The organism is Pseudonocardia sp. NPDC049635, assembly GCF_040659795.1.
Lineage (GTDB): Bacteria > Actinomycetota > Actinomycetes > Mycobacteriales > Pseudonocardiaceae > Pseudonocardia.
In genome coordinates, this window is record NZ_JBFAON010000019.1 from 1 (window position 1) to 115,343 (window position 115,343).

Sequence of the window (115,343 nt, forward strand, 5' to 3'; positions counted from 1 at the left end):
GGGTGCCACAGGAATGTGATCGGCACCGGCGGCGCCGACCAGCCAGAACCGGCGCTGCCTGAGGGCAGATGCCGCCGATCTCGCGAGTGTGATAGTGACGCCGACAACCGGTGTACCCGTTGGTCCGCAGCCCGCCGACGGCCCCTGATCACCGAGCCCCACCAGCGGAAACGTCTGGGCCGAAGCGTCCGGGCCGTTACCCGAGCGCACCGATCACGTCGGCCACCAGGTCGTCGGTGTCCTCCACCCCGCAGGACAGCCGCACCAGCCCCTCGGGCACCGCGTCGCCCCACCGGGCCCGCCGGTCCGCGGCGGTGCGCAGCCCGCCGAAGCTCGTCGCCGAGTCGACCAGTGTGCTGCGCTGCAGGAAGCCGGAGACGGCGTGCACGTCGGGCAGGGTGAACCGCAGCACACCGTTCCAGCGGCGCATCTGGGTCCGCGCCAGCTGGTGCGCCGGGTCGTCGGCCAGCCCCGGCCAGCGCACGTCGCGCACCGCGCCGTGCTCGCGCAGCGCCACAGCCAGCGCACGGGCGTTCTCCGCCTGCCGGGCCAGCCGCAGGTCCAGGGTGCCCAGCCCGCGCAACGCCAGCCAGGTCTCCATCGGCCCCGGGATCGCCCCGCCCCGGGTCCGGGCGGCCCGGATCCGCTCGGCGTGCACCGGGTCCGCGGCGCTGACGTGCCCGAGCAGCAGGTCCCCGTGCCCGGACAGCGCCTTGGTGTCGGAGGCGACCACCAGATCCGCGCCGAGCTCCAGCGGCCGCTGCCCCAGCGGGGTGCACGTCGTGTTGTCGACCGCGACGACCGCGCCGGTCCGGTGCGCGGCGGCGGCGATCGCGGCGACGCCGCACACCTCCAGTCCCGGGTTGGACGGCGTCTCCACCAGCACCAGCCCCGGCCGCGACTCCTCGATCGCGGCGGCCCAGTCCCCCGCGGTCGCGCAGTACCCGACCCCGATCCCCAGCGGTGCCAGCTCCTCGTCGGCCAGCGCCCGGGCCACGTAGTAACCGTCCGAGGGCAGCAGGACACCGCGACCGGGCCCGGTGAACCCGCGCAGCACCGCCGCGATCGCCGCCATCCCGCTCGGGAACGCGACACACGGCCCACCGTCGAGCGCCCCGACGGCCGCCTCGAACTCGCGCCACGTCGGGTTGCCCGCGCGGGCGTAGAAGTCCGCACCCGGCTCGGCCTGCTCCGGAAGGCCGAGGTGGAAGGTGCTGGTCAGCACCGGGCCACGGTGCAGGGGGTCACCGATCTCCGGTTCCTCGTGCCCGCCGCCCCGTACGCACCTGGTCCCGTCGCCGTTCATCGGGCGCAACGCTACTCGGGCTTCGGCGCCCGGGAGATCAGCTCCTTCGCCATCTGGTGCGCGGTCATCCCCTCGTGGCACACCCGGCGGACCGCGTCCGCGATCGGCAGCTCGACACCGTGCCGCTCGCCGAGCTCACAGATCGACAGGCAGGACTTGACCCCCTCGGCGACCTGGCCGTGGTTGGCCCGTTCGGCCTCGGCGAGGGTGGCACCGCGGCCGATCTGCTCACCGAAGGTGCGGTTGCGCGACAGCGGCGACGAGCACGTCGCCACCAGGTCGCCCATCCCGGCGAGGCCGGCGAAGGTCATCGGGGAGGCCCCCAGTGCCGTCCCCAGCCGGGACATCTCGGCCAGCCCGCGGGTGATCAGCGACGCCCGCGAGTTGTCACCCAGCCCCATACCGGACGCGACGCCCACCGCGAGCGCGATCACGTTCTTGCCGGCGCCGCCCAATTCGGCACCGACCACGTCGGTGTTGGTGTAGGCGCGGAAGTACCCGGTCGCGCACGCCGTCTGCAGGGCCACCGCGCGGCCGTGGTCGGCACAGGCGATCACGGTGGCGGTCGGCTGCTCGTGCGCGATCTCCGCGGCCAGGTTCGGCCCGGAGACGACGGCGAGCCGGTTCACCCCGACCCCGGTGACGTCGTCGATCACCTCGGTCATCCGCTTCAGCGTCCCCAGCTCGACGCCCTTCGCCAGGCTGGTGAGCGTCACCCCGTCCGGGATCAGGTCGCGCCAGCGTTCGAGGTTGGCGCGCAGCGACTGCGACGGCACCGCCAGCACCACCGCGTCGACCCCGTCGAGGGCCTCCGCCGGGTCCGCGGTGGCCCGTAACCCGACCGGCAGCTCGACGCCGGGCAGGTAATCCGGGTTCTGCCGGGTCCCGTTGACGGCGTCGGCCACCTCGCTGCGGCGGGCCCACAGCCGCACCTCGCGCCCGGCGTCGCCGAGGACCTTCGCGAACGAGGTGCCCCAGCTCCCCGCTCCGAGCACCGCGACCCGGGCGATGTCGTGCACCGGCTCGTTCACCGGACGCGCGGAACTCATCACCCGGCCTCCGGTTCCTGGCCGCGGCGGTAGAACTCGGCCGGCGCCGGCTCGCCGCGCACCTCGGCCAGCAGATCCCGGACCCGCCCCATGATGATGTCGGTGACCTCGCGCAGCACACCGGCGTCGACCGGACGGCCCCGGTACGCCGACAGATCCACCGGCTCCCCGGCCCGCAGCACCAGCTCGGTGCGCGGCAGCGGCCGGAACCGCTTGCCGTAGTGGTCGTAGACCTCGCGGGTGCCCCAGTGCACCATCGGGACGATCGGCACGTCCGACGCGAGCGCCATCCGGGCGACCCCGGTCCGGGACCGCATCGGCCACCCGGCCGGGTCCCGGGTGATCGTGCCCTCCGGGTAGATGATGACGATCTTGCCGTCGGCGAGCGCCTGGGTGCCTGCCGCGAGGCTCTGCTGGGCGTCGGCGGTGTCGCGGAAGACCGGGATCTGCCCGCTGCCGCGCAGGATCGAGCCGAGCACCGGGACGTCCCACAGGCCGTTCTTGGCCATGAACCGCGGCACCCGGCGCGCGGTGTGCACGAACAGCGCCGTGTGGATCGGGTCCAGGTGGGAGATGTGGTTGCCGACCAGCAGCGCCCCGCCGCTCGCGGGCAGGTGCTCGCGGCCCTCGTACCGCTGCCGGCCGGTCAGCCAGCCCAGCGGATAGAACACGGTCGCGGCGAGCCCGACCCAGAATCCGCCCTTCTCGCGGGCCACCGGCGGCCTCCTCACACCCGCGTCGAGGCGGGGTCGTCAGCGGTCCCGGACCTCGAGTGATCCGGATCGTCGGCATGGAGTCTCCCCACAACGGCCCGGTCCGGTAAACCCACCCCCGTACCCGTCGGCCGCGGTGCACCCCGCCCGACCCGGTGCCGTGACGCCTCCGTGACACGGGATCGCGGTGCGAGGTGCGACGATGGGCGGTGTGACCCTGCGGGTGGACCTGGTCGTGCCGGTGAAACCGCTGCCCAAGGCCAAGACCAGGCTGCGCGGCGCGGCGGACGGGGGCGTCGGCGAACTCGGCGCGCACCAACGGCTCGCGCTCGCGCTGGCCCGGGACACGGTCGTCGCGGCCGTCGGTGCGACGACGGTGGGCCGGGTGCTGGTGATCTCCTCGGATCCGGCCGTCGCCATGGAGCTCGGAGCGCTCGGAGCGTTCGGTGTCGAGGTGGTCACCGACCCCGGTCGCGGGCTCAACGGCGCGCTGCGACACGGCGCGACGTTGCTGCGCTCGAGCGACGCCGGCCCGATGATCGGCGCCCTGCAGGCCGATCTCCCCGCGCTGCGCCCGGCGGAGCTCGACGACGCCGTCACCGTCGCAGCCCGGCTCTTCGGCGCGGGCGCGCACCGGGCGTTCCAGCCCGATGCCCCCGGCGAGGGCACCACGCTGCTGCTCGCCGCCCCTGGTCACCGGCTCGACCCGCACTTCGGCGGCGCCTCCGCGGCCGCGCACCGCGAGTCGGGTGCGGTCGTGCTGCCGGGTGTGCGGCCCGGCCTGCGCCGCGACGTCGACACCGTCACCGATCTCGACGAGGCCGTCCGGCTCGGCGTCGGCACATGGACCCGAGCGGTGATCGACGCCCGGGACGCCGCACCGCCCGCCGGCCCCCCGCCGGCGGCGCTGCGCAGCCCGAATGTGTGACACATCTCCGGGGCCCGCACCGCGAATTCACCGAACCCCGCGGTGTCCGGCTTGGCCCGGGCCAGCGGCGTGCGAAACAATCGTCGGGTGAGTGACGACGCGGCAGCACCGAACGGGCGCAACGGCACCCCTCAGCCCGGTGGCCCCGCCCACTCCCGGGCGCGGCAGCGGCCGGGCGGCCGGCGCGCCCCGCGCCCGGCATCGCGCCGGTTGCACACCTCCAACCAGCCCGTCGCCGACCAGGTGAGCCCCGACCAGCCGGTGCCCCCGGAGATCCCGGCCCAGCAGGCCCCGCCCGCCGCGCCGCCGGCGCCACCCGCGCCGTCGGCGGGTGCGGCCCCGATCGCGCCGCCGGCCGGGGCCACCGCTCCGGCGTCGTCGGTGCCCGACGTGCTGCCCGAGGACCGCTACCTCAACCGCGAGCTGTCCTGGCTCGACTTCAACGCCCGGGTGCTGGCGCTCGCCGAGGACGCCAGCCAGCCGCTGCTGGAGCGCGCCAAGTTCCTGGCGATCTTCGCGTCCAACCTCGACGAGTTCTACATGGTCCGGGTGGCCGGCCTGAAACGCCGCGACGAGACCGGTCTGAGCGTGCGCAGCGCCGACGGTCTCACCCCCCGCCAGCAGCTGGCCCGGATCACCGAGCGCTCCCGTGCGCTGTCCCGGGCGCACGCCGAGGTCTTCATGGAGGAGCTGCGCCCGGAGCTGGCGTCGGCCGGTGTGCACATCCGGTCCTGGGACGACCTGACCGACGCCGAGCGGCTGCGGTTGTCGGACTACTTCTCCGAGTCGGTGTTCCCGGTGCTGACGCCGCTGGCCGTGGACCCGGCGCACCCGTTCCCCTACATCTCCGGGCTGTCGCTCAACCTGGCGGTGACGGTGCGTGACCCGGAGGGCCGGACGGAGCGCTTCGCCCGGGTGAAGGTCCCGAACAACGTCCCCCGCCTGGTGTCGGTCGACCCGCCGGACACCGACACCCGCTCCGGCAACCGCACCGTCACGTTCCTGCCGATCGAGGACCTGATCGCCGCGCACCTGGGCGATCTGTTCACCGGCATGGACGTCGCCGAGGTGCATCCGTTCCGGGTCACCCGCAACGCCGACCTGGAGGTCGAGGAGGACCGCGACGAGGACCTCCTGCAGGCGCTGGAGCGCGAGCTGGCCCGGCGCCGGTTCGGGCCGCCGGTGCGTCTGGAGGTGCTCGACACGATGTCCGAGCACGTGCTGGAGCTGTTGCTGCGTGAGCTCGACGTCGACCCGAACGACGTCGTCACGGTCCCCGGCCTGCTCGACCTGACCGGGTTGTGGCAGGTGCACGGGGTGAACCGGCCGGACCTGAAGGACGAGCCGTTCCGCCCGGCCACCCATCCGGCGTTCGCCGAGCGGGAGACCCCGCGCAGCGTGTTCGCGACCCTGCGCGAGGGTGACGTGCTGGTGCACCACCCCTACGACTCGTTCTCCACCAGCGTGCAGCGGTTCATCGAGCAGGCCGCCGCCGACCCGAACGTGCTGGCGATCAAGCAGACGCTGTACCGGACCTCCGGTGACTCGCCGATCGTGAACGCGCTGATCGACGCCGCCGAGGCGGGCAAGCAGGTCGTCGCGCTGGTCGAGATCAAGGCCCGGTTCGACGAGCAGGCCAACATCCGCTGGGCCCGGCAGCTGGAGCGGGCGGGCGTGCACGTCGTCTACGGCCTGGTGGGCCTCAAGACGCACTGCAAGACGGCCCTGGTGGTCCGCCAGGAGGGCTCGGAGATCCGCCGGTACTGCCACATCGGCACCGGCAACTACAACCCGAAGACGGCGCGGCTCTACGAGGACATCGGCGTGCTCACCGCCGACCCGACGATCGGCGCCGACCTCACCGACCTGTTCAACTCGCTGACCGGCTACTCCCGGCAGACCTCCTACCGCAGCCTGCTGGTCGCCCCGTACGGGGTGCGCCGCGGCATCGTCCGCCGGATCGACGACGAGATCGAGGCGCACCGCTCCGGGGAGCCCGGCGCCCGCGTCCGGATCAAGGTCAACTCGCTGGTCGACGAGGCCGTGATCGACGCCTGCTACCGGGCGTCGCAGGCCGGGGTCCCGGTCGACATCGTGGTCCGTGGGATCTGCGCGATGATCCCGGGCCGGCCCGGGTTGTCGGACAACGTCTCGATCCGGTCGATCCTCGGCCCGTTCCTGGAGCACTCCCGGGTGCTGCACTTCGGTGCCGCCGACGAGTACTGGATCGGCTCGGCGGACATGATGCACCGCAACCTCGACCGCCGCGTCGAGGTGATGCTCCGGGTGGCCGATCCGAAGCTCGCCGCCCAGCTCGGGGACATGTTCGACTCCTGCCTCGATCCGGCCACCCGGTGCTGGACGCTCGGGCCGGACGGGATCTGGTCGCCGTCGCCGGCACCGGGTTCGTCGAACATCCGGGTCCGTGACCACCAGGTCGAGATGATGAAATCCCGTCGTGGCTCGAGCGAGGACTGACCGGCGGATGACCCTGCTGTCCCGGGTGCGGTTCGACGGGGACGAGGTCGACCCGGCGGGGATCTCCGACGTCGTCGCGGCCGGGACCGTGCCCTACCGCCGGACCCCCGACGGGGGGTTGCAGGTCGCACTGGTGCACCGGCCCCGTTACGACGACTGGTCGCTGCCCAAGGGGCATCAGGATCCCGGCGAGTCGCTGACGGTCACCGCCCTGCGGGAGACCGCCGAGGAGGCCCGGCTGGACTGCAGGCTGGGGGCCCGGCTCGGGCACAGCACTTACACCGTCCCCGGGAAGGGCCGGAAGGTCGTGCACTACTGGGCCGCCGAGGTCGTGGGCGACCCGGGGTTCGCACCGAACGACGAGACCGACGAGCTGCGCTGGGTCGGTCCCGACGAGGCCGGTTCCCTGCTCACCCACGCCCACGACGCGGCGCTCGTCCGACGGTTCGCCGACGTCGGGGCCCCGGCGTCGACGGTCCTGCTGGTGCGGCACGCTAAGGCGGGCAACCGCGACTGCTGGGAGGGCGACGACGATCTGCGGCCGCTGTCGGGGACCGGCCACACGCAGGCGGAGCGGCTCGCCGGGTTCCTGCCCCGGTTCGGCCCGGACCGGTTGTGCACGGCGCCGCCGCTGCGCTGCAAGCAGACCATCGCGCCGCTCGTCGGGAAGATCGGCGCGGGCCCGGACCGGGTCGACGACCTGCCGGTCGAGCCGCTGCTCGGCGAGAACGGCTACTGGGCCGATCCCGACGCCGGTCGGGCCCGGTTCCGCGAACTCGCCGCGCAGCCCGGGGTGACGTTGCTGAGCAGCCAGGGCGGGGTGATCCCGGACGTGGTGGAGGGCCTGCTCCGCGAGGCCGGGGCCGGAACGGATACCGGCGTGCCCTCGCACAAGGCCAGCACCTGGTTCCTCGGCTTCGGCCCGGACGGCGAACTCCTGTTCGCCGACTACTACCGCCGACCCTCCGCCTGACGGACCGGCCGGTGCGCCGCCGCGCGCCGGGGAAGGGCCGGGGGGGGCGCCCGGTCGCGCCGGTGGCGGGCGCCCGCCCACCCGCCGGAGTCAGGAGGTGCGCTTCTTCGAAGGCTTCTTCTTGGCAGGAGCGTCGGTCGCGGCGAGGGGTTTCGCCGCTGCCGCGGCCGGCTTCCTCGCAGTCGACTTCTTCGCCGTCGAGCCCGACTTCGTCACCCCGGCCCGTCCCGTCGCGGCCTCGGCAGCCGACGCGGTGGCGGTCGCCGCGGCCTTCTTCGGTGCCGCTCGCTTCGCGCGGCCACCGGTCCCGGTGGACCGCTGCGCGTCGGCGGGACCGAGCGGCGCGGAGACCGTGCGTTCCCGCGGGGCGCGCCGGGGCGCACTCGTCGCTCCCGCGGCCGCGGCCTCGCTCGTGGCGACCCGCTCCTTGAAGGCCGCGCCCGGCCGGAACGACGGCACGATCGTCTCCCCGACCGGAACGGTCTCCCCGGTCCGGGGATTACGGGCCGTCCGGGGTGCGCGCCGGCGCGCCTCGAACACCCCGAAACCGGTCAGCGTGACCGAACCGCCCGAACCGACGGTCTCCACGATGACCTCGACCATCGCGTCCACGGCGGCGGTGGCGGCCCGACGGTCGCCGAGCCGGGTGGTCAGCGCATCGACGAGCTGAGCCTTGTTCATGGTCACGAACGGTAGGGGTAGGCCCTGCCCCACACCAGATCTGGCGGTGAGTCGAGGTCGCATACCCGCCGATCGGGCAGGTCCGTACGGGTGGTCGTCCACCGTCCGGTGACGACGGACGACCACCCGGTGCGACTCACGCCGTGGTGCGCGGCATCCGTTCGGGCCGGGTTCGCTCGAAAGCGGTGATCGCGTCCTCGTGACGCAGGGTGAGCCCGATGTCGTCGAGCCCCTCCAGCAGGCGCCACCGTGCGTAGTCGTCGATCTGGAACGGGACGGTCAGGTCACCGACCTGCACCGACTTCTCCCGCAGATCGACGGTCACCAGGGTGCCCGGCTCGTTCTCCAGCTTCTTCCAGATCAGCTCCACGTCGGGCTGGGGGACCTGGGCCGCGACCAGACCCGCCTTGGCCGAGTTCCCGCGGAAGATGTCGGCGAAGCGGGACGAGATGACCACCCGGAACCCGTAGTCCATCAGGGCCCAGACGGCGTGCTCGCGGGACGAGCCGGTGCCGAAGTCGGGCCCGGCGACGAGCACCGAGCCGCGGTCGAAGGGCTCGTTGTTGAGCACGAACGACGGGTCCTGCCGCCACGCCGAGAACAGCCCGTCGTCGAAACCGGTGCGGGTGACCCGCTTCAGGTAGACGGCCGGGATGATCTGGTCGGTGTCCACGTTGGACCAGCGCAGCGGGACGCCGATCCCGGTGTGGGTGTCGAACTTCTCCATCAGTCCAGGTCCTCCGGGCTCGACAGGGTGCCCCGGACCGCCGTCGCGGCGGCGACCAGCGGGGACACCAGGTGGGTGCGGCCCCCCTTGCCCTGCCTGCCCTCGAAGTTGCGGTTCGAGGTCGAGGCGCAGCGCTCACCGGGGGCGAGCTGGTCCGGGTTCATGCCCAGGCACATCGAGCAGCCCGCGGAGCGCCACTCGGCGCCGGCGCTGGTGAAGATCTCGTGCAGCCCCTCCTCCTCGGCCTGCCGGCGGACCCGCATCGACCCGGGCACCACCAGCATCCGCATCCCGGGCGCGACCTTGCGCCCGTCGAGTACTCCGGCGACGGCCCGCAGGTCCTCGATCCGGCCGTTGGTGCAGGAGCCGACGAACACCGCGTCCACGGCCACCTCGCGCAGCGGGGTCCCACCGGTCAGGCCCATGTAGGACAGCGCCTTCTCGACGGCGGCGCGCTCGGCCTCGTCGGTGATCCGCTCCGGGTCCGGCACCGACTCGCTCAGCGGCGCCCCCTGGCCGGGGTTGGTTCCCCAGGTGACGAACGGGGTGAGCTCGTCGGCGTCGATGTCGACGACCGCGTCGAACACGGCTCCGTCGTCGGTCCGCAGATCACGCCAGTCGGCCACCGCGGCGTCCCAGTCGGCGCCGGACGGCGCGCGGTCGCGCCCCTTCAGATAGGCGAAGGTCGTCTCGTCCGGGGCGATCATCCCGGCCCGGGCGCCCGCCTCGATCGACATGTTGCAGATCGTCATCCGGGCTTCCATCGAGAGGTTCTCGATCACGTTGCCCCGGTACTCCAGGACGTAACCCTGCCCGCCACCGGTGCCGATCTTCGCGATCACGGCGAGGATGACGTCCTTGCTGGTGACGCCGGGGCGCAGGGTGCCGTCGGAGGAGGTGACGTTGATCGCCATCGTCCTGAACGGCTTCAGCGGCAACGTCTGGGTGGCGAGCACGTGCTCGACCTCGGAGGTGCCGATGCCGAACGCCATCGCACCGAACGCACCGTGGGTGGAGGTGTGCGAGTCGCCGCACACCACGGTGGTCCCCGGCTGGGTCAGCCCGAGCTGCGGCCCCACGACGTGCACGATCCCCTGCTCGGCGTGGTTCATCGGGTAGAGCGGGACGCCGAACTCCGCGCAGTTGCGGCGCAGCGTCTCGACCTGGACCCGGGAGACCTCGTCGGCGATCGGGGCGAGCACGTCGAGGGTGGGTACGTTGTGGTCCTCGGTCGCGAGCGTGAGGTCGGGACGGCGGACGGGGCGCCCGGCGAGCCGGAGCCCGTCGAACGCCTGGGGGCTGGTGACCTCGTGCACGAGGTGCAGGTCGATGTAGAGCAGGTCGGGCTCGTCGCCCTCGCCCTTGCGGACGAGGTGCAGATCCCAGACCTTCTCGGCCAGCGTTCGCGGCCTGTCTGCGGGGCTCACGCTCGCCTCCCTCAGTGATCTGATCGTGAGTGGACTTCCCACGATCTGGGACGTTAGTATCGGAACGTGGGACAGTCTAGCGGGATCGGCGTGCTCGACAAGGCGGTGGGGGTTCTCCGCGCGACGGCGGAAGGGCCGTGCGGCCTGGCCGAACTGTGCGAGCGCACGGGTCTGCCGCGCGCCACCGCACACCGGCTCGCCGTGGGCCTGGAGGTGCACGGGATGCTGCTGCGCACCCCCGACGGGCGATGGCACCCGGGGCCGACCCTCGGCCAGCTGGCGGGCGGGCGCCCCGATCCGTTGCTCGACGCGGCCGCGGCCGTGCTCCCCCGGTTGCGCGACATCACCGGTGAGAGCGTGCAGCTCTACCGGCGCGACGGTGTGCACCGGATCTGCATCGCGCACGCCGAGCCACCGGCCGGGCTGCGGGACACGGTTCCGGTCGGGTCCCGGTTGCCGATGACCGCCGGTTCCGGCGCGAAGGTGCTCGCGGCCTGGTCCGACCCGCAGACGCAGCGACAGGTGCTCGCCGACGCCACCTTCTCCGACCGGGTGCTGGTCGACGTCCGCCGCCGCGGCTGGGCACAGAGCGTCGCCGAGCGGGAGCCAGGTGTCGCGTCGGTCTCCGCTCCGGTCCGCGACGGCGCGGGCCGGGTCGTCGCCGCGGTCTCGGTGTCCGGGCCGGTCGACCGGATCGGCAGGCGCCCCGGTGTGCGCTGGGCCGCCGACCTGCTCGCCGCGGCCGACGCGCTGCAGCAACGGCTGAGCTGACCCCGGGCTCCGGCAGGCACCCCGTCCACTACCGTGTGGGGGTCCGGCACCGGGCCGGTCCCGTGACCACGGTGGAGTGCTTCCGGGGAGACTGTGCTTACCAGCAAATCGGCGGGCTACCTCCTGGGTATCGACGTCGGCACGACCAGGACGGCCGCCGCCGTCATCCGCTCAGGGAGCCCCGCCGCCGAGATGGTCACCCTGGGGGACCACTCGGTGGACATCCCGTCCGTGGTCCACTGCGCACCGGACGGGTCGCTGCTGTTCGGCGACGCCGCCGAGCGCCGCGCGCTGACCGAGCCCGACCGGGTCGCACGCGAGTTCAAGCGCCGCATCGGTGACCCGACCCCGATCCCGCTCGGTGAGCACTCCTTCACCGCCGAGCGACTCTCCGCGCTGCTCGCCGGGCACGTCGTCGACATCGTGTCCCGCATCGAGGGCGGACCACCGGACCGGCTCGCGGTCTCGCACCCGGCGTCCTGGGGCGGGCACAAGCGGGAGCTGTTCGCCGCCGCGCTCGCCGAGCGCGGCCTGGCCGTCACCTTCCTGACCGAGCCGCAGTCGGCGGCCCTGCACTACGCCGCCAACGAGCGGGTGGAGGGCGGCGCGACCGTCGCCGTCTACGACCTGGGCGGCGGGACGTTCGACGCCGCCGTCGTCCGGAAGGAGGTGGCCGGCGCCGCCGGGATCACGGCCACCGGCCCGCACGACACGGCGATCGGCGGCACCCTGTTCACCCTGCTCGGCCGCCCCGAGGGGGTCGAACAGCTCGGCGGGGCGGACTTCGACCAGGCCGTCGTCGACCACGTCCGGGAAGCCGTCCCGCAGGCGTTCGAGGCGCTCGACGAGGCCGATCCGGACAGCTGGTCGCAGATGGCCCGGTTGCGACGCGACTGCCGGGAGGCCAAGGAGGCGCTGTCGGCCGACACCGAGGTCTCGATCCCGGTGTGGCTGGGTGAGGTCCGGACGACGGTGCGGTTGCACCGCAGCGACTTCGAGGAACGGATCCGGCCGCGGCTCGAGGAGTCGGTGGAGGCGCTGCAGCGGGCGATCGAGTCCGCCGGGCTCGCCGCGTCCGGCCCGTCGGTGGTGCTGCTGGTGGGCGGATCGTCCCGGGTGCCGCTGGTGGCGCAGCTGGTGTCGTCCGAGCTCGGGCGGCCGGTGCAGGTGGACGCCGACCCGAAGAACGCGATCGCGAAAGGTGCCGTGCTCGCGCTCGGTCCGGTCGACCCCGCCACCGCGACCCCGCTCGCGACCGACGTCGGGCCGCCCGGTGCCCCTCTCGCAGGTGCTGGTGGCCCGGCCGCCCGTGGCGGTGCCGCGCTGGCCGACGACCCCGGACCGCTGCCGTGGGAGGGCGAGGACCCGGTCACCGGCCGGATCCCGGCCGGATCCCCGCCGACCGCCCAGCTCCCTCCTGGCCGGACCGCCTACCTCGACGGCGCCGACGCCGATCCGCCGACCGACCGGCTCCCGGTCGTTCCGGCCGCCTACGGCGGGTACCCCGGTGACGACCTCGCCACCGCGAGCCACGGCGACCACGACGTCACCGCCGTCTCCCCGCCCGCCACGGTGGCCCGGCGCTCGCCGGCGGTCCTCATCGGTGCGGGCGGGGTCGTGGCGGCGCTCGCCGTGCTGGCGGCGGTGTTCTTCTGGCCGCAGGACCGTTCGGTCAGCAACGCCACGCCGCAGCTGCCCGCGTTGCCGACGACGACCAGCGAGGCACCGCCGCCCACCAGCGAGGAGCCACCGCCGCCGCCACCGCAGCGGCAGGACCCGGAGCCGACCCGGCAGCGGACCACCGTGCGCACGACGTCGGAGGAGCCACCGCCTCCCCCGCCACCACCGCCCCCGCCGGTGACGACGTCGGACGAGCCACCACCGACAACCACCGAGCCCGCGCCGACCACGGACGATCCCCCGCCTTCGACGCCCGACCAACCACCACCCCCTGAGCCACAGGCCGGATAGCCGTGGGGAAGAGGCCCCGAGATCCGGTGGGCCACGGTCGGCATACGATTCACCGAGCCATGGCTGCAGGTCGGCGCGGGGCCTCGGCCCGGCAGACCGGTCGACAGCGTGTCGTCCTCTGCGCGGCTCCTCCCACCGGGCGTCGAGTTCGCCGTCGGCAGGCGTCCGTCGCCGAGGTCCGGGCGCTCCTGACATGTGATCTCACGACCGGCGGACCGACTCGCCACATGCCCCGGGCCGCCTTCCCGGCGCAGGCCTGCCTGCTCGGGGAGGTCCCCGGTAGCCGACTGTCCGTCACCGTGGCCCCGGACGACGAAAAGGCCCCCGCTCCGGATGGAGCAGGGGCCCTTCTGCGTAGTCCCGACGGGATTTGAACCCGCGCTACCGCCTTGAGAGGGCGGCGTCCTAGGCCGCTAGACGACGGGACCAGGAACATCGGTATTCATCTCTGGCCGGATCACGGACGAATCGCGAACCGGACGCGACAGGCATCTCGCGTGGTAGCCCCGACGGGATTTGAACCCGCGCTACCGCCTTGAGAGGGCGGCGTCCTAGGCCGCTAGACGACGGGGCCGAGACGAGACGATGCCGATGTCAGAAACCAGAAGCCCGGAACTGGATGAACCAGGACATGATTCCCGCTGGGGTACCAGGACTCGAACCTAGACTAACTGAACCAGAATCAGTCGTGCTGCCAATTACACCATACCCCATCGAAAATCGGGGCCCTATCAGCGATCGGGCCCCGATCTCCGTGCTGTGGCTACTCTAGCCCATGCCCCGGGCGAGCCGGACACCGGCCCCCAGGCGGGCCAGCGAGCGCTCTCGGCCCAGCAGCTCCATGCTCTCGTAGAGCGGCGGCGACACCGTCCGGCCGCTGATGGCGACCCGCACCGGGCCGAACGCCTTGCGCGGCTTGAGCCCCAGGCCGTCCACCAGCGAGCTCTTCAGCGACTCCTCGATGGCCGCCGCCGTCCACTCCGGGAGGTCGGTCAGCCCGGCCACGGCGGCCTCGAGCACCGGGGCGGCGTCGGCGTTCAGGTTCTTCGCGGCGGCGTCGGCATCAGGGGCGAAGCTGTCCTCGTCGCGGAACAGGAACGCGAGCATGCGGGCCGCGTCGGAGAGCACCTGGCTGCGCTCCTGCACCAGCGGCGCGGCGGCGGCGAGCAGCTGCTCCTGGTCCGTCGTGAGTTCGATCCCCTCCGCGGCGAGGTAGGGAACCACCCGTGCGGCGAAGTCGTCCGGGGCGAGCAGCCGCAGGTGCGCCGCGTTGATCGCCTCGGCCTTCTTCACGTCGAACCGGGCGGCGTTGCCCGACACCCGGGAGACGTCGAAGGCGGCGACCATCTCCTCCAGGCTGAACACGTCGCGGTCGTCCGCGATCGACCAGCCGAGCAGCGCCAGGTAGTTGAGCAGGCCCTCGGGCACGAATCCGCGGTCCCGGTGGTGGAACAGGTTCGACTCCGGGTCGCGCTTGGAGAGCTTGCGGTTGCCCTCGCCGGTCACCAGCGGCAGGTGCGCGTAGACGAAGGGCCCGTTGCCGATCCCGACCCGCTGCAGCGCCTGCAACAACGCGATCTGCCGCGGTGTCGAGGCCAGCAGGTCCTCGCCGCGCAGCACGTGCGTGATCTCCATCAGCGCGTCGTCGACCGGGTTGGTCAGCGGGTAGAGCGGGGTGCCGTCGCCGCGGGCGAGCACGAAGTCGGGCACCTGCCCGGCCCGGAAGGTGATCTCGCCGCGGACCAGGTCGGTGAAGGTGATGTCGTGCTCGGGCATCCGCAGCCGGTAGACCGGGGAACGGCCCTCGGCACGGAAGGCGGCCTTCTGCTCGTCGGTGAGGTCGCGGTCGGCGTTGTCGTAACCGAGCTTCGGGTCCCGCCCCGCGGCCCGGTGCCGTGCCTCGATCTCCGCCGCCAAGGAGAACGACTCGTAGACCTCGCCGCCCTCGATCAGCCTGCGCAGTGCGTCGGCGTAGATCTGGCCGCGCTCGCTCTGCCGGTACGGCCCGTGCGGCCCGCCCTTCTCCACCCCCTCGTCCCAGTCCAGGCCGAGCCAGTTCAGCGCGTCGAGAAGGGCCTCGTAGGACTCGGCGGAGTCCCGGCTGGCGTCGGTGTCCTCGATCCGGAAGACCAGTGTGCCGCCGTGATGGCGGGCGTGCGCCCAGTTGAACAGGGCGGTGCGGACGAGACCGACGTGCGGGATACCGGTCGGGGACGGCGAGAACCGCACCCGGACCTGGGCTGGAGTACTCATGGTGGGGTCAGGGTAGTCCGGCGGTCCGCGGCGGCTCCTACCATCTGGCGTACCGGTCCGCTCGGGCACCGGTGGGGCTCCCGGAAGGCGGCGGATGTCACGCGAGACAGGCCCCCCGCCGGCCGCCCGGCGGCGCCCCACGATCACCGACGTCGCCGCCGCGGCCGGGGTGTCGGTGTCCACGGTGTCGTCGGCGATGAACGGGACCGGCCGCGTCGACCCGGCGACCCGGGACCGGGTGCGCGCCGCGGCGGTGGAGCTCGGCTGGCGGCCGCGGCGCGCGGCGCAGGCACTGCGCTCGGGCCGGACCGGGACCGTCGCGCTGTGCATCCCGCCCGAGCGCGCGCTCTGGGCGCGCTGGATGCGGGAGTCCGACTACCTGCAGCAGCTCACGGTGGCCTGTGCGGCGAGCGCGATCGAGGCCGGCCTGCTCATGCTGCTGGCGCCGCGCCCCTCCGGCGCGGAGGAGCTTGCCCGGCTCGACGTCGACGGGATGCTGCTGCTCGACCCCTTCCGCGACGACCCGGTCTCCGCCGCCTGCGCCGCCGCCGGGCTCGCACTGGTCACGGTGGACCGCGAGCCCGGCCGCGACGACGGGTGGTGGGCGGGCAACGACCACGCCGCGGCCACCCGGAGGGCGTTGGAGCACCTCGGCGGGCGGGGCGCCCGCCGGATCGCCCTGTTCTCCGGGGACGAACCGTGGGCCTGGCTCGACGACGCCCGCCGCACCTACGACGACTGGTGCGCCGCCCGGGGAACCGGGCCACTGGTCCGGACGCTGGGCATGAACCGCACGGTCGCCGAAGCGGCGGACGCGGCCCGCACCCTGCCGTCCGACGTCGACGCCGTACTGGCCCTGCCCACCGACGCCGCACTCGGGGTGCGGGCGGCGGCGCCCGGTCTGGCCGTCGTGTCCGGCGTGGACAGCACGGCGGTCGCCGCCGCCGGGATCACCGCGCTCGACCTGCGGCCCACCGAGCTCGGCGAGGCGGCGGTCGCACTGCTGGTCCGCCGCCTCGCCGGGTCGGGCCCCGGGCCGGTCGTGGTGCCCGCGGAGCTGCGGGTGCGGGATCAGCCCAGCGCGGCGGCGAGCTTCGGCACGAACTCGTCGAGCAGGTAGGGCAGCGACAGCGGGCTCGCGAACTGGAGCGCGTCGTAGTCCGTGCCCTCGATCCACAGCGTCCGGCCCTCGGCGACGGCCGGTACCGAGGCGAGCACCTGGTCGCTCTCGATGCCGGCGCGCTCGGCGGGCGAGCCCACCTGGAAGGCGACCACGTCTCCCGCGAGCATCCCGGCCTGCTCGCGGGAGAGGTAGGCGTAGAACTGGTCACCCGCCGCGGCGTCGATCGCCGGTGGCACGACCATCCCGAGCTCGGCGAAGAAGCGGGTGCGGGTGTCGTCGCTCGCGTGCACGGGGTACTGCCCGTCGTAGGCGGGCCCGGACAGGACGACGCTCCGGCCGGCGAGTTCCGGGTGGTCGGCCCGCACCCGGGCGAACTCCCCCTCGACCTCGGCGACGAGCTCCTCCGCCCGCTGCGGTTGACCGAGCGCCCGTCCGGTGATGCGGGTCTGCTCCTGCCACGGGACGCCGAAGTCGATGTAGTCCTGCGGCGGCACCACGACCGGGGCGATGCGGCTCAGCAGGTCGTACTGGGAGCGGTCGAGGCCCGCCGTGACCGCCATGATCAGATCCGGCTGCAACGCGGCGACGGCCTCCGGGTCGAGGTCCTCACGGGGCAGGATCGTCGGCGCGGCGGCACCGGCGGCCGCGTCGGCCCACGGGAAGAACGCGTCGTCCTGCGGGCCGAAGGCGTACCGGACCCCCACCGGGACGACGCCGAACGCGAGGATCGCGTCCTGCTCGGTGTAGCCGAGCGCCACCACCCGCTCCGGTTCCTCGGGGATCGTCGCGGAGCCGAACCGGTGTTCCACGGTGACCGGGAAGGCTCTCTGGTCTTCGGACGGGGCGGGCTCGCCGCCCGGGACGGCACCGGTGGCGCAACCGGCGAGGAGAGCGGTCGCCACGGTGAGGGCTCCGAGCAGACGGAATCGTTGCACCCCGTTGGTATAGCCGAGATAAGGCTTGCCTGCCATAACGTTCCGGCACGGAGTGGCCGGGCCAACCGGTGGTGGTATTGCGGCGGCCGATGGACCAGGGTCGGCAGTGCAGCGGCGCAGCGAGGCGTCGCCACGAGGCGAAGGACCACACGTGTTCCAGATCACCGTGCTCTACAACCACCCGGACGACCCGGCCGCGTTCGACAAGCACTACGACGAGGTGCATGCGCCGCTGGCGAAGAAGATCCCGGGTGTGCAGCGGTACACGATCTCCCGGCCGGTACCGGGGCCGGACGGGCAGCGGCCGCCGTACCACCTGGTCGCCGTGATCGAGTTCGCCGACGAGGCCGCGTTCCAGGCCGGGATGGGCGGCGCGGAGGGCCAGGCCGCCACCGCAGACCTCGCGAACTTCGCCGGCGCCGGGGTGACCCTGCTGACCGGCCCGTCCGAACAGGTGTGACGACCGCGGGTGGCCGCCGGGCTCCCAGCGGCCACCACGCCGTCACGGGTCAGGGTGCGGTGACCTCACGGCTCGACACCAGCGCCGCGAGCCGGTCGCCGATCGAGGAGGTGTTGCCGGTCGCCGAGTGGTCCCGGGTGGCCAGGTCGAACGCGACAGCGGCCTCGATCCGGCGGGCCGAGTCGGTGTGCCCCAGGTGATCGAGCATGAGAGCCACCGAGAGCACGGCCGCCGTCGGGTCGGCGATCCCCTGCCCGGCGATGTCCGGCGCCGAACCGTGCACCGGCTCGAACATCGACGGGTTGGTGCGGCTGGCGTCGAGGTTGCCGCTGGCCGCCAGGCCGATGCCACCGGTCACCGCGGCGGCGAGGTCGGTGAGGATGTCACCGAACAGGTTGTCGGTGACGATCACGTCGTAGCGGCCGGGATCGGTGACCATGTGGATGGTCGTCGAGTCGATGTGCTGGTAGGCGACCGACACCTCCGGGTACTCCAGCGACACCTCCTCCACGATCCGCGACCACAGCGCTCCCGCGTAGGTGAGCACGTTGGTCTTGTGCACCAGGGTGAGGTGCTTGCGCGGGCGACGCTGGGCACGCGCGAACGCGTCCCGCACGACCCGTTCGATACCGAACGCGGTGTTCTGGCTGACCTCGGTCGCGATCTCGTGCGGGGTGTCCTTGCGGAGCAGCCCGCCGGTACCCACGTAGGGGCCCTCCGTGCCCTCCCGGACGACCACCATGTCGATCTCGGGGTTGCCCGTCAGCGGCCCGCGCACACCCGGGTAGAGCCGGGCCGGCCGCAGGTTCACATGGTGGTCCAGTTCGAAACGCAGCCGCAGCAGCAGGCCGCGCTCCAGGATCCCACTCGGCACCGACGGGTCACCGACCGCGCCCAGCAGGATCGCGTCGTGCTGCTTGATCTCGGTCAGCACGGTCTCCGGGAGCAGCTCGCCGGTGGAGTGCCAGCGCGCCGCGCCGAGGTCGTACTCCACCGTCTCCACATCGCGGGCCACCTCGCCGAGGACCTTGAGTGCCTCGTTGATCACTTCCGGGCCGATGCCGTCACCGGGGATGACCGCAAGGCGCATGACCTCGTCCTCTCGTCGTACTGCTGGGCGCACGCTACCGCCTGCCGACGCAGGGTCATCGCCTGGCCACCCGGAGGAGGGTGCCCCGGAGGGTGAACCGTGCGCCGTTCGCTGTCGGCGCGAACCCACACGGGGTCGGCGCACGGCCGTTCCGGTGGTCCGGCGAGCCCGTCACCGGACTCCGGCGGGCCGGACCGGTCCGCCCGTTCGGGTGACCCGGGCGGATCATCCACGCGGGGTCCACCGCCAGCGGGCGGCCGCGCCGAGCACCGCGATCGCGATCCACGCCACGAGCAGCAGCGGCCCGAGGACGGTCGGGGCGAGACCGGCGACGGCCGGGCCGGGGACCCCGGTCCACGCGGTCACGATCAGATCGGCGACCGGGGTGCCGGGGACCAGCAACAGGGCCCCGCGCAACGCCGGGTCGACCCCGGTGGCCAGCAGGTTCGCCGCGACCGACGCGACGATGACCAACGGCAGCACGGTGAACTGGACACTCTCGGCCCCGGAGCTGAACGTGCTGGTCAGGGCCCCGGCGACGACGCAGAACGCGCCACCGAGGACGATCGGCACGACCAGCAGCAGCGGTTGGGCGGGCGCCGGCGCACCGAGCGCGACGAACACCGCGAGGACCAGCAGCGTCTGCGCCACCCCCACGACGAACAGCGGCGCACCGGTCGCCGCGACGATCCCCGCCCCGGACAGCTCGGTCGTCCGCAACCGGGCCAGCGCCCCCGACTCGCGGCGCAGCGTGAACACGGTCGCGGCGCTCGCGTAGACCGAGAGCAGCATCCCGATCAGCCCGGAGATCCCGGCGAGCATCCCCCAGCCCTCCGGCCCCTCCGGTGACACCACCACCGCGAAGAACACCATCATCAGCGGCCCCGCGAGCATGCTCAGTGCCACGGTGCGGCGACGCAGCACCATCCGTGCCTCGACCGGGGCGAGCCGCCACCACCGGCCGCCGCGGTGCGGTGCCGGGGCGCTCACCGGGCCACCCCCGTCGGGCCGGCCACGTCGGTGCTCCCGCTGACGGCGTGGAACACCTCGTCCAGTCCGGCCTCGGTGGCGCGCAGCCGGTGCAGCCGGACGCCGGCCTCCAGCGCCCAGCCGGTCAGTGTGTGGGTCGCCCGGGTCAGGTCCGTCGACTCCAGCCGCAGCACGGTGCGGCCCTGCCCGGCCGACGCCGTGCTCAGTCCCGGCATCCGGGGCGGGTGCACCCCCGCGTCCAGTTCGGCGGTGACGGCGGCGGGCCGGCTGGCCAGCACCGACTCCAGCGTCCCCGCGATCGCGACCCGACCGGCGTGCATGATCGCCAAACGGTCGGCCAGCGCCTCCACCTCCTCCAGGTAGTGCGTGGTGAGGACGACCGCGGCGCCGTCGGCGCGCAGCCTGCGGACCATCGCCCACAGGACCCGGCGTGACTCCGGGTCCAGGCCGGTGGTCGGCTCGTCCATGATCACCAGGTCGGGTCCGCCCCAGGTGGCGGTGGCGATGTCGAGCCGGCGCCGCTCGCCGCCCGAGAGCTGACCGACGGCCACGTCCCGCCGGTGGCCGAGACCGACCCGGGTGATGCACTCGTCGATGTCGTCGCTGCGACTGGAGAGCGCGGCCGTCATCCGCACGGTCTCGGCGACGGTCAGCTCGGCCAGGAACCCGGCCTGCTGCAGGACGGCACCGGTCCGGCGGCGGACGGCCCGCCCGGCGGTGACCGGGTCGAGCCCGAACAACCGGACCGTGCCGGCGTCCGGCCTGCGGAAGCCCTGCACGAGTTCCAGCGTCGTCGTCTTCCCCGCGCCGTTGGTGCCCAGCAGCCCGAAGACCTCCCCGGGGTGCACCACCAGTTCGACGTCGTCCACCGCCACCGTCCCGCCGTACCGGAACTCGAGGCCGTGGGCCTCGATCACCGGCTCGTCGGGGGTGTCCCGCCCCCTCAACGGGACACTCCTGCACGACTGCCGCGCCGCCCACGGGCGGCGACGGGTTGCGCGGTTCCGGCGGCCGGTCCGCGCTCCGGGATCGGCGCCGGCCGGGGCCGGTGACGGTCGGTCGACAACTGCACGGGTCCTCCTCGCTCCGGTGGTGCACAGCGAGCATCTCCCCCGGACGGGGCGGTCAGTAGGGTCGGAACGGCACGGGCGGGCATGGGTTCGGCGGGGGCACGGGATGACATCTGTCAGACGGTCGGCTGTCAGCGGGCCGGTGGGCGGGCGCGCCGACCGGCCGGGGGGCGGTATCCGGGCCGCTCGCGTCTACCTGCGCTCCGGTCTGGTCGTGACCGCGGTGCTGTTCACCGGCATGGCGGCACTGGGCCTGGTCGACGACGACTGGCCGCACCCCACGACGAGCCTCCCGTCGCTGTTCCTGCTGCTCGTCGTCGTCGGTGTCGCAGGCGCACATCTGACCCTCGTCCGGGCCGACGGCGCACCGCCGACACCGCTGCGGCAGGGGGTGGCCGTGGCCGCGCTGCTGGCCGCTACCGGCGGCCTGCTGCTGGTGGCCCGCGACGCGCCGAGGATCGCCGGGCTGTGGTTGCTGGTGCCGGGGGTGGCGCTGTCGGTGCTGCTGTCGGTCCGCGGCTGGCGGCGCGCCGATCTCGGCGTCGCCGCGGTGGCCGTCGTGATCGCGGCCGGGGCGACGACGGCGGTCGGTCTCCCGACCTACCCGACGCCGTGGCTGCGCCCGATCATCGCGCTGTTCCTGCTGGGGTTCCCGGCGGCAGCCGATCTGGGTCAGATCTGGGTGCTGCGGGTGTTCGACCGGCTGGAGGAGTCCCGGCGGCTGGCCGAGGAGCTGGCGACCACCCGGGAGCGGGCCCGGATCGCGGCCGAGCTGCACGACGTGCAGGGGCACTCGCTGCACGCCATCGCCATGCACGCCGAGCTCACCGAGCGGCTCGTCGGCACCGAGCCCGAGGCCGCCGCCCGGCACGCCCGCACCGTCCGCACCCTGGCCGCCGACGCACTCGCCGAGACCCGCGCGCTGGTCCACGGCTACCGCGCCGCCGACCTCGCGGGTGAGCTGCGCAACGCGGCCGGTCTGCTGCGGGCCGCCGGCGCGGACGCCGAGGTGGTCGGGGACGCGACCGCGGTCCCCGCGGTGCACGCCGTGCTGCTCGGCCCGGTGGTCCGGGAGGCCGCCACCAATGTGCTCCGGCACAGCGATCCGACCCGGGTGAGGTTCACCGTCCGGCGGGCCGGTGACCGCACCGAGCTGGACGTGCACAACGACGGCGTGCCGGACGCGCCGGGTGCCGCCGACCCGCACGGCGGGACCGGGCTGGCCGGGGTACGCGACCGGATCGGCAAGCGGGGCGGTGACGTCGAGGCCGGCCCGGACGGTGCGGGCGGGTTCCGGCTGCGGGTGGTGCTGCTCAGCGGCCCGGAGGACGACACGGAAGATCACACAGAGGACCGGTCGGGTGATCGGGTCCACGGACCGGCGGGGGTGAACCGGTGAGCGCTGCGGACCGGATGCCGATCCGGTTGCTGGTGGCCGACGACGAGGAGATGACCCGCACCGCGCTGGTCGCGCTGCTCGACCTGGAGGACGACATCCGGGTGGTCGCCGAGTGCGCCGACGGCGGCACCGCGGTGGACGCCGCGACCCGGGAACGTCCGGACGTCGCGCTGCTCGACCTGGAGATGCCGGTGCTCGACGGGGTCGGGGTCTGCGAGCGGCTCGCCGGCTCGCCGACCAGGACGGTCGTGGTCACCCGGCACGCCAGACCGGGTGTGCTGCGCCGCGCGCTGGCCGCCGGGGCGTCCGGTTTCCTGCCCAAGTCGACACCCGTGCAGCAGGTCGCCGACGTCGTCCGCCGCGTGCACGGCGGACGACGGTTCGTCGACCCCGACATCGCGGCGATGGCGCTCACCGAGGCGGACTGCCCGCTGACCGCCCGGGAGCTCGACGTGCTGCGTGCGGCCCGCTCCGGTGGCACGGTCGCCGACATCGCCGGTGAGCTGCACCTCGCACAGGGCACGGTGCGCAACTACCTGTCCTCGGCGATGACCACGCTCGACGCGCGGACCCGGCACGAGGCCGCTCGGCGGGCCTGGGAAGAGGGATGGATCTGACCGCGTTGGCACCGCTGTGCCCACCTCCTCACAGCCGCTGCGCCGCCTCGGTTTCCTGACGATCGGTTCGTTCGACGCCGACGATCCGGGCCCCGGCCACGAGGCCACGCTGGAGGTGATCGCGCTGGGCGAACGGTTGGGGTTCGACAGCGCGTTCGTCCGGCACCGGCACCTGCAGCACGGGATCTCCTCGCCGGTCGCCGTGCTCGCGGCGGCCACCCAGCGCACGTCGCGGATCGAACTCGGCACCGCGGTCATCCCGCTGGGCTGGGAGAACCCGCTACGGCTCGCCGAGGACCTGGCGACCGTCGACGTGCTCTCCGGCGGCCGGCTCCAGCCCGGTGTCAGCGTCGGCCCGCCGATGCAGTGGGAGCACGTGCGCGACGCCCTGTACCCGGACACCGCCGACGTCGAGGACTTCGGCCGGGAGCGGGTGTCCCGGCTGCTGCGGTTCGTCCGCGGTGAGCCGGCCAGCTCGTTCTCCGGCACGGTCGGGATCGAGACGTTCTCCGAGCGGGTGCAGCCGCACTCCCCCGGGTTGATCGACCGGATGTGGTACGGCGCGGGCAGCGACAGCTCCGCGGTCTGGGCCGGTGAGCAGGGGCTGAACCTGCTGACCAGCAGCGTGGTGCGCGCCCCGGCGTCCGGTGAGACCGACTTCGCGACGATCCAGCGCCGGCAGATCCTCGGCTACCGCGCGGCGAACCCGTCCGGCCGTGTCTCGCAGGGTCTGGTGGCGGTGCCGACCGATTCGGCGACGGCCGAGCAGCGGGCCCGCTACACCGACTACGCCAGGGCCCGCGACGTCCGGGTCGGGATCCCGCAGGGCCCGGCGGGCCTGCTGTTCGCCCGGGACCTGGTCGGCCCGTCGGAGGAGATCGCCGAGGCGCTGTACGCCCACGCCGGGTTCCAGGAGGTCGACGAGGTCGTCTTCGCGCTGCCGTTCGGGTTCCCGCCGGAGGACTACCTGCAGATCCTCACCGACATGGCCACGAAGCTGGGGCCCGCGCTGGGCTGGGCGCCGCGGACCTGAGCGGCCGCTACCGCCCGGCCCCGCACGGTTGCGGAGCGGTCCGCTGCGCGGCGAGCGCCCGGCGGGCCCGCAGTCGCCCCGGCACCTCGATCAGCACGGCCAGCACGACCGCGACCAGCAGGAGTCCCGGCCCGACCGTCATGCTGGCCGACGGGGGCCCGGTGACCACCGACTCGACGGCGACCACGCCCGGCACCGCCATCGAGATGCCGGTCACGAACGCGATCGCGAACATCAGCATCAGCGCCACCGCGAGCCCCGTCGCGGTCAGCAGAACTGTCCTCACCCACCACATCGCGCATCCCCCATCCCACTGCGCGGGCGAACACGATCCCACATCGGAGCCGGGAACGCACCGTCACCGGCTCGTCGGGTCAGCCGCCGAAGGAGATCAACCGGATCGTGCGGGCCCCGACGGAGGCGCCGATCGGCTCCAGCACCGCCGGGTCGATGTGCCGGTCCACCCGCAGCAGCATCACGGCGTCGGTGCCCTCGGTGGTCTGCGAGATCTGGGCGGCCTCGATGTTCACCGCGGCCTCGCCGAGCAACGAACCGACCCGGCCCATCACACCCGGCCGGTCGGCGTACTCCAGCAGCACGACCTCGCCCTCGGCGCGCAGGTCGAAGTGCCGGCCGTTGATCTCGACCAGCTTCTGCACCTCGGCCCGCCCGGTGAGGGTGCCGGAGACGGTGACCGACTCGCCGTCGGGCATCGCGCCGCGCAACTGCACCACGGAGCGGTGGTTCGCGCTCTCCGGGGTGGTCGTCACCTCCACCGAGACACCGCGCTCCTGCGCCAGCTGAGGCACGTTGACGAATGTGACCTGGTCCTCCACGACGTGGGTGAACACGCCGCGCAGCGCCGCCAGCGCCAGCACCGAGACGTCCTCACCGGCGAGCTCGCCCGCGATGTCGACGGTGACCGAGCTCGGGGTGCGCCCGGCGACGGCGTGCAGCGTGGTGCCCAGCTTCTGCACCAGCGGCAGCCACGGCCGGACCTCCTCGCCGACGGTGCCGTGGACCTGAACGTTCACCGCGTCCGGCACGAACTCACCGGCCAGGGCCAGCTGCACCGAGCGGGCGACATCGGTGCCGGCGCGGTCCTGGGCCTCGACCGTGGAGGCACCGAGGTGCGGGGTGGCGACGACGTTCTCCAGCTCGAACAACGGGCTGGAGGTCGTCGGCTCGCTGGCGTAGACGTCGACACCGGCGCCGCCGACGTGCCCGGAACGGACCGCCTCGGCGAGCGCGTCCTCGTCGACCAGGCCGCCGCGGGCGGCGTTCACGATGATCACCCCGGGTTTGGTGATCGCGAGCTGGTCCTTACCGATCAGGCCGTGGGTCTCCGGCGTCTTCGGCAGGTGGATGGAGATGACGTCGGCGGTGCGGAGCAGCTCGTCGAGCTCCAGCAGCTCGATGCCGAGCTGGGCGGCCCGCGACGGCGCGATGTAGGGGTCGTAGGCGACCAGCCGGACGCCGAACGCCGCCAGCCGCTGGGCGACCAGCTGGCCGATCTTGCCGAGCCCGACGATGCCCGCGGTCTTGCCGTTCAGCTCGATCCCGCTGTAGGCCGACCGCTTCCACTGCCCCTTGCGCAGCGCGGCGTCGGCGGCCGGGATGTGCCGGGCCGCCGCCAGCAACAGGGCGACCGCGTGCTCGGCGGCCGAGACGATGTTCGAGGTCGGCGCGTTCACGACGAGGACGCCGCGCGCGGTCGCCGCCGGGACGTCGACGTTGTCCAGGCCGACCCCGGCCCGGGCGACGACCTTCAACCGGGTCGAGGCGGCGAGCACCTCGGCGTCCACCTGGGTCGCGGAGCGGACCAGCAGCGCGTCGGCGTCGGCGATCTCCTTCAGCAACGCCGGGCGGTCGGTGCCGTCGACGTGGCGGATCTCGACGTCGTCGCCCAGCAGCTCGACCGCGGAGGGCGCGAGCTTCTCGGCGAGCAGGACGACGGGGCGGTTCTGGGTGGCGACGGTGCTCACGGTGTGACGGTGCTCCCGGGTCGGGTCGTGCGGTGCCTGGCCGCGGCCCATCCTAGGCCGGGTCACCGGCCCCGGCGGAACTACGTGAGCGGGGTCGTACCGGCGGTTCGGGGCCGGCCCCGAACGGACGGAACCCCCGCCCGATGGTGACGGGCGGGGGTTCCGTATGCCTGTTCCCGAGTGGATGCGCCCGGGCCGCAGGCGGGCGCGGACCGTGCGGTCCGCGGGCCTCATTCTGCCGGGCGGCACCCGGCGGTGATCAGGCGGAGGTCGTTCCGCAGGCTTGTCTCACTTGGCCTTCTCGCCGACCCAGCTCATCAGGCCACGGAGCTTCTCCCCGACCTGCTCGATCGGGTGCTCGGCACCCTGCTGCTGCAGCTTGGTGAAGTTCGGACGGCCGTTCTCGTCCTCGGCGACCCACTCGCGGGCGAAGGTCCCGTCCTGGACCTCCTTGAGGATCGCCTCCATGTTCTTCTTCACCTCCGGGGTGATCACCCGCGGGCCGCGGGTGAGGTCGCCGTACTCGGCGGTGTCGGAGATGGAGAACCGCTCGTTGGCGATGCCGCCCTCGTACATGAGGTCGACGATCAGCTTGAGCTCGTGCAGGCACTCGAAGTAGGCGATCTCCGGGGCGTAACCCGCCTCGGTCAGCACCTCGAAACCGGTCTGCACCAGCGCGGCGGCACCGCCGCAGAGGACGGCCTGCTCACCGAACAGGTCGGTCTCGGTCTCCTCCTTGAACGTGGTCTCGATGACGCCCGCGCGGGCGCCGCCGATCCCGGCCGCGTAGGAGAGCGCGAGCGCCTTGGCGTTGCCCGACGGGTCCTGCTCGACGGCGATCAGCGCGGGCACGCCCTTGCCGTCGACGAACTGGCGGCGGACGAGGTGCCCCGGGCCCTTCGGGGCGACCATCGCGACGTCCACGCCCGCCGGAGGCTTGATCAGCTCGTAGCGGATGTTGAAGCCGTGCCCGAAGAACAGCGCGTCGCCATCGTTGAGGTTCGGCTCGATGTCCTGGGTGTAGATGGTGCGCTGCTTGGTGTCCGGCGCCAGCACCATGATCAGGTCCGCCCAGGCGGACACCTCGGCCGGCGTACCGACCTCGAGGCCCTCGTCGGCGGCCTTCTGCCGGGACTTCGAGCCCTCCGGCAGACCGATCTTCACCTCGACCCCGGAGTCACGCAGGGACAGCGCGTGCGCGTGCCCCTGGGAGCCGTAGCCGATCACGGCGACCTTGCGGCCCTGGATGATCGACAGGTCGGCGTCTGCGTCGTAGTAGATGTTGACACTCATGACTCTGGGACAGTTCCTCTCGGAGGGGTGTGTGCGACGTCTGTCTAACGGACGGAGGCCGCGGTGATGGACCGGGGGCCGCGACCCACCGCGACCATCCCGGACTTGACCATCTCGCGGATCCCGTAGGGCTCCAGCATCCGGAGCAGGGCGCCGAGCTTGTCCGCGGTGCCGGTGGCCTCGACCGTGACGGCCTCCGGGGACACGTCGACGACCTTCGCCCGGAACAGCTGGACGGTCTCCAGCACCTGGCTGCGCACGGTCGCGTCGGCCCGGACCTTGACCAGCAGCAGCTCGCGCTGCACCGAGGCGTCCGGCTCCAGCTCGACGATCTTGATGACGTGCACGAGCTTGTTCAGCTGCTTGGTGACCTGCTCCATCGGGAGCTCGTCGACCTCGACCACGATCGTCATCCGGGAGATGTCCGGGTGCTCGGTCGGGCCGACGGCCAACGAATTGATGTTGAAACCGCGGCGGGAGAACAGACCGGAGACGCGGGCCAGGACGCCGGGCTTGTCCTCGACGAGGACCGACAGGGTGTGCAGCTCGCTCATCGGTCGTTCTCCGCTTCGGACAGGGCCTTCTCGGTCACGTCCGCGACCTCGTCGACCGACGCCGCCAGCTCGTCGTTGTCGAACTCGGGGCGGATGTCACGGGCGACCTTGATCTCGTCGTTGCTGGTGCCCGCGGCGACCATCGGCCAGACCTGGGCGTCGGCGCCGACCACGAACTCGACGACGACCGGGCGGTCGTCGATCTCCATCGCCTGATGGATGACCCGGTCGACGTCCTCGGCCGACTCGACCCGCAGCCCCACGCAGCCCATCGCCTCGGCCAGCATCGGGAAGTCCGGGATGCGCAGCTTGTGGGTGTTGAGGTCGGTGTTGGAGTAGCGCTCGCCGTAGAACAGGGTCTGCCACTGGCGGACCATGCCCAGGTTGCCGTTGTTGATCACGGCGACCTTGATCGGGATGCCCTCGATCGCGCAGGTGGCGAGCTCCTGGTTGGTCATCTGGAAGCAGCCGTCGCCGTCGATGCACCACACGACGGTGTCCGGCTCGCCGACCTTGGCCCCCATCGCGGCCGGCACCGCGTAGCCCATCGTGCCGAGGCCCCCGGAGTTCAGCCAGGTGCGCGGCTTCTCGTAACGGACGAACTGGGCGGCCCACATCTGGTGCTGCCCGACGCCCGCGGTGTAGATCGCGTCCGGGCCGGCGATGGCCCCGATCCGCTCGATCACGTACTCCGGCGACAGCGAACCGTCGGCCGGCTCGGTGTACCCGAGCGGGTAGCGCTCGCGCAGCCCGCCGACCTGGCGCCACCAGCCGGTGAGGTCCGGCTCGCCGTACTCGGCCCGGTCCGCGCGGACGGCCTCGACCAGTTCGGCCAGGACCTCCTTGCAGTCCCCGACGATCGGCACGTCGGCGCGGCGGTTCTTGGAGATCTCGGCCGGGTCGATGTCGGCGTGCACGACCTTCGCGTCCGGCGCGAAGCTCTCCAGCTTGCCGGTGACCCGGTCGTCGAACCGGGCCCCGAGCGCGACCAGCAGGTCGGACCGCTGCATCGACGCGACCGCCGCGACGGTGCCGTGCATACCCGGCATGCCCAGGTGCTGCGGATGACTGTCCGGGAAGACACCGCGGGCCATCAGGGTGGTGACGACCGGCGCCCCGGTCAGCTCGGCCAGCTCCCGCAGCTCGGCCGACGCCTCCGCCTTGAGCACGCCGCCGCCGACGTAGAGCACCGGCCGGCGGGACTCCCGGATGAGCCGGGCGGCCTCGCGGATCTGCTTGCCGTGCGGCCGGGTCGTCGGCCGGTAACCGGGCAGAGCCAGCTCCGGGGGCCAGGAGAACGTGGTCTGCTCCTGCAGCACGTCCTTCGGGATGTCCACCAGGACCGGGCCGGGCCGGCCGGTGGACGCCAGGTGGAAGGCCTCGGCGATCGCGCGCGGGATCTGCGTCGCGTCGGTCACCAGCATGTTGTGCTTGGTCACCGGCAGGGTGATGCCGGTGATGTCGGCCTCCTGGAAGGCGTCGGTGCCGATCAGCGGCCGGGTCTGCTGGCCGGTGATGGCCACCAGCGGAACCGAGTCCATGTAGGCGTCGGCGATCGGGGTGACCAGGTTCGTCGCACCCGGCCCGGACGTCGCCATGCAGACCCCGACCTTGCCGGTGGCCTGCGCGTACCCGGTGGCGGCGTGCCCGGCACCCTGCTCGTGCCGGACCAGGATGTGGCGCACCCTCGTCGAGTCGAGCAACGGGTCGTAGGCCGGGAGGATGGTCCCGCCCGGCAGCCCGAAGACCACCTCGCAGCCGATCTCCTCGAGCGACCGGACCAGGGACTGGGCACCGGTCATCGGTTCGTCGACGATCCGCGGTCCGGGCACCGTGGTGTCCGGGGCCCCGGAGCCGTGGCTGCGGGCGGTCGGCTCGGTGCGCGGCCCGGCGGACCGGCCCGGCGGCGGGCCCGGCTTCGGGCCGGGCGCGCCGGACTTGGAGTGGGCGGTGGTCATCTGGGTCTGCCTCGCTGGAGATCGTTGTCGATCAGATGCCGGACATGAAAAAACCCCCGCCGCCCGGAGGTCCGGGCTCCTGCGAGGGTGAGCGCGTCGTCGTGACGTTCGAGATCGTCGAACTCAGGCGGCGACGCGCCCGGGAAGTACGAGAATTCGAACGGCGAACATGACTGCGACGCTAGCACGCGTCCCACGAGCGGCGTCAATCGACCCCACCCGAGCGGGGCCCCGGGCGACGATCCACCGGTGTCACACTGGACCCGTGAGCAGCACAGACGACCGTGAGGCCGCCGAGACCACGTCGGTCGGGGAGCCGACCCCTGCAGCGGAGCCCGTCCAGCATGTGGACGTCGGCGTCGCCTACACGCCGCGGGTCCGCGACGAGGGCCGCAAGGTCCGCGAGGGGACGCGCAGGCTGGTGTTCAAGCCGTCCCGGCTGACCATCGTGGTGGCGTTGTTCGCCGCCGTCGGCGGGTTGCCGCTGTACTTCAGCGTGCCCTACTTCTGGCTGTTCCTGCTCGTCCCGGTGGCGGTGACGGTCTGGGTGCTGCGGATCCGCACGACCGTGGACCCGTCGACGGTGACCGTGCGGACCCTCACCGGCTCGCGGACGGTCGCCTGGGACGACGTGCGCGGGCTGCGGCTGGGGAAGCGGTCGTCGGTGAGCGCGGTGCTCCCCCACGACGAACTCACCCTGCGCGCGGTGCACGTGCGGGACCTGCCCGCGTTGTCGGTGGCGTCGGGCGGGCGGTTCGCCGATCCGGTCGGCGAGGCCTGACGACCGGATCGCACGTTCGGCCCCGCGCGGCGGGTCGGTGCCCTACTCTGCCCGCCATGCCGTCGCCCGAGATGGACCGCTCCGAGCTGGACCGACGGGTCCGGCGGCACGGCGCCGACATCGACGCCCTGTACGAGATCAGTGCCCGGATCGAGGGCAAGGTCGACTCCCTCGGTCTGCGGGTCGGTGCGGTGGAGATCGGGCTCGGCGAGCTCAGCCGTTCCGTCGACGAACGCTTCGACGGCGTCGACCAACGCTTCGACGGCGTCGACCGCCGCTTCGACGGCATGGACCAACGCCTCGACGGCATGGACCAGCGCCTCGACGGCATGGACCAGCGCTTCGATGGCATGGACCAACGCTTCGACGGCGTGGACCGTCGCCTCGACGGCTTCGACCAACGCTTCGACCGCGTCGACCGTCGCCTCGACGGCATCGACGAGCAGCTCGCGGCGATCCTCACGATCCTGCGCGAGCGCTGAGGGCTCTCCCGCCCCGCTCGCGTGCCCGCCGGTGGGCGTACCGTGAGGACGAACGGCACGTACGGGCCATCGGGCGTCACCCGCCCCGCCCGCGCGCGCCGCCCCGGGCCGGTGTGCACCCCACCACCGCGACGCGTGCGCCCGCCCGGCCGCCCGCACCGTCCAGAACACGTCTGGGGACCCACGACATGCCCGCCCTGCGCTCCCGCGTCACCACCCACGGCCGTAACGCCGCCGGAGCCCGCTCGCTCTGGCGCGCCACCGGTATGGGCGACGACGACTTCGGCAAGCCGATCGTCGCGATCGCGAACTCCTACACCCAGTTCGTGCCCGGCCACGTGCATCTCAAGGACATGGGTGACCTGGTCGCAGGCGCGATCAAGGAGGCGGGCGGGGTCGCCAAGGAGTTCAACACGATCGCCGTCGACGACGGCATCGCCATGGGGCACGGTGGGATGCTCTACTCGCTGCCCTCACGCGAGATCATCGCCGACGCCGTCGAGTACATGGTGAACGGGCACGCCGCCGACGCGCTGGTGTGCATCTCGAACTGCGACAAGATCACCCCGGGGATGTTGAACGCCGCGATGCGGCTCAACATCCCGACCGTCTTCGTCTCCGGCGGGCCGATGGAGGCGGGCAAGGCGGTCGTCGTCGGCGGGGTGGCGCAGGCTCCGACCGACCTGATCACCGCGATCGCGGCCTCGGCCTCGTCCGAGGTGGACGAGGCCGGCCTGGCCGAGGTCGAGCGCTCCGCCTGCCCGACCTGCGGGTCCTGCTCCGGGATGTTCACCGCGAACTCGATGAACTGCCTCACCGAGGCACTCGGGCTGTCGCTGCCGGGCAACGGATCGACGCTGGCCACCCACGCGGCCCGCCGCGAGCTGTTCCTCGACGCCGGCCGCACCGTGATGGACCTGGCGACCCGGTGGTACCGCGACGACGACGCGTCCGCCCTGCCGCGCAACATCGCCACCCGCAAGGCGTTCGAGAACGCGATGGCGCTCGACGTCGCCATGGGCGGCTCGACGAACACCGTGCTGCACATCCTCGCCGCCGCCCAGGAGGGCGAGATCGACTTCGATCTCGCCGCCATCGACGAGATCTCGCGGCGGGTGCCCTGCCTGAGCAAGGTCGCACCGAACTCGGACTACCACATGGAGGACGTCCACCGGGCCGGCGGCATCCCGGCGATCCTGGGCGAGCTGTGGCGGGCCGGGCTGCTGAACACCGACGTCCACTCGGTGCACTCGCCCTCGCTCGAGCAGTGGCTGACCGAGTGGGACATCCGCTCGGCCGCCCCGTCGGAGCGGGCGGTCGAGCTGTACCACGCGGCCCCCGGCGGGGTCCGGACCACGCAGGCGTTCTCGACCGAGAACCGCTGGTCGTCGCTGGATCTCGACGCCGCGGGCGGGTGCATCCGCGACCTCGAGCACGCCTACTCCGCCGACGGCGGGCTGGCCGTGCTGCGCGGCAACCTGGCGGTCGACGGCGCGGTGATCAAGACCGCGGGCATCCCGGAGGACATCTGGGAGTTCGAGGGCCCGGCCGTGGTCCTGGAGAGCCAGGAGGACGCGGTCTCGGCGATCCTGCGCAAGGAGATCAAGCCCGGTGACGTGCTGGTCATCCGCTACGAGGGTCCGTCCGGCGGGCCGGGGATGCAGGAGATGCTGCACCCCACCGCGTTCCTCAAGGGTGCCGGCCTCGGCAAGGTCTGCGCGCTGATCACCGACGGCCGGTTCTCCGGTGGCTCGTCGGGCATCTCGGTCGGCCACATCTCCCCGGAGGCCGCCGCGGGCGGCACCATCGGCCTGGTGGAGAACGGCGACCGGATCCGGCTCGACGTGCGTGCCCGCTCCCTGGAACTGCTGGTCGACGCCGAGGTGCTGGCCGACCGGCGCGCCAAGATGGAGGCCGCCGAGCGGCCCTGGCAGCCGGTGGACCGCCAGCGCACCGTGTCCAAGGCGCTGCGGGCCTACGCCCACATGGCGACCAGCGCCGACACCGGAGCGGTGCGTCGCATCCCCTGACCCGGTCTACGTTGGTCACATGGCCCTCGGAACACGCACGCTCGGATCCCTGACCGTCTCCGCACAGGGGCTCGGTTGCATGGGCATGTCGCAGAGCTACGGGGCCGGTGACCGGGCCGAGTCGATCGCCACGATCCACCGCGCCCTCGACCTCGGTGTGACCCTGCTCGACACCGCGAACGTCTACGGCGACGGCGCCAACGAGGAACTCGTCGGCGCCGCGATCGCCGACCGTCGGGACCGGGTCGTGCTGGCGACGAAGTTCGGCATCGTCCGCGACGCCGAGGGCAACCAGGGCGCGCAGGGCGACCCGGCCTACGTGCACCGCTGCGCCGAGGAGTCGCTCCGCCGGCTCGGTGTCGACCACATCGACCTCTACTACCAGCACCGGGTCGACCCGGACACGCCGATCGAGGAGACCGTCGGCGCGCTCGTCGAGCTCATCGACGCCGGGAAGATCCGGCACTACGGGCTGTCCGAGTGCGGCGCGGAGACCCTGCGCCGCGCGCACGCGGTGCACCCGCCGGCCGCGGTGCAGTCGGAGTGGTCGCTGTGGACCCGCGACATCGAGGACTCGGTCGCACCGGTGTGCGCGGAGCTGGGGGTGGGTGTCGTGCCGTTCTCCCCGCTCGGCCGCGGCTTTCTGACCGGTGCGATCACCTCGTCCGGGCAGCTCGGCGAGGGTGACATGCGTCGCGGTCTCCCCCGGTTCTCCGAGGACAACCTGGCCACGAACCTGGCGATCGTCGAGACGCTGCGCGCCCTCGCTGAGCGCCGCGGGGTGAGCGCCGGGCAGCTCGCGCTGGCCTGGGTGCAGGGGCGCGGCGAGCACGTCGTCCCGATCCCGGGGACGAAGCGGCGCCGCTACCTGGAGGAGAACGTCGCCGCCGCCGAACTGGAGCTGTCCGCGCAGGAGAACGCGGAGCTGGAGGCCGCCGCGGCCGGGGTGGCCGGCGAGCGCTACCCGGAGCACCTGCAGCGCAACGTCGGCCGCTGATCCTCACCGCACGCCCCGCCACACCCCGCTCTGCCCCGCCGCGTCCCGCCTCGCCCACCGCGCCGCGTCCGGTCCGCCGCCTCGCCCCGCCGCGCCACGTCCGGTCCGCCGTGCCGCGTCCCGTCCCGCCGAGATGCACCTCAGCGGGAATTGTTGATCTCCAAGGCCCGCTGAGCTGCATCTCGGCGCGGCGCCGGTGCCGCTGCGGTGCGGGTGCCGGCGCGACGGGAAGCGGTTCAGTGCGTGGCCCGGCGGCGCGGCGGACCGACCGAGTCATCGCTCGCGCGTGACGGACCCGAGGGGAAGCGCGTCGGTGCGGCGGAGGGGTGGGGCCGTGGGGCGACGGGGCCCTGTGCGATCACCAGCAGAACGACGACCAGCACTACCACCCCCCACCACGTCAGACTCGCCCCGATCAGCTGCTCGGCCGGTGACCAGTCGCGTTCCCGTCCGTCCCCGTGCGGCAGCAGCCAGTGCGTGCCGACCACGAGCGATGGCGCCCCGGCCGCGAGCGCCCCTCGCAGGGCGCCCGAACCGCGGCGGCGGGCGGTGTCGACCAGCACAGGCAGTGCCGGGAGCACCCATACCCAGTGATTCGACCAGGAGATGGGTGAGACGAGCAGGCCGGCGATCGAGAGCACGGACGCGGCGAGCAGCGACTCCCCCAACGCCACGCAGCGGCGCGCGAGCAGCAGCGCCAGGATCCCGACCGTACCGGCCAGCACCAGCCAGCACCCGGTCGTCGCGGCAGCGGGGAGCCCCCAGCGTTCGACGGCGCCGCGGAGGCTCTGGTTCCCGGCGTAAGCGAGGTCGAGCGCGGCCCCGGCCCCGAGCCCGACCAGGCGACCACCCCAGTAGTCCGGCGAGTCCGCCGGGGCGAGCAGGGCGCCCAGCCCGGTCAGCGCGACGAAGGTCCCGGCCGCCCGCGCTGCGGCCCGGCGGTCCCCGACGAGCAGGAACCACACCACGAAGACCAGCGGCGTCAGCTTGATCGCCGCGGCGACACCGACGCCGAACCCGCGCCACCGCCCTCGGCCCAGGAGCCCCGCCCAGACCAGGCCCATCAACAGCAGGTTGACCTGCCCGAGCAGCAGGACCAACCGGACCGGGTCGGTGAGCAGGACCAGCGGTAGGGCGGCCGCGACCGTCCATCCGCCGGCCCGCCTGCCGAGCGCCCGCACCACCGAGGCCAGCACCGCGAGCAGGACCGCGGCCGACACGACGGTCAGCAGGGTCGCCGCAGCGGGCATCGGCAACCAGCTGAACGGGACGAACATCACCGCGGCGATCGGTGGGTACACGAAGGGCAGTGCCTCGCCGTAACCGGTGACGGGGAAGGCGGGACCGTACAGCGGTTGCCCGGTCAGCCAGGCGTCCGCACCGAGCCGGTAGACGTCCAGGTCGATCCGGTACTGCGCGAACCAGCCGACCGGGAGCCCGAGCCCGGGGACTCCGTGCAGGAACGGCCAGGCGACGGCGGCGCACCCGACGACCGCGAGGGCCCGGATGGCGAGCGGGGGTCGGTGCGGTCGGCGACGGAGCATCACGCGGCGCAGCGTCGGGCACCGACGGGTGCCCGGACCTCACCCCGCAGGGTGCACCCGGAGTGGCTCCCCGGCGGGAGGTTTCAGCCACCCGGCGAGACCAGCCCGGACTCATAGGCGAACACCACGGCCTGTGCCCGGTCCCGCAGGCCCAGCTTGGCGAACAGGCGCCCGACGTGCGACTTCACCGTCTCCTCCGCAATGACCAGGTCGGTGGCCACCTCGGTGTTGGACAGGCCTCGGGCGATCAGCCGGAGCACGTCCCGTTCGCGGACGGTCAACCCGGCCAGGCGGGCGCGTTCCCGGGCCGGTGGCGGACGGCGGGTCGCGAACCGGGCGATCATCCGGCGGGTGACCGACGGGGAGAGCAGTGCGTCACCCGCGGCCGCCACCCGCACCGCCTCGGCCAGGGCGGCCGGAGTGGCGCCCTTGAGCAGGAAACCGCTGACGCCGGCGCGCAGCGCCTCGTAGACGTAGTCGTCCAGGTCGAAGGTGGTGAGCACGACGATCGTCGGCCGGTACCCGCCACCGGACAACAGCTCGCGGGACGCGGCGAGACCGTCGAGCACCGGCATCCGGATGTCCATCAGCACCACGTCGGGGCGCCGCTCGCGCACGAGGGCGACCGCCTCCCGGCCGTCGGCTGCCTGACCGAGCACCTGCAGATCGGGCTCACCGTCGAGCAGCGCGGCGAAGCCTGCCCGGACCATCGCCTGGTCGTCGGCGATCACCACGGTGATCATGTCGCCTCCCTGGGCAGTGTCGCGCGGACGGAGAAGCCACCGTCGGGGGTCGGACCCGCCTCGAACGTGCCACCGAGCAACCGCGCCCGCTCACCCATCCCGCGCAGCCCCGATCCGGCCCCTGGCGCGGACACCGGTGCCGCTGGTGGCCGCCCGTTCTCGACGCTGACGCGGACCGGGCCCGCGCCCGCGGCGTCCACCCGGATCCGTACGTCGGCGCCGGTGGCGTGCCGCACCGCGTTGGCGAGCGCCTCCTGCACGATCCGGTACACCGACACGCCGAGCACGTCGTCGACGTCCCCGGTGGTCGTCACCTCGATCGCGCACCCGGCGCCGCGGGTGGCCTCGACCAACCCGGGAAGGTCCGCCAAGCCGGGCTGGGGATGGCGCTCCGACTCGCCCGTCCCGTGCAGCACGCCGACCAACCGTCGCATGTCGCCGAGGGCGGTCCGGGACAGCGTGGCGATCTCGTCGAACTCGGCTGCGGCCGGCGCGGACACCTCCGGGACCCGGCGGGCCGCACTGGCCGCGCGAACGGCGAGGACCGACAGGTGGTGCGCCACGACGTCGTGGAGCTCCCGGCCGATCCGTTCCCGCTCCTCGTGCACCTGACGGCGACGGGTCTCGGCCAACCGGGCCAGCGCCGTCCGTACCCGGTCGTGTCGTCGGAGCCCGACCGCGCAGGCCAGCACGACACCGGCCGCCCACAGCGCCAGCGGTCCGGTGAGCTGAAGCGTCCACTGCCCGGTCTGCACCGCCACGAGTGCACGGACGGCACCGCATGCGACGACCAGGGCGGTCAGCGACACGGCGAGCCGGCCACCCAGCGCGGCGGTACCGGCGAGGGTCACCACGACCTGTGCGACGACGGTGTCGAGGAACCACGGGGGCGGGGCGCCGCCGTGGCCGGGCAGTGGCAGTTGCAGCACCACGGTCGCGCACAGGGCGACTCCGGGGTACCACCGGGCGAGCAGCACCGCGGCGGCGAAGGCGACGGCCCGCAGCAGTGGCAGCACCTCGGGGGCGTCGGGCATGCTCAGGTGCAGCGGCAGGACCAACAGCGCGCCGAACAGGAACAACCACCACGGCCACACCTCCCGGCTGCTTCCCGGGACGGCCGGCAACCGAGCGGCCTGCAGCCGCTCCCACAGTCCCGGCGGCTCGGGGGCGGCGCGGCCGGTCACCGGAGCCGCCGGTCCCCCAGCAGCTCACCGAGCTCGTCGAGTGCGGCGGCGGCGACCCGCACCATCGACGCGACCCGGTCCGCGCTCTGGTGCTCGGCGGCGAACGGCAGGTACTGAGCGTGCGCGTGCAACCGCGCCCAGGCCGACTCGACGGCGATCATTGCCGGTGGATCGGGCGTGCCCAGCGCCTCGTGCAGGGTGGCCCGGTAGATCTCCGGAACCGGGTCGGCCGGGGCGTCGGCCGGTCCGTCGGCCGGCGGCGCGGCGAGCACGACGGTGTCCAGCGAGCCCGGTGCGACGCGGGCGTTCCCCCAGTCCAGCAGCACGGCCCCGGACGGTCCGATGTGGACGTTCCCACGGTGCGCGTCGCCGTGGCACAGCGTGCGGGGCAGCGCAGCGAGGGCGGTGCTGATCCGGCTGTCGGCCGCCCAGGTGCGGACGGTCGCGTCGGCCTCCAGGTAGATACGGCCGGCGTCGGCCACCCGGGCAGCGGCAGCCTGCAGACCGACCGAGGCGAGCCCGCACAGTTGCCCCCACCAGGTCGGGTCGACCACCGGGACGCCGCGTGGCCGGTTCCGCCGCCAGTGCGCGTGCACCAGGGCCAGGGTGCACCACACCTCGTCGGGCACCGGGGCGCCCGGCGGCAGCGGAGCACCCGGTTCGTGTGCGAGGACGACCCAGCCGTTGCCGGAGGCGAGCATCCGGGGCACCCGCACCGGGCCGTTCACGACGGCGACCGCCCGGAGCGCGGCAATCTCGTCGGGCGCGGCGGCCTTCAGGACGACCGAGCTGTCGTCGTCGAGGTCGATCCGCTCGACCGCGGCCGACGCGTGCCCACCGGCCAGCGGTGCACGGCCGGCGACCCGCACCTCCCGGCGCAGTCGCGTCGCCAGCGGTGCGAGCCAGACCTCGTCGGGCGGGGCCGTCATCGACGCAGCACGAACAGGACCAGCAGCGCGACCCCCACGCCGATCACCAGGGAGAGCACCGACCACGGCAGCGGGCGTCGCTGGTAGGTGCGACCGGCGTCGAGCGCGATCCGCCCGGCACCGGCGAACAGCAGTGCCGCCACACCGCCCCCGAGCAGCAGGTGCAGCTCCAGGGAGTTCGGGCCGTCGGCGGCGAACAGGGGCACCACCGGGCCGTCGGGTCCGAGCGACAGCACGATCGCGACGATCTTGGTGGCGAGCAGCCCGGCCGCCGCGAACGGGGTGAGCAAGCCGATCACCAGTAGCGCACCCAGCACCAGCTGGCCGACGCCGAGCGCCCAGGCCAGTGGTTGCGCGAACGCGCTGAACCCGGCCTCGGCGAGTGCGTCGGCGGTGCCGGCCGGGCCCAGACCACCGAGCAGCCCGAACACCTTCTGCGCTCCGTGGGCGGCGAAGATGCCGCCGACGACGACGCGCAGCACCAGCAGCCCGATGTCCGACGAGACGTGCGCCGGAACCGGCAGCCGCTCCGGCCGTGTCCGCTCGGGCGGTTCGGCACCGGAGATGGATCCCCAGTCGTACTGCTGCGTGGGCCCGCTCATAGCGTCCGACCCTACCGGCGGACGAACCGGCCACCTGCGGGTTTCCCCCGGCGCGTCCCCTAGTAGGTCCCGGTGACCAGGTTCGGGGGCTCACCGCCCGCGGCGAACGCCGCCAGCTGCTCGGCGGCCACCCGGTACGCACGGCGCATCGCCAGCGGGACGCTGCCGCCGACGTGCGGGGTGAGCAGCAGCCCCGGCGCGGAGAACAGCGGATGGCCGTCGGGGAGCGGCTCGGGATCGGTGACGTCGAGCGCCGCCCGCAACCGTCCGGAGTTCAGCTCGGCAAGCAGCGCGTCGGTGTCGCACACCGGTCCGCGGGCACCGTTGACCAGCAGCGCGCCGTCCGGCATGGCGGCGAGGAACTCGGCGTCGACCATGCCGCGGGTCTCGTCGGTGAGCGGGACGATCAGCACCGTCGCGTCGTGGTCGGGCAGCAACGACGGCAGCTCGTCCCAGCCGTGCACGCCGTCCCGCGCGGTGCGGCCGACCAGGGTGGTCTCGACCTCGAACGGCTCCAGGCGGGCCTTCGTCTTCGCACCGACGTCGCCGGCGCCGACGATCAGGATCCGCTTCCCGGCCAGCTCCTCGGTCTGGTGGTAGTCCCACACACCACGGTCCTGCGCGCGCACGAACCGGTCCAGATGCCGGTAGACGGCGAGCAGGACCGACAGCACCCACTCCGCGGTGGCACCACCGTGCGCGCCGCGGCCGTCGGACAGTGCGACGCCGTCGGGAAGCTTGCCTATCCATGCCTCGGCGCCCGCGGTGAGCAGCTGGACGAGCTCCAGCTCCGGCATTCCCCTGGTCAGCTCGATCGCATCGGACGTCGCGAGGAACGGCGGGACCAGCGCGCGGGCGGTGGCGGCCGCCTCGGGCAACGGCCCCTCCGGGTCGTAGACGACCGGGTGCAGACCCTCCACCTCGGAGAGGATCTCGGCTCCTTCGGTGTGCGGCACCAGAACGGTCACGGGGCTCATGACGGTCATGTCCACGGACCGTACTCACCCGACGCTCACCTCGTCCCGCCTACCGTGGACCACTGTGAACGTCCGCCTGCTGCTGACCGTCGCGGCGCTGCTCGTGCTCGTGACCGGTTGCGCGACGTTCCCCGACGAGGGGCCGCGGGACTGGCGGCCGCAGGCGGAGGGCGAGGGCGAGCTGGGCGGCCCCCCGCAGATCGCGCCGACCGAACCGCCCCCGCCGACCGGTCCCGAGCCGGGCCCGCAGCAGGACCGGCGGCCCGCACCACCGGCCGGTCCCTGCGAGGACCCGGACCCGCAGGTCGTCGCCGCCTGCCTGTCACCGGTCGGCGCGGTCGCCGTCCTGCCGCCCGGTGACCAGGCGCTCGTCGCCGAGCGCCGCACCGGACGGGTGCTGCAGGTGCGGCAGGACGCCGACCCGGTCGAGATCGCGACCGTGCCGGTCGACCCGGCCACCGGGATCACCGGGCTGGTGCTCTCCCCCGGCTACGCCGAGGACCGGCTGGTCTACGTCCTCGCCGGCACGGCCGACGGCGGCCAGGTACTGCGGATCGCCCCCGGTGAACCGCCGAAACCGGTGCTGACCGGGCTGCCGAACTCGGCCGGCGGGCTTGCGGTCGACGGTACCCATCTCCTCGTCGTGACCGGCGCGGGCGAGGGCCCGCTGGCCGGTGCGGTGCTGCGGATCGACACGCTCGGCCGACCCGCGCCGGGCAACCCCGATCCGGCGTCACCGGTGCTCGCCGGTGGACTCCTCGATCCGGGCGGGGTCTGCGTCGACCCGGCCACGGACACCACCTGGGTGACCGACCGGACCCCGGCCCGGGACGTCCTCTACCGGGTCGGGGCGGGCGCGCTCGGGGCCCCGGCCTGGACCTGGCCGGAACGTCCGGGCGTCACGGGCTGCACGGTGCTGCCGGGCACCGTGGTCGTGGCCCAGCCCGGCGCCGAGGCGCTGTACCTGCTCACGCCGGGCCGTGACGGCACCTTCACCGGCGACCCGAAGCCGGTTCTGGAGGGCGCCTACGGAGCGGTCGGCGAGGTGACCCGGGCCCCCGACGGTCTGCTGTGGCTGGGCACGGTCAACCGGGACGGCACGGCGCCGGGCCGTACCGACGACCGGGTGATCCGCATCCAGCCGCCGACCGGCGGCGGGGAGTCCGCGATCTGAGTCGGGCCCGGCCCGGGCCACACACCGAGGAGCGGTCGGGCCGGGCGAGGGGTGCAGTTGAGCAGCGCGCCGTAGCAGACCCCTTGACATATTTTATCCATCATTTTTAGATATTGAGCGGCAGGGTCGCCCAACGGCAGGAGAGCTCGTGCACGACCGCACCCGATTCGTCGTCGACCGCCTGCGGCGCCTCCGGCTGGAGCACCTCGGGAGGGCGCGCTACCGCGAGACCGCACCGCTGGACGTCACGGCCTGGGAAGCGCCCGGCGAACCGGTGGCGTTCGACGAGGCCGTCGGACGGACCTACCTGCCGTTCCCGGTGGGCGCGGGTCACCGCTCGGCATGGGGGCGCCCGTGGGGCACTGTCTGGTTCCACGCGACCGGCACCGTCCCGCAGCACTGGGCGGACGTGCCGGGGACCCGGGCCGAGGTCGTCGTCGACCTGGGATTCACCTCCGACCAGCCCGGGTTCCAGGCCGAGGCCACCGCATGGAGCCCGGACGGCACGATCATCAAGGGGATCGAGCCGTTCAACGCCTACGTCCCGGTCCGCGGTGACTCCGTGGACATCTACCTGGAGGCCGCGGCGAACCCGCGGATCGCCGAACAGGGCTGGTTCGTCCCGACCCCGCTCGGGGATCCGGAGACCGCGGGCAGCGACCCGCTGTACACACTGCGCCGGGCCGACGTCGGACTGCTCGACGAGACGGTGTGGGAGCTGGAACAGGACCTGTGGGTGCTCGAGGGCTGGTTGGACCGGCTGGGCGAGGACTCCGCCCGGCACGCGACGATCGTCTCCGCCGTGGAGGACGCGCTCGACGTCATCGAGCCGCGCGACCTCGCGGGCACGGCCGCGGCGGCCAGGGAGCGGCTCGCCCCTGCGCTGGCCGCGCCGGCGCACGCCAGCGCACACCGGGTCGTCGCCACCGGGCACGCACACATCGACTCGGCGTGGCTGTGGCCGGTCCGGGAGACCGTCCGCAAGTGCGCGCGGACGTTCTCGAACGTGCTGTCGCTAGCCGAGCAGGACCCGTCGTTGCGGTTCTCCTGCTCGTCGGCCCAGCAGTACGCCTGGATCCGCGACACCTACCCCGAGCTGTGGGACCGGCTCCGGGCCGCCGTCGCCGCGGGCACGTTCGTGCCGGTCGGCGGGATGTGGGTCGAGTCGGACACGAACATGCCCGGCGGGGAGGCGCTGGCCCGCCAGCTCGTGGAGGGCAAGCGGTTCTTCCTCGACGAGCTCGGCGTCGAGCCGGAGGAGGTGTGGCTGCCCGACTCGTTCGGATACACCGCGGCGTTGCCGCAGCTCGTCCGCGCGGCCGGGTCGCGGTGGTTCCTGACCCAGAAGATCTCCTGGAACGACACCAACCGGATGCCGCACCACACCTTCCTGTGGGAGGGAGTCGACGGCACCCGGGTGTTCACCCACTTTCCGCCCGTCGACACGTACAACTCCGAGCTGTCGGCCGAGGAGCTGGACCGGGCCCAGCGCCAGTACCGGGAGAAGGGCCGGGCCGGTTCGTCACTGGTCCCGTTCGGACACGGTGACGGTGGCGGTGGGCCCACCCGGGAGATGCTCGCCGCCGCCCACCGGCAGGCCGATCTGGAGGGCGCACCCCGGGTGCGGGTCGGCACGTCGGCCGAGTTCTTCACCGCGGCCGAGGCCGAGTACTCCGACCCGCCGGTCTGGTCCGGCGAGCTGTACCTGGAGTACCACCGCGGCACCTACACCTCGCAGGCCCGCACGAAGCAGGGCAACCGGCGCACCGAGCACCTGCTGCGGGAGGCCGAGCTGTGGGCCGCGACGGCCTCGGTACGCACCGGGGCCCCGTACCCGGCGCAGGACCTGCGCAGGCTCTGGCAGCTGGTGCTGCTGCAGCAGTTCCACGACATCCTGCCCGGCAGCTCCATCGCCTGGGTGCACCGCGACGCCGAGCGCAACCACGCCGCCGTCGCCGTCGAGCTGGAGACGATCATCGCCGGGGCGCTCGACCGGCTGTCCGGGGACGGCGACACCGTGCTGGCCGCGAACGCCGGGCCGTTCCGGCGCGACGGCTCCCCGGCGCTGGGCATCGGTACGGCGGTCCCACCCACCGAGCCCGCAACGACGGTGTGCCGCACCGAGCGGGGTTGGCGGATCGGCAACGGGCTGCTCGACGCGACCGTCGGCAGCGACGGCCGGTTGCACGGCCTGCGCGACCTCGTCGCGGGCCGGGAGGTTCTCGCCCCCGGTGCGACCGCCGGACTGCAGCTGTTCTCCGACATCCCGAACGAGTGGGACGCCTGGGACGTCGACCGGCACTACCGCCGGGTGGAGATCGACCTCCCGCCCGCGACGTCGGTCGAGGAGATCCCGGGCGGGATCCGCGCGTACCTGGAGTTCTCCGCGAGCACCGTGCGCACCGACTACGTCCTCGCGCCCGGGTCCGGGCGCCTCGACGTCACCGTGCACGCCGACTGGCAGGAGCGGCAGAAGCTGCTCAAGCTGGCGTTCCCACTGGACGTGCACGCCGAGCAGGCCACCTCGGAGATCCAGTTCGGGCACCTGCACCGGCCGTTGCACGCGAACACCTCCTGGGACGCCGCCCGGTTCGAGACCTGCGCGCACCGGTTCGTGCACGTCGGGGAGCCCGGTTACGGTGTGGCCGTCGCGAACGACGCGACCTACGGGCACGACGTCACCCGCTCGACCCGGGAGCGGAGCCGCGGGACCGCCGCCGGGACGACGACGCTGCTGCGGCTGTCGCTGCTGCGGGCGCCGCAGTTCCCGGACCCGGAGGCCGACTCCGGTACGCACGTCCTGCGGTGCAGCGTCACCCCCGGTGCGACCGTGCCGGACGCGGTCCGCGAGGGCTACCGGATCAACCTGCCGGTCCGCGAGGTCATCGGTGCCGGACCGGTGGAGCCGCTGGTCTCGGTCGAGGACGGGCCCGGTGCGGACGGGGTCGTGGTGGAGGCCGTCAAGCTCGCCGACGACGGGAGCGGTGACGTGGTCGTCCGGCTCTACGAGGCGCACGGCGGCCGCGCCGACGCCGTCCTGAGGACCGGGTTCCCCTGTTCGGGAGCCGTCGAGACCGACCTGCTCGAACGCCCGCTCGACACCCCGGAGGCCCTCTCGGAGGGGTTGCGGCTGCAGCTGCGCCCGTTCGGAATCAGCACGCTCCGGCTGCGCCGGGGCTGAACCCGCACCACCGGCCACGCAACGACGCGGAAGGACGGTCCCCCTGATGCCGACGGAGCCGACAGGGCCGACGCGCCAGGCGCTCCCACCCTCCCGACCACGCGGGTTCTCCCGCCGCGCCCTGCCGGGTGCGGCGGGAGCGGGCCTGCTGGCCGGGCCGCTGCTCTCCGCCTGCGGGAGCGCCCGCGCTCCCGGGAGCCTGCAGGTGTCGTTCCAGGAGTGGGGCGGCGGCGAGGCCACGGCCCGGTTCCTCGACTCCGCGGCCGCCGAGTTCATGGCGGCCCGGCCGGGGACCTCGGTGGAGGTCATCCCGCTGGTCGCCCCGGAGAACGACTACTTCACGAAGAACGAGCTGATGATGGCGTCGGCACGGACGACGCCGGACATCGTCTACGAGGACACCTTCATCCTGCGGGCCGACATCGCCGCAGGCTACCTGCGCCCGCTCGACGACTACATCGCCGACTGGCCGCTCTGGGACGCCTACGTCGACGTCGCGCAGGACGCGGTGCGCGACGAGGACGGCCGGGTCTACGCGATCCCGGGGCCCACCGACACGCGGGCGATCTGGTACCACCGCAGGGTCCTGGAGCGTGCCGGGATCGAGCTGCCGTGGAACCCGCGGACCTGGGACGACGTGCTGGACACCGCCCGGGCGATCCGCGACCGGGTCCCGGACGTCGTCCCCGCCCTGTTCTACTCGGGCAAGGCGCAGGGTGAGAAGGCCAGCATGCAGGGCCTGCAGATGCTGTTCAACGGGACCGGTTCGGTGCTCTACGACGAGGACACCCGGCGCTGGACGACCGGCGCCGCCGGGATGCGCTCGTCGCTGCGCTTCCTGCACACCTTGTACGGCGAGGGGCTCGGCCCACCGCTGGAGGCCGCGCTGGACCCGAACCTCACCGAGACCGTCTACACGTCGTGGATGCCGGAGGGGACGGTCGGCATGGTAGTGGACGGGAACTGGATCGCCCAGCACTGGGACGACTGGCCGGAGTGGGACTCCGAGCTCGGGCTCGCGCGGATGCCCACCCAGCACGGGCAGGGTCGCGGGTTCGTGACGCTGTCCGGTGGCATGGCCTGGTCGTTGCCGGCACTGGCGCCGGATCCGGACCTGACATGGCAGCTGCTGAGCACGATGATGAGTACCGCGAACGCGACCTCCTGGACGGTCGGCGACAACAAGCTGGCCAACCGGAGCGACGTCGCCGCCGCCCCCGGTTACGCCGGCTACTCCCCGGTCACCGGGTTCTTCACCGATCTCGTCCCGCACGCCGACTACCGGCCCGCCCTGGCCCCGTACCCGCAGATCTCCTCGGCGATCCAGGCCGCGACCGAGGCCGTGATGACCGGGGCGGCGAGCCCGGAGGCCGCCGCCGACGGTTACGACGCCGCGCTCGTCGACATCGTCGGGATCGAGGCGACCACGCCGGAGGTCGCGACGTGAGCGCCGACGTGTCCGCGGACACCGGCACCGGCAGGGCCCCCGTCCGCCGCCGGTCGCGGCGGCGCACCCTGCTCCGCGGCGGGCCGCTGGTGCCCGCCGTGGTGCTCCTCGTGCTGTTCCTCGCCGGCCCCGTCGTCTACAGCGTCTACCTCGCGTTCACCAACCGCGCGCTGCGCGGGGAGGGCTCGGACGTCACGTCGTTCGTCGGGCTGTCCAACTTCACCGATGCGCTCACCTCGCCGGACTTCTGGAACTCGGCCGGGCTCACGCTGGTGTTCACCGTCGTCTCCGCGATCATCGGGCAGAACCTGCTCGGCCTGACCCTGGCCCTGCTGATGCGACGGGCGTCGCGGCCGGTGAGTGCCGTGACCGGGGTGATCGTGGTCGGTGCGTGGATCCTGCCGGAGGTCGTCGTCGGGTACCTCTGGTACACCTTTCTCGCCGGTGACGGATCGTTGAACGCACTGCTGGGCCTGGTCGGACTGCCCGACCAGGAGCTGCTGACGGCGCTGCCGATCATCGCGGTGTCGTTCGCGAACATCTGGCGGGGCACCGCCTTCACGATGCTCGTCTACACGGCGGCGCTCGCCGAGATCCCGGAGGAGATCGAGGAGGCCGCGCGGATCGACGGGGCCGGTCCCGTCCAGCGGTTCTTCGAGCTGACCCTTCCGCTGATCCGCCGCGCGGTCGCCACCAACCTGATGCTGATCACCCTGCAGACCCTCTCGGTGTTCGGGCTCATCTACGTGATGACGGCAGGCGGCCCCGGGACGTCCAGCCAGACGCTCCCGTTGTTCATGTACGAGCAGGCCTTCAGCTACGGCCGGCTCGGCTACGGCACCGCGGTGGCACTGCTCCTGTTGCTCATCGGCGGCATCGCCTCGCTGGGTTACCTGCGGCTGCTCGCGAAGGAGGACGTGTGACGCTCACCTCGACCCGACCGGCCGGTGCCGAGCCGGACGCCGATCCGCCCCCGCTGGGCACCTCCCGGCGCCGCGGGCGCCGACCCGGCCCGGCCGATCTCGCGCTGCTCGCGATCGCCGCGATCTTCTGCATCCCGCTGGCCTGGGTGGTGCTGGCCTCGTTCGACACCGAGGCCTCGCTGGCCGTGGCCTGGCCGGCGCAACCGGGCCTGGACAACTACGCGGCCGTTCTGAACCCCGAGACGACGTTCCGTCCGATGTGGAACTCGGTGCTGCTCTGCGGCGGCGCCACCCTGGTCACGGTGGTCTGCGCGGTGCTCGCCGCCTACCCTCTGTCGCGCTACCGCAGCCGGGCCGCCAGGCCGTTCCTGCTGACGATCGTGTTCGCGACCGGCCTGCCGATCACCGCCATCATGATCCCGGTCTACGCGCTGTTCGTGCAGGTCAATCTGGTCGACTCGATGCCGGCGGCGGTGCTGTTCCTGGCCACGTCGGCACTGCCGTACGCGATCTTCCTGACGAAGGGGTTCATGGACGGCGTCCCCATCGAGATCGAGGAGGCGGCCTGGACGGACGGGGCGACGACGCTGCGCACGCTGTGGGAGATCGTGCTGCCGCTGATGCGTCCCGGGGTGGCCGTGGTCGCGATCTTCACGCTCGTCCAGACCTGGGGGAACTTCTTCGTCCCGTTCATGCTGCTGCTCTCGCCGGACAAGCTGCCCGCCGCGGTCAGCCTGTTCACCTTCTCCTCGCAGTACGGGCAGGTCGCCTACGGCCAGCTCGCGGCGTTCTCGATCCTCTACTCGGCGCCGGTGGTGATCCTCTACCTGATGCTGGGCAGGCGGCTCGGCAGCGGGTTCACCGCGGCGGGCGGGCTGAAGGCCTGACTGTCGGACCGGTGCTCAGCGGATCAGCAGGGTGGCCGGGCTCGGCGAGAACGAGTGCTCCAGAACCAGGCAGGCCGCCCCGACCACCGCCGCGTCGTCGCCGAGGACGCTGCTGCGCACGGCCACCTCGTGCACCCGGCGCGCCTCGGTGGTGGCAGCGACGACCTCGCGCAGGATCGGCAGGAACACCGGCTCGGTGCGGGACCAGGCCGGCCCACCGACGACGACCGCGCCGACGTCGAGCGCGTTGCACAGGGTGACGGCGGCCCTGGCGAGGCGGGCCGCCGAGCGTTCCAGCACCTCGCGGGCGGGCGCGTTCCGCGCCGCGGCGACGCAGAGCCGGGTGAAGGCCGCATCGATCTCGACGTCCCCGGCATCGTGTGCCGAAGGCTCCAGCACCCCGGCGGCGACGGCCTCGCCGACCAGGGTGCGGGGCATGCTGCTCGCGCCGACGCAACCCACCTGGCCGCAGTGGCAGCGCGGCCCGTCCGGCGAGACCATCAGGTGTCCGATCTCGCCGGCGTTGTCGGTGCGGCCGGGCAGCAGCTCGCCGTTCACGACGAATCCCGCCCCGAGCCCGGTGCCCAGGTAGAGGAACACGAAGTCGGCCGGGTCCGGCTCGTGCCACAGCTCACCGACCGCGGCGGCCGCGGTGTCCTTGTGCATGACGACCGGGAGCCCGGTCGCCTCCCGCACCAGCCTGCGCAGCTCGACGCGCTCCCAACCGGGCAGCAGCGGCGCACCGACGACGACACCCGCGCCGGTGTCGACCGGGCCGGGGGTGGCGACGCCGACACCCAGCACCCGCTCGGCGGCGACGCCCGCGGTGACCTCCGCGACCGCGTCGGCAACAGCCGTCGTCAGCCGCTCGGGGCTGGTCGCGGAGGCGGCGACCGTGCGCCGGGACGCGACGACGGCCGCGGTGAGGTCGACCAGGGCCACCGACGTCACGGTGGGGTCCACGTGCACGCCGACGGCGAACCGGCCGGCCGGGTCGAGCCGGATCGGCGCGGCCGGGCGACCCCGCCCGTGCGGCAGCGCCGGAGCCTGCTCGGTGACCAGCCCGCGCTCGGCCAGCCGGCGCACGATGTTCGTGATCGACTGCGCGGAGAGTCCGGTGTGCTCGGAGAGATCCGCCCGGGACAGGCCGTGCCGGGCGCGCCGCAGCGCGTCCAGCACGACCGCCTGGTTGAAGTCCCCGATTCGCGGGAGGTTCGCTCCCCGCCGGGCCCGCGCGCCGGTCAGGTCAGGCCCCGACCCGCTCGATGACCAGCTCACGGACGCGCTTGGCGTCGGCCTGCCCCTTCGTCGCCTTCATGACCGCGCCGACGATCGCACCGGCGGCCTGGACCTTGCCGCCGCGGATCTTCTCCGCGACGTCGGGCTGTGCGGCCAGCGCGGCGTCGACGGCGGCGATCAGCTCGCCCTCGTCGGAGACGACCTTGAGGCCACGCGCGGCGACGACCTCGTCCGGCGAACCCTCACCGTCGAGCACTCCGTCGACGACCTGGCGGGCCAGCTTGTTCGTCAGCTCGCCGCTCGCGACCAGCTCGACCACCCTGGCCACCTGTTCGGGTGTGATCGCCAGGTCAGCGAGCTCCACGGAGCGGGTGTTGGCCTGCTGGGCGAGGTAGGACACCCACCACGAGCGCGCCTCCTGCGACGGGGCCCCCGCGGCGACGGTGGCCTCGACCAGGTCGAGGGCACCGGCGTTGACCAGGTCGCGGATCTCCTCGTCGGAGACGCCCCACTCGTCCTGGATCCGGCGGCGGCGCTCCCAGGGCAGCTCGGGCAGAGTGGCGCGCAGTTCCTCGATCCACTCGGCGCTCGGGGCGATCGGCACCAGGTCGGGCTCCGGGAAGTACCGGTAGTCCTCGGAGGTCTCCTTGCGCCGCCCGGCGCGGGTGTGGCCGGTCTGCTCGTCGAAGTGGCGGGTCTCCTGGACGATCTCGCCCCCGGCGTCGAGCACCGCGGCCTGCCGGCCCATCTCGTGCCGGACCGCGCGCTCCACCGACCGCAGCGAGTTCACGTTCTTGGTCTCGGTGCGGGTCCCGAGGGTCCCGGAGCCCTTCGGCGACAGCGACAGGTTGACGTCGGCACGCATCGAGCCCTGGTCCATCCGCACGTCGGAGACACCCAGCGACTTGATCAGGTCGCGGAGCGCGGTGACGTAGGCACGGGCGACCTCCGGGGCGCGGGCCCCGGTGTCCGGGATCATCTTCGTGACGATCTCGATCAGCGGCACACCGGCCCGGTTGTAGTCGAGCAGCGAGTGGTCCGCGCCGTGGATCCGCCCGGTCGCGCCGCCGACGTGCAGCGACTTGCCGGTGTCCTCCTCCATGTGCGCGCGCTCGATGCCGATCCGGACGACCTCACCGTCGTCCAGGGTGAGGTCCAGGAACCCGTCGACGGCGATCGGCTCGTCGTACTGGCTGGTCTGGAAGTTCTTCGGCATGTCCGGGTAGAAGTAGTTCTTCCGGGCGAACCGGCCCCACGGGGCGATCGAGCAGTTCAGCGCCAGACCGATCCGGATCGCCGACTCGACGGCGGCCCGGTTGACCACCGGCAGCGCACCGGGCAGGCCCAGGCAGACCGGGCAGACCTGGGTGTTCGGTTCGGCGCCGAACTCGGTGGGGCAGCCGCAGAACATCTTGGTGTTCGTGGACAGCTCCACGTGCACCTCGATGCCCATCACCGGGTCGAAACGGGCCACGACGTCGTCGAAGTCCACCAGCTCAACAGCTGCGGTCATGCGGTCACCTCCGGGACCCGGGCGATCAGCGGGCCGCCCTCGTCGGCGTCGCGGGCGGCCTCGAAAGCGGCCCCGACGCGGTACATCACGGCCTCGCCGAGTGCCGGCGCCATGATCTGCAGCCCGGTCGGCAGGCCGTCGGCGAGTCCGGACGGCACCGACATCCCGGCCACCCCGGCCAGGTTCGTCGGAATGGTCGCCAGGTCGTTGAGGTACATGGCCAGCGGGTCGTCGACCTTGTCCCCGATCGGGAACGGCACGGTCGGCGTGGTCGGCGAGACCAGCACGTCGGCCTGGGCGAACGCGGCGTCGAAGTCCCGGCTGATCAGCGTGCGGACCTTCTGCGCCTGGCCGTAGTAGGCGTCGTAGTAGCCCGAGGACAGCGCGTAGGTGCCCAGCATGATCCGGCGCTTCACCTCGGGCCCGAAGCCCTGTTCCCGGGTGTTCGCCATGACCTCCTCGGCGCTGCGGCCCTCCTCCACCCGCAGGCCGTAGCGCATCGCGTCGAACCGGGCCAGGTTCGACGACACCTCGCTCGGCAGGATCAGGTAGTAGGCGGCCATGCCGTACTCGAAATGCGGGCAGGACACCTCGACCAGCTCGGCGCCGAGCTTCTCCAGCCGGCGCAGCGACGCGTCGTACGCGGCGCGGACCCCCGGCTGGTAGCCCTCCCCGCCCAGCTCGCGGACGACGCCGACGCGCAGCCCGGAGAGGTCACCGCTCGCACCCTGCCGGGCGGCCTCGACGACGGCCGGGACCGGCCGGTCGATCGAGGTGGAGTCGCGCGGGTCGTGCCCGCCGATCACCTCGTGCAGCAGCGCCGCGTCCAGCACCGTCCGTGCACAGGGCCCGCCCTGGTCCAGCGAGGAGGCGCAGGCGACCAGCCCGTAGCGGGAGACGCCGCCGTAGGTGGGCTTGACGCCGACGGTGCCGGTGAAAGCGGCGGGCTGGCGGATCGAGCCACCGGTGTCGGTACCGATCGCCAGCGGCGCCTCGTGGGCGGCCAGCGCGGCGGCGGAGCCGCCACCGGAACCACCCGGCACCCGGCTGGTGTCCCACGGGTTGCGGGTGACGCCGTACGCCGAGTGCTCGGTGGAGGAGCCCATCGCGAACTCGTCCATGTTGGTCTTGCCGAGGATCGTGATCCCGGCGGCGCGCAACCGCTCGGTGACGGTGGCGTCGTAGGGCGGCTGCCAGCCGTCGAGGATCCGCGAGCCGCAGGTGGTGGGCATGTCGGAGGTCGTGAAGACGTCCTTGAGCGCCAGCGGCACCCCGGCCAGCGGTGAAGCGGGTCGCTCTCCGGCGGCGAGCGCCTCGTCGGTGCGCTGCGCCGCGGCCAGCGCGGCCTCGGCACCGACGTGCAGGAAGGCGTGCACCACCGGTTCGACGGCGGCGATCCGGTCCAGGTGGGCGCGGGCGGCCTCGACCGCGGACACCTCCCGGGAGTGGATCTTCTCGGCGAGCGCGGCCGCGGTGAGCCTGGTCAGGTCGCTCATGCCTCCTCCCCCAGGATCCGCGGCACCCGGAACCGCCCGTCCTCGGCGGCCGGTGCGCCGGCGAGCGCCTGCTCCTGGGTGAGACCGGGGCGGATCTCGTCGGCCCGGAAGACGTTCTCCAGCGGGACGGCGTGCGAGGTCGGCGGGATGTCGTCGGCGGCGACCTCACCGACCCGTGCCACCGAACCGATGATCACATCGAGCTGGCCGGCGAAGACGTCCAGCTCCTCCTCGGTGACGGCCAGGCGGGCCAGCCGGGCGAGGTGTGCGACCTCGTCCCGGGTGATGGCCCCGCCAGCTGCGGGGGAATCGGTGGTCATGCCCCTCCTCGGGATAATTCGTCACTCGCGGCCCGGGGTGGATCCGGATACGCCCCGGCCCCGGCTGCGCGGTCCCGGCCCCGGCGCCGCGACGACGGTGTCACCGGCTGCGGCCCGCCGGAACATCACCGGACACGCCCTCGGCGGACGAGTGCACCGGTCTGCACCGAGTCTATTCCCGCCGGTCCGGCCGCCGACCGCCCCCCGGTGAGCGCCCCGGCACGCAGCGCAGGCGGGCAGGATGACCGACGCGAGGGCCGGGTGGCAGGATCACTGTTCCCGCCCGGAACCTCCGTGTCGCACCTCGCGCGGAGCGGGTGCGGCCGCACCGCTCCGGCGCGGGTGCACCGGCATGCCACCAGGGCGTCCGAGCAGAGGGAGAGGATCCGTTCGTGTCGTTCCTGCTCCGGGTCGTCCTCCCGGACAAGCCCGGCAACCTCGGGGCCGTCGCCTCCGCACTCGGCGGTGCCGGGGCGGACATCCTCAGCGTGGACGTCGTCGAGCGCAGCAACGGGCAGGCCGTCGACGACATCGCCGTCGAGCTGTCGACGAACCGCCCGCCGGACGTGCTGATCACGGCCGCCGAGTCGGTACCGGGGGTGACCGTCGAGTCGGTGCGCCCGCACACCGGGCAGCTGGACACGCACCGCGAGCTGGAGCTGCTGGACGAGATCGCCGGCGACCCCGGGCACGGGCTGGACCTGCTCGCCGCGGAGGTCCCGCGGCTGTTCCGGGCCGGCTGGGCGCTGGTCGCGGTCAGCGAGGACGGGCGGTCCTACCGGATCGCGGAGAGCTCCGCCGCGCCCGAGACCCGGACCGGCGACCTGCCGTGGCTGCCGCTCGACCGGGCGATCGCCCTCGACGAGCGGCACTGGGTGCCCGAGCCGTGGCGGGCGATGGACACCGAGCTGGCCGCGGCTCCGTTCGGATCGGGCGTGCCGCCCAAGACCCTGGTGGTGGGACGGCCGGGCGGCCCGGTGTTCCGGCCCTCCGAGCTCGCCCGCCTCGCGCACCTCGCCGGCATCGTCGCCACCGTCCTGAAGGCCTGACACCCGGTACGCACCCCTTGGCCCCGCTGCACACCTGTTGCGGTGGGTGTGCAGCGGGGCCAAGGGGTGTGTACCCGATCCTCGCTCAGACCCGGATGGACAGTGCGGTGCGGACGAGGTCGTCGTTGCCGGTGGCCAGCCAGCCGTCCGGCCGGACCAGGACGTCCTCGAAACCGATCCGGGTGTCGATGTTGACCCGGGTCGCGTACTCCAGGACCGGCCAGGCGCCCTCCTCCTCACCGTGCAGCAGCACGGGGACGGGCGGCTGGCCCAGCGCGCGCAGGATCCGGATGCCTTCGGCCACGGCGGTCTCCGGATCGACGACGGTCGACTCGGCGATCACCCGGCGGGTGCCCGGCGGCAGACCGTTCTGGCGCAGGGTCACCGCGTCGCCACTGGTCCAGACGCCCAGCTCGACGGCGATGCCGACCGACCAGGCGGCCCGGCAGACGTCGGTCCAGCCCAGCTCGTGCACATTGACGCCGCACACGTCGGGCTTGCCGGAGCCGAGGCGGCCCCAGGCCAGCACGGTCTCCACCCGGTCGGCCGGGTCCGGCTGGATCCACCGGCCGGTCGGGACGCCGACCTCGATGCCGGGGGCCTCCTGGCGGATCAGCGCGACGACGTCACCGACGACGGCGGGCTCGATCGTCTCCAGGCCGTCGTCGTCACGCGGGTGGACGTGCACCGAGGTGACGCCGAGCCGGGCGACCGCGCGGGCGTCGCGGGCCAGATGGCGTGGCAGCACCGGGAGGGCCGGATGGGCATCCGCCGGTCGTGACCCGTTGAGCGCCGCCTGCAGCACCGTGTTCCTCCGCTTCACCCGTCACCGGTCCACGCCGGACCGGTTCGAGGAAGACTAGGTGGTCGGTCCCGGGGTGCTCCGGCCGGACGCGCCCCCCGCACCGGGTGACGTCGCCGTCCGGCAGCGGGCCCGCGCCGGGCGGGCACACCCGGTGATCGAACGGCGACCCACGGGCAGCACCGCGGCCGCCTCACCCGGCCGAGGCGTGCTCCCGGGCAGCGTCCGGCCCGCGATCGAGCAGCACCTCGAACCCGGCCTCGTCGAGGACCGGGACACCGAGTTCGACGGCCTTGTCGTACTTCGAGCCGGGTGCCTCTCCGGCGACGACGAAGGCGGTCTTCTTCGACACCGATCCGGCGGCCCGGCCACCACGGGCCATGATCGACTCCTTCGCCTCGTCCCGGGACCAGCGCTCCATCGAACCGGTGACCACGATCGACAGGCCCTCCAGGAACCGCGGGACCGACTCGTCGACCTCGTCCTCCATCCGGACGCCCGCCGCGCGCCACTTCTGCACGACCTCGCGGTGCCAGTCGACGGAGAACCAGTCACGCACCGCGGCGGCGATGGTGGGGCCGACGCCGTCCACCCCGGCGATCGGGGCGAGCGCCTGGGCCACCGCCTTCGCCCGGGCGCGTGCGGCGGCGCGTTCCTCCTTCTCGGCCTCGACGACCGCGTCGGCGGGAGCGGCCGGCCCGGTGTCCACCGCGGCGTCGGCGGGCGGGGTGGAATCGGCCAGATCGACCGAGCCGGTGTCCACGCCCGTGTCGGCGGGATCGGCCGGGCCCGCGGGATCGGCCACGTCGGCGGGATCGGCCGGGTCGGTCGGCCGGGCGGGGTCGGCTCCGTCGTCCTCCCCGGCCGTGCCGTCCGAGACGATCGCCACCCCGGCAGCCTCGGTGGCCTCCCTCGCCTGCTCGGCGGCCCGCTCCAGCGCCTCCATCGAGCCGAACTCGCGGGCCAGCGCCTGCGCCGCGGTCGGGCCGACGTGGCGGATCGACAACCCCACGAGCACCCGCCACAGCGGCCGGTTCTTCGCGGCCTCCAGGTTCGCGAGCAGCTTGCGCCCGTTGACCGTGAGCTCGCCCTTCTGGTTGCGGAACAGCTCGGTGCGCAGCAGGTCGGCCTCGGTGAGGGCGAACACGTCGCCCTCGTCGGTCACCACGCCCGAGGTGAGCAGGGCCACCGCGGCCTCGTAACCGAGGCCCTCGATGTCGAACGCACCGCGGCCGGCGACGTGGAACAGCCGCTCACGCAGCTGAGCCGGGCAGGAACGGGCGTTCGGGCAGCGCCGGTCGACGTCGCCGGCCTTCTGCTGGACCAGTGCCGTGCCGCACTCGGGGCAGTGGGTCGGCATCACGAACTCGCGCTCGGTGCCGTCCCGCACGTCGGCCACCGGGCCGAGCACCTCGGGGATCACGTCGCCCGCCTTGCGGATGACCACCCGGTCACCGATCAGCACCCCCTTGCGGCGCACCTCGTCGGCGTTGTGCAGGGTCGCCATCTCGACCGTGGACCCGGCCACCTTCACCGGTTCCATCACCGCGTACGGGGTGACCCGCCCGGTGCGCCCGACGTTGACCCGGATGTCCAGCAACCGGGTGGTCGCCTGCTCCGGCGGGTACTTGTAGGCGATCGCCCAGCGTGGGAAGCGGGACGTGGCGCCGAGCCTGCGCTGCAGTGCCACCTCGTCGACCTTGACGACGACGCCGTCGATCTCGTGCTCCACGTCGTGCCGGTGCTCGCCCCAGTACTCGACGAACTCGATCACCGCCTCGATGCCCCGGACCACCTTCGTGCGCGGCGAGATCGGCAGCCCCCAGGCGACCAGCGCGTCGTAGGCCTCCGACTGGGTGCGTGGGCTGAACCCGTCGCGGCGGCCGAGGCCGTGGCAGATCAACCGGAGGTTGCGCGAGGCGGTGACCCGCGGATCCTTCTGCCGCAGCGACCCGGCCGCGGTGTTGCGCGGATTGGCGAACGGTTCCTTGCCCGCTTCCACCAGCGAGGCGTTGAGCCGGTCGAAATCCTCCAGCCGGAAGTAGACCTCGCCGCGGACCTCAACCAGGTCCGGCACGGGGAACTCGGCGGTGCCGGTCAGCGTGAGCGGCACCTCGGCCAGGGTGCGCATGTTGAGGGTGATGTCCTCACCGGTGCGTCCGTCGCCCCGGGTGAGCGCGCGGGTCAGCTTCCCCCGCTCGTAGAGCAGGTTCACCGCGAGGCCGTCGATCTTGAGCTCACAGAGGTAGTGCAGGTTCTCGCCGACCTCCCGGGTGACCCGCTCCTGCCAGGTGCGCAGGTCCTCCGGGGAGAACGCGTTGTCCAGCGAGAGCATCCGCTCCAGATGGTCGTGCGCGACGAACTCGGTGGAGAACGTGCCGCCGACGCGCTGGGTCGGCGAGTCCGGCGTGGCCAGCTCGGGATGTGCCTGCTCCAGCGCGAGCAGCTCGTGCCAGAGCTCGTCGAACTCGCCGTCGGAGATGACCGGCGAATCCAGCACGTAGTAACGGAACTGGTGGTCGGCCACCTCGGCCGCCAGCTTCGCGTGCCGGTCGCGGGCCTGCCCGTCGCTCTGGGAACTCACGTCGGGCAGGTTAGCGGCGACCCCCGACAGGGGCCTGCGGGCGAGCGCGACCGTCCGGGCGAACCCGTCGTCCCGGCATGCGGAATCCTCGGACCCACCGTTGACACTTAGGTCAGGCTCACCTAAATTGAGTCACGTCGCTTCGTGGTGGGAGCGGCGCGTCAGTTCGGGACGGATGGCCCGGTCGCACCTCGGTGCGACCGGGCCGTTCCCGTCCGCACCGGCCATGCTGGCAGACATGCTGCGTCTCGGGTTCCCCGTCATCGGCGTCACCGATCTCGATCGCGCCGCCGGCTTCTGGTCGGCGGCCCTGCGCCTGACGGTCTCCGAGGAGTGGGCGAGTGCGGGCTGGCGCACCCTCACCGGGCCGGACGGCGTCCGCGTGCTCGGCCTGATGCACAGCCGGTCGGCACCGCAGGCCCGGCCCCGGGTCCATCTCGATCTCTTCGTCGACAGCACCGACGAGCAGACCGCCGAGGTGGCGCGGCTGGTCGGGCTCGGAGCGATACTGCCCGACTGGGACGACTACCCGGCCGATCCGGACTTCGTCGTGCTCGCCGACCCGGACGGCAACGTGTTCTGCGTCGTCGACCTGAGCCGGGCACCGTCGTCCGGCTGATCCGCCGCACCTATCCTGGGGATGTGACCGACACGCAGGACGCGCACGTACTCGACGAGACCGCGCGCCGGCGCACGTTCGCCGTCATCTCCCACCCCGACGCCGGCAAGTCCACCCTCACCGAGGCGCTCGCGCTGCACGCGGAGGTCATCGACTCGGCGGGTGCGGTGCACGGCAAGTCCGGGCGCAAGGGCGTCACCAGCGACTGGATGGAGATGGAGCGGGCCCGCGGCATCTCGGTGTCCTCGGCGGTGCTGCAGTTCGCCTACCGCGACTGCGTGATAAACCTGCTGGACACGCCGGGCCACGGTGACTTCTCGGAGGACACCTACCGGGTGCTCGCCGCCGTCGACGCAGCGGTGATGCTGCTCGACGCGGCCAAGGGCCTCGAACCGCAGACCCTCAAGCTGTTCGACGTCTGCCGGTCCCGCGGTGTCCCGGTGGTCACCTTCGTCAACAAGTGGGACCGGCCCGGACGGGAGGCGCTGGAGCTGCTCGACGAGGTCGAGCAGACGATCGGGCTGCGGCCGATGCCGCTGACCTGGCCGCTCGGCATCGCCGGTCAGTTCAAGGGTCTCATCGAGCGCTCCACCGGTGAGTACACCGCCTTCACCCGGGCCGCCGGCGGTGCGACGAAGGCGACCGCGACCGTCGTCGACGCCGAGACCATCGCCGCCCAGGAGCCCGAGTACTGGCAGACCGCGCAGGACGAGCTCGGCCTGCTCGACGAGATCGGTGCGAGCTGGGACGAGAAGGACTTCCTCTCCGGCAGCGCCACCCCGGTGCTGTTCGGGTCGGCGCTGTCCAACATCGGCGTCGCGCGGCTGCTCGACTCGCTGGTCGATCTCGCCCCGCCGCCCGCCGCGCGACCCGACGTCGAGGGTCACGACCGCCCGCTCGACGCGCCGACCTCCGGCCTGGTGTTCAAGGTGCAGGCCGGTATGGACAAGGCGCACCGCGACCGGATGGCGTTCCTGCGGATCTGTTCCGGCCGGTTCGAGCGCGGGATGGTGCTGACCCACGCCGCGACCGGCAAGCCGTTCGCGACCAAGTACGCCCAGTCGGTGTTCGGCGCCGAGCGCAAGACCGTCGAGGAGGCCTACCCGGGCGACATCGTCGGCCTGGTCAACGCGACCGCGCTGCGCCCCGGTGACACGCTCTACGCCGCCGAGCCGGTCGACTTCCCGTCGATCCCGGCGTTCGCACCCGAGCACTTCGCGGTGATCCGGGCCCGGGACGCCGGCAAGTACAAGCAGTTCCGCAAGGGCATCGAGCAGCTCGGCAACGAGGCCGTCATCCAGATCCTGCGCTCGGACCTGCGCGGCGACCAGGCCCCGGTGCTGGCCGCGGTCGGTCCGCTGCAGTTCGACGTGGTCACCGGGCGGCTGGAGACCGAGTTCAACGCCCCGGTGACGCTGGACCGGCTGCCCTACCAGGTCGCCCGGCTCACCGAGGCGTCCGCGGTCGAGCTGCTGTCGGCCCAGTCGGAGTGCGAGGTGCTGCGCCGCGACTCCGACGGCGAGTACCTCGCGCTGTTCAGCAACAAGTGGCGGATGGACATCATCGCGCGCAAGTTCCCGGACCTGCGCCTGGACGCGATGCCCGCCGGGTCGTCCGTCTCCTGACCCGGTCCGCTCGACGGGCGGGCGCCGTCAGGGCCCCGCGCAGCCGAACGGCTCCCCACCCACCGGCATGGACGGGCCGGCCCCGGACAGCACGGTGATCACGAAGGCGGCCAGCCAGATCAGTGCCGCGGACAGGCCGGCGAGCGACAGGCCCGCGGCCGCGACCGCAGTCCGGCTCCGCCGGACACCGCCACGGATCGCCCCCACCGTGCCCAGGACGAGCCCGCCGCCGCCGAGCACGAGACCGACCGAGGCGAGGGCCAGCCCGGTCAGGGGCGGCGGTCCGTCGATCGACAGACCGGTCGCGACGGCGACGGCCACCGTGCCGGACGCACCGAGCAGCAACGCCGGCCCGCCCAGGCCCGCGCCCGGCCGGGCGGCGGACGGCACGGCGGGCGGTGCTGCGGTGGGACCGTCGGGGGGCACCGGAACAGCATCGCCGACCGGGGGCGCACCGGTGCGCGCCGAACGCGGTCAGATACCCAGTTCTGGGTATGCGTCCGGCACCGATCGGCCTCCGGCGACCCCGTGACCCGTCCTACGGTGGCGGCATGACCTCGACCGCCGAGAAGGCCACCACTCTGCAACAGCTGCACGCCGCACCGGAGCTGCTGGTGCTCGTCAACGTCTGGGACGCGATCACCGCGAAGGTCGTCGCCGAGACCCCGGGCACGACGGCGCTGGCCACGGCCAGCCACGGTATCGCCGCCTCGCACGGCTACGACGACGGCGAGAACATCCCGCGCGAGGAGATGATCGCCGCCGTCGGGCTGATCGCGCGCACCGCAGGCGACCTGCCGGTCACCGCCGACCTGGAGGCGGGTTACGGCGACCCGGGCGGCACCGTCGCCCGCGCCATCGACGTCGGCGTCGTCGGGGCGAACCTGGAGGACCAGATGAAGCCGCTCGCCGAGTCGGTGAAGGCGGTGGAGGCGGCGGTCGCCGCGGCCGCGAGCGCCGGCGTGGACTTCGTCCTCAACGCCCGCACCGACGCCTTCCTCAGGGCGGGCGACCGGGACCCGTCGGCCGTGCTGGACGACGCCGTCGAACGCGGCCGGGCCTACCTCGAGGCCGGCGCGTCGAACGTCTTCGTGCCCGGCAAGCTCGACGAGTCCCAGGTGACACGCCTGGTCGAGGAGCTCGGCGAGCGGAAGGTCAACCTGATCGGGATCCCCGGATCGATCCCGCTCGGGACCGCGCAGCGACTCGGGGTCGCGCGCGTCTCGTACGGGCCGTGGAGCCAGAACGTGGCGCTGACCGCGCTGGCGAAGCTGGCCGAGGACGTCTACGCCGGCGGGGGCCTCCCGGCCGACGCCCGCAGGCTGAACTGAGCGCGGCCACCGCTACTCGTCTGGGTCGCCGAAGGCCCGCCCCAGGTCCCGGGACAGTTCCAGCGCCCGGCGCGCCCAGTCCGGCGTCGCCCCCGCCAGCCCGCACGCCGGGGTCGGCACGGCGAGCCGGGCGAGCCGGTTCCGGGCGAACCCGAGCCGGTCGGCCAGGTCGAACCCGGCCCGGGCGAGGTCGCCGGTCTCCGGTTCGCGCCGCGGGGCGGTGCTCGGCACCAGACCCAGCAGCAGCGGTGTTCCCGCGTCCCAGGTCTCACCGATCGCGTCCAGTGCCGCCGGCTCGGCCGTGTCCCCGGTGAAGGCCGGACGGGTCGCGTCGATCCCGACGGCGGCCGCGCCGGTGCCGGCGAGCAGCCGGATCGGCGGGCGGTCCGCGCAGCAGTGCACGACGACCGGCACCCCGATCGAGGAGACCAGCTCGCGCAGGACGTCCTGGGCGTCCGGCGCGCGGATCGCGCGCACCGTGCCGTAGCCGGACGCGGTGGGCAGCGAACCGGCGATCACCGCGGGCAGGCCGGGCTCGTCGAGCTGCACCACGACCCGCGCTCCGGTCCGCTCCGCCACCTCGGCGACGTGGCCGCGCACGCCCTCCCCGAGGCTCGCCGCGAACTCGCGGACGGCGCCGCGGTCGGTGAGCACCCGGTGCCCGGACGCCAGCTCCACGGCGGCGACGAGCGTCCACGGACCGGCCACCTGCACCTTGACCCAACCGGGGCGCGACCGGTCGCAGGCGTCGTCGAAGGCGTCCAGGTCACCGGCCATCAGGTCGCGGGCCCGGCGCAGGTCGCGCCCGGGCCGCGCGGTCACCCGCCACCCGGTGGGGACGACCTCGACCGCCAGGTCCACCAGCAACCCGGCGGTGCGGCCGATCATGTCGGCGCCGACGCCGCGGGCAGGCAGCTCGGGCAGCGCCGGCAACTCCGGCGTCTCACCGGTGACCAGCGCCGCCGCCTCCCGGGGGTCGGTCCCCGGCAGCGAGCCGACCCCGGTCCCGATGCCGGTGGGCCACAGCTCGCGCGGACGCTGCGGCTCCTCCGGGGCGTCGACGACCTCGATCCGGGGCTCGGGCGGGCGGGATTCGCCGGGACGCACGTCGCCCAGCCCGGCGGCGGCGAGCGCGGCGGCAAGCGGGTCGTCAGAACTCACCCGCCCAGTCTCCCCTGCCGCCCGCGGCGTCCGCGTGGACGGGGTGCCGGGGCGCGCGTCAGGACAGGACGAAGATCGGGTGCCGGGGTGCGGCCGCGGCCAGCTCCTCGTCGGAGGACTTCGCGTCGACACCGTCGAAGAACGCTCCCACCTCCCAGGCCCATCGCCGCAGGTACTCCCGGAGCACCGGGACGGCCTCGGGCGAACCGGTCAGCTCGGTGGCCCGGACCCGTTCGGTCCGGCGGCCGACGGTCAGCTCGGCCTCACCAGCGACCCGCAGATTGCGGACCCACTGGGTCTCGCCGCGTGCGGCCACGAGGTAGCGGCGCCCGTCGAACGGGAGCGGATTGACCGGGACGGTGCGGACCTCACCGGAGCTGCGGCCCCGGACGCCGAGCACGGCCGATCCGGCGAGCGGGAGCCCGAGCCGGGTCAGTCCCGCGACCAGGGGGTTGAGGAACATCCGGGTGAACCGGCCGGGGGCCTGGTACCGGGGGCGCTGCGTCGTCATGAGCTCAGTGTCCACGGACGACGACGACCGTGCAAGAGCACTGCTCTCTACTGGGAGCGGTGCACACTTTGCGTTGGCCTGTGCGCCGACGGGTGGCGCCGTCGGCAGGCCTCGGCGCCACTGCGCGTCCCGTACCGGTGCCCGGTGCCACCCGGCCGCGCCCGTCGTGCCCGGGCCCGGCCGGCCGGCCGGCACGTGCGTCCCCGGGCGGGGTCAGCCCGTCCCGGCGATGGTCGCCGAGCCGAGGACCACGTCACCGCCGACGGCCGGGCGGTAGAAGGCCACCGCCTGGCCCGGCGCGACCCCGCGCAGCGGCTCGGCCAGCGTCACCGTGACCTCCGCCCCGGCGGGGACGACCTCGGCGGTCGCGGTACCGCCGTGTGCGCGCACCTGGACCGTGCAGCCGAACGGGGCCTGCGGTGCGGTCCCGGACGTCCAGACCGGCGAGTGCGCGGTGATCGACCGGACGTCGAGCGCCGTGCCGGGGCCGACCCGCACCGTGCCGCTGACCGGTTCGATCCCGAGCACGTAGCGCGGTCTGCCGTCGGGCGCCGGACGGTCCACGCCGAGCCCCTTGCGCTGCCCGACGGTGAACCCGTGCACCCCGTCGTGGGTGCCGAGCACCTCGCCCGAGGCCGCGTCGATGACCGAACCGGGCCTGCTGCCCAGCCGGTCGCGCAGGAAGCCCTGGGTGTCGCCGGTCGGGATGAAGCAGATGTCGTGGCTGTCCGGCTTGCCCGCCACCCGCAGCCCGAGTCGCTGCGCCTCGGCGCGGATCGCCGGTTTCGGGGTGTCGCCGACCGGGAACATCGCGTGCCGCAGCTGGTCGGCCCGCAGCACGGCGAGCACGTAGGACTGGTCCTTGTCCGGGTCCGCCGAGCGCCGCAGCTCCGGGACCGACGGGTCGAGCCGCGCGTAGTGCCCGGTGCAGACCGCGTCGAAGCCGAGCGCGAGGGCCCGGTCCAGCACCGCGGCGAACTTGATCTTCTCGTTGCACCGCAGGCAGGGGTTCGGTGTCTCCCCCGCTGCGTAGGAGGCGACGAAGTCGTCCACCACGTCCCGGGTGAACTCCTCGGACAGGTCCCACACGTAGTACGGGATGCCCAGCACGTCGGCCGCCCGCGCGGCGTCCGCCGAGTCCTCCTTCGAGCAGCATCCGCGCGACCCCGAGCGCATCGCGTCCCGGGTGCGGGACAGCGCCAGGTGCACCCCGACGACGTCGTGCCCGGCGGCCACCGCCCGTGCGGCGGCGACCGCGGAGTCGACGCCGCCGCTCATCGCGGCGAGGACGCGCACCGGATCAGCCCGTCACCGCGGCCGGGGCGCGCCCGGCCCGGCGGGCGCGTTCGATGACCGAACCGATCGCCTCGGCCAGCGCCCGCACGTCGGCCCGGGTGCTGGTGTGACCCAGCGAGAACCGCAGCGATCCGCGGGCCGTGCACTCGTCGGCCCCCATGGCGAGCAGCACGTGGCTGGGCTGCGCGACACCCGCCGTGCAGGCCGACCCGGTCGAGCAGTCGATGCCGTGCGCGTCGAGCAGCATCAGCAGGCTGTCACCCTCGCAGCCGGGGAACGACAGGTGCGCGTTGCCGGGGAGCCGGTCGGTGCCGAGCGGGGCACCGTTGAGCACCGCGTCCGGGACCTCGGCCAGCACCGCGGCGACCAGCTCGTCGCGCAGCGCGGACAGCTCCCCGCGCCGGCGCGGGGCGACCGCGACCGACTCGGTGACCGCGGCGGCCAGCCCGGCCAGCGAGGGGACGTCGAGGGTGCCGGAGCGCACGTCCCGCTCCTGGCCGCCGCCGTGCAGCAGCGGGGTGCACTCGACGTCCCGGCCCAGCAGCAGCACCCCGGCGCCGTAGGGGCCACCGAGCTTGTGCCCGGTCAGGGTGAGGGCGTCGGCACCGGAGGCGGCGAAGTCCACGTCCAGGATCCCGACGGCCTGCACGGCGTCGGTGTGGAACGGGACCCCGAAGGTGTGGCTGATCTCCGCCAGCTCACCGACCGGGTTGATCGTGCCGACCTCGTTGTTCGCCCACATGACCGAGACCAGCGCGTTCGCGTCCGGGTCCTCGGCGAGCGCCGCCCGCAGCGTCTCCGGCCGGACCCGCCCGGTGGCGTCCACCTCGAGCAGGCGCAACCGGGCACCCTCGTGCGCGACCAGCCACTCCGCGGCGTCGATCACGGCGTGGTGCTCGACCGCGGACACCAGCACCCTGGTGCGGCGCGGATCGGCCGTGCGCCGGGCCCAGAACAGGCCCTTGACCGCCAGGTTGTCGCTCTCGGTCCCGCCGGCGCAGAACACGACCTCGGACGGGCGTGCGCCGACCGCATCGGCGATCCGCTCCCGCCCCTCCTCGACCCCGCGCCGGGCGCGGCGGCCCGACGAGTGCAGCGACGACGCGTTGCCGGTGCGGCCCAGCGCGTCGCTCATGGCGGCGACGGCTGCGGGCAGCATCGGCGTGGTCGCCGCGTGGTCCAGGTACGTCATCGGCATCCAGGATAATCCCCGTGCAGGCGCCCCCGGCGCCTCACCCGCGTCCGGGGCGCCGGACGCGCTCGCAGGCCCGCCCGGCGAGCGCACGGCGGTCGTCGGTCCCCGGTTCGACGAGATCGCCCACCCGCACCTCGCAGACCAGGCCCGGCAGCCGCAGCACCCGGCCGAGGGTGTCACCGAGGGTCTGCCCGCCGACGAACGCACCCGCCGTGGTGGGGCGGCCGTCCGGCGTGGTCAGTGCGATCGTGACCGGCCGCACCGGAACGCCCGCGTCGATCGCGGCCTGGAACGGCGCCCTGCGGTAGTCGCCCCCGACGGCACCGCACCAGGTCGTCGCCTCCGGGAAGACGCCGACGAGCGCACCGGACCGCAGCGCCGCGGTCACGGTCGCGACGGTCACCGGCAACCGGGACAGCCCTTCGCGGTGCACGAACACCGTCCCGACCAGTGCGGCGAGCATCCCGATCAGCGGCCAGTCCCGGACCTCCCGCTTCGCGAGCATCGTCACCGGGCCGATCGCGCCGAGCGCGGGGATGTCGATCCAGGACGTGTGGTCGGCGACGACGAGCGCACCCCGGCCGTCCGCCGGGGCGAGCGGGCCGCCCCGCACGACGAGCCGCACCCCCGCGGCCCGGAGCACCGCACGGTGCAGTGCGCGCAGGACCGGACCGAGCGCACGGGACCCCACCGCGGCGGCGAGGGGCACCGTGAGCAGCGCGAGCGCGAGCACCGCCAGCAGCACGGCGGCCCGGCGGACCATCCGCCACCGCCCGGTCGTCGCCCGGGCGGGCAGGCAGTGCGCCGGGGTGCACGGTGACCAGGCGGCCCACGGGCCGCCCGGCCGTCGCGCGGCGGGCGGAACGCTGGGATGGGTCGGGTGGCCGATCCCGGTGGGGCCGCGCTGCGCGCCGGCGAGCCGAGCAGCGGACGCGGGCGGCGCCGACGGGTGCGCGGTGTCGAGCGGCGCGGTGCCGAGCGGCGCAGTGCCGAGCGGCGCGGTGCCGAGCGGCGCGGTGTCGAGCGGCGCGGGGGCCGGCCGGTGCGGCCCGGTGGGTGGTGCGGAGGCGGCCGCACCGCCCACCGGATCGGCCGCGAGCGTCATCCCCGGGGCTCCGCGGGCGCGTCCCCCAGGAAGAACCGCCGGTAGCGGGGGGCCATCAGGTCCATCCCGAGCAGCACCGGGAAGTCGGCGACACCGAAGTCCGGATCGTGCGCGGGCGGCCCGCACACCCAGGTGCCCAGTCGCAGGTAGCCACGCAGCAGCGGGGGGATCGTCGTGGCGCGGTGCCGGGGCGCGGTCGCCGGGTCCCACGGCCGGTGCGGAACGGTCCGGTACCCGGCCGGGGCGAGGTGCCGCGAACCGACCGTCTCCCACACGCCCGCGGCCGTGACACCGCCGTCGTCGAGCGGGACACTGGCGCAGCCGATCAGCCAGCTGTGGCCGGTGAGCAGCATGTAGCGGGCCAGCCCGGCCCACACCAGACCGACGACGGAGCCCGCCCGGTGGTCGGGGTGCACGCAGGACCGGCCGGTCTCCACCAGCGAGCCGCGCAGCGGGTCGAGCTCGGACAGGTCGAACTCGCCGTCGGCGTAGAGCCCGCCGGCCTCCCGGGCACCCCGGGGCGGCAGCATCCGGTAGGTGCCGACGATGTCACCGGAGGCGTCCTCGCGGACGACGAGGTGATCGCAGAACGCGTCGAAGTGGTCGACGTCGCGGCCCGGCACCGGGGTGTCCAGCCGGGCCCCCAGCTCGCCGGCGAACACCTGGTACCGCAGCGCCTGCGCCGCGGCGACGTCGTCGGTGTCGGTGGTGAGCAGCAGGGAGTACCGCCGGGCGGCGGTCTCCGGGGTGGAGACGATCACCTGGTTCACACCGGTGTTGGTACCGGCCGCACCCGACGTCCGGACGGTCCGGCGGTGGCCCCGGGATGAACGCCCCCCGACGGGGCCGGACGGGTTGTCGAGCCGGTGTCGGGAGGGTGTCGTCGCAGGCAGGAGCCGGGTGGGAACGGGTGAACAGCACCGCACACACCGCGACGCCCGGCCACCGCACGGGGCGGCGGCCGGGCGTCGTCGGGTGGATGCGCCGGGCGTCAGCCCTTGCGCTTGGTGATCTCCTCCTGCAGCTGCGGAGCAACCTTGAACAGGTCACCGACGATGCCGAAGTCGGCCACCTCGAAGATCGGCGCCTCCTCGTCCTTGTTCACCGCGACGATCGTCTTCGACGTCTGCATGCCGGCCCGGTGCTGGATCGCACCGGAGATGCCCAGCGCGATGTAGAGCTGCGGCGACACCGACTTGCCGGTCTGACCGACCTGGAACTGCGGCGGGTAGTAGCCCGAGTCGACCGCGGCGCGCGAGGCACCGACGGCGGCACCGAGCGAGTCGGCCAGTGCCTCGACGACCGAGAAGTCCTCGGCCGAGCCGACACCGCGACCACCGGAGACGATCACGGTCGCCTCGGTCAGCTCCGGACGCGATCCACCCTCGATCGGCTCGCGTGCGGTCACCGTGGCGTGGCGGCCCGCGGCCGCCGGGACCTCGACGGTCTCCCGTGCGCCGGCACCGGCAGCCGCCTCGACCTCGATCGCACCGGGCCGCACGGTGATCACCGGGTGTTCGGTGTTCGCCTTCGCCTCGGCCGTGTACGCACCACCGAACACGGAGTGCTGCACGCCGTCGGCCGTGACACCGACCACGTCGCCGAGCAGCCCGGAGTTCGTGCGGACGGCCAGCCGCCCGGCGATCTCCTTGCCGTTCGCCGATGCCGAGATCAGCACCGCAGCCGGCGAGGCCGACCCGACCAGCGACTCCAGCACACCCACCTCGGCGGCCAGGAAGTCGGTCGAGTCGGTCTCGGCCACGTAGATCTTCTCCGCGCCGTGCTGTGCCAGCCCGTCGGCCAGCTTGTCCGCCACCCCGGCGGCACCCACCACGACCGCCGAGGGCTCGCCCAGTGCGCGGGCGGCGGTCAGCAGCTCGTAGGTGGTCTTCTTGACGTCACCGTCGACGTGGTCGACGAGAACCAGTACCTCAGCCATGGTTTTCGGTCTCCTAGGAAGAAGGGGTTTCGACTACGCGCGGGACGTCAGATCAGCTTCTGGGCGACCAGGTACTCGGCGATCTTCGCGCCACCGTCGCCCTCGTCGGTCACCTTCTCGCCGGCCTGCTTCGGCGGCTTCGGCGCCGAGGACGTCACCGTGGTCAGCGCGTTCGCCAGTCCCACCTCGGAGGCGTCGATCCCGGCACCGGCCAGGTCCAGCGTCGTGACCGGCTTCTTCTTCGCCGCCATGATCCCCTTGAACGAGGGGTAACGGGGCTCGCCCGACTTCTCGCCGACCGACACCACCGCGGGGAGCTCGGCGGTCAGCCGGGTGACACCGTCGTCGGTCTCCCGCTTCGCGGTCACCGTCGTGCCCTCGACCGCCAGCTCGTTGGCCCAGGTCAGCGCGGGAACACCGAGCAGGTCGGCGATCATCGCCGGTACCGCGGCGATCTGACCGTCCGACGCCGAGTTGCCGGCGATCACCAGGTCCCAGCCCTCGACGGTCCCGATGAGCTTGGTCAGCGCCTTCGCCGTCTGCACCGCGCACGAGCCGTGGATCGCCTCGTCGGACAGGTGGATCGCGGAGTCCGCACCCATCGACAGCGCCTTGCGGATCGCGTCGGTCGCCGAGTCCGGCCCCATCGTCACCACGACGACCTCGGAGCCCTCGTTGGCCTCCTTCAGCTGCAGCGCCTGCTCCACCGCACGCTCGTTGATCTCGTCGATGACCGCCTCGGTCCCCGCCCGGTCCAGGGTGTGGTCGGAGTCGGACAGCTTCCGCTCCGAGTAGGTGTCAGCCACCTGCTTCACCAGGGTCACGATCTTCATAGGACCTCTTCGACCTCCTGCCGCGGCGGCCTGCGCGCCTGCGCACACCGCGTCGTCCTGATTCGCGGTCCGGCACCGGTGTCCGGTTCCGTCCCGTCTCGCGTCTCGCGTCACCGTGACGGTGCTGTGCCGCGCGCTCTGCCGAGCGGAGGTGGGCCGCGGCGTCGCGCCCGTCGTGTACCCGGTGACTCTGCCAGCGTCGTGTCGTAGTGGCACGCCGTGCCACTGTGACATTCATTGTTACCAACGAGTAGCCCCGTGGCAAACGCCCGCGTCCGGTGACCGTACTCACCCGCGCGTCATGTCACTCCCGGCACGCACGACGTCACACGCTGCGTCGCCTGGAGGTGGTACGGGTTTCGCTACCGTCGGCACCTCGGACACCGGCTGAAAGGAGCCGTCGTGCAGGTGACCGGATTCGACGACCGACTGGGGATCGGTTACGTCCTCAGCACCGGTGCACACGCCGACGAGGACGTGCCCGGGAGCCGGGTCGTCGCGCACGGCGGGCGGACCGTGCGGGCGACGGAGGGGCTCGCCGCGATGCTGGAGGACGCGCTGGCGTACCGGCCGACCACCCGGCTGGGGTGGGGCGGGCCGGAGGTGCCGCTGACCCTGGAGGACACGACGCTGCTCGCCTGGCTGCGCCACGACGTCGGCGGGGTGGTCGCCGTCGCGGGCGAGCCCGCGGCCTGACCTACCGGGGCACCAGCATCCGTTCGGCGAGCTCGCAGTACAGCCGCCCCACCCCGTCGGGGGTGTAGGGGCCTGCCGGGCCGAACCACCGGGCCACGTCGACCCCCAGTGAGAGCACGGCCGTGCAGACACCCCGCGTCGCGGCGTCCTCGGCGGACCCGCCGATGGCCTCCGCGACGACCCCCCGGACGACCCGTTCGGTGGCCCGCCGCAGCCCGGTCACCTGCTCGCGGTGCTCCGGGCCGAGCGCGGCGAACTCGTACTGCACGACGCGGGCGACGGTGCGCTGCTCTGCGTGCCAGCGGCTGAACGCGTAGACCAGCGTCCGGAAGGCGTGCTCCGGCGGGCCCTGCGCGGCCGCGTCCCGCACCAGTCCGAGCGCCCGCGCGTGCCCGCGCCGGCTCACCTCGAACAGCACCTCGTCCTTGGAGCGGAAGTGGACGTAGAGCGCAGCGGTGCTCAGGCCGGACCCGGCGGCGATGTGCCGCAGCGTGGTGGCGTGGAACCCGCGGTCGGCGAACGAGTCGATCGCCGCGACGACGATCGCCCTGGCGGTCGGTGGCAGGTCGGACCAGAGATCGCCGCCTGCGAGCAGGGCCGCACCGGCGGCGGCCGCCCGGTCGACGTTCCCGGTCGCCGGATCGCCCTCGGTCGTCCGCACCGTCATCCGCACCGTCCCGTCCTGCGCGGCGCGTCCGCTCGGCGCCCTGTGCCCCATCATCCCCACTTGCCCCGATGCTCCTCGCACTGGTACTTACTAAGCAATTAGTCACTGCGCGGCACTCCGTGGTGACCGACCTGGAGAGGCTGTCCCGATGGCGAACCTGACCTTCGACTTCACCGGCCGCTCGGTCGTCGTCACCGGGGCCGCCCGCGGCGTCGGCCGGGCGGTCGCCGAACGCTTCACCGGCGCCGGGGCGCACGTGTTCCTGGTCGACGCCGACGCCGACGCGGTCGCCGCCACCGCCGACGAGCTGGGCGCGACCGGCATCCCCGCGGACGTGGCGGACACCGCGGCGGTGACCGCCGTCGTCGACCGGGTGGTGACCGACACGGGCCGGCTCGACGTGCTCGTCAACAACGCCGGGGTGCTGCGCGACGGCGTGCTCTGGAAGCTGACCGACGACGACTACGAGACCGTGCTGGCGGTGCACGCCGGCGGCACCTTCCGGTTCACCCGGGCCGCGGTGCCGCAGTTCCGGGCGCAGGGCTCCGGCCGGGTGATCAACGTGACGTCCTACACCGGGCTGCACGGCAACGTCGGGCAGTCCAACTACGCCATGGCCAAGGCCGGCATCATCGGCTTCACCAGGACCGCGGCCAAGGAGCTGGCCCGGTTCGGCGTCACCGTGAACGCGATCTCGCCGAACGCGCGCACCCGGATGGTCGAGTCGATCCCGCAGGGCAAGCTCGACGAGCTCACCGCGCAGATCCCGATGGGCCGGTTCGCCGAGCCCGCCGAGATGGCCGACGCGGTCGCCTTCCTCGCCTCCGACGAGGCCGCCTACGTCACCGGCGTCGTGCTGCCGGTCGACGGCGGACTGTCGATCTGACCAGGTCCCGGCCCCGCCGACCCGCCGAACCGAAGGAGATCCGGTGCCCGGATCATCGCAGCTGCTCTCCCGCGCCGACCTGGCCTTCCTGCTCCACGACTGGCTCGACGCCGGCTCGCTCACCTCCCGCGAACGCTTCGCCGAGCACTCCAGGGAGACCTTCGACGCGATCCTCGACGTGTGCGCCGAGATCGCCGCCGAGCGGTTCGCCCCGCACAACAAGCGCAACGACACCGAGGAGCCCCGGTTCGACCCCGCGGGCGGTGGCCGGGTGGTGCTGCACGACGAGGTCCGCCCGGCACTCGACGCGCTCGCCGGGACCGGCCTGCTCGCCGCGACCGCGGACGCCTCGGTCGGCGGGCTGCAGCTGCCGCACCTGGTGCGCTCGGCGTGCGTGGCCTGGTTCGCGGCGGCGAACATCTCGACCTGGGCCTACGCCTTCCTCACCACGGCCAACGCGAACCTGCTGCTCGCGCACGGCTCGGACGAGCAGGTCGACACCTGGGTGCGCCCGATGCTGGAGGGCCGCTACCACGGCACCATGTGCCTGTCCGAGACCCAGGCCGGCTCGTCACTGGCCGACGTCGCCACCCGGGCCGAGCCGGCCGGAGACGGCACCTACCGGATCACCGGCACCAAGATGTGGATCTCCGGCGGCGATCACGAGCTGGGCGAGAACATCGTCCACCTGGTGCTGGCGAGGATGCCCGGCGCACCGGCCGGGGTGAAGGGGATCTCGCTGTTCGTCGTGCCCAAGTTCCTCGTCGGCCACGACGGCGCGCCCGGCGAGCGCAACGACGTCGTGCTCGCCGGGCTGAACCACAAGATGGGCTACCGCGGCACCACGAACACGGTGCTGAACCTCGGCGAGGGCGGCCACACCCCCGGTGGCGCGCCGGGCGCCGTCGGCTACCTGGTCGGCGAGCCGCACCGCGGCCTCACCTACATGTTCCACATGATGAACGAGGCCCGGATCGGCGTCGGCGCGGGCGCCGCGGCGCTCGGCTACACCGCCTACCTCACGTCGCTGGACTACGCCCGCAGCCGTCCGCAGGGACGCCCGGTCGCGGGCCGCGACCCGAGCCTGCCGCAGGTGCCGATCGTCGAGCACGCCGACGTGCGCCGGATGCTGCTGGCCCAGAAGTCCTACGCCGAGGGCGCGCTCGGGCTGGTCCTCTACTGCGGACGCCTGGTCGACGACCACGAGACCGCTCCCGACCGGGCAACGCGGGAACGGGCCGGCCTGCTGCTCGACGTCCTCACCCCGATCGCGAAGAGCTGGCCGTCGCAGTGGTGCCTGGCCGGCAACGATCTCGCCATCCAGGTGCTCGGCGGTTACGGCTACACCCGCGAGTACGACGTCGAGCAGCACTACCGGGACAACCGGCTCAACCCGATCCACGAGGGCACGCACGGCATCCAGGGCATCGACCTGCTCGGCCGGCGCACCGCCGCGAGCGGCGGCGCCGGGCTCGACGCGCTGGACGAGCTGCTGGCCGGGACCGTCGCGCGGGCCCGCTCAGCCGGTGCCGAGACACGCGGCTACGCCGAGGACCTCGACGCGGCACGGGCCCGGCTGATCGCGGTGACCCGGGCGCTGCACGCCGAACCGGACGTCACCGCCCGGCTCGCGAACGCCTCGATCCACCTGGAGGCGGCCGGGCACGTCGTCCTGGCGTGGGTGTGGCTGGAGCAGCTGCTCGCCGCCGAGGGCCGGACCGACGCCCTGGGGCACGGCAAGCGGGCCGCCGCGCGCTACTTCTTCCGTTACGAGCTGCCGCGCACGGGGCCGCAGTTCGACCTGCTCGCGGCCGTCGACCGGACCACCGTGGATCTCGACCCGGGCTGGTTGTAGCCATCCGGACGCGGCGTGATGGAGTCGGCGGGTGACCAGCAGCCTGCCCCTCACCGGTGAGCGGACCGTCCCCGGGATCGCGCACGAGAACTACTGGTTCCGCCGGCACGAGGTCGTCTACACCGCGATCGCGGACGCCTGCGCCGGCGCCGTGGTGCTGGAGGCCGGCTGCGGCGAGGGCTACGGCGCGGACCTGCTGGCCGGCACCGCGCGCCGGGTGCTGGCACTGGACTACGACGCCGCGACGGTCGCGCACGTCCGTGCCCGCTACCCGCGTGTCGCGGTGTCCCGGGCCAACCTGGTGGCGTTGCCGGTACCCGACGCGAGCATCGACGTCGTGGTGTCGTTGCAGGTCATCGAACACCTGTGGGAGCAGGACCGGTTCCTGCGCGAGTGCCGGCGGGTGCTGCGCCCCGGTGGCACGCTGCTGGTGTCGACGCCCAACCGGATCACCTTCTCCCCCGGCCGGGACACCCCGCTCAACCCGTTCCACACCCGCGAGCTGGACCCGGCGGAGCTGGCCGGGCTGGTCGGCGACGCAGGCTTCGACGACGTCGTCGTGCGCGGGCTGCACCACGGCCCCCGGCTGCGCGAGGCCGACGCCCGGCACGGCGGGCTGATCGAGGCGCAGACCCGGCTGGCGCTCTCCGGCGCGCCGTGGCCCGCCGGTCTCGCCGCCGACGTCGCCGCGGTGCGCAGCGCCGACTTCGAGCTGCGCACCGTCGATCTCGAGTCCTCACTGGACCTGCTCGTCTCGGCGGTACGCCGGTGACGCCGGTCGGCACGTTCTGCCTGGTCCTGCACTCGCACCTGCCGCTGCTCGCCCGGCACGGGCGTTGGCCGGTCGGTGAGGAGTGGCTCTACCAGTCGTGGGCGCAGTCCTACCTGCCGGTGGTGGCGACCCTGCGCGAGCTCGCCGCGGAGGGTCGTGGCCAGCTCGCCACGCTCGGGATCACCCCGGTGCTGGCGGCGCAGCTCGACGACCCGTACTGCCTGCGCGGCGTGCACGACTGGCTGGGCGGCTGGACGCTGCGGGCGCACTCGGCGGCCGGCAGGCTGTCCGATCTCGCCGCGCACGAGCACCGGGTGTCCACCGCGGCCACCGCCGAGTTCGAGACGCACTGGCGGCACGGTGGGTCGCCGGTGCTGCGGGCGCTGCGCGACAGCGGCACCGTCGAGCTGCTGGGCGGGCCCGCCGCGCACCCGTTCCAGCCGCTGCTGCGCCCCCGGGTGCGCAGGTTCTCGCTGCGCGCCGGGCTCGCCGATCACGACCTGCGCCTCGGCGGCAGACCGGCCGGGATCTGGGCCCCGGAGTGCGGTTACGCACCCGGGATGGAGGACGACTACGCCGCCGCCGGGGTACGACGGTTCCTGGTGGACGGTCCCGCGCTGCGCGGTGACACTGCGCTGGCCCGGCCGGTCGGCGGGTCCGGCGTGCTGTGCGTCGGGCGGGACCTGGAGGTCACCTACCGGGTGTGGTCACCGCGCCGCGGCTACCCCGGTTCGCCGGAGTACCGCGACTTCCACACCTGGGACCACCCGAGCGGGCTGAAGCCGGCCCGGGTGACCGGCCGCCGGGTGCCCCCGGAGCGGAAGAAGCCGTACTCGCCGTCGCTGGCCGCGGACGCCGTCCGGCGCGACGCCCGCGACTTCGTCGACACCGTGGTCGCCCGGCTGCGGTCGTTGCGCGAGTCGACCGGGCGGCCCGCGCTGACCGTCGCCGCGTTCGACACCGAGCTGTTCGGGCACTGGTGGCACGAGGGTCCGGACTGGCTCGCGGCGGTGCTGCGACTGCTGCCCGAGGCAGGTGTCGACGTCCGGACGCTCGGCGGGGCGATCGAGGACGGTCTGGTCGGCGAACCGGTCACCCTGCCCGAGTGCTCGTGGGGCTCCGGCAAGGACTGGCGGGTCTGGGCCGGGCCGCAGGTCTCGGACCTCCTGGCACTGGGCGACGACGTCCAGCACCACCTGCTGTCCGGTGTGGACACCGTGTGGCCGGGGTCGGGTCCGATGCTGCGCCCCGACGTCCGGGACCCGTTGGCCGACCTGCTCGTCGACCAGGCTCTGCACGCGCTGTCCAGCGACTGGGCCTTCATGGTCACCAAGGACTCGGCCGCCGGTTACGCCCGCTCCCGCGCCGTGACGCACGCCGGCCGGGTCGCGGAGCTGTCGGCGCTGTTGCGGCAGGATCGCCGCCGCGCCGCGCTGCGCCGGATCGAACGCTGGACCGACGTTGCGGTGCCGACCTTCGGGCACGTGGACGCCCGGGACCTCGCCGGGCTCTGATCCACTCCCGCTCCGCCGTACCCGGGGGTAACCGCCGGTCGTGCGTTTGCCAGGATCTCCGGATGCGGGTGCTGATGCTCAGCTGGGAGTTCCCGCCGGTCGTCGTCGGCGGGCTGGGCCGGCACGTGCACGCGCTGGCGCGGGAGCTCGTCACAGCCGGACACGAGGTCGTCGTCGTCTCGCGGAGACCGTCGGGGACCGACGCGAGCACCCATCCGAGCACCACGGAGACCGTCGACGGCGTGCGGGTGCTGCGCGTCGCGGAGGACCCGCCGCACCTGGAGTTCGGCACCGACATGGTGGCCTGGACGCTCGCCATGGGGCACGGCCTGCTCCGGCACACGCTGACCGTGCTGCTGCCGGGCTGGCGACCGGACGTCGTGCACGCCCACGACTGGCTGGTCGCGCACCCGGCGATCGCGCTCGCCGACGTCCTCGGCGTGCCGCTGGTCGCGACGCTGCACGCCACCGAGGCCGGGCGACACTCAGGTTGGCTGCCCGGGTCGCTGAACCGCCAGGTGCACTCCACCGAGTGGTGGCTCGCGCAGCGCGCCGACGAGGTGATCACCTGCTCGTCCGCGATGCGGTCCGAGGTGGCTGCGCTGCACGACCTCGATCCCGAGACCATTCATGTGGTGCACAACGGGATCGACCTGCGCCGCTGGCGTTCCCGCAGGTCTGCTCCGGTGCCCGCCACCACCGGTCCGCGGCTCGTCTACTTCGGTCGCCTGGAGTACGAGAAGGGCGTGCAGGACCTGATCGCGGCGCTCCCGCGGATCCGGCGCCGCCACCCCGGCACCCGGCTGTTCGTCGCCGGCAGCGGCACCCAGCAGGAGATGCTCGAGGCACGGGCCGTCGGGTGCCGGGTGCGTCGCTCGGTCGAGTTCCTCGGCCACCTGCCCGACGCCGAGCTGACCGCGCTGCTGCGGGCCGCCGACGCCGTCGTGCTGCCGAGCCGGTACGAACCGTTCGGGATCGTCGCGCTGGAGGCGGCCGCGGTGGGTGCGACGCTGGTCGCGTCGACGGCGGGTGGTCTCGGCGAGGTCGTCCTCGACGGCGAGACCGGGCTCGGATTCGAACCGGGTGACGTCGCGGGGATCGTCGATGCCGTCGACCGCGCGCTGACCGATCCGCGGGCCGCACGCCGCCGGGCCCGGGCGGCCAGGGCCCGGCTGCGCACCGACTTCGCCTGGCCGACGATCGCCGCCCGCACCGCGGCGATCTACGCCGCCGCCCGGCCGGGGCCCGCGCAGAGCCTGCCCCGTCCGAAGATCCCGACCGGGAACCTCTTCGACCGCAGCACCTGAGCCCGCGCCCCTGCCGGGCAGCCCGCCCCCACGACCCCACCGCGCACCGCCCCGCGCCCGACCGCGCACCGCCCTCGCGGCCCGCCGCGCGCCGCCCCGCGTCCTACCGCGCGCCGAGGCCCCACCACGCGCCGAGATGCAGACCAGCGGGCGATGTTGATCTTTTTGGCCCGCTGAGCTGCATCTCGGCGAGCAGTTCGGCTCAAGCGGTGCGGTGCGGTTCGGTTCGGTTCGGTTCGGGCCGAGCAGTGCGGTGCGGGCGGCGCGGCGCGGTGCGAAACGGGTGGAGCGGCGCGGCGCGGCGCGGGTGGAGCGGGTGGAGCGGTGCGGCGCGGTGTGGTGTGGGCGGAGCGGCGCGGGCGGAACAGACCGGCGCGGGCGGGGTGGGGCGGTCAGGCCCGGTCGAGCCGGGTCCGCAGGGCCCGGTCGGCCTTGCGGGCCATGTCGGCCACCGCCGCACGTTCGGCGGCGGCGGCCTCGTAGTCGGCACGCCGATCGCGCACCACCCGGGCCGGGGTGCCGACGGTGATCGAGTCCGCCGGGATGTCCCCGCGCGCCACGGCATGCGCCCCCAGCACCGAGCCGGAGCCGATCCGGGTGCCGCGCAACACCGAGGTCTTCACCCCCAGCCAGCAGCCCTCACCGATCCGGACCGGGGCCTTGACGATGCCCTGGTCCTTGATCGGACGGTGCACGTCGGAGGTGCGGTGGTCGAAGTCGGTCACGTACACCCAGTCGGCGACCAGGGTCGCGGCGCCGACCTCGACGTCGAGATAGCAGTTGAGGGTGTTGTTCCGGCCGAAGACGACCTTGTCCCCGATCCGCATGGAGCCTTCGTGGCAGCGCAGCGCGGTGCCGTCGCCGATGTGCACCCAGCGGCCGATCTCGAGGCGCCCGAAACCGGGCCGGGCCTCGATGGTCACCCCCTTGCCGAGGAAGACCATGCCGCGCAGCACGACGTGCGGCTGCCGGATCCGCAGCACCAGCAGCCGCCAGTAACGCAGCAGGTACCAGGGGGTGAAGGCACGGTGGCGCAGGATCCAGCGCAGCGAGGTGAGCGTGAACAGCCGTGCCTGCTCCGGATCGTCCTGCGGTCGCACGGGAACGACCCTAGGGGTGTGCCCGGCCGGTGCGACGGGTACCTCTCCCGCCGTGGACCCGGAACCACCGACCCGAGGGAGCAGGCACGTGAGCGACCGACACCGACCCGACAGCGGCCCGGACGACGGCACCGACGTCGGCACCGACGAACTGACCTCCGGCGGCACCGGGACCGTCCGCGAGGAACGCGATCACGACGGCGGTACGCGCACCCGGACCGGCACCGACGACTCCGGTGTGACCGAAGCCGCAGCCCGCGAGCTGGCCGCCGAGAACGAGGACGAGCCGACCCGCAGCGAGTGAGCCGTAGGCTGCCCGGGTGCGCCCCTTGATCATCGACACCGACCCGGGCGTGGACGACGCCGTGGCGATCGTCCTCGCGCTGCGCAGCCCCGAGGTGGACGTCCGGGCGGTCGTCGCCTCGTACGGCAACGTCGGGCTCGACCGGACACTGCCCAACGCGGGCGGGCTGCTCACGCTGGCGGGCCGCCCGGACGTCCCGCTCGGGATCGGCGCCGACCGACCCCTGGTGCACCGGATGGAGCAGCGCGCGGTGCACGTGCACGGCGTCGACGGACTGGGCGGGCGCGCTCCGGCGCTGCCGGAGCCGGTCGCGCCGGTCCCCGGGTCCGGGGTCGCGCTGATGGCGCGGATCCTGCAGGAGTCGACCGAACCGGTCACGATCGCGGCGATCGGCCCGCTCACCGACACCGCGCTGCTGCTGGCCACCCACCCGGACCTGGTGGAACGGATCGAGCGGATCGTCGTCATGGGCGGCGCCCTCGGCGGTGGCAACATCACCGGTGCCGCCGAGTTCAACGTGCACGCCGACCCGGAGGCCGCGCACCGGGTGCTCACCGACGACCGGGTCCCGGTGGCGCTGGTGCCGCTGGAGACGACGCTGGCGTGCGCGGCCGCCCCGGCCTGGGTGGCGGCGCTGGCGTCGGCGGACCCGGCCTGCGCCGAGCTGGCTGCGATGCTCGGCGGCTACCTCGACCGCACCGGCCGCGACGCCGTCGCGTTGCACGACGCGATCGCCCTGCTCGACTGCGTCGTCCCGGGTTCGCTCGCCGCCACCCCGACCGGTATCGCCGTCGACACCGGCTTCGGCCCGGCCCGTGGGGCCACCGTCCCGGTCGTGGCACCGACGCCGACGACCATGGTCGACGTGCTGAGCGCCCCGGACGTCCCGGCCGTCCTCGACGCCGTGCTGGACCGGCTCCGCAGCTGACCTACGCCAGTCCGTGTTCGATCGCGTAGCGGACCAGCGCGCCCCGGCCCGGTACGTCGAACTTGCGCAGCAGCCGCTGCACGTGGTTCTCCACGGTGCGCGGCGAGAGCACCAGGCGCGCCGCGATCTGGCGTGCGGTCAAGCCCTCCACGACCAGGCGCAGCACCTCGGACTCGCGCGGGCTCAGCTCGGGAACCGCCCGGGCCGGGCTCACCACCGACTCCAGCACGACCGCGGCCAGCCCCGGTGAGAACGCCGCTCGCCCGGCCAGCGCCGCCCGGGCGAGACGCTCCAGCTCGGCGGGGTCGTCGGTGGTCGCCACGCCGGTCGCCCCCGCCCGGACGGCGTCGAGGACCAGCTCGTGGTCCGCTGCCGGTGCGACGACGGCGAGCACCGGAACGTCGGGGACGCGTGCGGCGACGGCCTCCACCGCGACCAGGCCCGGCAGGCGGGCACCGGCCAGATCGACGATCACCAGTGACGGCCGGAACCGGACGACGGCGGCGGCGACCGCGTCCGCCGGAGCCGCCGGGGCACGGCCCAGCACCGGCCACCCGGGTGGCACCGGCGGGTCCCCCACCACGACCGAACCGGACCTGCGCGCATCGGCGTCGTGACGCACCCGTCGTTCCCCGTTCCACCCGTTCGGCCGGACGGCTCAGCTTGCCATGACCCGTTCGCGTGACAGCGGCCGTCCCGGCATCTGGACGCCGGTTCCGTCAGGCGGGCACCGCGATGCGCCGGCGGAACCGCAGCACGCGGCGTGCGGCGCCCGCGGTGGCGCCCACGAGCAGCGCGAGCACGAACCCGGCGAGCAACGACAGCAGCGGGTCGCCCTGGGTGAACGGGCCGACGAGCACCCCGATGCCGGTCATCCAGCTGCTCCAGACGAGCGAGCTCGCCAGCGTCGCCGGCACGAAGGCGCGCAGCGGCAACCGGACCCGCCCGGCCGCCGTCACGCTCGCGAGCCTGCCACCGGGGAGCAACCGGGTCGCGACCAGCGCGACGATCGGACGGCGGTGCAGGTGGCGGCGAACCCAGGCACCGACGCCGGCGTCCCGCCGGACCCCGGAGATCACCCGGTTCGACGACCGGCCCGCCCCGTAGAGCAGGGCGTCACCCAGGAGCGACCCGACCACCGCCGCGCCGAAGATCGCCAGGATCCGCCAGCGGTCGCCGTCCGCGAGGGCCGAGGCCGTCGCACTGAACAGGACCGGCTCACTGGGCACCAACGGCATCGGCCCGTCGCAGATGACGGCCAGCGCGAGCAACGGGAACAACCACGGACTGTCCAGCACGTACCCGATCAGCGTGGTCGGGTCGGTCACGAAGGATCTCCTGCCGGGTGGGGCGTGCGGGCAGGACCGAGTCTGCCGGTAGCCGTGACCCGTTCGTGACCCGGGTACCGCTCAGTCCGCGAGCCCCTGTTCGATCGCGTACCGCACCAGTTGGCTGCGGTTGTGCAGCTGCAGTTTGCGCAGCGTGTTCTGCACGTGGCTCTCCACCGTCCGGTGCGAGACGACCAGCTTCGCCGCGATCTGCTTGGCCGTCATCCCCTTCGCGACGAGCCGCAGCACCTCGGTCTCCCGTTCGGTCAGCGCGGGCACCGCGGGCGAGCCGTCGGCCGGCCGCGGGGACTCCGCGAGCCGCCGGTACTCCCCCAGCACCAGACCGGCCAGCCCCGGGGTGAACACCGCGACACCGCGCGCGGTCCGCCGGATCGCCTCCAACAGCTCGTCGACGCCGGCGGACTTCACCAGGTAGCCCAGCGCGCCCGCCTTCACCGCCTCCAGCACGTCGGCGTGTTCCCCCGACGCCGACAGCACCAGCACCCGGCTGTCCGGAATCTTCTGGGCGATCTCGGCGATCGCGTCCACCCCCGACGTCGACCCCAGGTTCAGGTCCATCAGCACGACGTCCGGCCGCACCGCGGTCGCGATCCGGACGGCCGCGGGGGCGTCCGGGGCGGTGGCGACCACGTCGAGCCCGCGCTCGGTGAGATCGCGCGCGACCCCCTCCCGCCAGATCGGATGGTCGTCGACGACCATCACCCGGATCGGCGACTCCTCGCTCATGCGTCCCCCCTGTGCAGCCGGATGACCCATTCAGTACCGAGCTCCGGCCCGGTGTCCAGGGTCAACGTCCCGCCGAGGTCCTCCACCCGGCCGCGGATCGAACGCGCCACCCCGAGCCTGCCCTGCGCCTGTGCCTCGGCGAGGCGGCCCTCCGGGATGCCGGGCCCGTCGTCGCGGACACTGATCTCCAGCGCCCCGGGCAGCTCCTCCAGCAGCACCCAGGCGCGCGCGTCCGGCCCGGCGTGCACCGCGACGTTCGCGAGCGCCGCCCGTACCGCACCCTCGATCTCGTCGACGACGGCCGCGGCGAGCTCCACCGGACGGCCCGGTGTCGACACCGTGACCCGGTTGGAGGCCAGTATCCGCAACGCCGCGGCGAGGTCACGACGGCCGCTCGCGTCGGTCGTGCCCGGGCCGGTCAGCAGCGCCCGCAGCGCCGTCTCCTGCTCCCCGGCGAGCACCCCCAGCTCGGTCGCACCGCCGCCGAGCTCGGCGCCGCGCCGCCTGACGTGCGCCAGCACCTGCAGGACGCCGTCGTGGATGGACCGGGTGAGTCGCTCGCGTTCGGCGGCGGCGGCCTGCTCAGCGGCGAGCCTGCGCAACCGGGCCGCGGTGCGCTCCAGCACGTGCGTGGCGAACCCGACGGTGAGCCCGGCCAGCACCAGCAGCTGGATGTCGCCCAGCTCCAGGGACCCGAACCGTTCCTTGGACAGCACCAGCGCCACCGAGATCACCGCGGCCGCGCCGACCCCGCCGCGGATCCGGAACGCGACCGCGCAGGCCAGCACCGCACCGGAGGTCCAGATCGACCCCATCCCGGGGCCCCCGGCGTCGAGCAGCGACTCGCTGACGATCCACGGCGTGGTCGCCATGATCGCCACGCAGACGGCGAGATCGGCGAGCGCGAGCCGGCCGCGCCGGTCCGGTTCATCGGGCAGCCCGCCGAGGTACCCCCACGACGTGACGGCCGTCCACAGTGTCATCGCGACCAGCACGCCGACCGCCGCCACCGGACGCTCGTACCCGGTCCGCAGGTGGTAGACGGTCACCCCGACCACGGTGACCAGGGTGAGCAGCCGGTAGGCGATGATGCCGCGCCAGAACGGTTCGAGCGGATGCTCCACGTCGACCAGGGTCGCGCCCCGGGCGCGTGAGCGGGCCCGTTCCGGCAGGCTGCTCATCGCGGTTTCGTGCCGGTGATCAACGCGTTGTAGAACCAGCGGCGCGGGACCACCCGGGACAGCAGGTGCTCGTCCACCCAGGACAGCCGCCGCCAGCCGTGGTAGGCGAACATCGCCCAGTTCCAGCCCAGCTTCCCGGGCGGGACGGCGGCCTCGAACGTGCGCACCGGCCACCCGAGCATCGCCGCGCTGAACTCCTCGGTGTTCGCCCGCACACCGTGCGCACCGGCCCGGCGGGCGGTGCGTTCCAGCTCGTCCGGGTCGAAGGTGTGGATGTCCACGACGGACTCCAGGGCGGCCGCCCGGGACGACTCGTCGAGCTCGTGCTGCGGCCGGCGCCAGCCCTGCAGCGGCGGCAGCTTCGTCAAGGTCGTGGTGGCCTTCCAGGTCCACTTCCCGAGGGTGCGGGCGTAGGCGTCACCGATCGTGGTCGGCTCTCCGGCGAAGACGAACCGCCCGCCCGGCTCCAGCACCCGCAGGACCTCGCGCAGCGCCGCCTCGACGTCGGGGATGTGGTGCAGCACCGCGTGGCCGACGACCAGGTCGAAGCTGTCGTCCGGGAACGGGATGTGTTCACCGTCGACGACCCGGCCCTCGACGTCGAGACCCAGGCCCTCGGCGTTGCGGGTGGCGGCCTGCACCATGCCGGGCGACAGGTCGGTGACGACACCGCGTTCGGCGACCCCGGCCTGCATCAGGTTCAGCAGGAAGAACCCGGTTCCGCTGCCCAGCTCCAGGGCCCGCAGGTAGGGCCTGCCGTCCCAGGGGGCGGCGGCCCGGAACCGGCCGACGGCGTAGTCGATGCAGCGTTCGTCGTAGCTGATCGACCACTTCTCGTCGTAGGTACCGGCCTCCCAGTCGTGGTAAAGGACATTGGCGAGTTTCGGGTCGTGCCAGGCCGCCTCGACCTGCTCGGCGGTGGCGTGCGGGGTGGGCACCGGGTCCGAACTCATGAGTAGGAGTGTTCCAGAACCACAGGCCGGAATCTGTCGGTGGGCTCGGTCATGATGCGACCATGAGCACCATGACGGAGCAGGTGAGCGAGCCGGAGCTCGAGCGCCCGGTCGATGGTCACCTCTACCGGGAACTCGACTGCCTGGTGGACCGGCTCGTCGCCGACGAGCCGGTCCCGGTGGACGTCGCCCTGGGCGAGTTGCTGCCCGGCTGGGCGCGCTGAGCCCGGGCGGGCCCGCTCAGCGGCCGGTGAAGGTGGCCTTGCCCGGGCCGTTCTCCACGAAGCTCGCCATGCCGGCCTTCGCGTCGTCGGAGGCGAACACCCCGGCGAACAGCTCCGACTCGATGTCCAGGCCGGTCCGCAGGTCGGTGTCCAGGCCGTTGTCGACGGCCTTCTTCGCCGCCGCGTAGGCCAGCGCGGGCCCGTCCTTGAACTGCGCCGCCCAGGCCACCGCGCGGGTGTAGACCTCGTCGGCGGGCACGACCTCGTCCACCAGACCGATCTCCAGCGCCTCCTGCGCGCCGACCATCCGCCCGGTGTAGATCAGGTCCTTGGTCCGCGGGGCGCCGATCAGCCGCGCCGCCCGCTGGGTGCCCCCGCCGCCGGGGAAGATGCCGAGCAGGATCTCCGGGAAGCCGAGCTTGGCGTTCTCCCCGGCGATCCGGCGGTCGGCACCGAGCACCACCTCCAGGCCGCCGCCGAGCGCGTAACCGGTCACCGCGGCGACGGTCGGCTTCGGGATGGTCGAGATCGCGCCCAGCCCGGCCGACAGCCGGCGGGCCTGCGGCGCCATGTCCGAGTAGGACATCGACGCCATCTCCTTGACGTCCGCGCCGGCGGCGAAGGTCTTCTCCCCGCCGTACACGACGACGGCCCGCACGTCGGCGCGGGCCGACGCCTCGTCGGCCACCTCCAGCAGCTCACCCTGGATCTGGCGGTTCAGGGCGTTCATCGGCGGGCGGTCGATCCGGATCGTCCCGACGCCCTCGTCCACGGACAGGCTCACGAATTCGGTCACGCAGCGGACCCTAATCCCCGGGCCGCGCCCGCGCCCCGTTCGTGCAGATGCATCACAGCGCGAGAAACCGATCCCCGCGCTCGACCGGCGTGACCGGGCGGATCAACTCCGCCGGTAGGCGGTGTAGCGGCCTGCGGGGCGGCGTTCGACGGCCAGCGGGAGACCGAAGGTCTCCGACAGCGGTTCGTCGGCCATCACGTCGTCGAGCAACCCGGCGGCGACGACCTTCCCCTCGCGCAGCAGCATCCCGTGCGTGTACCCCGGCGGGATCTCCTCGACGTGGTGAGTGACCAGCACCGACGCGGGGGCGTACGGGTCCTGCGCGAGATCGGCCAGTCGCGCCACGAGGTCCTCACGCCCGCCCAGGTCCAGCCCGGCGGCCGGTTCGTCGAGCAGCAGCAGCTCCGGGTCGGTCATCAGGGCGCGGGCGATCAGGGTGCGCTTGCGCTCCCCCTCGGACAGCGTGCCGTAGCGCCGGTCGGCGAGCCCGCCCATCCCGAGCTGGTCGAGCAACTGCTTCGCCCGGCCGGTGTCCTGGCTCTCGTAGTCCTCGTTCCAGCGGCCGAGCACCCCGTACCCGGCGGAGACGACGACGTCGGACACCTGCTCCTCACCGGGGATCCGGATGCCGAGGTTCGCCGACGTCAGACCGATCCGCGGGCGCAGCTCGAAGACGTTCACCCGGCCCATCCGCTCGCCGAGGATCTGCACCCGGCCCGCGGTCGGGTGCAGCTCGGCGGCCGCGAGCCGGAGCAGGGTGGTCTTGCCGGCGCCGTTCGGGCCCAGCACCACCCAGCGTTCGTCGAGCTCGACCCGCCAGTCCACGGCGTCGAGCAGGATGTTCGTGCCGCGACGGACGGTGGCGCCGTCCATCCCGATCACCAGGTCCTCGGAATCGATACTCGTTCCGCTGCGGCTGCTCTCGTCGTCGGGTGTCGTTCCGGGAGTGGGCGCGGATCCGGGGGTGCTCACACGCCTATCCTGGCCGACCGTGCCTGTCTTCCCGCTCGGTGCCCACCCCGACGACCACGGGACCCGCTTCGCGGTCGCCTCGACCAGCGCGGAGATGGTCGAGGTCTGCCTCGTCGACGGCCCCGCCTCCCACTCCGGAGGTGTCGACGGGGAACTGACCGAACGCCGGGTCGAGTTGCGCGAGCACACGTTCGGCGTCTGGCACGGGCACGTGCCCGGGGTCCGGCCGGGCCAGCGCTACGGGTTCCGGGTGCACGGGCCGTACCGGCCGTTCGCCGGGCTGCGCAGCAATCCGCACAAGCTCCTCGTCGACCCGTACGCCCGGCAGATCACCGGGACCGTCACCGACGTCGTGGCCGCCCGCGGCTGGCACGGGGACCCGATGACCGGCGGCCCGAGCACCGTCGACTCGCTCGGCAGCGTTCCGCTGTCGGTCGTCTCGGCGACCGGTCGTTCCGACGTCCGCCCCGCGCGGCCGGACGTGCCGTGGTCGGACACGGTGATCTCGGAGATCCACGTCAAGGGCTGGACCCGGCTGCACCCGGAGGTCCCGGAAGCACATCGGGGCACCTACCTGGGGCTCGCCCACCCGGCGGTGATCGCCCAGCTGCAGCGGACCGGGGTCACCGCCGTCGAGCTGCTCCCGGTGCAGGCGAACGTGCCCGAGCCGCCGCTGCTGGAGCGGGGGGCCACGAACTACTGGGGTTACGCGACGCTCGGCTTCCTCGCCCCGCACCCCGGTTACGCCGCCGTCCCCGGGAACGAGTGCGTCGAGTTCCGCTACCTCGTCGACGCCCTGCACACCGCGGGCATCGAGGTGATCCTCGACATCGTCCCCAACCACACCTGCGAGGGCGGGGTGGGCGGCACGACGCTGTCCTACCGCGGCCTGGACGCCCCGGCCTACTACTCGCTCGGCGGCTCCGGGCACGACGCCGACATCACCGGCACCGGCAACACCCTCGACGCGGGCTCACCGACGGTGATCCGGCTGGTCTGCGACGCGATGCGGCACTGGGTGCACGACTACGGCGTCGACGGTTTCCGGGTGGACCTGGCCTCGGTGCTGGGCCGTCCGCGGTCGGGCCCGTTCTCCCCGGACTCCGCGCTGCTCACCGCGATCGCGCAGGACCCGACGCTGTCGACCTGCAAGTTGATCGCCGAGCCGTGGGACGCGACCGGCGAGGGCTACCGGGTCGGCGGCTTCGGCGTCGCCTGGTCGGAGTGGAACGGCCGCTACCGCGACGCTGTCCGGGACTTCTGGCGCGGACACGGTGGTGGTGTCGCGGAGCTCGCGTCCCGGTTGACCGGCAGCTCCGACATCTACGCGTCCTCCGGACGGCGCCCCTGGGCCTCGATCAACTTCGTGACCGCGCACGACGGGTTCACCCTGCGCGACCTGGTCTCCTACGAGCGCAAGCACAACGAGGGCAACGGCGAGAACAACCGGGACGGCACCGACGACAACCGCTCGCAGAACTTCGGCGTCGAGGGCGAGACCGACGACCCGGGGATCCGCGCCGCCCGGCTGTCCACCGCGCGGGCCCTGATGGCGACCCTGCTGCTCTCCATCGGCACCCCGATGATCACCGGTGGGGACGAGCGCTGGCGCACCCAGGGCGGCAACAACAACGCCTACTGCCGCGACGACGAGACGTCCTGGGTGGACTGGATGACGACCGACGAGACGACCGCGATGGAGGCCTTCACCGCGACGGTCACCGCGCTGCGCCGGGAGTCGCCGGTGCTGCACCGCGACCAGTTCTACGTCGACGGCGAGGTCCTCTGGTGGGACCCGTCGGGGCGGCCGATGGAACCGCACGACTGGCACGACGGCGGGCGGCAGACCCTGGTCGTGCTGCTCGCCGACTACTGGCTGCTGTGCCTGCACGCCGGCGCCGAGCCGATCGACTGCCTGCTCCCGACCGAGCACGGTTTCGACCCGGTCCTGGACTCCACCACCGACGACGGTGAGCCCGCCGACCCGTCGCCGGTCGGGGCGGGTTCGACGGTCGTGCTGCCGCCACGGTCGGTCCGGTTGCTGCGCAGTCATTGAGCCGAACGGCGCCGCACCGGACCGGCACCTCGGCGCGTCCGACCCGGCGCGCACGCTGGGCCGACTCCCGCCGGTGGCTCCTCCGAACGGCCGTGGTTCACTCGTCCGTGTGACGAACGCTACGCGTGTCGGACCGAGGGGTTCACGATGAACGGGCTGTACGTCCGGTCGCTCCGGACCGCCGTGGTCGGGCTCGCCGCGATCGCGGCGCTGCTCGCGGGTGGCTCGGCCGGCTCGGCCGCGCCCCGGACCGGTGCCCCGGAGCCGCCCGGCCCGGTCCAGAACCTGGTGCTCACCCCGGCCGAGGGGGGCGGCGCCCGCGGGACCGGCTTCGAGGCGAGCTGGGCCGCGCCGGCCGGGACCGGCGCGGGCACCCGGATCCACTACGTCGTCGAGACGCACGACGCGACCGGTGCCCGGCTGCACTCGGCCGCGACCGGGGCGACCACGGCGGGCCCGGTCCGCGGCGACCGCTGCCGGGGGCCGCTGACCTTCTCGGTGCGCGCCGTCACCCTGGCCCCGGACGGGGCCCCGCTGCCCGGGCCCACGGTGCTGTCCGAGTTCGGGACGCCCGACCCCTGTGAGATCCGCATGTCGCTCTCGGCCGAGCAGACCGGCCCGGGGACGGTGCGGGTCGACGCCGACCGGGAGCAGCCGGTCGATCCCTACGTCGCCGGCCCGTGCGAGCTGACCGTCGACGGCACGCCCGCCTGGAGCGGGACCTGCGGCGGGGCCACCGGCTGGAGCACCACCGTGCAGGGACTGACCCCGGGCACCCACGGGCTGGTGCTGACCACCGTCTCCCCGCGCGGTGAGACCTACCTCGCCCGGACCTCGGCGACCGTGAGCTGACCGGTCACCCGTCGCGCCCTGTTACGCCGGACCGCTCCGCCGCGACGGGATCGTCACACGGGTGACGGCGGAGGGAGGGCAGCCGATGGACAGGGGCACCGCGCACCGGCGGGTTCCGGAGCGTCGCCGCGCCGGCGCCCGCGGCGTACGCTGCGCCCATGCCGCGATACGAGTTCCGCTGCCGCGAGTGCAGCTCGACCTTCGAGGTGGACCGGCCGATGGCCGCCGCCTCCGAACCGGCGGAGTGCCCGGCCGGGCACGCGGACACCGTGAAGCTGCTCTCCACCGTCTCGCTCGGCGGGCGCTCGGCCGGTGGCCGCACCCCGGCACCGGCGATGGCCCCGGCCGGCGGCGGGGGCTGCTGCGGCGGAGGATGCTGCGGGGGCTGATCCCCCCGCTGCGGCCCGGCCCGCGGCCGCTCCGGCTCCGGGTGATCGCGCTGGCGCTGGGCGCCCTGCTGCTCACGGCCTGCTCCGGGCTCACCGACCGCACCCCGGAGACCCGCACGGCCACCGCGGCCGGCCCGGGTGCACCCGTGCTCACCGGTGCCGCCGGAGCCGCACCGGCACCGACGGCACCGGACACGGTGGGACCGCGGAGCGCGACCGGCGGGCACGGACCGGTGCCGGTGCTCGGCGCCTCGAACCGGCCGAACACCCGGGGCCTCGGCGAGAGCAGACCCACGCTGATCGATCTCGGTGGGACCGGGCCGACCGGCGTCGTCCGCGACGTGTCCTGGCAGGACTGGGGTGGGACGCATGCCACCGGGACCGGTGTCGCCGGCTACGTCGCCCCCGGCACACCGCTGTCCGCGGCGACCCCGCAACCGGCCACGCTGGTCGCCTCCGACCTGGGCGACTGCGGCGGACGAACCGCCTACCGGGTCCTCACCTGGTACTTCCCGCAGCACGGTGAGGTCCCCGGCGGGCGCGCTCCGTTGAACGTCTGCACACCCTGACCGCCCGTCAGCCCGCCAGCACGATCCGCCCCAGCTCCGCCGACGACGCCAGGTGCGGATGCCGCGGCAGCACCCGCACCGTGTACCCGGTCAGCCCGGCGTGCGGCAGCGGTACCGCGACCTCCCAGCTGCCGTCGCCGCGGTGCTCCATCGCGACCGTCACCGGATCGGCCAGCTCGTCGGCGTCGTCGACCCGGCCGACGACGGCCTCGACGGTCACGTCCGACGGGTCCAGCCCGGCCAGGTCGACGCCGGCCCGCACGGTCATCGGGGACCCGACGACCGGGGTGTCGGGCAGCCCGGAGGCGTCCACCCCGGTGATCCGGATGTGGTTCCACGCCTTGTTCAACCGGTCCCGGAACCGGGCGATGTCGCGGGCCACCGCGTAGTCGTCGGCCGCTGCGGCCGCCGCGGACCGGCCGGCCGGGGCGTACCAGTCCTGTACGTACTCCCGGACCATCCGGGTCGCCTGCACCTTCGGCCGCAGCGTGGTCAGCGTGTGCCGGACCATCTCCACCCAGCGCGGCGGGACGCCGTCGACCCGGTCGTAGAACGCCGGGCCGACCTGGGTGGCGATCAGCTCGTAGAGCGCGTTCGCCTCCAGGTCGTCACGCCGGGTCGGGTCCTCGACGCCGTCCGCGGTGGGGATCGCCCAGCCGTTGCGGCCGTCGTAGAACTCGTCCCACCAGCCGTCCCGGATGGACAGGTTGAGCCCGCCGTTGAGCGCCGACTTCATCCCGGACGTCCCGCAGGCCTCCAGCGGGCGCAGCGGGTTGTTCAACCACACGTCGCAGCCCCAGTACAGGTAGCGGGCCATCGACATGTCGTAGTCGGGCAGGAACACGATCCGGTGCCGGACGCCGGCGTCGTCGGCGAACCGGACGATCTGCTGGATCAGCGCCTTGCCGCCGTCGTCGGCGGGGTGCGACTTGCCCGCGACGATCAGCTGCACCGGGCGGTGCGGGTCCAGCAGCAGTCCGCGCAACCGGTCCGGGTCGCGCAGCATCAGGGTGAGCCGCTTGTAGGTGGGCACCCGGCGGGCGAAACCGACGGTGAGCACGTCCCGGTCGAAGACGTGGTCGGTCCAGCCCAGCTCCGGCTCGGACGCGCCGCGCTCCAGCCAGGCGGCCCGGACCCGCCTGCGGACCTCGTCGACCAGTCGCGAGCGCAGCGTGTTCCGCAGCGACCAGAGATCGGCGTCGGAGACCTCGGCCGGTCCGGACTCCGGCGCGCCCAGGACCTCGGCGACCTGGCCGGCCTCCCAGGTGTTGCCGTGCACGCCGTTGGTGACCGAGCCGATCGGCACCTCCTCCCGGTCGAACCCGGCCCACAACCCGCCGAACATCTCCCGGGAGACGATCCCGTGCAGCTTCGAGACGCCGTTGGCGCGCTGGGCGAGACGCAGGCCCATGTACGCCATGTTGAACATCCCGTTCTCGGCGCCGGCGTCCGCCTCGGCGCCGAGCGCCAGCACCCGCTCGACCGGCAGACCGGGCAGCAGCCGGTCGGTCAGGTAGTGCCGCACCAGGTCCATGCCGAACCGGTCGATGCCGGCGGGCACCGGGGTGTGCGTGGTGAACACCGTTCCGGCCCGGACCGCGGCCAGCGCCTCGTCGAAGTCCAACCCGCGGCCGGAGGCCGTGACGGGCGAGCTGGACGAGGGCCCCGCACCGTTCGACGCGACCGCGGAGCCGGTGCACAGCTCCCGGATCCGCTCCAGCCCGAGGAAGCCCGCGTGCCCCTCGTTGGTGTGGAACACCTCGGGCGCCGGGTGACCGGTCACCCGGCAGAACGCGCGCACCGCGCGGACCCCGCCCACACCGATCAGGATCTCCTGCTGGATGCGGTGGTTCTGGTCGCCGCCGTACAGCCGGTCGGTGACCCCGCGCAGGTCCACCCCGTCGAACGGCCCGTCGGATCTCTCACCGGAGTTCCCACCGGAGTTCTCCGCTGTGTTCTCCGGTATGTCGGTGTCGAGCAGCAGCAGCGGCACCCGGCCGACCCGGGCCAGCCAGATCCGCGCGGTCAGGACGCGGTCACCGGGGACCGCGACCTCGACGTGCACCGGTTCGCCGTCGTCGGTGGCCAGCAGCTGCAACGGCAGGCCCTGCGGGTCGATCGCCGGGTAGTGCTCGAGCTGCCAGCCGTCCAGCGACAGCGACTGCCGGAAGTACCCCGAGCGGTACAGCAGCCCGACCGCGACCAGCGGGACACCCAGGTCGGACGCCGCCTTGAGGTGGTCCCCGGCCAGCACACCGAGCCCGCCCGAGTAGTTCGGCAGCACCTCGGAGACCCCGAACTCCATCGAGAAGTACGCGATCGCGGCCGGCAGGTCGGCGCCGTCCTGCCCCTGGTACCAGCGCGGCTCCTCGAGGTAACGCCGGAGACCGGCGGCACACTCGGCGACCTGGGCCACCAGCGCCTCGTCGGCGGCGAGCTCGACGAGCCGGGCGGTCGGGATCTCGCCGAGCAGCCGGACCGGGTCCTGCCCGCAGTCGTCCCAGGCCTGCGGGTCCAGCGAGGCGAACAGCTCGCGGGTGGGCGCGTGCCACGTCCACCGCAGGTTCGTGGCCAGTGTCTGCAACGGCGCGAGCGGACCGGGGAGCTGGGCACGGACGGTGAAACGGCGGAGGGCTCTCACGGCGGCGAGGGTAGCCGGGACCGCCGACACGCGTGAGCGGCCCGCCCGGCCCCGGGGACCCCTCGACGGTAGGGTTTGGCCGACCGCGGGGGAAGACCGGGTCCGTGCACGTCGGATCGGTTCCGTACCGCCGCGAACGCCGGCCCGCCCCGATGTCGCGGCGCTGGTGTGGCGGGCGCCGGACCGTGGCACGAGACTTCTTACCGACGGTGACGACGAGCCGCGGGGACGCGGAGCCTGGGGGTGCAGCCGATGACCGGTCGGCTCGGAATCGATGACGTGACACCGTTCGTGTCGACCGGGGACCCGGCCAAGGCCGTCGTCGGCGAGGTCGTCCCGATCCGGGCGACGGTGTGGCGGGAGGGGCACGACGCGGTCGCCGCGAACGTCGTCCTCACCCCGCTGGGTGCCGACGGCACCCCCGGCGAACCGCGCTACGTGCGGATGCTGTCGGAGGGCGAGGGGACCGACCGGTTCGGCGCCTGGGTGGTTCCCGACGCCGAGGGCCGCTGGACGTTCCGGGTGGACGCCTGGAGCGACCCGTGGGCGACGTGGCGCTCGGGTGTCGAGAAGAAGATCGCCGCCGGGCAGTCGGCCGAGGAACTGGCCAACGACCTGGAGATCGGCGCCCGGCTGCTGTCGCGGGTGGGCAGGCGTCCGTCCGAGAAGGACAACCGCGATCTGCTGCTGGGCGCGGCGAACGCCCTGCGCGACACCGCACTCCCGCTGCGGGCGCGGGTCGCCCCGGCGCTGTTCGACGCCGTCGTGACGATCATGACCGAGCGGCCGGTCCGCGAGCTGATCACCCGCGGCCCCGAGCGCGAGATCCACGTCGACCGCAAGCGTGCCCTCTACGGCTCCTGGTACGAGTTCTTCCCACGCTCCACCGGTGGCCGCGACGAGACCGGCCGCCCGGTGCACGGCACGTTCGCGACCTCGGCCAAGGAGCTCGACCGGATCGCCCGGATGGGCTTCGACGTCGTCTACCTCCCGCCGATCCACCCGGTCGGCACGGTGCACCGCAAGGGCCGCAACAACTCCGTGCACGCCGAACCGGGCGACGTCGGCTCGCCGTGGGCGATCGGGTCGGCCGCGGGCGGTCACGACGCCATCGAGCCGGAGCTGGGTGACCTCGACGACTTCGACGCGTTCGTCGCGAAGGCGGGCGAGCTCGGCCTCGAGGTCGCGCTCGACCTGGCGCTGCAGTGCGCGCCGGACCACCCGTGGGTCACCGAGCACCCGGAGTGGTTCACCGTCCGCCCGGACGGGACGATCGCCTACGCGGAGAACCCGCCGAAGCGCTACCAGGACATCTACCCGCTGAACTTCGATCGCGACCCGGCCGGAATCTACGCCGAGTGCCTGCGCGTGGTGCTGCACTGGGTCGAGCACGGGGTCAAGATCTTCCGGGTCGACAACCCGCACACCAAGCCGCCGAACTTCTGGCACTGGCTGATCTGGGAGGTCAAGCGCCACGACCCGGACGTGCTGTTCCTGGCCGAGGCGTTCACCCGCCCGGCCCGGTTGTTCGGGCTGGCGCGGCTGGGCTTCACCCAGTCCTACACGTACTTCACCTGGCGGACCGAGAAGGAGGAACTGGCCGACTTCGCGACGATGCACGTCGAGCACGCCGACGAGTGCCGGCCGAACCTGTTCACGAACACCCCGGACATCCTGCACGAGTCCCTGCAGACCGGCGGTCCGGCGATGTTCGCGATCCGGGCGACGCTGGCCGCGACGATGTCCCCGACCTGGGGCGTCTACTCCGGTTTCGAGCTGTACGAGGGCACCCCGGTCAAGCCGGGCAGCGAGGAGTACCTGGACTCGGAGAAGTACGAGCTGCGCCCGCGCGACTTCGAGACCGCGCTCAACCAGGGCCGGTCGCTGGAGCCCTACCTCACCCGGCTCAACGAGATCCGCCGCGAGCACCCCTCGCTGCAGCAGCTGCGCGAGATCCACTTCCACGAGGTGGACAACGAGCAGTTGATCGCCTACTCGCGGCTGGACCCGGCGACCGGTGACCAGATCCTCGTGGTGTGCACCCTGGACTCGTTCACCGCCCAGGAGGGCACCCTCAAGCTGGACATGCCCGCACTGGGGCTGGACTACGCCGACGTCGTCGACGTGCACGACGAGGTGTCCGGCCAGACCTTCCGCTGGGGAGAGTACAACTTCGTCCGCCTGGTCCCGGCCGAGCAGGTGGCCCACATCCTGCGGCTCCCGGCCCGGGCCCCGCTGGTCTGACCCGCGCTGATCACCGATCGGGCACCGGGGCGTTCGCCCGGCGAGCGTTCCGGTGCCCGATCCGTGATCACCCGTCGGACGGGTCCAGGGCGGTGATGCCGAGGAACCGCCGGAAGCCCCGGTCGGACGTCCATATCGTCGCGACACCGTGCTCCCGCATCAGGGCCGCGATGTGCGCGTCGGGCACCAGGTTCCCCCGGACGACGTCGCCGGCGACCGTGTCCCGGAACGCGCTCCAGAATCCCTCGCCCTCGCCCGGCGTGCGGACGTGCGGCCGGGACAGCAGGGCCTCCAGGTTCGCCACGGCGGTGGCCGGATCGACGGGCCGCGTGAAGATCCGCGGATGTGTCGCGATCCGCAGGTACGCCATCGCCACGGGCCAGAAGACGTGCACCAGCCCGGGCCCCGTCGCCAGCCGGTCGAGCAGGGTCCTGTTCGCCTCGTGCCGGGGACTGTCCACGTCCGACGCGTAGAGCAGGACGTTGGCGTCGACGGTGACGCTCACCTGCCACCGTCGAGCAGGTCGAGGACGGTGTCGCGGTCCTCGAGGTCGACGCGGGCCCCCATCGAGGTCGACGTCCAGTCGAGCGGTCCGGTCGCCGCACCGTCGTCGCGCGCCTCGTCGTCCAACGCCTTGGCGAGGAGTTCGGACATCAGTGCACCGAGCGTGGTCCGTCGTCGCTGCTGCAGCTTCTTGAGCTGCGCCAGCACCGATCCATCGATGTCCACCGTCGTCCGCACATCACAAGCGTACCGTTGACGCATCAGATGCGTCGACGGCTCGTGCACGGGACCCGGTCCCGCTCAGGCCCCGTCCTCGACCGCCGGCGCCTCCAGCACCACCGCCGTCGCCCGGAACGGCGTCATGTCCACCCGGAACCCCTGCAGGTCGTCGACCGTTCCGACGGTCTCCCCGGAGAACAGGTCGACCACCACCGACCCCGGCTCGAAGTGCTCCGACCGCACCGCCGCGTCGACGTGCTCGTCGGCGAAGTTCAGCACCGTCGCCTGGGTCCGGCCGTCGTCGAGCGCGTGCACCATCACCAGCAGCCCCCGGTGCGCCACGTCCGGCACGTCGATCTGCCGGGCCGTCGCCACCCCGCTGTGCTTGCGGACGGCCAGGATCGCCTGCATCTGCCGGGCGAAGCTGGTCTCGTCGGTGAGCTGGTCGGGCAGCGAGCCGTAGAGGCTCCGCCCCCGGGGCATCCCGGCCGAGGAGCGGTCGGCGTCGGGCGAGTGGCCCATCAGGTCGTGCGCCGGCCGGGAGATCCACCGGGTGTCACCGGAGGCCAGCAGGTCCGAGACCTGCTCGGGGGGCAGGGTCAGCATCCCGAGCAGGTCCCAGCCCGACAGCGCGAACACACCGGGCTGGAACGCGTTGAACATGACCAGCAGCAGGTGCACCTGCCGGATCCGCTCGACGTCGGCCGGGGTGATGTCGTCGAGCGTCGAGATGCCCAGCGACGCCGCGATCACGGTCGCCGTGGTGCAGGCGATCCCGTTCGTCGTGAAGATCAGGTTGTACGGGGCGTCCGGCCCGGTCAGGTGGTCGCACAGGTCGCGCCGGATGGTGTCGGCGAGCTCGCCACCGGTGATCTCCTCGCCGCGGAAGGCGAACAGGTCGGTCGCGTGCCCGGCCGTCCAGTGCACCAGCTCGTAGGTCAGCTCGTCGTGGTTCTGCAGCGCGTGCACCAGCGACGCCGGGTCGACGCCCAGGTCGAGCGCGGTGCGCAGGGTGAGCCGCAGGAACTCGGTGTCGGCGGTGGCCAGCGCATGGTGGTAGGCGGGCCGGTTGATGAAGTCGTAGGACAGGTCGGCGCCGGCCTCGGAGGTGACCTTGATGTCGTCGACGGTCAGGTTCAGCTCCTGGAAGGTGAACCCGCCGACCTTGCGCACCATGGAGGCGATCAGGTGGTTCGCCGCCTCCGACAGCGGATGCCCCTCGGACCAGCCCGGATTCCCACCGGCCGACTTCTCGACGCCGAGGAAGCCGTTGGCGTCCAGGCGCAGCGCCCCCGAGCCGAGGTCCGCCAGCGAGTGCAGGGCGTCGCCCACCACCATCCGCATCCCGGCGAAGGTCGGGTCCAGCCAGTTCACCGACGGCTGGCCGTCCTTGAAGTAGTGCAGGTACACCCACCGCCGGACGACGCCGTCGACCCCGGTGACCTCGCCGGTCACCGACCAGTTGGTCTCCTTCACGCCCTCCCGGAAGAAGATCACCCGCTGCAACCGGCCGACGATGTAGCCGGCCTTCTCCAGCGCCTCCTCGGTGGCGGCGTCGAGGTTCACCGAGTCCCGCCCGGGCGGGACGTCGGGCAGCGTGCCCCAGTCCGCAGGCTCGATCTCCACCATGTGGTAGATCCCCGGGTAGTCGCCGTAGGCGAGCTCGGCGAGCCGGAAGTCGGGGCCCTTGCCGGTGTGGCCGGGCACGACGTCGTCGATGATCGTGCCGCCGTGCCAGGTGGCGGTGGCGCACATGCCGCGGAACTCGTCCTCGGTGCCGAACACCGGATCGATCTCGTTGGAGATGCGGTCGAAGTGCCCGTCGACGCTCGGGGTCGGCTGCCAGCCGGACAGCCCGCCCGCCTTCTTCACCGGCCCGGTGTGGACACCCTCGATGCCGATCGTCTCGAACGCCTGCCACAGCTCCTCGTCGCCGAGCGCGCCGAGGAAGGACACCCCGGGCCGGGTGATCAACGAGATCGGGTACGCGGTGAACCAGACCGATGCGGTCTCCACGGCGTGCCGCGGGCCGGGACTGGCGAACGGGTTCTGCCACATCGAACCCTGCCCGGAGAACTGCCGGGCCAGCTCGTCGGCATGGGACAGCATCGACTGCGCGAGCAGCCAGGACACGTACACCGGGTTCTCACCCGAGGCGGGACCGTCCTGGGAGACCGAACGGCGGCGCACCGTCGAGCGGACCCGGGCGCGGTGGCGCAGCGTGCGCGGCCGGGCCTCGTGGAAGTACTCGGCGAAGTTGACGTCCGGCGGCTGCGGCGCGGGTTCCTCGCCGGCCCCGGAGGTCGCAGTGTCCTCGGCCATCGGCTCTCGCTCGCTCACGCCGCCGGTCCTCCGGGTCGCTGTCGGGGCTCGTCGGTGCCGCTGCCGCCCCCGGCCGCGGACGGCCGGGCACGGCCCCGCGGACCGACCGGCGCCGGAACACGCCGGAGCGCCGCGGACCCACGGGGGCACCGGGATCAGTATGGGTTTCCGGGCACGGGGCTGCCCGGGAGAGGGGTCGGTGACCGCCCGTGACGACGGGTAAGCCATCCGCGACGGACAGTACCAGTGGGTCGGGTGCACACCCGGCCCGGACCGGCGCTCACGGTTAGGGTTCTGCGGATGCGGAACGCACCGGGGGTGTGCGGGGCCGCAGCGAGCCACAGCCGGGCGGACGCCCCGGCAGGAGGAGGACGACGCGTGGGTCCGACCGGAGCATCCGACGACCTCACGGTGCTTCCCGGCCTGCTCCGGGGCTGGCTCCCGGGGCGGCGCTGGTTCGCCGAGAAGGGGCGGCCGCTGCAGGCGGTCCGGATCGCCTCCCGGACCGAGCTGCCCGCTCCCGCGGGGCTGCTCGGGCTCGACGTCCTCGTGCTCGCGGTCTCCTTCGCCGACGGCCCGGACCGGCACTACCAGCTGCACCTGGCCCGCCGAGCCGGCGCCGGACCGGACCGGCTCGGTCCGGCGGTGATCGCCGAGCGGGACGGCGTCGTCCTCTACGACGGGCTGCACGACCCCGCCGTCACCGGGTGGCTGCTCGATGCGATCGCGACCGGCACCACGGTGGACGGTCTGGCCTTCGTGCCCGAACCCGGTGCCGTGCTGCCCACCGGCGAGACCGGCACGGTCGTCGACGCCGAACAGTCCAACACCTCGGTCCGCTGGGGCGAGCGGTCCATCCTCAAGATCTACCGTCGGCTCTCCCCCGGCCTGAACCCCGATCTCGAACTGCACCGCGCGCTGCGCTCGGCCGGGGTCGGGGCGGTCGCCGCGTTGCAGGGTGCCATCGAGGGCAGCCTCGACGGTCTGCCCGCCACCTACGGCCTGCTGCAGGAGTTCGCCGCGGGCTCCCAGGACGGCTGGGAACGCGCCGTACGGGCCGTCCGCGAGGGACGGGACTTCACCGCCGACGCACGTGCGCTCGGCGCCGCGCTCGCCGACGTGCACCTGGCGCTGCGCGACCAACTCGGCGCGGGCCGGGCCGACCCGGTCGCGATGGCCGGGTACTGGACGTCCCGGCTGGAGACCGTCGCCGCCCAGGTCCCGGTGCTCGCCCCGCACGTTCCGGCGATCCGTGCCGTCTACGACGAGGTGGCCGGGCTCGACGAGCCGGTCGTCGTCCAGCGGGTGCACGGTGACCTGCACCTGGGCCAGACCCTGCGCACCCCCGAGGGGGGCTGGCTGATCATCGACTTCGAGGGCGAGCCCGCGGCCACCCCGGCCGAACGGCGGGCGCCGGACTCCGCGGTCCGCGACGTCGTCGGAATGCTGTTCTCCTTCGACTACGCGGCCTTCCACCACCTGCTCTCCCACTCCGGCACGCCCGGCGGGGGCCTCGGCTCGGACACCCCCGGGGCGCGCGCGGCGCACGCCTGGTCCACCGCCAACCGGGACGCGTTCTGCATCGGTTACGCCGCGCGCACCGACACCGACCCGCGCACCCATGCCGCGCTGCTGCGCGCCTACGAGCTCGACAAGGCCGTCTACCAGGTGCTCTACGAGACCCGCAGCCGCCCGAGCTGGCTCCCGATCCCGCTGACCGCGATCACCCGCACCGTGTCCGGCCGGAGCAGGTGAGGGGCCCACACCTGTCCGGGCGGTGCCACGGGGCCGTCCCGGGCGGGGTCCGGCAGGTCGATTCGGCTCGTCCGCGCCCGGCCCCGCGCGGTCCGGCACCGACGCCGGACCGCCCGGCAGCGTTCACCCGGCGGCCACCCGAGTTCGACAGAGTGTGACCCCATTCGACCGATCGGGGGATCACATTGCGTCGCATCGCACTCCTGGCCTGCTCCGTCCTGGCCTGTACGGCCGTCCTGGCGGGGGCCGCCTCGGCCGAGGAGCGCGACGGCCCACCGCACCCGGTCGCGCCGCTCGCCCAGGCCCACGCCCACAACGACTACGAGCACCCGCGGCCGTTGCACGACGCGCTCTCGCACGGATTCACCAGCGTCGAGGCCGACGTGTGGCTGGTCGACGGGGCGCTGCTCGTGGCCCACGACCTCGAGGACGTCGAGCCGGGACGCACCCTGCAGTCGCTCTACCTGGACCCGCTGGCGCACCGCGTCCGGGAGAACCGCGGCTCCGTCCATCCGGAGCGGGTCCCGTTCCAGCTGCTGATCGACCTCAAGAGCGACGGCCCGGCGACCTACGAAGCCGTCGAGCGGGCACTCGCCGCGTACCCGGGGCTGACGACCACGGTCGAGCAGGACGGCCGCGGCGGGCAGCAGGTCCGTCGCGGGCCGATCGAGGCCGTGATCAGCGGCAACCGGCCCCTGGAGCTGATGCGGGACCGGCCGGTCCGGCGCTCGGGCTACGACGGCCGGCTGACCGATCTCGGGTCCGGCCTGCCCGCCTCGCTCATGCCGCTGGTCAGCGACAACTGGACCAACCACTTCACGTGGACCGGAGAGGGCGAGATCCCCGCACAGGAGCGGGCCACGCTGCAGCGCATCGTTCGGTCGGCGCACGCCGAGGGGTACCGGGTCCGTTTCTGGGCCACGCCCGACACCCCGGGCCCGGCCCGGGACCGGCTGTGGCGCGAACTGCTCCGCGCCGGCGTCGACCACATCAACACCGACGATCTCGCCGGCCTGGAGCGTTTCCTGCGCCGGTGACCGCCGGACGTCGCCCGGGGTGCGCCGCCCGGCCCACGGCCACCGGCTCCGACACGCCCGGCGCAGGTCTCGGTTCGGACACCACCGGGTCGCGCGCGGCACACGCCCGGCCCACCACCGACCGGGACCCGCCTTCGCGTCGGCCACGCCACGCGCACCCGCACCGACCCGCGCCCCCGCACCGCGCGACCGCACGGCAGGGCGCCCGGCCAGGCCGTCTACCAGGTACGGCAGGGCACGCGCAGCCGCCGCGTCCGGCCCGGCGATCCCGCGGACGGGGATGTCGCTTACCACGCCCGGGCGGAGCACGTAACCCGGAAGCCACCGGACCTTCGCGAAGCCGCCGCCCGGGCAACGCCGGACGCCCCGGGCGGACGGTCGCGAGATCGTGGAATCCTCCGAAGAGGAGGAACACTGCGATGACACGACGACGCCGGGCGAGCCGATGACCCCGGCCGCGACCCTCCCCGGCCTCGACGACGTGCTGGGGCTGATGCTGGCACCCGAGCCGGGCACCCTCGCCCTCACGCTCGGGGTGCTCGCCGTCGGCGTGTTCGTGGAGGGCCCGGTCGTCACCGTGGTGGCCGGCTCGCTGGCCGGTGCCGGGATCCTCGACTGGTGGGCGGTGCTGCTGGTCGCCGTCGTCGCCGATCTGGTCGCCGACACCGCCCTCTACCTGCTCGGCCGGGGCGGCAGGCGACCCCGGGTGGCACCCGTCCTCGTGAGACTCGGGCTCACCGGCGCACGCTGGGGGTCGTTGCGCGAACGGGTGGGGGACAATCTCGGGCACGTGGTCCTGGGCGCGAAACTCGTCGACGTGGGAGCCATCCCCGCGTTCCTGGCCACCGGTCTGGCGGGGGTGCCCTACCACCGGCTCCTGGCCTGGGCGGTGCCCGCCACCGTGGTCCGCTCAGCGCTGCTGGTCGGGATCGGCTGGGCGGTGGGCGGCCGGCTCGCCGCCGAGCTGGCGGACCGCCCGTGGATCCTGGTGGTGGCCGGTCTCGGCGTCGGCGTCGGACTGGTGGCCGGGCGCGCACTGTGGGTGCGCGCCGCGACCTCGCGGAAGGAGAACGTGTGCGCGTCCTGATCGGGGCCGACACCTGGATACCGGACGTCAACGGGGCCTCCTACGCAGCTCGGCGGCTGGCCGCCGGACTGGCCGGGCGCGGGCACGACGTGCACGTCGCGGCACCGGCGCGCGGGCTGCGCAGCCGACCCGCCCGGACGGTGGGTCCGCTGACCGAGCACCGGGTCCGGTCGTTCCCGGTGCCGAAACCGCCCGACTTCCGGCTGTGCCCCCCGCTCGCGCTGCGGCACACCGCCCGCAGGCTGCTGACCCGCATCCGGCCCGACGTCGTCCACGTGCAGAGCCACATGGTCCTCGGCCGGGCGCTGCTGTCCGCGGCGCAGGATCTCGGCGTCCCGTCGGTCGCGACGACGCACATGATCCCGGAGAACATCCTGCCCGCGATCAGCTTCCTGCACCTGCCCCCGGCGCAGCTGAAGAAGCTGTTCTGGTGGGACGCGGCGCGGGTGCTCTCCCGCGCCGGCGTGATCACCGCCCCCACCCCGCTGGCGGCGTCACTGGCCGAGCGCAACGGTGTCCCGGGTCCGGTGATGCCGGTGTCGAACGGCCTGGACCTGTCCCGGTTCCGGCCCGACACGCAGGGCCGCGGGACCGCGTTCCGGATCCGCCACGGCATTCCCGAGTCCGCCCCGCTGGCCGGGTTCGTCGGACGACTGGACCGGGAGAAGCACGTCGACGAGCTGGTCCGGGCACTGCCGCTGGTCCGCGACACGCTGCCGCAGGCGCGTCTGATCGTGGTCGGCGACGGTGAGGAACGGGTCCGGCTGCACGCCGCGGCGCGCGCCGCCGGGGTCGGGCACGCCGTCGTCTTCACCGGGCGGATCACCGACGACGAGATCCCCGACGTCTACGCCGCGCTGGACGTGTTCGTGAACGCGGGCACCGCCGAGCTGCAGAGCCTGGTGACGCTGGAGGCGATGGCGTCCGGCAAGCCGGTCGTCGCCGTCGACGCCGGGGCGCTCCCGCACCTGGCCCGCCAGGGTGAGAACGGTTTCCGCTACCCGCACGGCGATGTGCCGGCGCTGGCCGACCGGCTGGTCCGGGTGCTCGCCGACCCGGCCGCCGCGGAGTCGATGGGCCGGGCGAGCCTGCGGATCGCCGGCGAGCACGGGATGGACGCCACCCTCGACGCCTTCGAGGTGCTCTACCGTTCCCGCACCGCGCCGATCGTCGGGACCCGGCCGCCGCGCCGGTCCGCCGAGCGGCGCACCGGGTCCCACCGGTGACGGCGGCCGTCCGGGAACGGGTGCGCCGCACCGAGCGCACCGTCGACGGTGCCCGGACCGTCGTGCACACCGTCGGCGACCCGTCCGCGCCGCCGGTGCTGGCGCTGCACGGGCTGCGCGGGAGCCATCACGGCCTGGTGCCGCTGGCGTCGCGGTTGCCCGGTGCCCACGTCGTCGCGCCGGACCTGCCCGGGTTCGGGGGGTCCCCGCCGTTCACCGACCGCGTCCACGACGTCGCCGGGTACGCCCGCTGGGCGGCCGCGCTGCTGCGCGAACTCGGGCCCGCGACGGTGCTGCTCGGCCACTCCTTCGGATCGGTGGTGGCGACGGCCGCCGCCGCCGAGTGCGCCCCGCGCGCGCTGGTGCTGCTCAACCCGATCGCCGAACCGGCGTCGGCGGCGGGCGGGGTGACCGGCATGGGCACCCGGTTGACGGCGCTGCTGCACGAGGGGGCCGCCCGGTTGCGGTTCGACGGGGTGCTGCGGCACCGCCTGCTCGCCGACGCCGCCACGGCCACGATGGCGACCACCACCGATCCGCTGCTGCGGCACTGGATCGTCGACGAGCACCGGGCCCGGTTCGGCACGTTCGCCGACGTCCGGTCGCTGCTGGAGGCGTTCCGCGCGGCCGGGTCCGGGTCGGCGCGCTCGTGGGCGCCGCGGGTGGGTGGACCGGTGCTGCTGCTCGCCGGTGCCCGGGACCGGGTCGCGCCGGTCGCCGGGCAGCACGCGCTCGCCGCCGCGTTCCCGGACGCCCGCCTGGTCCTGCTGCCGCGCACCGGGCACCTGGTGCACTACGAGGCACCTGCCTGGGCGGCCCGGGAGATCAGCGGCTTCCTCGACGGACTGCCGCGGTGAGGATCCTCGTCGACTGCCGCTACATCCGGCCCGGCGCACCGGACGGGATCGGCCGCTACACCACCGGTCTGGTCCGCGCGTTGGACCGGTTGCACCCGGTCGAGCTGCTGGTGTCGGACCCGCGGCAGCGCGAGGGCCTGCCCGAGCGGCCCGCGCACACCCTGCCCCCGCCCACCGGGCCCGGTGAGCCGTTCGTGGCCCGGCGGGTGAACCGGCTGCTCGCCGGGGCGGCCGCTGGTCCCGGCGCCGAGCCCGACACCGTCGTGTTCTCCCCGATGCAGACGATGGGCACGCTGGGGCGGCGCTACGCCGTCGTCCTGACCGTGCACGACCTCATCTACTACCGGCACCGGACGCCGCCGCCGTGGCTGGCGGCACCGGTCCGCGCGCTGTGGCGCGCCTACCACCTGTCGTGGTGGCCGCAGCGGCTGCTGCTCGCGGGCGCCGACGCGGTCGCCGTGGTGTCCCGGGCCACCGGTGATCTCCTCGCCGCGCACCGGCTCACCCGGCGGCCGGTCGCTGTCGTCCCGGACGCCACCGACTTCCACCTCCCCGAGGGCACGCCGCCGCGCACCCGGCCGGGCGGCAACCGGATCGTCTACGCCGGGTCGTTCATGCCCTACAAGAACGTCGCGACCCTCGCCCGGGCCGCGGCCCTGCTCGACGATCACCAGCTGCACCTGGTCTCCCCGGTGCCACCGGGGGTGCGCGCCGAGCTGGAACGGCTCGCCGGGGACAACCGGCCGGTGTTCCACGACGGTGTCGACGACGCCGGCTACCGCGCGCTGCTCGACGGCGCGACGGCGCTGGTGTCCGCCTCCCGGGACGAGGGATTCGGGCTGCCGGTGCTGGAGGCCATGGCCCGCGGCTGCCCGGTGGTCGTCTCCGACATCCCGGCCTTCCGGGAGGTCGCGGGCGACGCCGGGTTGTTCGTCGACCCGGACGACCCGGCGGGTTTCGCCGCCGCCGTCCGGTCGCTCGACGACGGCTGGACGCAGCGTTCGGACGCGGTGCGGGAGCGGGCGCGGAACCGGACCTGGGACGCCTCCGCGGCCACCCTGCTGGAGGTACTGGAGGATGCCGTCGCCCGCAGGCGTCACCCGCCCGGAGGGGTCCGCTGACACCGCGCGCCGCCCGTCGGACTGCGATCGGGCAACAGTGGGTCCCCGCGCTCGGCGGCTCCCGGCCATGGACAGTACGGTTCCGCAGGTGACCTCCGAAGAGACGCGAGCGACCCGTGCGACCCCGGCCTCGGCGGCCCCGGCGCCGTCGGCGACGGAGGAGACGCACGCGCCCGACCAGGCGACCGTCGACCGGCTCCTGGGTGGAGCCCACCACGACCCGCACTCGGTGCTGGGTGCGCACCCGCACGCCGACGGCACCGTCATCCGGGTCCTGCAGCCGCAGGCCACCTCGGTGGCCGTGCTGCCCAACGGCGAGCGCGAGCTGGCCCACGAGCTGGAGCGGGTGCACGATGCTGGGCTGTTCTCCGGGGTCGTGCCCGGATCGGGCGGCGACTACCGGCTGCTCGTGCGCCACGGTGACGACCCGGCTGCCGAGCGCGTCGTCGACGACCCCTACCGCTGGCTCCCGACGCTCGGCGAGATGGACCTGCACCTCATCGGTGAGGGACGTCACGAGCGGCTGTGGGACGTGCTGGGTGCGCACGTGCGGGAGTACGAGACCGCCTCCGGGCCGGTGACCGGCACCAGCTTCGCCGTCTGGGCACCGAACGCCGGCGGCGTGCGGGTGACCGGTGACTTCGACGGCTGGGCCGGCTGGACGCTGCCGATGCGGTCGCTGGGCGGCTCCGGGATCTGGGAGATCTTCCTGCCCGGCGTCGGTGTCGGCGCCCGCTACAAGTACCGCGTCCTCGGCCCGGACGGCCGCTGGCGGGACAAGGCCGACCCGATGGCCTACGCCACCGAGATCCCGCCGCAGACCGCCTCGGTGGTGACCACGCCGGTGCACGAGTGGGGCGACCACGAGTGGATGGCCGCCCGCGCCGACCGCAGGCCGCACGAGGAGCCGATGAGCATCTACGAGATGCACCTCGGTTCGTGGGTGCCCGGCCTGGGCTACCGCGAGATCGCCGAGCGGCTGGTCGCCTACCTCGACACGACCGGTTTCACCCACGTCGAGCTGCTGCCGGTGGCCGAGCACCCGTTCGGCGGGTCCTGGGGCTACCAGGTCACCTCCTACTACGCGCCGACCTCACGTTTCGGCACCCCGGACGACTTCCGGTGGTTCGTCGACCGGCTGCACCGGGCCGGGTACGGCGTGATCGTCGACTGGGTGCCCGCGCACTTCCCGCGCGACGAGTGGGCGCTGGCCCGCTTCGACGGCACCGCCTGCTACGAGCACGCCGACCCGCGCCGTGGCGAGCAGCCCGACTGGGGCACGCTGGTGTTCGACTTCGGCCGCAACGAGGTGCGCAACTTCCTCGTCGCGAACGCCCTGTACTGGCTGGAGTCGTTCCACATCGACGGTCTGCGGGTGGACGCGGTCGCCTCGATGCTCTACCTGGACTACTCGCGGGCCGACGGCCAGTGGCTGCCGAACGTGCACGGCGGCCGGGAGAACCTGGACGCGGTGGCGTTCCTGCAGGAGATGAACGCTACCGTCTACCGGGAGCATCCCGGCGTGGTGACGATCGCCGAGGAGTCCACCGCCTGGCCCGGCGTCACCCGCCCCACCTACATGGGCGGGCTCGGTTTCGGGCTGAAGTGGAACATGGGCTGGATGCACGACACGCTCGACTACACCGGGCGCGACCCGGTGCACCGCAGCTACCACCACAACCAGATGACGTTCTCCCTGATGTACGCGTTCAGCGAGAACTACGTGCTGCCGATCAGCCACGACGAGGTCGTGCACGGCAAGGGTTCGCTGTGGAGCCGGATGCCCGGTGACGACTGGAACAAGGCGGCCGGGGTCCGCGCCCTGCTCGCCTACATGTGGGCGCACCCGGGCAAGCAGCTGCTGTTCATGGGCGGGGAGTTCGGACAGCCCCGGGAGTGGTCCGAGCAGCGGTCGCTGGACTGGCACCTGCAGGAGTCCGAACCGTTGCACAGCGGCATCACCTCGCTGGTCGGCGACCTGAACCGGGCCTACCGGGAGAACTCCGCGCTGTGGTCGCACGACACCACGCCGGAGGGCTTCGCCTGGATCGACGCCAACGACGCGACCGGCAACGTCTTCTCCTTCCTGCGGCACGGTGTCGACGCCCAGGGGCGGCCGACGGTGCTGGCCTGCATCGCGAACTTCGCCGGCGCCCCGCGGGAGAACTACCGGGTCGGGCTGCCGTTCGCCGGGAACTGGACCGAGCTGGTGAACACCGACGCGTCCAGCTACGGCGGATCCGGTGTCGGCAACCTGGGGCGGGTGCGCGCCGAGCAGTACATGTGGCACGGGCAGCCGGCGTCGGCGGTGCTGCAGCTGCCCCCGTCGGGCGTGCTGTGGCTGGTGCCCGAGCAGACCGGCGGTCCGGTGACGTCGGTCCCGGCCACCGGGTCCGCCGCGGCGCCTGCCACCGTCCCGCCGCCGCTGCCCGTCAGCGAGCTGCCCGACGAGCCGGAGACCACCGACGTGGAGGCGCCCGTCACCCCGGACGACGGCTACCGGGCCGCCGGACCGGACCCGGTCCGGTCCGGTCCGGACGGGCCCGGCGGGAACGGGACCGGACCGCTGGCGCCGGTCGAACCGTCGGCGCCGACTGCCGACGACACCGGGAACGACGCCCGGGACGACGCCGGGGACGGCTCCGCGCGGCCCGGGGGATCCGGCACCGAGAGCCCGGTGTCACAGAGCGTCTCACCGGCGCCGGGGACGGTCGGGGCGCGCGCGGTCCGCAACGGGTCGTTCGTGACCGGGAGCTCCGGGACCGGTCGATCGGACACCGGCACCTCGTCGGCGGACTGATCGTCCTACCGGCAGGCCGGGCCCGGCTCGTCCGGCGGGGTCCGGTCGGCCGGATCGGCGCGCTCCGGAGTGCCTGTCCCCTCCTCGTCGTCGGGGCACCAGGACGCCCGGGACGTCGGCTCCGGGAGCCGGTCCACATCCACCCACACTCGGGCCACGTCCCTCCCTCCTGCGCCGCGCACCATCACGCCTGACAACAAGAAGCTTTACATCACCTCACCTTAAGGGGAGGCAGGGCTTCCGCAGAACGGAACAGCTACCGGTTTCACGGTGGATCGGGTCGGTGGGCGGTCCACCAGCGGTCGCGCTTCACACGCCCGGGCGCATCGGTTCCCGTGCCATCCCCGGACGTGCACCCCCCTCGATTCCGGGGCCGGGCGGCGCCGGACCCGTGGCGGGCCGCAGCAGCGCCCACCACGCTGCGAGCAGCACCGCGGTGTAGAGGGCTCGCCCCACCGGGCTGAGCGGATTGCCGTCGGCCCACAGATCGACCCAGCTCACCGGGATCACGGCCAGCGCGAAGACCGCGCCCACGACCCGCCGCCGGGTGTCCCCCGGACGCGCCGACGCGACCAGGGCCAGCAGACCGGGCCAGAGCAGCAGCAGGTAGTTGTGCCAGGAGATCGGTGCGGCCAGCAGGCCGGTGGCGAGCACCGCGAACGGGGCGGTCCCGCCGGGGTCGGTTCCGGCGGCGGACACGATCCCGTGCCGGGCGGTGCGCCGCGCGTAGTGCGCGAGCGTCCCGATCAACAGGGCCGCACCCACCACCGTCCCCACGACGGCCGGGAGCCCCCACCGCAACGCCAGACCCGGCAACGAGGCGTTGTCCGGGGTCGGGCCGACCGGCTCGGCCAGCGCCATCGTCCACCACTGCCACGCCGTCGGCCATCCGGCGACCGCCACCCCGGTGAGCGTGGCCACCGCGGCGGAGCAGATGCCGACGAGGAACGGGCGCCACCGCCGCTGGGCCGCCGCGAGGAGCAACAGCGGCGCCAGCGACGGTTTCACCGCCACCGTCACCCCGTACAGGATCGCCGCCAGCACCGGACGTCCCCGCCGTTCGGCGATCCAACCGGCGGTGATCCCGGCCAGCAGCAGCGGGTAGATCTGGCCGAGCAGCAGCGTCCCGTGCAACGGCGACGACGCCAGCACCGCGCCGATCCCCACCAGCGTCCAGGTCCGGCCCAGGCGCAGCTCCCGGCAGGTGGCCGCGACCGATCCCAGCACGAGCAGCACCGAACAGACCGTCAGGATCCGGTAACCGGTCAGCGCGTCGAGCACACCCAGCGGCGCCAGCAGGACGGCGAGCAGCGGCGGGTTCAGGTTGTGCAGCCGGGCACCGGTGTCGTAGATCGTCGAGCTGCCGGGGCCGTGCTCGACGAGCGCGCGCGCCGAATGCCAGAAGGTGTCGAAGTCGACGTGCATGCCCGCGACGTCGGGGTGCGGGAGCCACCGCAGCAGCGGCGGCTGACCGAGGGCGAACAACAGCGCCGCGGTCACCAGGGCGGCGGCCGTGACCACCGGGGCGACCCGGCGCACCAGCCGGTACGGGCCGGTCACGACGGAACCCGGGTCACGTCCGGCGTGGGCTCAGAACAGCGCCCGGCCCAGCGCACGGCGCGCAGTGCTCACCCGCGGGTCGTCGGCCGGGAAGAGCTCGAACAACCCGACCAGGTGTGCCCGGGCCCGGTCGCGATCGTCACCACCGGTCCGGGAGACGGTGGCGACCAGCCGGGAGAACGCCGCCTCGACCCGGTCCGCCGCCATCTCGGCATCGGCCGCAGCGAGCTGTGCGTCGACGTCGTCGGGGTTGGCGTCGGCGCGCTCGATCGCGCTCGGGTCGGCCTGCTCGGCGCGGGCCAGGAACTTCACCTGGGCGAGCGCGGCGGAAGCCTGCTCGTTGGCCGGCTCGACGTCCAGGATCGCCTGGTAGGCGGCCGCCGCGGCCTCGTAGTCGCCCTGCTCCAGAGCCTCCTCGGCGGCGGTGAACCGCGGGTCCTCCGGCTCCTCCTGCGCCTCGGGCACCCCGTCGGCGCCCTCCGCCGCCCGGCGCTCGCCCTCGGCGATCGCGGGCATCCGGTCACGCAGCGCGTCGAGCAGCGAACGGACCCACTCGGCGACCCGGTCGTCCGGGATCGTGCCGTTGACGGCGTCCACCGGCTGACCACCGACCAGCACGACCAGCATCGGGACCTGCTGGACGCCGAACGCCTGGGCGACCCGCGGCTGGGTGTCGATGTCCACCCGGGCCAGGCGCCACGCGCCACCACCGGTGGACGCCAGCCGCTCCAGCTCGGAGGAGAGCTGCTCGGCCCGCGGGTAACGGCTGGCCCACAGCTCGACGACGACCGGGACCTGCAGCGACGGCTCGAGGACCTCGCTCTGGAAGCCCTGCTCGGTGGCGTCGACCACCCACCCGCCGCCGGGGGCGCCGGGGCCTGCGGCACCGCCCCCGGGCGGGGTCGGCTTGTTGGCCGCGTCGGCTCGCGCCTTCAGGCCCGAGAGGTCGACCGCTCCGGCCATCGCGGAGGACATCGCCGCACGCTGGGCCGTCTGACGAGGATCTGGACGAGACACGCCGTCCATCCTGGCACGGACGCGTGTCGGACGTGACGCACCCCGCCGTCACCGGGGCACGGTGCACCGACCGCCCGGCCCCGGCGAGTCGTCGGCCACGCGGTGCCGGCGACCGTGCCGCCCGGTTCACGATCACCGGACCGGCGGAGCATCACCGGCCCCACTCGCTCGTTGAACCCCGTGCAGGGCCTCGACGGTGACCCTGCGTCATCGAGATCGGCGGCCGGTTCCGCGTCACCGATCCGGTGCGACCCCGAGAAGACGAGCGAGAACGCCGGATCGATGCCGGCCGCGACGGAGGAATCCCAGAAGATGAGCAACGCGCAGACCGCTGCCAAGCCGACCCTCGCCTACGCGTCGCTGGCGCTGGGCGCCCTCGGCGTGATCGCCGGGTTCCTGGTGCCGCTGTTCGCCTGGATCCTGGGGGCCGTCGGCCTGGTCGTCGGATTCCTGGCGTTCCGCCAGCCGGCCATCACCAAGCTGGGCCAGATCGGCATGGCGGTCAGCTTCGTGGCGATCCTGGTGGGCGTGTTCCACTTCACCAGCCTGATCGCCTGACGACCGCGGCCGCACCTGCGGCCCGGGTGCGAACGGCCGGTGACGGATCCCCGTCACCGGCCGTTCGCCGTCTCCGGACCGTCCCCGGCGGTGGTCAGCTCCGGGCCGGCAGCCCGGTCCCCACGGCGAGATCCGCGAGCAGCCCGCCGAGCGCAGCCGGGCGGGTGAGCATCGGGAAGTGACCGCCCGGGATCTCCACGACCTCCGCGCCGATCCGCTCCGCCTCCCGGCGGCTGCCCGCCGGATCGACGACGCGATCGTCGGAGCAGACGACCGACACCGTCCTGACCCCGGGCCACGCCTCGATCGGGCACGGCTCCCGCAGCAGGCTCCAGTCCTGCGGACGCAGCTGTGCCACCGCGGCGGTGACCAGACGCTCCGCTTCCGCCCGATCGGCGGCCGCCGCGCCGGGCCCGGCCAGTTCGTCGGCCACTCCCCGGTAGAGGCCGCTCGTCGCCACCGATGCGTCCGGCCAGAAGGTCACCGGCCCCTCGCCGCGACGGACCCCGGCGTCGTAACCGGGCACCATCAGGCCGGTGTCGGACCGCAGCCGGTCCAGCTGGGGGCGGCCCGGCTCGGGAACGAGCGCGCCGACCAGCACCAGTGCCCGGACCCGCCCGGCACCCAGCCGGGCCGCCGCGACGGTGGCCGCCAGCCCGCCGAGCGAGTGCCCGACCAGGACCACCGGCCGGCCGCGCCCCTCGGGCTGCACGGCGGCGTCGGGCAGGTCGGGGCCCGCGGCCGCGAGCACCGCGGCGACCTGCTCCTCGTACCCACCGCGCTCGGCGGGCAGGTCCGGCGCGGACACCGGTACACCGCTGCGCTCCAGCACCCGGGCCACCGGCGCCCACGACACCCCTCGGTGCCAGGCCCCGTGCACCAGCACCACCCGTGCGGCGCCCGGCGGGGGCGCCCCGGTCACCTCGGCACCACCGGACGTCGCCGCCCCCGCGACCCCGGCCGCGTCCGCCCCGGCGGAACCGGTGGAACCGGCGGGCCCGGCCGGCTCCGGCCCCGCCCCGCCGTGCCCACCGGTCACGCCCCGGCCTCCTCGCCCCGCAGGTGCTGCTCGACCCGGTCCACCTTCGCCCGGAGCTGCCCGCGGTAGCCGGGCCGGATGTCGGCCTTGAGCACGAGACTGACCCGAGGCGACACGGCGGCGACCGCCTCGACGGCCCGCTTGACGACGGCCATCCCCTCGTCCCAGGTCTCCGACTCGATCGTGGTGAACATCGACGTGGTCTCGTTGGGCAGACCGGACTCCCGGACCACCCGCACCGCCTCGGCGACCGCGGCGCTGACCCCGCCGTCACCCGACCCGGAACCGGACGGTGCGATGCTGAACGCGAAGAGCATGTCGCCACAGTGCCATGCGGACACGGCCGTGCGGCCACAGCGATCCCGCCCTCGACGACACGGCGATCCGCCCATGATCGCCGATCGGCCCGTGACCACTTGCTAGCGTCGTGCGCATGGCATCTCGCGGGTCGCTCCCCTTCGACCCGATCCAGCGCGCCGCCGACCTGTGGGAGGAGCGGATCGGCCCCTCCCGGACGATGGCCGCCGTCACCAGCGTGATGCGCGTGCAGCAGATCCTGCTCTCCGAGGTGGACGGTGCACTCCGGCCGCTCGGCCTCACCTTCGCCCGTTACGAGGCGCTGGTGCTGCTCGACTTCGCCCGGCGGGGCAGTCTGCCGATGCGGGTGATGGGCGAGCGGCTGCAGCTGCACCCGACGAGCGTCACCAACATCGTCGACCGGTTGCAGGGCGACGGGTTGGTCCGCAGGCTCCCGCACCCCACCGACCGCCGGGCCACGCTGGTCGAGCTGACCGACGAGGGCCGGGCCCGGCTGGCGAAGGCGACCGCCGCGGTGACGGCGATCGAGTTCGGGCTCGGCGGGCTGGACGAGGCCGACCAGGACCGGCTCACCACGCTGCTGCGCAGCGTCCGCCGCGCGGCCGGCGACTTCGACTGACGGCACGGACCCGCCCGGCCGCGCCGGACGGCCGCTCATCGCCCGCCCCCGCGGCGGCGCCGCCGACGCAGCGGCGGCGGGAACCCGTGCCCGTGCCCCGGCCAGCTCCGCATCGTTCTGCCGCGCCACAGCGACGGCGGACCCAGCCGCCGCACCGTCGCCCAGCCCGCGAGGGCGCCGCAGGCACCGGCGAGCACCGCGCAGCAGACATAGTCGACCAGGTCCATGCCACACCCTCCCGATCACCCGTGCCGACGCACCTGATGCACGTGCCCGTACCAGCGCACTCCCGTGCTGCACGTCGTCGTTGACGCCCTGTTGCGGCAACGGCGTTGACGCTAGCGCGGCCCCCCGACAGAATCGGCCGGGTGGACGACGGGAGCGGGGAGACCGGCCGGTCCGGGACGGGTCGCGGGTATCCCTTCCTGCGCGCCGCCCGGCTCGATCGCGGCTGGTCGCAGGCTCGCGCAGCGCAGGAGCTGGCCCGGCTCGCGGAGCGCACCGGAGGCGGGCGGGCCCGACCGGGCAGCCTCAAGACCCAGCTCTCCCGCTGGGAGAACGGACACGCGACGCCTGCTCCCGGACAACGGGCTCTGCTGGCCGAGCTCTACGGGAGCACCCCGGCCGGGCTCGGGCTGGAGCCCGCGGCCCCGGCCGGCACCGCCGACCCCGACGGCACCGCGGGCACGCAGCGGCTCCGGGCGGCGTTGGACCGGTCCGCGGCGATCGGCGACACGGAGCTGCGCCTGCTGGGCGACCAGCTGCGCGCGATCGCCGCACTCGACGGGCGGCTCGGCACCGCGGCGGCGCACGGACCGCTCGCCGCTCTCGTCGAACAGCTCCGCGAGCTGCTGAGCCACTGCGTGCACCCGGAGCGCACCGTCGCGCTGGCGGAGCTGCTCGCGGGCGCCGCCCTGCTGGCCGGCGACCAGGAACACGACCGGGCAGCACCGGATCGTGCCTGGCTGGCGTACGGCCTCGCGGCCGACGCGGCGCTGCGTGCGGGCGACGCCGGGACCGCCGAGCTGGCCGCGCGCCGCCGGGACCGGCTGCGCGCCGAGCTCCGCGGGGACCGGCCCGGGGAACCGGCGCCACCTGCGCCGGAGCGCTACCCGGCACCGGTGGCGATCACGGTCGAACTCGACGGGCACCCGTCCGACGGGGCCTGCGATCCTCCCGTCCGCGACCAGCTCGAGGAGATCCTGCGGGAGGCGGTCACCGCGCACCGGGCCGGGGAGGCCGGGGAGGCCGCCGGCGCTGCCGCGCGGGCCCGGCAGCTGGCCCTGCGCAGCGGGTCGGCGCGCGCGCTGGCCGTGCTCGCCCGGCTCGGCCGGTGACGGGCCGATCAGCCGGACTGTTCGAGCAGCTCGTCCGCCGCCGCCCAGGGGTCGAGGTCACCGGCGAGCACCCGCCCGGTCAGCGCGTCCAGCGCCTCCCCGCCGCGCACCCGTTCCATCCGGGCGCGCACCTGCTCCATCCCGATGGCCTCGATCTCCCGCCGGACCCGTTCGCGCCGGCGCCGGTCCCGTTCACCGGACTTGCGCGACCAAACCAGGTGGTCGTCGAGGGCGTCGGCGAGCGCACCGATCCCCTCGGACCGGGACGCGACGGTCATCAGCACCGGCGGCTCCCAGGCGTCCGCCCCGCCGTGCTCGCGCAGGTGGAGCATGTTCCGCAGCTCGCGCACGGTCCGCCGGGCGCCCTCCCGGTCCGCCTTGTTCACCACGAAGACGTCGCCGATCTCGAGGATCCCGGCCTTGGCCGCCTGGATGCCGTCACCCATCCCGGGCGCCATCAGCACGACGGTGCTGTCGGCCAGTCCGACGATCTCCACCTCGGACTGGCCGACCCCGACGGTCTCGACCAGGATCACCTCGCAGCCGGCGGCGTCGAGCACCCGCAACGCCTGCGGGGTCGCCCAGGACAGCCCACCGAGATGCCCGCGGGTGGCCATCGAGCGGATGAAGACGCCGTCGTCGTCGGCGTGCTCGCCCATCCGGACCCGGTCGCCGAGCAGCGCGCCCCCGCTGAACGGCGACGACGGGTCCACGGCGAGCACCCCGACCCGTCGGTCGCGGGCACGGAGTTCGGTGACCAGCGCCGAGGTGCTGGTCGACTTCCCGACTCCGGGCGACCCGGTGAGCCCGACGACGTGCGCCCCGCCGGTGTGCGGGGTCAGGGCGGCGGAGACCTCACGCAGCTGCGGGCCGGCGTTCTCCACCATCGAGATCAGCCGGGCGACGGCGAGCTGCTGACCGGCACGCGCCCGCTGCACGAGCTCGTGGGGGTCCGGCGGTCCGGGCACGAGCGGTCCTCCTGGTAGGGATACGCGTCGGCCCCCGCCGCGGCGGGGGCCGACGATCGTCACACGCGGGTCAGGACTTCGGCACGCGGATGATCAGCGCGTCGCCCTGGCCACCGCCTCCGCACAGCGCGGCCGCGCCGACACCGCCGCCGCGGGACTTCAGCGCCAGCGCCAGGTGCAGGGCGATCCGGGCACCGGACATCCCGATCGGGTGGCCCAGCGCGATCGCCCCGCCGTCGACGTTCACCTTGTCCTCGTCGATGCCCAGCTTGCGGGTGGAGACGATGCCGACCGCCGCGAACGCCTCGTTGATCTCGACCAGGTCGAGGTCCGCGGGCTGGACGCCCTCCTTCTGGCAGGCCTTCGCGATCGCGTTCGCCGGCTGCTCGTGCAGGCTGGCGTCCGGCCCGGCGACGACGCCGTGCGCACCGATCTCGGCGATCCAGTCCAGGCCGAGCTCCTCGGCCTTGGCCTTGCTCATCACCACGACCGCGGCCGCACCGTCGGAGATCTGCGACGCCGAGCCTGCGGTGATCGTGCCGTCCGAGGCGAACGCCGGGCGCAGCTTGCCCAGGCCCTCGGTGGTGGTGTCCCCGCGGACGCCCTCGTCGGTGGCGAAGATGACCGGGTCGCCCTTGCGCTGCGGGATCTCGACCGGGGTGATCTCCTGCTCGAACGTGCCGTCCCCGGCGGCCCGGGCGGCCAGCTGGTGCGAACGGGCGGAGAAGGCGTCCTGCTCCTCGCGGGTCAGGCCGTAGCGCTCGTTGTACTTCTCGGTCGAGGCGCCCATCGCGACCTGGTCGAAGGCGCAGAACAGGCCGTCGTAGGACATGTGGTCGGTGAGCGTGGCGTCGCCGAACTTGGTGCCCTCGCGGGACTTGGTCAGCAGGTGCGGCGCCTGGCTCATCGACTCCTGCCCGCCGGCGACGACGACGTCGAACTCCCCGGCCCGGATGAGCTGGTCGGCGAGCGCGATGGCGTCGATACCGGACAGACAGACCTTGTTGATGGTCAGCGCCGGGACGTCCATCGGGATGCCGGCCGCGACCGCCGCCTGCCGCGCGGGGATCTGCCCGGCGCCCGCGGTCAGCACCTGCCCCATGATCGTGTACTCGACCTGCTCGGGCGCGACGCCTGCCCGCTCCAGCGCCGCCTTGATGGCGATCCCACCCAGCTGGGCGCCGGAGAATCCCTTCAGCGAGCCGAGCAGACGGCCCATCGGCGTGCGGGCGCCGGCGACGATCACGGTTCCGGACACGGGGTCCTCCAGCAGGCTTCGTTGACAGGTTCGCGGGCGGTCACCATACCCACGCGCTGCGCGGTCGCGGGACACGTCGGAGGGTGGGGGTGACCAGTGGCACAGCGGGCTACTCGCCGGTAGTCGAGGTACCTTCTGCCCTCATGACGACAACCGAGGACGCACTGTCGCAGCTGGTCGTGGCCGTCGACCACGTCGGGATCGCGGTACCCGACCTGGACGAGGCGATCCGCTGGTACGCCGAGAACCTGGGCCTGGTCGCCGTGCACGAGGAGACGAACGCCGAGCAGGGCGTGCGGGAGGCGATGCTCGGCGCGCCGGGCGAGCCGGCCGGGGCCACCAAGGTGCAGCTGCTCGCCCCGCTGGACGAGAACTCGACGATCGCGAAGTTCATCGACCGCAACGGCCCCGGACTGCAGCAGGTCGCCTACCGGGTCACCGACGTCGCGGCCGCGGCCGACGCGTTGCGCGCGAAGG

Annotated in this window: 104 protein-coding genes, 3 tRNA genes and 1 pseudogene (1 of these 108 running past the window's edge); 48 read left to right on the forward strand and 60 right to left on the reverse strand. The window is 73.7% G+C overall.

Annotated elements, in window-relative coordinates; translation table 11 throughout:
* Positions 1-196: 196 nt before the first annotated feature.
* The 3 genes from AB0J24_RS20795 to AB0J24_RS20805 are packed head-to-tail and all read right to left on the reverse strand — an operon-like array spanning position 197 to position 3,071.
* Complete coding sequence (locus AB0J24_RS20795) at positions 197-1,306, reverse strand: cystathionine gamma-lyase (RefSeq protein ID WP_358683744.1); 1,110 nt, start codon at positions 1,304-1,306, stop codon at positions 197-199.
* Positions 1,307-1,317: 11 nt separating this feature from the next.
* A complete protein-coding gene (locus AB0J24_RS20800) occupies positions 1,318-2,355 on the reverse strand; it encodes an NAD(P)H-dependent glycerol-3-phosphate dehydrogenase (RefSeq protein ID WP_358683746.1) in 1,038 nt (345 codons plus the stop codon).
* Complete coding sequence (locus AB0J24_RS20805) at positions 2,355-3,071, reverse strand: lysophospholipid acyltransferase family protein (RefSeq protein ID WP_358683748.1); 717 nt, start codon at positions 3,069-3,071, stop codon at positions 2,355-2,357. Before AB0J24_RS20805 ends, AB0J24_RS20800 begins: the two co-directional genes overlap by 1 nt.
* 199 nt (positions 3,072-3,270) lie before the next feature.
* Here AB0J24_RS20805 and cofC point away from each other — a divergent pair, with 199 nt between their 5' ends.
* From cofC to AB0J24_RS20820, 3 genes are all read left to right on the forward strand, one after another.
* The gene (gene cofC, locus AB0J24_RS20810) at positions 3,271-3,996 is read left to right on the forward strand and encodes a 2-phospho-L-lactate guanylyltransferase (protein WP_358683750.1); all 726 of its coding nucleotides are present in this window, start codon (positions 3,271-3,273) and stop codon (positions 3,994-3,996) included.
* A gap of 210 nt (positions 3,997-4,206) precedes the next feature.
* Positions 4,207-6,474, forward strand: a complete 2,268-nt coding sequence (locus tag AB0J24_RS20815; RefSeq protein ID WP_358683939.1) for an RNA degradosome polyphosphate kinase — start codon at positions 4,207-4,209, stop codon at positions 6,472-6,474.
* Positions 6,475-6,481: 7 nt separating this feature from the next.
* Positions 6,482-7,447: a bifunctional NUDIX hydrolase/histidine phosphatase family protein gene (locus AB0J24_RS20820; protein ID WP_358683752.1), complete on the forward strand. Its 966-nt coding sequence runs from the start codon at positions 6,482-6,484 to the stop codon at positions 7,445-7,447.
* 90 nt (positions 7,448-7,537) lie between these two features.
* Here AB0J24_RS20820 and AB0J24_RS20825 read toward each other — a convergent pair whose 3' ends face one another.
* The 3 genes from AB0J24_RS20825 to leuC form a co-directional block, all read right to left on the reverse strand.
* Positions 7,538-8,128, reverse strand: a complete 591-nt coding sequence (locus AB0J24_RS20825) for an HU family DNA-binding protein (protein ID WP_358683754.1) — start codon at positions 8,126-8,128, stop codon at positions 7,538-7,540.
* Positions 8,129-8,264: 136 nt separating this feature from the next.
* Positions 8,265-8,855 carry a 3-isopropylmalate dehydratase small subunit gene (gene leuD / locus AB0J24_RS20830; RefSeq protein WP_358683756.1) on the reverse strand — a complete coding sequence of 197 codons (591 nt, stop codon included), beginning with the start codon at positions 8,853-8,855 and terminating at the stop codon, positions 8,265-8,267.
* A complete protein-coding gene (gene leuC / locus AB0J24_RS20835) occupies positions 8,855-10,282 on the reverse strand; it encodes a 3-isopropylmalate dehydratase large subunit (protein ID WP_358683758.1) in 1,428 nt (475 codons plus the stop codon). The genes leuD and leuC overlap by 1 nt, the downstream gene beginning before the upstream one ends.
* Before the next feature lie 66 nt (positions 10,283-10,348).
* Between leuC and AB0J24_RS20840 the strand changes: the two genes are divergently transcribed.
* Positions 10,349-11,053, forward strand: coding sequence for an IclR family transcriptional regulator (locus AB0J24_RS20840; RefSeq protein WP_358683760.1), 705 nt, complete (start codon positions 10,349-10,351; stop codon positions 11,051-11,053).
* Between the two features lie 93 nt (positions 11,054-11,146).
* Positions 11,147-13,024 (forward strand): Hsp70 family protein, encoded by a 1,878-nt coding sequence (locus tag AB0J24_RS20845; RefSeq protein WP_358683762.1) that lies wholly within the window; start codon positions 11,147-11,149, stop codon positions 13,022-13,024.
* A gap of 355 nt (positions 13,025-13,379) precedes the next feature.
* Here AB0J24_RS20845 and AB0J24_RS20850 read toward each other — a convergent pair.
* The 4 genes from AB0J24_RS20850 to gltX all read right to left on the reverse strand — a co-directional run bounded on the left by AB0J24_RS20850 (position 13,380) and on the right by gltX (position 15,277).
* Positions 13,380-13,452, reverse strand: a tRNA-Glu gene (locus tag AB0J24_RS20850).
* A 70-nt stretch (positions 13,453-13,522) separates the two neighbouring features.
* Positions 13,523-13,598: transfer RNA gene (locus AB0J24_RS20855), tRNA-Glu, on the reverse strand.
* Between the two features lie 67 nt (positions 13,599-13,665).
* Positions 13,666-13,737, reverse strand: a tRNA-Gln gene (locus tag AB0J24_RS20860).
* 55 nt (positions 13,738-13,792) lie between these two features.
* Entirely contained in the window at positions 13,793-15,277 is a 1,485-nt protein-coding gene (gene gltX, locus AB0J24_RS20865) for a glutamate--tRNA ligase (protein WP_358683764.1), read from the reverse strand.
* Between the two features lie 94 nt (positions 15,278-15,371).
* On the opposite strand from gltX, the gene AB0J24_RS20870 reads away from it, so the two are divergent.
* Positions 15,372-16,397: a LacI family DNA-binding transcriptional regulator gene (locus tag AB0J24_RS20870; protein ID WP_358683766.1), complete on the forward strand. Its 1,026-nt coding sequence runs from the start codon at positions 15,372-15,374 to the stop codon at positions 16,395-16,397.
* On the opposite strand, the gene AB0J24_RS20875 is transcribed toward AB0J24_RS20870, so the two are convergent.
* Entirely contained in the window at positions 16,349-17,335 is a 987-nt protein-coding gene (locus tag AB0J24_RS20875; RefSeq protein WP_358683768.1) for an ABC transporter substrate-binding protein, read from the reverse strand. The genes AB0J24_RS20870 and AB0J24_RS20875 overlap by 49 nt on opposite strands.
* Before the next feature lie 151 nt (positions 17,336-17,486).
* Here AB0J24_RS20875 and AB0J24_RS20880 point away from each other — a divergent pair, with 151 nt between their 5' ends.
* A complete protein-coding gene (locus AB0J24_RS20880; protein WP_358683770.1) occupies positions 17,487-17,795 on the forward strand; it encodes an EthD family reductase in 309 nt (102 codons plus the stop codon).
* A gap of 49 nt (positions 17,796-17,844) precedes the next feature.
* Here the strand turns inward: AB0J24_RS20880 and AB0J24_RS20885 are convergent, their stop codons facing one another.
* The 3 genes from AB0J24_RS20885 to AB0J24_RS20895 all read right to left on the reverse strand — a co-directional run bounded on the left by AB0J24_RS20885 (position 17,845) and on the right by AB0J24_RS20895 (position 20,822).
* On the reverse strand, positions 17,845-18,885 hold the full coding sequence (locus AB0J24_RS20885; protein ID WP_358683772.1) for a 3-isopropylmalate dehydrogenase: 1,041 nt from the start codon (positions 18,883-18,885) through the stop codon (positions 17,845-17,847).
* A gap of 225 nt (positions 18,886-19,110) precedes the next feature.
* Positions 19,111-19,875, reverse strand: coding sequence for an ABC transporter permease (locus AB0J24_RS20890; protein WP_358683774.1), 765 nt, complete (start codon positions 19,873-19,875; stop codon positions 19,111-19,113).
* Entirely contained in the window at positions 19,872-20,822 is a 951-nt protein-coding gene (locus tag AB0J24_RS20895) for an ABC transporter ATP-binding protein (RefSeq protein ID WP_358683776.1), read from the reverse strand. Before AB0J24_RS20895 ends, AB0J24_RS20890 begins: the two co-directional genes overlap by 4 nt.
* Positions 20,823-21,159: 337 nt before the next feature.
* On the opposite strand from AB0J24_RS20895, the gene AB0J24_RS20900 reads away from it, so the two are divergent.
* Genes AB0J24_RS20900 through AB0J24_RS20910 form a run of 3 tightly spaced genes read left to right on the forward strand, consistent with a single transcriptional unit; the run spans position 21,160 to position 23,994 of the window.
* A complete protein-coding gene (locus AB0J24_RS20900) occupies positions 21,160-22,344 on the forward strand; it encodes a histidine kinase (protein WP_358683778.1) in 1,185 nt (394 codons plus the stop codon).
* A 14-nt stretch (positions 22,345-22,358) separates the two neighbouring features.
* Entirely contained in the window at positions 22,359-22,961 is a 603-nt protein-coding gene (locus AB0J24_RS20905; RefSeq protein ID WP_358683941.1) for a response regulator transcription factor, read from the forward strand.
* A 16-nt stretch (positions 22,962-22,977) separates the two neighbouring features.
* The gene (locus AB0J24_RS20910; RefSeq protein ID WP_358683780.1) at positions 22,978-23,994 is read left to right on the forward strand and encodes an LLM class flavin-dependent oxidoreductase; all 1,017 of its coding nucleotides are present in this window, start codon (positions 22,978-22,980) and stop codon (positions 23,992-23,994) included.
* 7 nt (positions 23,995-24,001) lie between these two features.
* On the opposite strand, the gene AB0J24_RS20915 is transcribed toward AB0J24_RS20910, so the two are convergent.
* From AB0J24_RS20915 to AB0J24_RS20935, 5 genes are all read right to left on the reverse strand, one after another.
* On the reverse strand, positions 24,002-24,280 hold the full coding sequence (locus AB0J24_RS20915; RefSeq protein WP_358683782.1) for a hypothetical protein: 279 nt from the start codon (positions 24,278-24,280) through the stop codon (positions 24,002-24,004).
* Positions 24,281-24,368: 88 nt separating this feature from the next.
* A complete protein-coding gene (serA, locus tag AB0J24_RS20920; protein ID WP_358683784.1) occupies positions 24,369-25,979 on the reverse strand; it encodes a phosphoglycerate dehydrogenase in 1,611 nt (536 codons plus the stop codon).
* Between the two features lie 288 nt (positions 25,980-26,267).
* Positions 26,268-27,272, reverse strand: a complete 1,005-nt coding sequence (ilvC, locus tag AB0J24_RS20925) for a ketol-acid reductoisomerase (protein WP_358683786.1) — start codon at positions 27,270-27,272, stop codon at positions 26,268-26,270.
* A gap of 44 nt (positions 27,273-27,316) precedes the next feature.
* Positions 27,317-27,826 (reverse strand): acetolactate synthase small subunit, encoded by a 510-nt coding sequence (gene ilvN / locus AB0J24_RS20930; RefSeq protein ID WP_344027366.1) that lies wholly within the window; start codon positions 27,824-27,826, stop codon positions 27,317-27,319.
* On the reverse strand, positions 27,823-29,784 hold the full coding sequence (locus tag AB0J24_RS20935; protein ID WP_358683788.1) for an acetolactate synthase large subunit: 1,962 nt from the start codon (positions 29,782-29,784) through the stop codon (positions 27,823-27,825). The genes ilvN and AB0J24_RS20935 overlap by 4 nt, the downstream gene beginning before the upstream one ends.
* Before the next feature lie 265 nt (positions 29,785-30,049).
* On the opposite strand from AB0J24_RS20935, the gene AB0J24_RS20940 reads away from it, so the two are divergent.
* From AB0J24_RS20940 to AB0J24_RS20955, 4 genes are all read left to right on the forward strand, one after another.
* Entirely contained in the window at positions 30,050-30,565 is a 516-nt protein-coding gene (locus tag AB0J24_RS20940; protein ID WP_358683790.1) for a PH domain-containing protein, read from the forward strand.
* A gap of 56 nt (positions 30,566-30,621) precedes the next feature.
* Complete coding sequence (locus tag AB0J24_RS20945; protein ID WP_358683791.1) at positions 30,622-31,047, forward strand: hypothetical protein; 426 nt, start codon at positions 30,622-30,624, stop codon at positions 31,045-31,047.
* Between the two features lie 188 nt (positions 31,048-31,235).
* On the forward strand, positions 31,236-33,077 hold the full coding sequence (gene ilvD, locus AB0J24_RS20950) for a dihydroxy-acid dehydratase (protein WP_358683793.1): 1,842 nt from the start codon (positions 31,236-31,238) through the stop codon (positions 33,075-33,077).
* Between the two features lie 19 nt (positions 33,078-33,096).
* A complete protein-coding gene (locus AB0J24_RS20955) occupies positions 33,097-34,074 on the forward strand; it encodes an aldo/keto reductase (RefSeq protein WP_358683794.1) in 978 nt (325 codons plus the stop codon).
* A 236-nt stretch (positions 34,075-34,310) separates the two neighbouring features.
* Here the strand turns inward: AB0J24_RS20955 and AB0J24_RS20960 are convergent, their stop codons facing one another.
* From AB0J24_RS20960 to AB0J24_RS20985, 6 genes are all read right to left on the reverse strand, one after another.
* The gene (locus AB0J24_RS20960; protein WP_358683943.1) at positions 34,311-35,618 is read right to left on the reverse strand and encodes a glycosyltransferase 87 family protein; all 1,308 of its coding nucleotides are present in this window, start codon (positions 35,616-35,618) and stop codon (positions 34,311-34,313) included.
* Between the two features lie 83 nt (positions 35,619-35,701).
* Positions 35,702-36,361, reverse strand: a complete 660-nt coding sequence (locus AB0J24_RS20965) for a response regulator transcription factor (RefSeq protein WP_358683795.1) — start codon at positions 36,359-36,361, stop codon at positions 35,702-35,704.
* A complete protein-coding gene (locus AB0J24_RS20970; RefSeq protein WP_358683797.1) occupies positions 36,358-37,545 on the reverse strand; it encodes a histidine kinase in 1,188 nt (395 codons plus the stop codon). The genes AB0J24_RS20965 and AB0J24_RS20970 overlap by 4 nt, the downstream gene beginning before the upstream one ends.
* Positions 37,542-38,474 carry a phosphotransferase gene (locus AB0J24_RS20975; protein ID WP_358683799.1) on the reverse strand — a complete coding sequence of 311 codons (933 nt, stop codon included), beginning with the start codon at positions 38,472-38,474 and terminating at the stop codon, positions 37,542-37,544. The genes AB0J24_RS20970 and AB0J24_RS20975 overlap by 4 nt, the downstream gene beginning before the upstream one ends.
* A complete protein-coding gene (locus AB0J24_RS20980; RefSeq protein ID WP_358683801.1) occupies positions 38,471-39,076 on the reverse strand; it encodes a DoxX family protein in 606 nt (201 codons plus the stop codon). The genes AB0J24_RS20975 and AB0J24_RS20980 overlap by 4 nt, the downstream gene beginning before the upstream one ends.
* Before the next feature lie 59 nt (positions 39,077-39,135).
* Complete coding sequence (locus AB0J24_RS20985) at positions 39,136-40,062, reverse strand: 2-hydroxyacid dehydrogenase (protein ID WP_358683803.1); 927 nt, start codon at positions 40,060-40,062, stop codon at positions 39,136-39,138.
* A gap of 55 nt (positions 40,063-40,117) precedes the next feature.
* On the opposite strand from AB0J24_RS20985, the gene AB0J24_RS20990 reads away from it, so the two are divergent.
* The 5 genes from AB0J24_RS20990 (at position 40,118) to AB0J24_RS21010 (ending at position 47,665) form a co-directional block, all read left to right on the forward strand.
* Entirely contained in the window at positions 40,118-41,227 is a 1,110-nt protein-coding gene (locus tag AB0J24_RS20990; RefSeq protein WP_358683805.1) for a glucose dehydrogenase, read from the forward strand.
* Between the two features lie 148 nt (positions 41,228-41,375).
* Positions 41,376-44,408, forward strand: a complete 3,033-nt coding sequence (locus AB0J24_RS20995) for a glycoside hydrolase family 38 C-terminal domain-containing protein (RefSeq protein WP_358683807.1) — start codon at positions 41,376-41,378, stop codon at positions 44,406-44,408.
* Between the two features lie 46 nt (positions 44,409-44,454).
* Positions 44,455-45,855 (forward strand): extracellular solute-binding protein, encoded by a 1,401-nt coding sequence (locus AB0J24_RS21000; protein WP_358683809.1) that lies wholly within the window; start codon positions 44,455-44,457, stop codon positions 45,853-45,855.
* Positions 45,852-46,778, forward strand: coding sequence for a sugar ABC transporter permease (locus tag AB0J24_RS21005; protein ID WP_358683811.1), 927 nt, complete (start codon positions 45,852-45,854; stop codon positions 46,776-46,778). The genes AB0J24_RS21000 and AB0J24_RS21005 overlap by 4 nt, the downstream gene beginning before the upstream one ends.
* Entirely contained in the window at positions 46,775-47,665 is an 891-nt protein-coding gene (locus tag AB0J24_RS21010) for a carbohydrate ABC transporter permease (protein ID WP_358683813.1), read from the forward strand. Before AB0J24_RS21005 ends, AB0J24_RS21010 begins: the two co-directional genes overlap by 4 nt.
* Positions 47,666-47,680: 15 nt before the next feature.
* On the opposite strand, the gene AB0J24_RS21015 is transcribed toward AB0J24_RS21010, so the two are convergent.
* Genes AB0J24_RS21015 through gatC form a run of 4 tightly spaced genes read right to left on the reverse strand, consistent with a single transcriptional unit; the run spans position 47,681 to position 52,233 of the window.
* Positions 47,681-48,943, reverse strand: a complete 1,263-nt coding sequence (locus AB0J24_RS21015; protein WP_358683815.1) for an ROK family transcriptional regulator — start codon at positions 48,941-48,943, stop codon at positions 47,681-47,683.
* Positions 48,912-50,417 carry an Asp-tRNA(Asn)/Glu-tRNA(Gln) amidotransferase subunit GatB gene (gene gatB / locus AB0J24_RS21020; RefSeq protein WP_358683817.1) on the reverse strand — a complete coding sequence of 502 codons (1,506 nt, stop codon included), beginning with the start codon at positions 50,415-50,417 and terminating at the stop codon, positions 48,912-48,914. The genes AB0J24_RS21015 and gatB overlap by 32 nt, the downstream gene beginning before the upstream one ends.
* On the reverse strand, positions 50,414-51,913 hold the full coding sequence (gene gatA, locus AB0J24_RS21025) for an Asp-tRNA(Asn)/Glu-tRNA(Gln) amidotransferase subunit GatA (protein ID WP_358683819.1): 1,500 nt from the start codon (positions 51,911-51,913) through the stop codon (positions 50,414-50,416). Before gatA ends, gatB begins: the two co-directional genes overlap by 4 nt.
* A complete protein-coding gene (gene gatC, locus AB0J24_RS21030) occupies positions 51,910-52,233 on the reverse strand; it encodes an Asp-tRNA(Asn)/Glu-tRNA(Gln) amidotransferase subunit GatC (RefSeq protein WP_358683822.1) in 324 nt (107 codons plus the stop codon). The genes gatA and gatC overlap by 4 nt, the downstream gene beginning before the upstream one ends.
* Before the next feature lie 392 nt (positions 52,234-52,625).
* Here gatC and AB0J24_RS21035 point away from each other — a divergent pair, with 392 nt between their 5' ends.
* Positions 52,626-53,282, forward strand: coding sequence for an amino acid-binding protein (locus AB0J24_RS21035; protein WP_358683823.1), 657 nt, complete (start codon positions 52,626-52,628; stop codon positions 53,280-53,282).
* A gap of 85 nt (positions 53,283-53,367) precedes the next feature.
* Here the strand turns inward: AB0J24_RS21035 and AB0J24_RS21040 are convergent, their stop codons facing one another.
* Positions 53,368-54,105, reverse strand: a complete 738-nt coding sequence (locus tag AB0J24_RS21040) for a 3-keto-5-aminohexanoate cleavage protein (protein WP_358683825.1) — start codon at positions 54,103-54,105, stop codon at positions 53,368-53,370.
* 172 nt (positions 54,106-54,277) lie between these two features.
* Positions 54,278-56,698 carry an NAD-dependent DNA ligase LigA gene (gene ligA, locus AB0J24_RS21045; protein WP_358683945.1) on the reverse strand — a complete coding sequence of 807 codons (2,421 nt, stop codon included), beginning with the start codon at positions 56,696-56,698 and terminating at the stop codon, positions 54,278-54,280.
* A 208-nt stretch (positions 56,699-56,906) separates the two neighbouring features.
* Between ligA and AB0J24_RS21050 the strand changes: the two genes are divergently transcribed.
* Both AB0J24_RS21050 and AB0J24_RS21055 read left to right on the forward strand, forming a co-directional pair.
* Positions 56,907-57,287, forward strand: a complete 381-nt coding sequence (locus AB0J24_RS21050) for a VOC family protein (RefSeq protein ID WP_358683827.1) — start codon at positions 56,907-56,909, stop codon at positions 57,285-57,287.
* A 23-nt stretch (positions 57,288-57,310) separates the two neighbouring features.
* Complete coding sequence (locus AB0J24_RS21055; protein WP_358683829.1) at positions 57,311-58,912, forward strand: peptide chain release factor 3; 1,602 nt, start codon at positions 57,311-57,313, stop codon at positions 58,910-58,912.
* A 27-nt stretch (positions 58,913-58,939) separates the two neighbouring features.
* On the opposite strand, the gene AB0J24_RS21060 is transcribed toward AB0J24_RS21055, so the two are convergent.
* A complete protein-coding gene (locus tag AB0J24_RS21060; protein ID WP_358683831.1) occupies positions 58,940-59,338 on the reverse strand; it encodes a hypothetical protein in 399 nt (132 codons plus the stop codon).
* A gap of 125 nt (positions 59,339-59,463) precedes the next feature.
* Between AB0J24_RS21060 and AB0J24_RS21065 the strand changes: the two genes are divergently transcribed.
* On the forward strand, positions 59,464-60,243 hold the full coding sequence (locus AB0J24_RS21065) for an isocitrate lyase/phosphoenolpyruvate mutase family protein (RefSeq protein WP_358683833.1): 780 nt from the start codon (positions 59,464-59,466) through the stop codon (positions 60,241-60,243).
* A 12-nt stretch (positions 60,244-60,255) separates the two neighbouring features.
* On the opposite strand, the gene AB0J24_RS21070 is transcribed toward AB0J24_RS21065, so the two are convergent.
* The 8 genes from AB0J24_RS21070 to AB0J24_RS21105 all read right to left on the reverse strand — a co-directional run bounded on the left by AB0J24_RS21070 (position 60,256) and on the right by AB0J24_RS21105 (position 68,283).
* Positions 60,256-61,269, reverse strand: coding sequence for a methionine synthase (locus tag AB0J24_RS21070; RefSeq protein ID WP_358683947.1), 1,014 nt, complete (start codon positions 61,267-61,269; stop codon positions 60,256-60,258).
* Between the two features lie 193 nt (positions 61,270-61,462).
* The gene (locus tag AB0J24_RS21075; RefSeq protein ID WP_358683835.1) at positions 61,463-61,915 is read right to left on the reverse strand and encodes a nitroreductase/quinone reductase family protein; all 453 of its coding nucleotides are present in this window, start codon (positions 61,913-61,915) and stop codon (positions 61,463-61,465) included.
* 213 nt (positions 61,916-62,128) lie between these two features.
* Positions 62,129-63,211, reverse strand: coding sequence for a tRNA 2-thiouridine(34) synthase MnmA (mnmA, locus tag AB0J24_RS21080; protein WP_358683837.1), 1,083 nt, complete (start codon positions 63,209-63,211; stop codon positions 62,129-62,131).
* A gap of 4 nt (positions 63,212-63,215) precedes the next feature.
* On the reverse strand, positions 63,216-64,403 hold the full coding sequence (locus AB0J24_RS21085; RefSeq protein WP_358683839.1) for a cysteine desulfurase family protein: 1,188 nt from the start codon (positions 64,401-64,403) through the stop codon (positions 63,216-63,218).
* 40 nt (positions 64,404-64,443) lie between these two features.
* Positions 64,444-65,511, reverse strand: a complete 1,068-nt coding sequence (locus tag AB0J24_RS21090) for a 1-acyl-sn-glycerol-3-phosphate acyltransferase (protein ID WP_358683841.1) — start codon at positions 65,509-65,511, stop codon at positions 64,444-64,446.
* A complete protein-coding gene (locus AB0J24_RS21095; protein WP_358683843.1) occupies positions 65,508-66,281 on the reverse strand; it encodes a GNAT family N-acyltransferase in 774 nt (257 codons plus the stop codon). Before AB0J24_RS21095 ends, AB0J24_RS21090 begins: the two co-directional genes overlap by 4 nt.
* A gap of 221 nt (positions 66,282-66,502) precedes the next feature.
* Positions 66,503-67,450, reverse strand: coding sequence for an electron transfer flavoprotein subunit alpha/FixB family protein (locus AB0J24_RS21100; protein WP_358683845.1), 948 nt, complete (start codon positions 67,448-67,450; stop codon positions 66,503-66,505).
* Between the two features lie 47 nt (positions 67,451-67,497).
* Positions 67,498-68,283 carry an electron transfer flavoprotein subunit beta/FixA family protein gene (locus AB0J24_RS21105; protein WP_358683847.1) on the reverse strand — a complete coding sequence of 262 codons (786 nt, stop codon included), beginning with the start codon at positions 68,281-68,283 and terminating at the stop codon, positions 67,498-67,500.
* Positions 68,284-68,685: 402 nt separating this feature from the next.
* Here AB0J24_RS21105 and AB0J24_RS21110 point away from each other — a divergent pair, with 402 nt between their 5' ends.
* Entirely contained in the window at positions 68,686-68,979 is a 294-nt protein-coding gene (locus AB0J24_RS21110) for a hypothetical protein (RefSeq protein ID WP_358683849.1), read from the forward strand.
* Between the two features lies 1 nt (position 68,980).
* On the opposite strand, the gene AB0J24_RS21115 is transcribed toward AB0J24_RS21110, so the two are convergent.
* Positions 68,981-69,646: a TetR/AcrR family transcriptional regulator gene (locus tag AB0J24_RS21115; protein WP_358683851.1), complete on the reverse strand. Its 666-nt coding sequence runs from the start codon at positions 69,644-69,646 to the stop codon at positions 68,981-68,983.
* Positions 69,647-69,794: 148 nt separating this feature from the next.
* On the opposite strand from AB0J24_RS21115, the gene AB0J24_RS21120 reads away from it, so the two are divergent.
* The 5 genes from AB0J24_RS21120 (at position 69,795) to AB0J24_RS21140 (ending at position 75,980) form a co-directional block, all read left to right on the forward strand.
* On the forward strand, positions 69,795-70,532 hold the full coding sequence (locus tag AB0J24_RS21120; protein ID WP_358683853.1) for an SDR family oxidoreductase: 738 nt from the start codon (positions 69,795-69,797) through the stop codon (positions 70,530-70,532).
* Positions 70,533-70,575: 43 nt separating this feature from the next.
* Entirely contained in the window at positions 70,576-72,387 is a 1,812-nt protein-coding gene (locus AB0J24_RS21125; RefSeq protein ID WP_358683855.1) for an acyl-CoA dehydrogenase, read from the forward strand.
* A gap of 31 nt (positions 72,388-72,418) precedes the next feature.
* Entirely contained in the window at positions 72,419-73,159 is a 741-nt protein-coding gene (locus AB0J24_RS21130; RefSeq protein ID WP_358683857.1) for a class I SAM-dependent methyltransferase, read from the forward strand.
* On the forward strand, positions 73,156-74,673 hold the full coding sequence (locus tag AB0J24_RS21135) for a glycoside hydrolase family 57 protein (protein ID WP_358683859.1): 1,518 nt from the start codon (positions 73,156-73,158) through the stop codon (positions 74,671-74,673). The genes AB0J24_RS21130 and AB0J24_RS21135 overlap by 4 nt, the downstream gene beginning before the upstream one ends.
* Before the next feature lie 62 nt (positions 74,674-74,735).
* Positions 74,736-75,980, forward strand: coding sequence for a glycosyltransferase family 4 protein (locus AB0J24_RS21140; RefSeq protein WP_358683861.1), 1,245 nt, complete (start codon positions 74,736-74,738; stop codon positions 75,978-75,980).
* Between the two features lie 392 nt (positions 75,981-76,372).
* On the opposite strand, the gene AB0J24_RS21145 is transcribed toward AB0J24_RS21140, so the two are convergent.
* On the reverse strand, positions 76,373-77,080 hold the full coding sequence (locus AB0J24_RS21145; RefSeq protein WP_358683863.1) for an acyltransferase: 708 nt from the start codon (positions 77,078-77,080) through the stop codon (positions 76,373-76,375).
* Positions 77,081-77,168: 88 nt separating this feature from the next.
* Between AB0J24_RS21145 and AB0J24_RS21150 the strand changes: the two genes are divergently transcribed.
* Together AB0J24_RS21150 and AB0J24_RS21155 are read left to right on the forward strand one after the other, a co-directional pair.
* Positions 77,169-77,384 carry a hypothetical protein gene (locus AB0J24_RS21150; RefSeq protein WP_358683865.1) on the forward strand — a complete coding sequence of 72 codons (216 nt, stop codon included), beginning with the start codon at positions 77,169-77,171 and terminating at the stop codon, positions 77,382-77,384.
* A 16-nt stretch (positions 77,385-77,400) separates the two neighbouring features.
* Positions 77,401-78,312 (forward strand): nucleoside hydrolase, encoded by a 912-nt coding sequence (locus tag AB0J24_RS21155; RefSeq protein WP_358683867.1) that lies wholly within the window; start codon positions 77,401-77,403, stop codon positions 78,310-78,312.
* A 1-nt stretch (position 78,313) separates the two neighbouring features.
* On the opposite strand, the gene AB0J24_RS21160 is transcribed toward AB0J24_RS21155, so the two are convergent.
* The 5 genes from AB0J24_RS21160 to AB0J24_RS21180 form a co-directional block, all read right to left on the reverse strand.
* The gene (locus tag AB0J24_RS21160; protein WP_358683869.1) at positions 78,314-78,934 is read right to left on the reverse strand and encodes a response regulator transcription factor; all 621 of its coding nucleotides are present in this window, start codon (positions 78,932-78,934) and stop codon (positions 78,314-78,316) included.
* A gap of 97 nt (positions 78,935-79,031) precedes the next feature.
* Positions 79,032-79,640: a VTT domain-containing protein gene (locus AB0J24_RS21165; RefSeq protein ID WP_358683871.1), complete on the reverse strand. Its 609-nt coding sequence runs from the start codon at positions 79,638-79,640 to the stop codon at positions 79,032-79,034.
* Positions 79,641-79,721: 81 nt separating this feature from the next.
* Positions 79,722-80,387, reverse strand: coding sequence for a response regulator transcription factor (locus AB0J24_RS21170; RefSeq protein WP_358683873.1), 666 nt, complete (start codon positions 80,385-80,387; stop codon positions 79,722-79,724).
* Positions 80,384-81,568 carry a DUF5931 domain-containing protein gene (locus tag AB0J24_RS21175; RefSeq protein WP_358683875.1) on the reverse strand — a complete coding sequence of 395 codons (1,185 nt, stop codon included), beginning with the start codon at positions 81,566-81,568 and terminating at the stop codon, positions 80,384-80,386. Before AB0J24_RS21175 ends, AB0J24_RS21170 begins: the two co-directional genes overlap by 4 nt.
* Entirely contained in the window at positions 81,565-82,521 is a 957-nt protein-coding gene (locus AB0J24_RS21180) for a class I SAM-dependent methyltransferase (RefSeq protein ID WP_358683877.1), read from the reverse strand. Before AB0J24_RS21180 ends, AB0J24_RS21175 begins: the two co-directional genes overlap by 4 nt.
* A gap of 62 nt (positions 82,522-82,583) precedes the next feature.
* Here AB0J24_RS21180 and AB0J24_RS21185 point away from each other — a divergent pair, with 62 nt between their 5' ends.
* Positions 82,584-82,745: a hypothetical protein gene (locus AB0J24_RS21185; protein ID WP_358683879.1), complete on the forward strand. Its 162-nt coding sequence runs from the start codon at positions 82,584-82,586 to the stop codon at positions 82,743-82,745.
* 16 nt (positions 82,746-82,761) lie between these two features.
* Here the strand turns inward: AB0J24_RS21185 and AB0J24_RS21190 are convergent, their stop codons facing one another.
* Together AB0J24_RS21190 and AB0J24_RS21195 are read right to left on the reverse strand one after the other, a co-directional pair.
* Positions 82,762-83,541 carry an enoyl-CoA hydratase/isomerase family protein gene (locus AB0J24_RS21190; RefSeq protein WP_358683881.1) on the reverse strand — a complete coding sequence of 260 codons (780 nt, stop codon included), beginning with the start codon at positions 83,539-83,541 and terminating at the stop codon, positions 82,762-82,764.
* A gap of 102 nt (positions 83,542-83,643) precedes the next feature.
* Positions 83,644-84,414 (reverse strand): ABC transporter ATP-binding protein, encoded by a 771-nt coding sequence (locus tag AB0J24_RS21195; RefSeq protein WP_358683949.1) that lies wholly within the window; start codon positions 84,412-84,414, stop codon positions 83,644-83,646.
* Positions 84,415-84,532: 118 nt separating this feature from the next.
* Between AB0J24_RS21195 and glgX the strand changes: the two genes are divergently transcribed.
* The 4 genes from glgX (at position 84,533) to AB0J24_RS21215 (ending at position 88,379) form a co-directional block, all read left to right on the forward strand.
* Positions 84,533-86,569 (forward strand): glycogen debranching protein GlgX, encoded by a 2,037-nt coding sequence (glgX, locus tag AB0J24_RS21200; RefSeq protein ID WP_358683883.1) that lies wholly within the window; start codon positions 84,533-84,535, stop codon positions 86,567-86,569.
* 147 nt (positions 86,570-86,716) lie between these two features.
* Complete coding sequence (locus AB0J24_RS21205; protein WP_358683885.1) at positions 86,717-87,421, forward strand: hypothetical protein; 705 nt, start codon at positions 86,717-86,719, stop codon at positions 87,419-87,421.
* Between the two features lie 158 nt (positions 87,422-87,579).
* Complete coding sequence (locus AB0J24_RS21210) at positions 87,580-87,810, forward strand: zinc ribbon domain-containing protein (RefSeq protein WP_358683887.1); 231 nt, start codon at positions 87,580-87,582, stop codon at positions 87,808-87,810.
* Complete coding sequence (locus AB0J24_RS21215; RefSeq protein WP_358683889.1) at positions 87,795-88,379, forward strand: hypothetical protein; 585 nt, start codon at positions 87,795-87,797, stop codon at positions 88,377-88,379. Before AB0J24_RS21210 ends, AB0J24_RS21215 begins: the two co-directional genes overlap by 16 nt.
* Before the next feature lie 7 nt (positions 88,380-88,386).
* Here the strand turns inward: AB0J24_RS21215 and glgP are convergent, their stop codons facing one another.
* Complete coding sequence (gene glgP, locus AB0J24_RS21220; protein ID WP_358683891.1) at positions 88,387-91,020, reverse strand: alpha-glucan family phosphorylase; 2,634 nt, start codon at positions 91,018-91,020, stop codon at positions 88,387-88,389.
* A 252-nt stretch (positions 91,021-91,272) separates the two neighbouring features.
* On the opposite strand from glgP, the gene AB0J24_RS21225 reads away from it, so the two are divergent.
* Entirely contained in the window at positions 91,273-93,264 is a 1,992-nt protein-coding gene (locus tag AB0J24_RS21225) for an alpha-1,4-glucan--maltose-1-phosphate maltosyltransferase (protein WP_358683893.1), read from the forward strand.
* Positions 93,265-93,331: 67 nt separating this feature from the next.
* On the opposite strand, the gene AB0J24_RS21230 is transcribed toward AB0J24_RS21225, so the two are convergent.
* The 3 genes from AB0J24_RS21230 to treS form a co-directional block, all read right to left on the reverse strand.
* On the reverse strand, positions 93,332-93,769 hold the full coding sequence (locus AB0J24_RS21230; RefSeq protein WP_358683895.1) for a TA system VapC family ribonuclease toxin: 438 nt from the start codon (positions 93,767-93,769) through the stop codon (positions 93,332-93,334).
* Positions 93,766-94,005, reverse strand: coding sequence for a hypothetical protein (locus AB0J24_RS21235; RefSeq protein WP_358683897.1), 240 nt, complete (start codon positions 94,003-94,005; stop codon positions 93,766-93,768). Before AB0J24_RS21235 ends, AB0J24_RS21230 begins: the two co-directional genes overlap by 4 nt.
* A 63-nt stretch (positions 94,006-94,068) precedes the next feature.
* Positions 94,069-96,327 carry a maltose alpha-D-glucosyltransferase gene (treS, locus tag AB0J24_RS21240; protein WP_358683899.1) on the reverse strand — a complete coding sequence of 753 codons (2,259 nt, stop codon included), beginning with the start codon at positions 96,325-96,327 and terminating at the stop codon, positions 94,069-94,071.
* Between the two features lie 360 nt (positions 96,328-96,687).
* On the opposite strand from treS, the gene AB0J24_RS21245 reads away from it, so the two are divergent.
* The 7 genes and pseudogenes from AB0J24_RS21245 to glgB form a co-directional block, all read left to right on the forward strand.
* The gene (locus AB0J24_RS21245) at positions 96,688-98,064 is read left to right on the forward strand and encodes an aminoglycoside phosphotransferase (RefSeq protein WP_358683901.1); all 1,377 of its coding nucleotides are present in this window, start codon (positions 96,688-96,690) and stop codon (positions 98,062-98,064) included.
* A gap of 185 nt (positions 98,065-98,249) precedes the next feature.
* Entirely contained in the window at positions 98,250-99,101 is an 852-nt protein-coding gene (locus AB0J24_RS21250; protein ID WP_358683903.1) for a phosphatidylinositol-specific phospholipase C/glycerophosphodiester phosphodiesterase family protein, read from the forward strand.
* 388 nt (positions 99,102-99,489) lie between these two features.
* Complete coding sequence (locus tag AB0J24_RS21255; RefSeq protein WP_358683905.1) at positions 99,490-100,188, forward strand: hypothetical protein; 699 nt, start codon at positions 99,490-99,492, stop codon at positions 100,186-100,188.
* On the forward strand, positions 100,176-101,414 hold the full coding sequence (locus AB0J24_RS21260; protein ID WP_358683907.1) for a glycosyltransferase: 1,239 nt from the start codon (positions 100,176-100,178) through the stop codon (positions 101,412-101,414). The genes AB0J24_RS21255 and AB0J24_RS21260 overlap by 13 nt, the downstream gene beginning before the upstream one ends.
* A complete protein-coding gene (locus AB0J24_RS21265) occupies positions 101,411-102,271 on the forward strand; it encodes an alpha/beta fold hydrolase (RefSeq protein WP_358683909.1) in 861 nt (286 codons plus the stop codon). Before AB0J24_RS21260 ends, AB0J24_RS21265 begins: the two co-directional genes overlap by 4 nt.
* Positions 102,268-103,392 carry a glycosyltransferase family 1 protein gene (locus AB0J24_RS21270; RefSeq protein ID WP_358683911.1) on the forward strand — a complete coding sequence of 375 codons (1,125 nt, stop codon included), beginning with the start codon at positions 102,268-102,270 and terminating at the stop codon, positions 103,390-103,392. The genes AB0J24_RS21265 and AB0J24_RS21270 overlap by 4 nt, the downstream gene beginning before the upstream one ends.
* 199 nt (positions 103,393-103,591) lie before the next feature.
* A pseudogene (glgB, locus tag AB0J24_RS21275) lies at positions 103,592-105,745 on the forward strand (1,4-alpha-glucan branching protein GlgB); the annotation flags it as partial.
* 756 nt (positions 105,746-106,501) lie between these two features.
* Here glgB and AB0J24_RS21280 read toward each other — a convergent pair.
* Positions 106,502-107,752 carry a glycosyltransferase family 87 protein gene (locus AB0J24_RS21280; RefSeq protein ID WP_358683913.1) on the reverse strand — a complete coding sequence of 417 codons (1,251 nt, stop codon included), beginning with the start codon at positions 107,750-107,752 and terminating at the stop codon, positions 106,502-106,504.
* A 30-nt stretch (positions 107,753-107,782) separates the two neighbouring features.
* Complete coding sequence (locus AB0J24_RS21285) at positions 107,783-108,727, reverse strand: tetratricopeptide repeat protein (RefSeq protein WP_358683915.1); 945 nt, start codon at positions 108,725-108,727, stop codon at positions 107,783-107,785.
* Between the two features lie 354 nt (positions 108,728-109,081).
* Between AB0J24_RS21285 and AB0J24_RS21290 the strand changes: the two genes are divergently transcribed.
* Complete coding sequence (locus AB0J24_RS21290) at positions 109,082-109,327, forward strand: hypothetical protein (protein ID WP_358683917.1); 246 nt, start codon at positions 109,082-109,084, stop codon at positions 109,325-109,327.
* A gap of 94 nt (positions 109,328-109,421) precedes the next feature.
* On the opposite strand, the gene AB0J24_RS21295 is transcribed toward AB0J24_RS21290, so the two are convergent.
* The gene (locus AB0J24_RS21295; RefSeq protein ID WP_358683919.1) at positions 109,422-110,366 is read right to left on the reverse strand and encodes an alpha/beta fold hydrolase; all 945 of its coding nucleotides are present in this window, start codon (positions 110,364-110,366) and stop codon (positions 109,422-109,424) included.
* Positions 110,363-110,683, reverse strand: coding sequence for a thiamine-binding protein (locus tag AB0J24_RS21300; protein ID WP_358683921.1), 321 nt, complete (start codon positions 110,681-110,683; stop codon positions 110,363-110,365). Before AB0J24_RS21300 ends, AB0J24_RS21295 begins: the two co-directional genes overlap by 4 nt.
* Before the next feature lie 116 nt (positions 110,684-110,799).
* On the opposite strand from AB0J24_RS21300, the gene AB0J24_RS21305 reads away from it, so the two are divergent.
* The gene (locus tag AB0J24_RS21305) at positions 110,800-111,303 is read left to right on the forward strand and encodes a MarR family transcriptional regulator (RefSeq protein WP_358683923.1); all 504 of its coding nucleotides are present in this window, start codon (positions 110,800-110,802) and stop codon (positions 111,301-111,303) included.
* Between the two features lie 35 nt (positions 111,304-111,338).
* Here the strand turns inward: AB0J24_RS21305 and AB0J24_RS21310 are convergent, their stop codons facing one another.
* Positions 111,339-111,530, reverse strand: a complete 192-nt coding sequence (locus AB0J24_RS21310) for a hypothetical protein (RefSeq protein ID WP_358683925.1) — start codon at positions 111,528-111,530, stop codon at positions 111,339-111,341.
* A 141-nt stretch (positions 111,531-111,671) separates the two neighbouring features.
* Here AB0J24_RS21310 and AB0J24_RS21315 point away from each other — a divergent pair, with 141 nt between their 5' ends.
* On the forward strand, positions 111,672-112,640 hold the full coding sequence (locus tag AB0J24_RS21315; RefSeq protein WP_358683927.1) for a helix-turn-helix transcriptional regulator: 969 nt from the start codon (positions 111,672-111,674) through the stop codon (positions 112,638-112,640).
* An 8-nt stretch (positions 112,641-112,648) separates the two neighbouring features.
* Here AB0J24_RS21315 and meaB read toward each other — a convergent pair whose 3' ends face one another.
* A complete protein-coding gene (gene meaB, locus AB0J24_RS21320) occupies positions 112,649-113,608 on the reverse strand; it encodes a methylmalonyl Co-A mutase-associated GTPase MeaB (RefSeq protein WP_358683929.1) in 960 nt (319 codons plus the stop codon).
* Positions 113,609-113,678: 70 nt separating this feature from the next.
* Positions 113,679-114,866 (reverse strand): acetyl-CoA C-acetyltransferase, encoded by a 1,188-nt coding sequence (locus tag AB0J24_RS21325; protein ID WP_358683931.1) that lies wholly within the window; start codon positions 114,864-114,866, stop codon positions 113,679-113,681.
* Positions 114,867-115,009: 143 nt separating this feature from the next.
* Here AB0J24_RS21325 and mce point away from each other — a divergent pair, with 143 nt between their 5' ends.
* Positions 115,010-115,343: the 5' portion of a methylmalonyl-CoA epimerase gene (gene mce, locus AB0J24_RS21330; protein ID WP_358683933.1), read on the forward strand. It continues 125 nt past the right edge of the window; only the first 334 of its 459 coding nucleotides appear in the window; its start codon is at positions 115,010-115,012; the stop codon falls past the right edge of the window.

Coding starts and splice junctions, on each gene's coding strand:
- gatC (WP_358683822.1), bottom strand. CDS start 52,233: ATGACCACCGATTCCCCCGCAGCTGGCGGGGCCATCACCCGGGACGAG.
- AB0J24_RS21215 (WP_358683889.1), top strand. CDS start 87,795: ATGCTGCGGGGGCTGATCCCCCCGCTGCGGCCCGGCCCGCGGCCGCTC.
- AB0J24_RS20905 (WP_358683941.1), top strand. CDS start 22,359: ATGCCGATCCGGTTGCTGGTGGCCGACGACGAGGAGATGACCCGCACC.
- gatA (WP_358683819.1), bottom strand. CDS start 51,913: ATGAGCGACCTGACCAGGCTCACCGCGGCCGCGCTCGCCGAGAAGATC.
- AB0J24_RS21290 (WP_358683917.1), top strand. CDS start 109,082: ATGAGCAACGCGCAGACCGCTGCCAAGCCGACCCTCGCCTACGCGTCG.
- AB0J24_RS20795 (WP_358683744.1), bottom strand. CDS start 1,306: ATGAACGGCGACGGGACCAGGTGCGTACGGGGCGGCGGGCACGAGGAA.
- AB0J24_RS20985 (WP_358683803.1), bottom strand. CDS start 40,062: ATGACCGTCATGAGCCCCGTGACCGTTCTGGTGCCGCACACCGAAGGA.
- AB0J24_RS21140 (WP_358683861.1), top strand. CDS start 74,736: ATGCGGGTGCTGATGCTCAGCTGGGAGTTCCCGCCGGTCGTCGTCGGC.
- AB0J24_RS21100 (WP_358683845.1), bottom strand. CDS start 67,450: ATGGCTGAGGTACTGGTTCTCGTCGACCACGTCGACGGTGACGTCAAG.
- AB0J24_RS21210 (WP_358683887.1), top strand. CDS start 87,580: ATGCCGCGATACGAGTTCCGCTGCCGCGAGTGCAGCTCGACCTTCGAG.
- AB0J24_RS21065 (WP_358683833.1), top strand. CDS start 59,464: ATGACCTCGACCGCCGAGAAGGCCACCACTCTGCAACAGCTGCACGCC.
- AB0J24_RS21050 (WP_358683827.1), top strand. CDS start 56,907: ATGCTGCGTCTCGGGTTCCCCGTCATCGGCGTCACCGATCTCGATCGC.
- AB0J24_RS20870 (WP_358683766.1), top strand. CDS start 15,372: ATGTCACGCGAGACAGGCCCCCCGCCGGCCGCCCGGCGGCGCCCCACG.
- AB0J24_RS21285 (WP_358683915.1), bottom strand. CDS start 108,727: ATGTCCTCCGCGATGGCCGGAGCGGTCGACCTCTCGGGCCTGAAGGCG.
- AB0J24_RS21000 (WP_358683809.1), top strand. CDS start 44,455: ATGCCGACGGAGCCGACAGGGCCGACGCGCCAGGCGCTCCCACCCTCC.
- AB0J24_RS21180 (WP_358683877.1), bottom strand. CDS start 82,521: ATGAGTTCGGACCCGGTGCCCACCCCGCACGCCACCGCCGAGCAGGTC.
- AB0J24_RS21225 (WP_358683893.1), top strand. CDS start 91,273: ATGACCGGTCGGCTCGGAATCGATGACGTGACACCGTTCGTGTCGACC.
- AB0J24_RS21195 (WP_358683949.1), bottom strand. CDS start 84,414: ATGGACGGCGCCACCGTCCGTCGCGGCACGAACATCCTGCTCGACGCC.
- AB0J24_RS21175 (WP_358683875.1), bottom strand. CDS start 81,568: ATGAGCAGCCTGCCGGAACGGGCCCGCTCACGCGCCCGGGGCGCGACC.
- AB0J24_RS20825 (WP_358683754.1), bottom strand. CDS start 8,128: ATGAACAAGGCTCAGCTCGTCGATGCGCTGACCACCCGGCTCGGCGAC.
- AB0J24_RS21205 (WP_358683885.1), top strand. CDS start 86,717: ATGAACGGGCTGTACGTCCGGTCGCTCCGGACCGCCGTGGTCGGGCTC.
- AB0J24_RS21170 (WP_358683873.1), bottom strand. CDS start 80,387: ATGAGCGAGGAGTCGCCGATCCGGGTGATGGTCGTCGACGACCATCCG.
- ilvN (WP_344027366.1), bottom strand. CDS start 27,826: ATGAGCGAGCTGCACACCCTGTCGGTCCTCGTCGAGGACAAGCCCGGC.
- AB0J24_RS20965 (WP_358683795.1), bottom strand. CDS start 36,361: ATGATCACCGTGGTGATCGCCGACGACCAGGCGATGGTCCGGGCAGGC.
- AB0J24_RS21120 (WP_358683853.1), top strand. CDS start 69,795: ATGGCGAACCTGACCTTCGACTTCACCGGCCGCTCGGTCGTCGTCACC.
- gatB (WP_358683817.1), bottom strand. CDS start 50,417: ATGACCGCAGCTGTTGAGCTGGTGGACTTCGACGACGTCGTGGCCCGT.
- AB0J24_RS20975 (WP_358683799.1), bottom strand. CDS start 38,474: ATGACGGCCCCGCCCGACGAGGTCTGGCTCGCACCGCTGGCGACGCGA.
- gltX (WP_358683764.1), bottom strand. CDS start 15,277: ATGAGTACTCCAGCCCAGGTCCGGGTGCGGTTCTCGCCGTCCCCGACC.
- AB0J24_RS20800 (WP_358683746.1), bottom strand. CDS start 2,355: ATGAGTTCCGCGCGTCCGGTGAACGAGCCGGTGCACGACATCGCCCGG.
- leuD (WP_358683756.1), bottom strand. CDS start 8,855: ATGGAGAAGTTCGACACCCACACCGGGATCGGCGTCCCGCTGCGCTGG.
- AB0J24_RS20945 (WP_358683791.1), top strand. CDS start 30,622: ATGCCGTCGCCCGAGATGGACCGCTCCGAGCTGGACCGACGGGTCCGG.
- AB0J24_RS20955 (WP_358683794.1), top strand. CDS start 33,097: ATGGCCCTCGGAACACGCACGCTCGGATCCCTGACCGTCTCCGCACAG.
- AB0J24_RS21115 (WP_358683851.1), bottom strand. CDS start 69,646: ATGACGGTGCGGACGACCGAGGGCGATCCGGCGACCGGGAACGTCGAC.
- AB0J24_RS21185 (WP_358683879.1), top strand. CDS start 82,584: ATGAGCACCATGACGGAGCAGGTGAGCGAGCCGGAGCTCGAGCGCCCG.
- ilvC (WP_358683786.1), bottom strand. CDS start 27,272: ATGAGTGTCAACATCTACTACGACGCAGACGCCGACCTGTCGATCATC.
- AB0J24_RS21300 (WP_358683921.1), bottom strand. CDS start 110,683: ATGCTCTTCGCGTTCAGCATCGCACCGTCCGGTTCCGGGTCGGGTGAC.
- AB0J24_RS21075 (WP_358683835.1), bottom strand. CDS start 61,915: ATGACGACGCAGCGCCCCCGGTACCAGGCCCCCGGCCGGTTCACCCGG.
- ilvD (WP_358683793.1), top strand. CDS start 31,236: ATGCCCGCCCTGCGCTCCCGCGTCACCACCCACGGCCGTAACGCCGCC.
- AB0J24_RS20980 (WP_358683801.1), bottom strand. CDS start 39,076: ATGAGCGGGCCCACGCAGCAGTACGACTGGGGATCCATCTCCGGTGCC.
- AB0J24_RS21085 (WP_358683839.1), bottom strand. CDS start 64,403: ATGACGTACCTGGACCACGCGGCGACCACGCCGATGCTGCCCGCAGCC.
- AB0J24_RS21090 (WP_358683841.1), bottom strand. CDS start 65,511: ATGACGCTCGCGGCCGATCCGGTGGGCGGTGCGGCCGCCTCCGCACCA.
- cofC (WP_358683750.1), top strand. CDS start 3,271: ATGGGCGGTGTGACCCTGCGGGTGGACCTGGTCGTGCCGGTGAAACCG.
- AB0J24_RS21105 (WP_358683847.1), bottom strand. CDS start 68,283: ATGAAGATCGTGACCCTGGTGAAGCAGGTGGCTGACACCTACTCGGAG.
- AB0J24_RS20935 (WP_358683788.1), bottom strand. CDS start 29,784: ATGACCACCGCCCACTCCAAGTCCGGCGCGCCCGGCCCGAAGCCGGGC.
- AB0J24_RS21305 (WP_358683923.1), top strand. CDS start 110,800: ATGGCATCTCGCGGGTCGCTCCCCTTCGACCCGATCCAGCGCGCCGCC.
- AB0J24_RS20960 (WP_358683943.1), bottom strand. CDS start 35,618: ATGCTCCGTCGCCGACCGCACCGACCCCCGCTCGCCATCCGGGCCCTC.
- AB0J24_RS21310 (WP_358683925.1), bottom strand. CDS start 111,530: ATGGACCTGGTCGACTATGTCTGCTGCGCGGTGCTCGCCGGTGCCTGC.
- AB0J24_RS20820 (WP_358683752.1), top strand. CDS start 6,482: ATGACCCTGCTGTCCCGGGTGCGGTTCGACGGGGACGAGGTCGACCCG.
- AB0J24_RS20885 (WP_358683772.1), bottom strand. CDS start 18,885: ATGCGCCTTGCGGTCATCCCCGGTGACGGCATCGGCCCGGAAGTGATC.